The sequence below is a fragment of the Plantactinospora sp. CA-290183 genome (genome assembly GCF_050936375.1).
Classification (GTDB): Bacteria; Actinomycetota; Actinomycetes; order Mycobacteriales; family Micromonosporaceae; genus Plantactinospora.
Map to the genome: position 1 here is coordinate 1 of NZ_JBNJMX010000001.1, position 113,246 is coordinate 113,246.

A 113,246-nucleotide genomic window follows, 5' to 3' on the forward strand; every position below is an offset into this window, starting at 1 on the left:
CAGCTCGAAGATCGTACCCTCTTCGCGTTGTAGACCCGCAGCATGCCGCCGTGGGCCTGGGCCACCCAGCGCACGATGGGGAGACCGAGCCCGCTCGACCCGCTCCCGCTGGTGAACCGGTCGAAGTTCTCCCGGGCCACCGCCGCGTCGATGCCGGGCCCGTGGTCGGCGACCATGACCCGCCCGCCGGCCACCGTAATGTGCACCACCGCGATGTCGCCCGGGCGACGTCCGTGCCGCAGGGCGTTGTCCAGCAGGTTACCGAGGGCCCGTTGCACCAGCACCGGGTCCACGTTCACCTTCGTCGGGGCGGCGGTCACCGTCACCCGTGCGCCGTCGGTCGGGGTCTCCTCCACCACCGTACTGACCAGCTGGTCCAGCCAGACCGGCTGGATGGCGAGCTGCTCCACCCCGGCCGCCAGCCGGGCCCGTACCAGCAGTCCGTCGATGATGGTGCCCATCCGGACGGCGAGGTGGACGGTACGCGGCAGCAGGTCGGCGCGCTGGGTGGGATTGTCCAGCGCCGTCTCGGCCAGCGCGCGCAGCGCCGCCACCGGCGTACGCAGGTCGTGCGCGGTCTCGGCCAGCAGCACCTCCTGCTGCTCCAGGGCGGCGGTGGCGGGCCGGATGGCGCGCCCGGAGAGCAGGTGCCCGGCCAGCCCGACGACGCCGATGAGCAGGACGCAGGCGCCGACCGTCAGCAGGACCACCTGGTTGTGCCGGTCCCGTTCCTCGGCCGTGTCGGCCGCCGCCACCACGGCACCGACCCACTGCCCGTTGTCGTTGCGGAACGGTTCCACGCCGACCCGCACCAGGTCCCCTTCGGTGCTGCGCACGTAGCCGTTGACCAGGTCGCCGGTCTTGACCCCCTCGGCGGCCAGGCTGTTCAGCAGCGCGGGATCCAGCGGTACGCAGGAGCGCTGGCTGAAGTGCGGGGTGAACGCGTCCGCGTCGCCGGGCAGGATCGCGAACTGCGGGCAGCTCGTGTTGAGCTCGTCCTCGTTGACGTACGTGGTGATGACCGGGCCGTCGTACCCGACCAGCCGGGTGACCGTCGAGGTGACCCGGCGCAGCTCGCCGTCCAGCTCCTCGACTCCCCGCTGCTGGTCGGCCCGGACGAAGAGCCCGGCGAAGACGATCAGGCCGGCGGCGTTCATCACGGTGAAGAGCGCGGTGAGCCACCAGCGCAGCCGGCGGAGCCGTTCCGCCGCCGAGCCCCTCACGAGGGCCGCTCGGCGAGCCGGTAACCCCGGCCCCGCACGGTGTGGATCAGCGCCGGCTCGCCGAGCTTGTTGCGCAGCCGCCGGACGACCACGTCCACCACGTTGGACATCGGGTCGGTGCTGCTGTCCCAGCAGTGGTCGAGCAGTTCGGAGCGGCCCACGGCCTGCTGCGGCCGGGTCATCAGGTACTCCAGTACGGCGAACTCCTTCGCCGTCAGGCTGAGCAGCACCCCGGCCCGGCGCACCTCCCGGCGGGCGCAGTCCACGACCAGGTCGGCCAGCCGCAGCACCGAGGGACGGCCGCCGCCGGTACGCCGGCTCAGCGCCAGCACCCGGGCGGTCATCTCCGCCACCGCGAACGGCTTCACCAGGTAGTCGTCCCCGCCGTGCTCGAAGCCGGCGACCCGGTCGGCGAGGCTGTCCCGCGCCGTCAGGAACAGCACCGGCACCGCCCAGCCCTGCTGGCGCCGACGGTGCACGTACCCGATCGCGTCGCCGTCCGGGAGCATCCGGTCGAACACCACACAGTCGTACGCCCCGACGCGCAGGGCCGCGTGCGCGCCGGCGATGTCGGCCGCCTGCTCGACGCGCAGCCCGGCGCCGGCCAGCTCGGTGGTCACGGCCAGCCGCAGGTCCTCGTCGTCCTCGACCACCATCACCCGCATCGGCTGCCCTCCCGGCGCGCGTCTCATCGGGAATCCCGGCAGCTCACCGGGACCCTCGGACATGTCATCGGAACCTCATGTGCGCGGACGGATCGTATGGGTGGCGCGGGGCGACCGCCACCGGCGAGCGCGATCGGGGAGGCGCGGGCATGGTGCTCTTCCATGTACTGGGACCACTGGAGGTGCACAGCGGTGCCGTGCACCGGCTCGGCGCGAGCAAGCCCGCGACGCTGCTGGCGACGTTGCTGCTGCAGCCTAATGCCTGGGTGACGGTAGATCACCTGGTCGAGGCCACCTGGCAGGAACAGGCCGTGCCGGCCTCGGCCGAGGCCAACCTCAAGACGTACGTCTGGCAGCTGCGCCGCCTGCTGTCGGAGCACGACGGCGGCCCGCGGATCGAGAGCCGGCCCGGCGCCTACCGGGTGCGGGTCGGCCCCGGCGAGCTGGACGTGGACCGGGTCGGCGAACTCGCCGCCGAGGCCCGGCTCGCCGAGGTGCGGGGCGACCCCGACAGCGCGGCGGAGCAACTGGAGCGGGCGCTGCTGCTGTGGCGCGGGCGCCCCTTCGAGGGCCTCGACCTCGCGGCGTCGTCCGATGCCGCGGACCGGCTCGACGAACTCCACCTCGACTTGCGGGAACGCCTCGCCGAGCTGCAACTGCGGCTCGGTCGCGGCGACGCGGCGGTGGCCACCCTGCGGGCGGTCACCGCGACCGCCCCGCTGCGGGAGGAGGCCTGGGCGCGGCTGGTGCGGGCGCTGCACGCCGAAGGGCTGCGGACCGAGGCGTTGGCCGCCTACCGGCGGGCCCGGGAGGTGCTCAGGACCGAGCTGGGCGTCGAGCCGGGACCGGCCCTCGCCGAGGCGCACCGGCTGGCGCTCTGTGGGGCGGAGCCGGCCGGACCGCGCCGCGAGCTGCCCCGGGACGTGTCGTTGGTGGGCCGGGCGGCGGAGCTGGCGGTGGTGCTGGGTGCCGCGCCGCCCGCCGTACCGGGGGTCGCCCCCGTGGTGCTGGTCGACGGCATGGCCGGGGTCGGCAAGACGGCGCTGGCGGTGCACGCCGGTCACCGGCTCGCGCCGCGCTACCCGGACGGGCAGTTCTTCGTACGGCTGGGTGGCGACGCCCCGCACGGCCGGCCGGGCTCGGCGGTGGTGCTGGAGCGGCTGCTGCGCGGGATCGGCGTGCGGGCCGCCGACCTCCCGGGTGATCTGGACGGCCGGGCCGCGCTGTGGCGCTCCGAGCTGGCCCGGCGCCGGGTACTGCTGGTCCTGGACGACGTCTCGGACGCCGAGGAGCTGGTTCCGCTGCTGCCCGCCGCGCCGGGCTGCCTGACCCTGGTGACCACCCGCAACCGGGGCTGGCACCCGGACGGCGCCACCCGGATCCGGCTGGCGCCGCTGCCGGCGGCGGACGGCGCGGCGCTGTTCCGGTCGGCGGTCGGCGGCCAGCTCACCGCCGCCGACGAGCCCGCCGTCGAGGCCCTGGTACACCGCTGCGGCGGCCTTCCGGCGGCGCTGCGCGACGCCGCCGCCCGGCTGCACTGCCGACCACACTGGACGGTGCGGCGGCTGGTCGAGGAGCTCGACGAGGATCCGTGCCGGACGCTCTCCGAGGCGGTCCGCCGCTCGATCACCGACACCTGCCAGCGACTGCACGGCCGCGAGCTGGCCGCCTGGCATGCCCTCGGCGAACTGCCCGGCGAGTTCGGCGCCGCCACCGCCGCCGCGCTCCTCGGGATCGCCCCGGCGACGGCGGAGCCGGCCCTGGAGGCGCTGGTCGACCGGGGACTGCTGGACGTCGTCTCGGCGGAGCGCTACCGCAGCCACGTACTGATCCGGCACCTGGCCGGCTGTGCAACGCCGACCGGGCGGCCCGCCCGGGACAACCGTCGCGCCCGCCGGCGGGTCGCGTGAGCGAGGCGGGCACCCGCCACCTCGTTGCCGATAGGAGGGAAGCTCGGATGACCATCCAGATCGAGTCGACCGTGCCGCACCGGTACGTCCGGAGCCGGCCGCCGCACCCGTCGACGGCGATGGGCCGGGGCGGCCAGCCGGTGCTGTCGACCCACGCCGGGGTCGACGCGACCCTGGCCACGGCCAGCCGGGACGTGCTGATCACCAGCACCCTGCGCGGGTCTCCCGAGGGCCCGATCGGCATGCTCCGGCGGGTCGACCACGAGAACCTGCGCCGGGGGGTGCGTTACCGGGTGCTCTTCCCCGATCGCGCCCGTACGCTCCCGGGGCTGGCGTCGCGGCTGGGCGCCCTCGCGATCGCCGGTGCCGAGGTGCGTACGGTGCCGGAGGTCCCGATGGACGCGACCGTGGTCGACGGGGCGTTGGCGATGCTGCCCAGCGACGGGCGGGACGGCCGGCCGGGTGGCGTGGCGATGTTCCGGCTGCCGAGCGTGGTGAGCACCATCGTGGAACTCTTCGAACGCATCTGGCCGTCGGCCGTGTCGCTCACCGCCTCCGACGTGCCGGAGGGGGCGGGGCTGACCGAGCGGGAACGGGAACTGCTCGCCCTGCTCTCGGCGGGCTGCACCGACGAGTCGGCGGCGGTCCGGCTCGGCATCTCGGTCCGCACCGTCCGGCGGATGATGTCCGCGATCATGAATCGGCTCGGCGCGCGCAGCCGGTTCCAGGCCGGGATCAAGGCCGCCGAGGGCGGGTGGCTGGTGACCGGTCCGGCGCAGCGCTGACGCCCGAACTGATCTTCCGTCTCGCTCCGGCCCGCCCGGGCCGATACCGTATTGGATTGTGCGGGTACTGGTCACCGAGGACGACGAGTCGCTGCGGGTGGCCGTCGACGCGTCGCTGCGCGGGGCCGGGTTCGCCGTGGACACGGCGGTCGACCTGCCCGAGGCGGACGAGGCGTTGAGCGTCAACGGCTACGACTGCGCGGTGTTCGACCGGATGCTGCCGGCCGGGGACTCGCTGCGCTACGTGGCGGGCCGCCGTCAGGCCGGCTGGCCGGTGCCGGTGCTCTTCCTGACCGGGCGGGACGCGGTGGACGACCGGATCGCCGGATTGGCCTGGGGCGACGACTACCTGGTCAAACCGTTCGCGGTCGCCGAGTTGGTGGCGCGGGTGCGGAGCCTGTGCCGGCGCGGCATGCCCGGTCACGCCCCGGTGCTGCGGCACGGGAACATCGAGGTGGACGGCGGCCGGCACGAGGCGCGGCGCGGCGGGCGGCTGCTCACCCTCACCGCCAAGGAGTTCGTCGTACTGGAGCGGCTGGTGGCCGCCGGCGGCGAGCCGGTACGGCGGGCCGAACTGATCGCGGTCGCCTGGGACGAGATGGTCCCGCCCGCCTCCAACGTGCTCGACGTGCTGATCGCCCAGCTACGCCGCAAACTCGGCGCACCGCCGGTGCTGCACACCGTGCGTGGCATCGGCCACCTGCTGCGCTGACCCCTGAGGCGGCGGCCGGCACCACGGGACCGGCCACGCCTCGGCGCGGCCGGGGCGTGGGGCGAGCCGGCCGGGTGGTGCCGCCGAGACCGGTTCCCGGAACGTCGGACCCGTTCGCTACGTTGCCGACATGGCCGAATTCGTACTGGTGGCAGGCGCCTGGCTCGGGGCACGGGCGTGGGACGAGGTGGTCCCGGAGCTGCGTGCGGCCGGTCACCGGGCCCACCCGTTGACGTTGTCCGGTCTCGCGGAGCGGCAGGGCGTGCCGGCGGGGCAGCAGACCCACGTCCAGGACATCGTCGACGAGATCGAACGCGAGGATCTGCGCGACGTCGTGCTGGTCGGGCACAGCTACTCGGGCATTCCGGTCGGTCAGGCCGCCGAGCGGATCGGCGACCGGCTGGCCCGGGTGGTCTTCGTCGACTCCAACGTCCCGACCGACGGGGGGTCGTTCGTCTCCGCCTGGCCGAGCGGCCGGGCGATGGTGGAGGCCTCGATCGCCGAACACGGGGGCTTCTGGCCGCCGCTGACCGCTGCCGACTACGAGGGCCAGGGGCTCACCGCCGAGCAGATCGCCCGGATCGTGGACAAGTCGACGCCGCACCCGGGCGCCACGCTTACCGAGCCGGCGGTGCTGACCCGCCCGCTCGGCGAGCTGCCGGCCACGTACGTCAAGTGCCTCCTCGACGGCGACGAGCCGGGCGACACGGTGGCCGGGCTGCTGACCAGCGAGCACTGGCGGCTGGTGCGGATGGACACCGGCCACTGGCCGATGTTCTCCCAGCCGCGCGAGCTGGCCCGGATCCTGCTCGACGCGGCCGGGGCGTGAGGTTGTCCCACCCGCCCCGGCCACCCGTCCGCTAGTGGCGCAGGCGGTGCCGGCCGTTCCCCAGGGCGGCGCGGCGGTCGGCCCGGCCCCGCAGGCCGAGCACGGCACCGATCTGCGCACCGACGATGCCGGCCACGGCGATCACCGCGGAGACCGCCAGCGGGCGGTTCAGCCCACCGACCGTGTCGGCCCGGGAGGACCCGAGGACGTAGGTGGTGCTGTCGTCGTCCCCGGCCGGCTGGGCGGGTACGGGGGCGGCCGGCGGACCCGCCGGCTCCGGCGCCTGCCGCGTACCACCGGCCGGCGGTTGTCCCGCCGACGGCTGCCCGGCCGGCGGCTGGCCCGGCTGCGGGGCGTGCCCTGGCTGCTCGGCGGGTGGCCGGCCGGGCTGTGCGGTCTCGCCGTGCCCCGGCGGCGGTATCGCGACCAGGCCGCTCGCGTGTTCCCGGAAGCCCCGGTCCTTGGCGACCGGCGGCAGGTGCAGCAGTTGACCCGGCCGGATCCGGTCCGGGTCGCGGATCTCGTTGAGCCGGGCCAGCTCCGGATAGCGGTTGAACTCGCCCAGGTAGCGGTCCGCGATGTGCCCCAGGTAGTCGCCGCGCTCCACCCGGTAGACCGGAACCCCCTCCTCGCCCAGGTCCGCCGCCCCGGCCAGCCAGGCCGGCGCCGGACCGGCCGCGGTGCCCGGCAGCCCGGCCGGCACGCCCGGCGCCGAGCCGAGCGGGCCGCCCGGTGCGCTGCCGGCGCTCGGGGCGGCCGGGGCCGACGCCACGGTGGCCACCGCGGCGCTGGCGGCCGTGGCGGCCGGGCTGGTGACGACGATCAGCGCCACCGAGCCGACCAGCGTCGCCGCCCAGCGCTGCTGCCGACCCAGGCCGGGCAGCCGGACCGCCGGCCGGCGCAGGATCCGGGCGGGCAGCTCGACCAGTACGGAGAGCGCGAACGTCGCCCAGCCGGCCCAGCCGACGAGCGCCAGGGCGCGCAGGAAGAGTTGCCCGTCGTCCCGGCTGGTCAGCGTCGTGCCGATCTGGTCCAGCGTGGGCAGGTGGTCGGGGAGGGGATTGCCGGCGAGGGCGAGCAGCGCCAGCGGGGCGCCGCCGAGCAGCCCGATCAGGACGATCAGCGCCCCGAGGCCGGTGACGAACCGGCCGGCCGGGTGGGTCCGCGGTGCAGGCATGAGGGGTCTCCTGTTCAGCGGTTGGTCGAGGTGAGGAGGGTGGCGGTGGCGGTGCCGGGTACGTCGACCGTGTCGGCGAAGCCGAACAGGTCCAGGAACGCCCGGTCGTAGTTCAGGTCGAGGCGTACGGTCAGGGTGGGGTTGTCGTCCTCGGTGTCGAACTGCAGGTCGCGGAAGGTGACGCCGTCGACGCCGGCGAGATAGTCGCGGACGGCGTCCTCGGCGGCGACCGGGTCGAGCACGGTGGTGCCGTCGTCGAGCAACTGGCCGAGGTCGATCGCCTGGCCGCCGGCCCGGGCCGCCTCGGCGGCGAGGTTGTCGGCCCGCTGCATGGAGCGGAGCTGCCCCGCCCCGTCGTAGGCGAGGGCGATGATGGTGAGTATCCCGATCATGGCGACGGCCAGGAACAGGCTCACCCGTCCCGCGTCCCGGTCGGGCCGCCCGGTCACGACTGCCCCCGGCTGCGGTAGCGGTCCAGTGGCGAGGCGAACGTCGCCTCGGCGGCGGTGTACTCGGGCGTCCGGGGCAGCAGCGGCATCCGCAGGTTGCCCACCGACACGTCGCAGGAGACCGTCACGATCACCGAGGCGTCCGCGCCGAGGGCGCTGGCGAACACCTCGTCGACGTCGGCGCGCTCGCCCTCCAGCGTGCCGGCGAAGGCCAGCTCCGGCGCCTCGGCGCAGGCCAGTCCCTCCCAGCGCAACCGGTCCTGGACGGCCTGCCGGGCCTGCTCCCGGGCCTCGTCGGCGGTACGCGAGATCGAGGCGGCCCGAGCGGCGTCGTGCGCGGCCACCTCGATCGCCTCGTTGGCGATGGCGGTCCGGCCGGCGACCCCGGCCAGGGCCACCAGCGCCAGGAAGGCCGGCGCGAGGATCGCCACCTCCACCGAGACCGAGCCCCGGTCCGCGCCCCGCCCCCGGGCGGCCCGCCGGCCGTCCGCCGGTCCGCGCCCGGTCACGGCGGGCCCTCCTCGGTGAAGCGTTCCACGGTGCCGAACGCCGTCTCGGTGATGCCCGGCAACGAGACGAACGGCATCACCCGGAGCGGTTCGCCGGTGACGGTGGCGCTCACCTGCTCGTCGTCCGGCTCGGGCACTGTCACCGTGACCTCCCAGCCGACCAGCCAGTCACCGGCCCGGTCGAGGAACTCCTCCGCCCGGTCCGCGCCCACCCCCGGCTCCGCCTGGTACGCCCGCTGGGCGGCGACGGCCGACTGGGCGGCGTTCAGCGCGGTGGCCCGGGCGATGAACCAGGCGGCGGCCTGGATCGAGGCGAGCAGGAGCAGCAGGATGGCCGGCATCAGCACGGCCAGCTCCACCGGGGTCGCCCCCCGCTCCCGGTCGTCGCCGGTAGGGCCGGTGCGGGTCCGGCCGGCCCCGGTCAGCCGGATTCCTGGCAGCGGTGGCACCGGGTCACTCGGGTTCGCCGCCGGTGCCCGGGGCACCCGGGACCGGGAGGTCGCCCATCCACGCGCTGACGCTCTGCGAGACGGCGATGGTCAGCGCCACGGCCGCCGCCGCCAGGCCGACGATGATGACGGCGGTCGGCACCGGGCTGTCGCCCCGGTCCCGCTGGTCGTCGCGCCGCAGTTCGGCGAGGCGTACGGCCAGTGCGGTGTAGAGGTAGGTGACGAGTCGCATTGCGGACTCCCTTCTCGCCGACATCGGATGTCGCCGGTCAGATGCGGGCCATGAACGGATAGATGACGAAGCCGACCAGCACGAAGACCAGCAGCGCGCCGGGCACGTCCAGCCGGCTGGTCACCGCCTCGGCCCGGGCCAGGCTGTCGGTGCGGATCTGGTCGCGCAGCGAGTCGGCGCGGCCGCGCAGCGACTCGTGCACCTGGGCACCCTCGGTCCCCGAGGACTGCATGATGGCGCCGACGTCCCCGAGCTCCGGGATGCCGATCTTCTCGGCGAGTTCGCGCAACTCGTCCCAGGGAGCGTGCATCTGCAACTGGGCCATCCGCAGCGCCTCCCGGACGCGTTCGAAGACCCAGCCGTCGCAGACCTCCGCCGCCCGTTCCAGCGCCTGCACCGGTCCGTGTGCGGCGGAGAGTTGCAGGGCGACCAGGTCGAGGTACGCGCAGACCGCCTGCCGGAACTCCCGCCGGGCCCGCTCCGCCTTGACCAGTACGCTCCGGTGCGCCATCAGCATGGTCACGAACGCGAAGCCCAGCGCGGCGACGGTGGGCAGCACGATCGGCGGCCGTACCCCGGCGATGAAGAGGGCGGTGCTGAGCAGGGCCGGCGAGGCGAGTCCGATCAGGCCGGAGAGGACCAGCGAGAGGGCGTACTGCTCGGGGGTCTGGCCGATCAGCGCGAGCTGGCGGTGCGGCGGGCGCAGCCAGCGGGCGACCCCGCTGAGCCAGTCGAGGTCGCGTCCGGCGGCCCCGCCGGGGCGGGACAGCCCGGGCGGCTGGTGCAGCCGGCGCAGCGCCGGGCCGAGCGCGGGAGCGGCCGGCAGCGCCTCGCGGACCAGGAGGAACAGGCCGAGCCCGACGGCACCGCCGCCGAGCACGCTGACCGCGAGGTGCCAGTTGAGGATCACGCGATCGCCTCCCCCGGGTCGGGCGGGGCGAGGAACCGGGCCGGTCTCGGCGGCAGGCTCATCGCGCGTACCCAGGCCAGCAGGCCGACGAAGGCGCTGCCCAGCGCCACCATCACGAGCTGCCCGGTCGGGGTCTGGTACGGCGCCATGTAGGCGGGGTTCAGCAGCCCGTACGCCAGCACCGCCAGCGTCATCCCGGTCAGGAAGCGCACCGCGAACCGGGGCTGGGCGCGCTTGGCCTCGACCTCGCGCCGGGTGGCGACCTCGGCCGCCGCGGCGGTGGCGATCGCCCCGAGCACGTCGCCGAGCCGTTCGCCCCGGTCGGTGAGGTGCAGGATGAGTGCGGCCACCACCTGGTCGCAGACCGGGTCACCGATCTCGTCGGCGAACGCGAGCAGGGCGGTCCTGCCCCGCCAGCCGGCCTGGAGCCGCGCGGCGAGCAGCCGTACCTCCTCCTCGATCTCCGTCGGCGTGGTCGCGACGGTACCGATGATCGCCTGTTGCAGGCCCTGCCCGGTGCTCGACACGTCCCGGAGCCGGCGGGTCCACTCGCCGATCGCCTCGATCCGGGTGATCGCCCGGCGCTCGGCGCGGCCCGCGGTGAACAGCCAGGGCGCGCCCGGGACGGCGATCGCGACCAGCAGGCCGACCACCGGTACCCCGGTGAGCAGGAACGCCACCGTGCCGGCCAGCGCCGCGGCTACCAGCAGCGCCTGGTGGGCCCGCTGCTCGCGGCGGCTGGTGCCGCCGCCGAGCCAGAGCCGGCGCAGCCCGGGACCGGTGCCCGGCTTCGCCGGCCGGGTGGTGCCGACCACCGCGACGACCGTCAGCACCAGGCCGGTCACGCAGGCGGCGCCGGAGAGCACCGCGATCAGCTCGATGTTGCCGGGCATGGTCATCGCGCCGTCCCGCCCGGGCGCCCCGGCGTCGGTGGCGGCCCCGGCGTCGGTCGCGGCCCCGGCGTCGTCATGCCGACCGGCCGAGCTGGCTGTGCCGGGGACGGCGCCAGGCGCCGGTGCCCACCTCGATGTAGCGGCTCAGCAACCGGGCGTCGTAGCCGACCCGCAGCAACTGGTCGCGAACCCGTTCGGGCAGGTGCCGGGGGATCGCCCGGCCGTCCGGACCGGGCCCGAAGACGGTGGTGGTGATGATCCGGTTGCCGTCGCCGACCCCGACGATCTCCTCGACGTGCGAGACGAAGCGGTGTTTGCGGCCGCCGATCGCGGTCTCGTCCTCGATGGTGACGTAGACGATCAGGTCGAGTGCGTTGCCGGCCATCCGCCGGGCCTGGTCGACGGTCATCTCCCGACCGTGCGAGAGGGCCAGCTCGATGATCCGCTCGCTGACCCCGGCCGGGGTACGGGCGTGGATCGTGCACATCGAACCCCGGCTGGTGGTCATCGCCTGGAGCATCGGCACGATCTCCCGGGACCGGACCTCGCCGACGATGATCCGCAGTACGCCCATCCGGAGCGCGACCGGGATCAGGTCGGCGATGGTGACCTCGCCGGCCGGGCGCCCGTCCATGCCCCGTTCGCCGTGTCCCTCCCGGGACTCGAAGCTCATCACCGCCCGGTGCCGCAGCCCGCGCCGAGGGGGCAGCAGTTCGCGGCTCTCCTCCAGCAGCACGTACGGCTCGTCGGCCGGGATCTCGTGCATCAGCGCCCGGATCACCGTCGTCTTGCCGGCCCCGGCCAGCCCGGCGACCATGATGTTCAGCCCGGCGCGCATCGCCGCCCGCAGGAAGTCCCGGACCAGCACGTCGATCATCTCGTCCAGGTCGACCCGGGCACCGGCGAGGTCGTCCAGGCTCACCTCGACGGTGTTGTGCTTGCGGATCACCGCGTACGGCCGGTGGCTGACCAGGAAGACCGCCGCCAGCCGGCTGCCGTCCGGCAGTTGCAGGTCCAGCGTGGGCTTGGAGGTGGAGAGGGACCGCTCGGTCGCCCCGGCCCGGCGCGCCGCCGCCTGGAGGATCTGCACCATCTCCTCGTCGCTGTCGGCGATCGGCTCACCCCAGTCGACGCCGCCGCCGCGCCGGGTGATCCGGACCAGGTCGCAGCCGAGGATGTGCACCTCCTCGATCGAGGTGTCCACCAGCAGCGTCTGGAGCCGCCCCAGCCCGACCAGTTCGGCGTTGACCTGGTCGAGCAGCAGCCGTTCCTCGGCGGCGACCATCGGCGTACCGGCCCGGCGGGCCGCGTCGGCGTACTCGGCGACCACCGCCACGGCGAGCCGGCCCCGCTCGGCGTCCTCCTCGGCGGCGGTGAACTCCCGGCCGCGCTGCCAGAGGGTGAGCCGTTCGCTCAGCTGCCGGCGCAGCTCCCGGACCACCGCGAAGTCGACCCGGGCCCGGGGCGTCGGCTCCACCGGGTGCACCGGCGGAGGTGGCGCCGGCGGGTACGGCGGCACCGGCGGGTAGGGCGCCGCGCCGCCGTTGGCCACCGCGGCCGGGTGCGGATATCCGTTGTGCGGGATCGTCTGCCAGGTGGCCGCCCGGGGGTCGGGGGCCCGGGGGTCGTGCGATACCGGCTCAAACCGCATCCGGCACCTCCTGGGCGGCCGGCCAGCCCAGCCGGGCCCGGCGCCGGTCGAGCAGCGCCCGGACCGGCACCTCCAGGGCGCTGGCCGCGCGCATCAGCGGCCGGTTGGCCCGCACCGTGCCGCCGTGGGCCAGCACCTCGGCGGTACGCGGGTCGTCCGGCAGTTGGGCGATCACCGGCAGCCGCAGCGCCTTGGCCACCTCGGACCGGCCGTGGCCGCCGCCGACCAGCAGCAGCCGCAGCGAGCCGGCCGGCACCCGGTGCTCGGCGAAGTCCCGCTCGATGGCCTTCACGGTGGCGTGCGTGGCGGAGAGGTCGGGCAACCGGGGGGCGGTCACCAGCAGGACGATCTCCGCCGCCCGCAGTACCGGCCAGGGCGGCCCGACCACGTGCAGCCGTCCACAGTCGACGATCACGTCGTACCCGGGCTGCCCCTTGTCCAGGGCGGCGAAGAAGTCGGCGAACCGCTGCCAGAGCGGGACCACGCTGCCGGCCTGGGCCGGGTCGACCACGCCGGGCAGCAGCAGCCGTTCCCGGTGGGGCGCGTCGAGGTCGACCAGCTGGGACCAGAACGCCTGCTCCAGGTTGCCGTCGCGCAGCTCGCCCACCGCCAGCTCGCCGATCCCCCGGGGGCCGGGCAGCACCCCGCCGAGGTAACCGGCCAGCACCGAGCCGCCGGACGGGTCGCACTCGGCGAGCACCACCCGGTGGTGCCAGGAGAGCGTGCAGGCGAGGGCGGCCGTGGTCACTCCGGGCGACCCCTTGGCGGAGACCAGGGCGATGATCGACATGATCAGGCTGCCGCGCTCAGTACGACCGCGATCCGGTCGCTGGCGGCCAGCGACACCACCGCCGGTACGTCCCGGACCGCCAGCGCGAGGTAGAGCACCACACTGTTGGCGGCCGGGGTGGCCATGTCGATGACGGTGGCCTGGAACCGGGTGGCCGGCGCACCGGCCTCGGTGTCCCGGCCGGGCGTGCTGAGCAGCAGCACCTTGTCGCCGGGACGGAGCTTCTTCGCCGGCACCTCGCTCGGTTTGAGCCCCACCGACACCTGCTGCTGCCCGGGGCCGAGCAGGGGCTTGTCGGTGAGCTGCGCCATGGTCAGCAGGGTGCCGGGGGTGAGCGTCACCGTGGCCCGCTTGCCCAGCACCTCGCCGAGCCGGTCGGCCGGCACCGGGGCCAGCCCCTGGCCGCCGGCCACCTGCACGGTGACCACGTCGTCGGCGCTCAGCGCGGTGCCGACCGGTACGGCGCGGGCCACCGCGAGGTAGTTGCCGGTGGCCCGTACGGAGCTGACCGCGAAGGCGGAGCCGAGTCCGCCGAGCGCGATCAGCAGCACCGCGAGGCCGAGCAGGCCGGGGCGCATCCGGCGCTGCCGTACCAGCCGGGGCGGGTTGACCGGGGCGTCGACCGGCCCGCCCGTGGTCGTCGTGGGAGCCAGTGTCACCCCGTCACCACCTGGAGTTCGTCGATCTGGATGGAGCCGGTGTCGGAGAGGCTGGCGGTGAGTACGCCGCTCTCGCCGCCGCCGCTCCACGGCACCCGCCAGTGCTTGGTCGCGGTGATCTCGTACGCCCCGCCGTCCTGGCCCCGGCTCGACCTCGGGTAGCCGGGGTAGGCGCAGGCGTCCCCGGGCGGGCGGCGCGGGTCGTGCGCGCCGGCCCGGAACGGGATGCCCGCCGTGGCGCAGGTCTCGGTGTCGCCGTTGCCCATCGCCCAGACGATCCGGTTCGGGGTGGCGGCGATGCTGACGCTGACCCCGCCCACCTCGTCGGATTCCTCCTCGGTGTTCCAGCTCGACGCGTCGTAGAGCCAGACCGGGATGCCGACCAGCCCGGGGCGGCCCTGCGGCGCGGTGCGGATGACCGGCCGGGCCAGCGGCAGCGAGGCGAGCAGGTCCCGGGCCACCTGCTCCGGGTCCGGCGGGTCGAAGCCGGGCGGCGGGTCGGGAAGGAAGACGGTGTCCGAGTTGGCCAGCCCGCTGGAGCAGCTGACGAAGTACGCGGTCTGGCCGGCCGGAACTCCGGCCGGCTGCGGTTCGGCGCGCTTGTAGTAGCAGTCGTCGTCGCTGTTGAACCAGCCGCGCAGGTTGTCGTAGCAGGGCACCGTGGTGCCGTCGTCCTTCTTGCAGACCCGGCTGCCGCCGCCGCTGCCGTCGCCGCCGCCGGTGTCCGAGCCGCCTCCGTCGTCGCCGCCGGTGTCGTCACCCGGATCGTTGTCCCAGACGTTGCAGTGCGGCTGCCCGGCGGGACACTCCGCACCGGGGGCCCGGGCGGAGGCGGGCGTTGCGCCCGTGGTCAGCGCGGCGGCCAGCAGCAGCCCGGCGGTGGCGCCGGCCGTGAACATCCGCCGGGTCAGCACGGCTGGTCCTTGTGTACGCCGCTCTCGTTGACCAGCCAGCGGCCGTCGGGATAGCGGCTGGCCGTCGCGGTGGCGACGTAACGTCCGCCGACCGAACCCGGCACGACGGATCTGTCCCGTTGGTAGATCAGTTTGTAGCCGGTGGTGTCGATGCAGTCCTGGATCGACACCGTGGCGGGAACGGCGTCGAGACTGACCTCGGTCACCACCGGGTCGGAGACGATGTTTCCGGTACGCATCGCGCCGTGCTCCTTCGCGTCGCGAATGGCGATCCGCACCCGGGTCAGCAGCGGATCGCCAAGATATTTCCGCAGTCCCGGATCATGCGGGTCGGCCGCCAGTTCCGCTTTGCGGGAGGCGGCGAGATATCCGGCATAGGCGGCCAGTGCGGACTTCTCCGCCTCGGCGGCGGCTCGCGGGTCGACACTGCTCGCGGCCTCGGCCCCACCGCCCGGTGCGGCGGCCGATCCGGAGTCGCCACCGCAGCCGGTGCTGGCCCCGAGCGCCCCGACCACCAGCAGGAAGATCGGAAAACCGGCCAGTTGCCGTACGCGCAACGGGGTCTCCCTTCTCGTGTCGTCGCGCCCCACGCGCGCCCGACTGTCCGCACCGGAACTCCCCCGCGTCGCCCCGGTGCGGGTGGTCGCCGTGCTCCGCGGGAAATCTCGACGGGCACGACGGCTCCGGCCCGGGGGTCGGTGGAAAGGCCCGGTGCCGTGTCGCCTGCATTTGACTGAGTCGATCTAGTTTTCGATCCCACCGTTGTCTATTCGGCCGGGACGCCTGGTTGTTTGCCGATAGTTGCGCTTCATCCAGATGGCGAGCATAGGCTGACCCGCGACGATGCAACAGGGTCTATTCGAGGGAATACGTACCGTTACGATCTCCATAGCCGATCATCATCGAACTACTAAGGTGCCGATCGATATGTCCCGAGTGATCCGCCGGTCGTCCGCCGGCTCCGGTGGCCGGTGTCCACCGGCGCGGCACGGACCGCTGCCCGTGCGAATTGCGATGGATGACGGCGTTCGGCCACTTTCGGTACTCGGGCATTCGGGGTTAATCGCCGAGCCGATCGACGGGGCGTCCGGGGCCGTCCGACCATGCGCCGAGGCCGCCCGGCAGGTCGCCGCCGCCCCGGCCGGCTCAGCGCCTCGCGATCATGAAATTACTCTGCGTATCAGTCGCCGCCGGCTCGCCGGCCCGCTTCCGAGGAGGTCACCATGCCCCGGACCGCGTCCCGTCCGTCGTCGCCGGCGACGACCACCCCCACCGCCGGCGCCCGGCTGGGTGCCGCCATCGCGGTGCTGACCGTGGCACCGCTGCTCCGCTGGCTCGTCGCGGCCGAGTCGGTGCCGCCCGACCGGCCCCGCCGGGCCGGCTGTGACGCCTGCGGTACGCCGATCGGCCCGACCGGTCCACTGGCCGCCCTGTCGCCGCTGGCCCGGTGTCCCGGCTGCCGCTCCCGGTACGGGGCACCCCCGTTCGCCGTCGAACTCGCGCTGCTGCTCGCCGTCGCGGCGCTGCTGGCCGCCGCCCGTCCCGGCTGGGAGTCGCTCGCGTTCGCCTGGTGGACGGCGTGCGCCGTACCGCTGGTCTTCGTCGACGTGGCCGTGCACCGGCTGCCCGACCGGCTCACCCGGGCCGCCGCGCTCGGCACCCTGGCGCTGCTCGGGCTGGCGGCCCTGGTCGGGGCGGACGGGGCGGCCTGGTGGCGGGCGGTCCTCGCCGGTACGTCGGCGGCGCTGCTCCTGGGCGCCTCCACCCTGCTGCTGGGCCGGCGCGGCTTCGGGCTGGGCGATGCCAAGCTGGCGCTGAGCAGCGTGGCGGTGCTCGGCTGGCTCGGCTGGCCGGCGGTCTTCACCGGGTTGGTGGTGACGTTCCTCGCCTCGGCGGTGGTCGGACTGGTCCTGCTGGCCGCCCGTCGGATCCGATGGCGGGGCCACCTGCCGTTCGGCCCGTTCCTGGTGCTGGGGACGATCGTCACCCTGGCGGCGGCATGACGGCGAACGGCGGCGGCCACGACGCGACGGCGGGGTGCAGGTCATCCGTACGGCCGACGGGCCGGCAGGCTGTCCGGACGCGAATGGCCGGCCTGCCGTTCAGGGATCGTCGCGGCGGACCAGTCCGAATGCGACACAACCTCGGGCATCCGGCGGAGGACCGGGTCGTGCGGCGGTCCGGCTCCCGGTACGGTACGGCCGTCATTCCAAACTTGATCTTGCGTTACCCATCGGGGGAATCCATGAACCTGCGTACGCGGCGCGTCTGGGCGCGGGTCGGGGTCGGCACGGTCGCGTGCCTGGCCACCGGCGCGCTGATCACGCCCGGCGGTGCGGCCCACGCACTGGAGCCGGTCGGCGCCGACCTGGCGCTGAGCGTCTCGCCCGGCACGACCGTCAGCGGCGACGAGTTGGTGAAGTACACCGCGACGGCGAAGAACAACGGACCGGGCGACGCGGTCGGCTGGGACTTCGAGTACGACCTCAGCGGCCTGGACGACAGCGTGACGACGTTCGGCAAGGTGTCCAGCCGCGGCTGCGAGCTGACCGGCGAGAAGGTCGTCTGTGCCGACCCGATGAGCCTCAGCCCGGGGCACAGCTTCCTCCAGCACCTTCCGTTCACGCTGGAGCGGGTGCCCGGCGCCTTCGGCAAGGCCGGCACGATCACCGTGACCGTCCTCGCCGAGACCGACCCCGACCAGGGCAACAACACCGCGAAGATCGACGTCGAGATCCCGCCGCTCGGGGTGGACCTTGCGGTATACGCCGACGACATCCGGCAGGTCACCGACGCAGGCGAGCTCACCGACCGGCCGGTACCGCCGGGCGGTGCCAGCCTGATGTTCGGTGCGGTCGGCAACTTCGGCGACTCGATCGCCGAGGGCCTCAGGGTCTCCGTCACCCTGCCGCGTCACGTGACCTTCGCCGAGGTCGAGCCGGGCTGTGACTACTCCGCCGACAACCGGACCGCCACCTGCGAATACCAGCAGATCAACCTGGTGCCGGCGGACCGGGACACCAGCGAGGACGACCAGATCTACTCGGCGATCGGCGTCTACTTCCCGGTACGGGTCGACCAGGACGCGCCCGGCCCGGTCACCGCGCAGGGCGGGAAGTTCTTCAGCAACGCCCTGGCGGTCGGGACCGAACTCGGCACCGCGGCCCTGGGCCGGAGCCGGAGCGCCGCGCTGCCGCAGGGCGTCAAGGCCCTCTCCGCCGACGAGGTCCAGGACGCCGACCCGAGCGACAACAGCTACGGGTTCGCCGCGCACATCGGGGCGCCGACCGGGGACGACGGCGGTGCCGGCGGCGGCCTGCCGGTCACCGGTGTCCAGGCGGGCCTGCTCGGTGGCGTCGGCGCCGGCGTACTGGCGATCGGCGGCCTGCTCCTCCTGCTCGCCCGGCGGCGCCGGGTCGTGCTGGTGGCCCCCGGAGACGAGACTCCGGCGACCTGACGCCGGCGGACGTACCGACAGGCGGGCGGGGTGCGTGTGCACCCCGCCCGTCGGTGTCCTGCTGGTGGACGGCACGGTACGCGGCTGCCGCGCCGTCTCCACCCGTCACAGCGGCACCGCTGGCCACGGTGGTCGCGAGGTACCGGGATAACGGCCGCAGCCGCCACGGGGCGGGCCTAGCGTGAGGCCATGGACGCCGAACGCGCAGTGGTGATCGAGGGAGAGCTGCACGAGCTGCTGGTGATGCTGGCGAACCAGCGCAACCAGACGCCGGAGGAGATCGTCACCGAGCTGATCGAGACGGAGTTCGAACGGATCGAGCCGGGGATGCTGGACGACCTGCGCCGGCCGGGCGCGGCCATCAAGCGGCTCTACGCGGCGACCGGCCGGCCCGTGCCGGAGGCGTTCCGCGAGGCGGTGCCGCCCGAGTTCGGCCGGCGGCCGGCCCTGGCCATGGACGACACCGGCCAGTTCGCCCGCTCCTAGCGCGCCCGCCACTCGCCGCCGCGGGCACCTGGGAGCCCGGCCTGCCGTACTAGGCTGCTGACCATGGCGGTGGCATCGATCAAAAGCGATGCAACGGTTGGGCCCGGACGGCGTCGGTGACCGTCCCGGTGCGCGCCGTGTGGCGGCTGTCCGGTGTGCCGGTGATGGCACTCTGGTCGTTGGCCGGGCGCTTCGGCTTCGGCATGCTCAACCTCAGCCTGCTGCTCTTCGTGCAGGCGGAGACCGGGTCGTACGCGACCGCCGGGATCATCTCGGCCAGCAGCCTGCTGGGGACCGCGGCCGGTGCGGTGGTTCAGGGCCGGCTGATCGACCGTCACGGACCGTCCCGGCCGATGCTGGTTCTGGTGGCCCCGCACGCCGCCCTGGCGGCGGCCGAGGTAGCCGGTATCGCGGCGGGGATCTCTCCGGTGCTCCTGGCGGTGGTGGTCGCGGCTCAGTGTGCGACCCTGCCGGCGATGGCGGTGGCGTCGCGGGCCATGTGGCCGCACCTGATCCCCGAGGGGCCGACCAGGGACGCGGCGTACGCCTACGAGGCGGTCAGCTTCGAGCTGTGCTGGTTGCTCGGGCCCGCCGCCGCCGGGCTGCTCGCCACCCTGATGTGGCCCGGTACCGCGCTACTGGTCAGCCTCGGGCTGGTCACCGTGGCCGCGCTCGGGTTCTGTCTCAGCTCCGCCGTACGGTCCCACCGCGGCGTGTCCGCAGCCCGGCCCGCCGCCGGTGCGACGGCCGTCGGCGGACGCACGGGGGTACCGGGCCAGGGTGGCCTGCCGACCCTGCTGGTGGCCGCGGCCGGGTTCGGACTGGCGATCGGTTTCGTCGTGGTCGGCGTGGCCGCCGGAACGGCCGCGAACGGGGCACCCGAACTTGCCGGCCTCCTGCTCGCGATCTGGTCACTCAGCTCCGTGCTGAGCGGGCTGGTCTACCAGCGTCGGCCCTGGCCCAGGACGCTCTCAACGCGTCTGCCGGTGTTGATGTTCGCCCTGGCCACGTTCCTCGGTGTCCCGGTGCTCGCCTCCGGGCTGGCAGGCCTGACGGTGATGGTCGTGCTGTCCGGTGCGACGCTGGTCCCGCAGGTCAGCACGCAGAACACCGTCCTGGACGGTCTGGTGCCGCCGGCCCGGCTGACCGAGGCGTACGGCTGGGTGACCACCGTCATCGCGATCACGAACGCGGCCGGCCAGGCGCTGGGCGGCCTGGTGGTCGAGCGGTACGACCACCGGACGGGTTTCCTGGTGGCGGCGGTCTGCGTCGGCGCCCTGACCCTGCCGGTGGTGCTCCGCCGCCGGACGCTCACCGGCCCCGGCCCCGGTCGCCGGCCCGACGGCAACGCCATCGGCACCGAGGAGTGTCCGGTGGGGCGACGAGCATCCGGGTGACCGGGGCGGAGGGCGCGCCGGAGCGTGCGCGCCCTCCACGATCATCAACCGGTCCCTGCCTGGCCAAGCGGGAACCGCCGGCCGTTCGTACGGCTCGCCGCGTCCTCCGCCCCCGACCGGCGTTTCCTTAGGTAATCGCACCAGTGCGCACCGCTGTTGTCGATTGACAGGAATGCCGATAGGGCGAGGAAGTGAACCAGCATGCACTCTGCCTCGGGACGCTGACCGGGATGGCCGAGCTGCCACCCGGGGCCGCCGAGATCGCCGTCGAGGTGGAACGGATCGGCGCCTCGCCGGGCGATGTCGGCGAGCGGGTGCCGGAGCTGCTCGATGTGCTCCACGGGCTGGTGCCGTTCCAGGCCTCCGCGCTGTACGTGCTCGACCCGGAGCGTGGCGAGTTCGAGCCGGTGAGCGACCGGGGTTACAGCGAGACGGCCGCCGCCTACATGCGCACCCCGGAGCACTACCGGGAGATGGAGTTGCTCGGCATGCACCGCGACCGGGCGCCGATGTGCGTGCGGGACACCCCGATGCCGCCCGGGGAACTGCCCTCCTGGGCCGAGCACCTCGAACCGGCCGGCTTCCGCGAGGGAATCGGGGTTGGCCTGTTCAGCCCGGACGGCCATCAGCTCGGCATGCTCACCCTGCACACCGACACGGTCGCGCATCCGACCGACGCGGCCCGCGACTTCCTCGGCCTGCTCGCCCCGCTGATCGCCGAGGCGGTCGACCCGATGCGTTCCATCGCCACCCTGGCCGGGATGGTCGGCGACGCGCGGGCGGGCTGCATACTGACCCGGGCCGGTAACCTGCTGCCGCTGCCGGGCCTGCCGTCACATCCGCTGCTGCACCCCGGCGCGCCGCTGCTCCGGGTGGCGGCCGAGAGCCTGGCCGACGGTCGGGTACACGCCACGTTCCTCTGCCCGTACCAACCGGACGACGGTCCGGACGGGCACGTGCGGATCACGCTGCTGCCGTGTCCGTACTCGTCGCCGCCGCACCTGCTCGCGGTCGTCCTGGTCTCCCCGCCCGGTGACCTGCGCGGACTGACCTGGCGCGAGCTGGAGATCCTCGGCCTGCTGGTGGAGGGCTGGTCCAACCAGCGGATCGCCAGCGGGCTGGTGATCGCTTTACGGACCGTCGCCGCGCACGTCGAACACGTCCTGACCAAGCTGGCCGCCCCCGGTCGTACCCTGGCCGCCGTCCGGGCCCTGCGGCTCGGCCTGTACGTACCGCGCGCTCTGGCGCGGGTCCGGAGATGACCCGCCGAGCCGGCGTGCCGGCACGCCCTCGTGGCGGTGCCCGGTGACCGGTCGCCCGGCGTCGTCGGCGGAGGTCGCCCGCGAGGCGACGCGGATCGCCGCGAGCGGGGCCGGCATCGAGGACCGGGCGGCGGAGCTGCTGGGGCTGGTCCGTCGGGTGGTGCCGTACGAGGCCGCCTGGATCGCCCTGGTCGACGACCCCGCCCGCCGCTACGCCGAGCTGGCCGGCACCGGGTACGGCGAGCGGGTCCGGGACTACCTCGGCACCCCCGAGCTGCTGGACCAGGTGGAACTGGTCGGGCTCAGCAGTTCACCGGTCCCGCAGCGGGGCCGGGACTCGCCGGTGCCGCTGGCCGAGCTTCCGGTGTGGGGCGACTACTACCTGCCCGACGGTTACCGGGAGGGGATGGCGGTTGGGCTCTTCACCGCCGACCGCCGCCACCTCGGTGTCATGGTCATGAGTACCGACACCCCCGACCATCCGACCGATGCCGAGCGGGACGTGGTCGCCGCCCTGGCGCCCGGATCGCCGCCGCCGTCGACCCGGTGCGGTCGGTGTCGGTGCTGGCCCGGGTTGTCCGCGACGCGCGGGCGGGCGTCGTGTTGGCCCGCTGCGGCGGTACCCGGGCGCTGCCCGGCCTGCCCGGACACCCGCTGCTCGTGCCGGGCTCGGCGCTGCTGAGCGTGGCCGGCCGGCAGCAGGAGGACGGCCTGCGGTACGCCTCGTTCCTCTGGCCGCGCCGGCCGGGTGGCGACGGGGAGGACCGGGAGAACCTGTTCCGGGTGGTGGTGCTGGGCTGTCCCACGACGCCGGCCCGGCTGCTGGCGGTGGTACTGCTCTCCCCGCTGCCCCGGGCCCCGCTGACCCGACGGGAACTGGTGATCCTGGGGTTCCTCCTGGAGGGCTGGTCCGAGCAGCGGATCGCGGTCGGGTTGGACCTGGCGGTAGGGGCCGTCTCGGAGATCACGATGCGGATCGTGGCCCGACTGGCGGCCCCGGACCGGCACACCGCGCTGGTGCGGGCGGCCCGGCAGGGCTGGTTCATCCCGCCCTGCTCAGGGACGCCGGCCGGGTACTGAGCATCGACAAAATCGGTACCGGGCTGTTGTAGTCATCCAATTACGTTCGGTAGTCTTCGACCTGGAGCATCGACGGCTTCCGAGGCGGCGAAGTCTTCGATCAGCGACCCCTCGGCCCGGCACCGGTCGTCCGGCCACCGGTGCCGGCCGGGCCGACCGGGGCCGGCCTGCCGCGTGGAGAGCGGCCGTTGCCGCGCTAGCCCCGAGGGGGCGTCCGATGAACAACGTCGGGTTGTTTCCGTTGCCCGTTCCCGGTGACCCCGCCGGCCGGACGCCCCGGCACGCCGCCCGGCGCCGGCTCCTGCTGGCGATCAGCGTCCTGCTCTGCTCCGCCGTCCTCGCCGCCGGGACCCTGGTGCTGCTGACCTGGCCGGACGAGGAGCCGCCGCTGGTCCTCGACGAGCCGTACGCGGTGATCTGGGGACGGACGTTCACCCGGCCGGTGGAGATCGCCGCCGACCAGGTCAGGCTGCGGCGGGTGACGATCCGCGCCGCCGGCCCGGCGGCGATCCGGGTACGCCCCGGGGTGGCGGGCGCGGTCGTCGAGGACACCGAGATCCACTGCGTCGGCCGGGCGACCGACGGGATCGTGCCGGGCGGCTACTCGGCGGTGCGGGTCGCCACGCACGGCTGCCGCCGGTCCTTCGCCCAGCACCCCGGCGCGGCCGCCACGGTGGTCGACTCCGAGCAGGACGGCCGGCCGTACTCCCCGGACGGGCCGGCGTCCGCCGGCCCCGATCCCGATCTGCCGTCTCCCGGCACCCCGTCTCCCGGCACCCCGTCTCCGGGCGCCTCGTCTCCCGGTACCCCACCGGCCGGCACGCCGCCGACGCCGATCGGGCACTGGCCGGGCCCGGGAAGCGCGGGTGTGCCGGCCGGTACGTCGCTGACCAGCTCCGGCCCGCTCGACCTGCGCCGGCCCGGCGAGGTCGTCAGCGGCCTCGACATCCGGGGCTGTGTCGCGGTACGGGCCACCGACGTGACCATCCGCCGGTCGCGGATCAGGTGCGACAGTCCGGCGGTCGCGGTGCACCTGCGGGGCGCCGGGGCCAACCTGCTGCTGGAGGACGTGGAGATCGACGGTCGGGGACGCAGTGCCGCGGCGGTCTGCTGCGGCAGCTACACCCTGCGCCGCGTCGAGGTCCACCACGTGCTCGACGGGCCGCACCTCGGCTCCCGTGCCACGGTCGAGGAGTCCTGGCTGCACGACCTGGTCCGGGTGCCCGGCGTCCCCGGCGACCTGCTGCTGGTCACCGGCGGCAGCCGCCTCGTGGTCCGGCGCAACCGGCTGGACGCGTACCGGCCGTCGACCGGGGACCCGTTCGGCGCCTGCCTGATGATCGGCTCCCGCCCCGGCCCGGCGGTCCGGGACCTCCTGGTCGAGGGGAACTACTGCGACGGCGGGACGTACGCGATCGGCGTCCGCCCGGATCTGGTCGCGGCCGGGATCGTGATCCGGGCCAACCGGTTCGGGCGGCACCACCGGTCCGGCGTCATCGCCCGGCCCGATCACCGGGGGGTGCGCTGGGACCGGGGAAGCAACCGCTGGTTCGACACCGGCCTGCCCGTACTGCGGTGATCGTCCGATCTTTCCCGTGGCGTGGGTCACACCGGAGCACCACCCGGAACAGGGAGCACCATTTGTTACTTGAGCCGTACAAGCTCAACTAACGATGGCAGGTGTCTGATGGCAACTCTTCCGGTTCTTCCCTTGACCGACGCTGTCCTTCTGCCCGGCATGGTCATCCCGGTGACCCTCGACGCCACCACCCAGTCGGCGGTGGACGCCGCCCGGGCGACGGGCGACAAGAAGCTCCTCGCCGTACCCCGGGTCGACGGGGAGTACGGATCCGTCGGCGTGATCGCCACGATCGAGAAGGTCGGCCGGCTGCCCAGCGGCGAACCCGCCGCGGTAGTACGCGGCCTGACCCGGGCCCGGATCGGCTCCGGCGTACCCGGCCCCGGCGCCGCGCTCTGGGTCGGCGCCACCGAGCTGGACGAGGCCGCCCCCGCCGGTAAGGCCAAGGAGCTGGCCCGGGAGTACCGGGCGCTGGTCACCTCCCTGCTCCAGGAGCGGGGCGCCTGGCAGGTCGTCGACGCGATCGAGCGGATGACCGACCTCTCCGAGCTGGCCGACTCGGCCGGCTACGCGCCCTGGCTGACCCTGGAGCAGAAGATCGAACTGCTCACCGCGCCGGATGTGACGGCCCGGCTGGAGCTGCTGGTCGGCTGGGTGCGCGACTTCCGGGCCGAGCAGGAGGTCACCGAGCGGATCAACTCCGACGTCCGGGAGGGGCTGGAGAAGTCCCAGCGCGAGTTCCTGCTCCGGCAGCAGCTCGCCGCGATCCGCAAGGAGCTCGGCGAGGACGAGCCGGACGGCTCGGCCGACTACCGCACCCGCGTCGAGGCCGCCGACCTGCCCGAGAAGGTCCGCGAGGCGGCCCTGCGCGAGGTCGGCAAGCTGGAGCGGGCCAGCGACGCCTCCCCGGAGGTGAGCTGGATCCGTACCTGGCTGGACACGGTGCTGGAGATGCCGTGGAGCACCCGTACCGAGGACAACACCGACCTGGTGCAGGCGCGGGCGGTGCTGGACGCCGACCACGCCGGCCTGGCCGACGTGAAGGACCGCATCCTGGAGTACCTGGCGGTGCGCAACCGGCGCGCGGCCCGCAACCTCCAGGTCGTCGGCGGTCGCGGTTCCGGCGCCGTGCTGGCCCTGGCCGGCCCGCCCGGGGTCGGCAAGACCAGCCTCGGCGAGTCCGTCGCCCGGTCGCTCGGCCGGAAGTTCGTCCGGGTCTCGCTCGGCGGCATCCGCGACGAGGCCGAGATCCGCGGCCACCGCCGGACGTACGTCGGCGCGCTGCCCGGCCGGATCGTCCGGGCGCTGCGCGAGGCCGGCTCGATGAACCCGGTCGTGCTGCTCGACGAGGTGGACAAGATCTCCGCGGGGTACGCCGGTGATCCGGCCGCCGCGCTGCTGGAGGTGCTGGACCCGGCGCAGAACCACACGTTCCGGGACCACTACCTGGAGGTCGACCTCGACCTCTCCGACGTGCTCTTCCTCGCCACCGCGAACGTGGTGGAGTCGATCCCCGGCCCGCTGCTGGACCGGATGGAGCTGGTCACGCTCGACGGCTACACCGAGGAGGAGAAGGTCGCGATCGCCCGGGACCACCTGCTGCCCCGGCAGCTGGAGCGGGCCGGACTGACCGCCGACGAGGTGAGCGTCGCCGACGAGGCGCTGGGCCGGATCGCCGCCGAGCACACCCGCGAGGCGGGGGTACGGCAGCTCGAACGCGCCCTGGCGAAGATCCTGCGCAAGGTCGCGGTCGCGCTGGCCTCGACCGACGGCCCGGTTCGGGTCGGCGTGGACAACCTCGCCAGCTACCTGGGACGGCCGAAGTTCACGCCGGAGTCGGCGGAGCGTACGGCGGTGCCGGGGGTGGCCACCGGACTGGCGGTCACCGGCGCGGGCGGTGACGTGCTCTTCATCGAGGCGACCAGCATGGAGGGCGAGCCGGGGCTGACCCTGACCGGACAGCTCGGTGACGTGATGAAGGAGTCGGCGCACATCGCGCTCTCCTACCTCCGGTCGAACGGCCGCAAGCTCGGGCTGGACCCGAACGCGCTGGCCGGGCGGCGGATCCACCTGCACGTGCCGGCGGGGGCGGTGCCCAAGGACGGGCCGAGCGCCGGCATCACCATGGTCACCGCGCTGGCCTCGTTGGCCAGCGGCCGGGCGGTTCGCCCGGAGTTCGGCATGACCGGTGAGGTCACCCTCTCCGGTCGGGTGCTGCCGATCGGTGGGGTGAAGCAGAAGCTGCTGGCCGCGCACCGGGCCGGCCTGACCGAGGTGATCATCCCGGCCCGCAACGAGCCGGACCTCGACGACCTGCCTGCTCAGGTGCGGGAGGCGTTGACGGTGCACACGCTCGCGGACGTGGCGGACGTACTCGCGCTGGCCCTTCGGCCGGCCGGGGAACTGCCCGACCTCGGCACCGTCGACGGCCCGGCGCTCGCCGCGGCCTGACCGGTCCCGTCCGCAGGGGCGTCCCCGACACGGGGACGCCCCTGCGGCGTTTCTGCCCGACGGTTGACCTCGACATTGGTTGAGGTCCTAATGTCGGTCCCTGACGGTACGGTCCGTGCGGTCGGACCGGCCCAGCGGGAGGTAAGCGGAATGGACATGGAAGTCGCGGCGTGGCATTCGCTCTACCGGGCCACGAACGCCCAGCGGGACCGGCGGCCGTTCTCCCGGGCGACGCTGCGGCGCATCGGCGGCTTCGCCCGGCCGCACCGCCGCCGGTTGACGCAGTACCTGCTGCTCAGCGTGGTCACGGCGGTGCTGGCGGTGGCCACCCCGGTGCTCGCCGGCCGGGTGGTCGACGCGATCGTCAACGGTGCCGCCGCCGACCTGGTCATCAGGCTCGCCACCCTGATCGCGCTCGCCGCGGTGGCGGAGGCGGGGCTCGGGCTGCTCATCCGCTGGATGTCCGCGAACATCGGCGAGGGGCTGATCCTGGACCTGCGCACCGCCGTCTTCGACCACGTGCAGCGGATGCCGATCGCGTTCTTCACCCGGACCAGGACCGGGGCGCTGGTGAGCCGGCTCAACAACGACGTGATCGGAGCGCAGCGGGCGTTCAGCGACACCCTCTCCGGGGTGGTCGGCAACCTGGTGATGCTCGCCCTCACCCTGGTGGTGATGCTCGGCATCTCGTGGCAGATCACCCTGCTCGCCCTGCTGCTGCTGCCGGTCTTCGTGCTGCCGGCCCGGATGATGGGGGCCCGGCTGGCCGAGTTGCGCCGGGAGGGGGCCAACCACAACGCGGCGATGGGCACCCAGATGACCGAGCGCTTCTCCGCGCCGGGCGCCACGCTGATCAAGCTCTTCGGCCGGCCCGCGACCGAGTCGGCCGAGTTCGCCCTGCGGGCCCGCCGGGTCAAGAACATCGGCGTACGGTCCGCGATGCTCCAGGCGGTCTTCGTCACCGCGCTCACCCTGGTCTCGGCGCTGGCTCTCGCCCTGGTGTACGGGCTGGGCGGCTTCTACGCCCTGCGCGACGAACTCGACCCCGGCGCGGTGGTCGCGCTGGCGCTGCTGCTCACCCGCCTCTACGTACCGCTGACCGCACTGGCCAGCGCCCGGGTCGAGGTGATGAGCGCGCTGGTCAGCTTCGAGCGGGTCTTCGAGGTGCTCGACCTCGAACCGCTGATCAAGGAGCGGCCGGATGCCCGGAGGGTGCCGGACGGGCCGGTCTCGGTGGAGCTGGACCACGTCTCCTTCGGCTACCCCTCGGCGGACAAGGTGTCGCTCGCCTCGCTGGAGGAGGTGGCCACGCTGGACACCCGGGGCGGGGTCGAGGTGCTGCACGACGTCTCGTTCCGGGCCGAGCCGGGGCAGTTGGTCGCGCTGGTCGGCTCCTCCGGCGCCGGCAAGTCCACCATCGCCCAGCTGGTGCCCCGGCTCTACGACGTGGACGCCGGGGCGGTACGCCTGAACGGCGTGGACGTGCGGGACCTGACCGCGGAGGCGATCCGCGAGACGCTCGGCCTGGTGACCCAGGACGGGCACCTGTTCCACGAGACCATCCGGGCCAACCTGTTGCTGGCCCAGCCGGAGGCGACCGAGGACGAGATCTGGGACGTGCTGCGCCGGGCCCGGCTCGCCGAGCTGATCGCGACGCTGCCGGACGGGCTGGACACGGTGGTCGGCGAGCGGGGATACCGGCTCTCCGGCGGCGAACGGCAGCGGTTGACCATCGCCCGGCTGCTGCTGGCCCGGCCCCGGGTGGTGATCCTGGACGAGGCGACCGCGCACCTCGACTCCACCTCCGAGGCGGCGGTGCAGGCGGCGCTCGGCGAGGCGTTGGCCGGCCGTACCGCCCTGGTGATCGCGCACCGGCTCTCCACGGTCCGCGCCGCCGACCAGATCCTGGTGATCGAGCAGGGCCGGGTGGTGGAGCGGGGCACCCACACCGAACTGCTCGCCGCCGACGGTCGCTACGCCGAGCTGTACCGGACGCAGTTCGACCAGGGCGGGACGGACGCGCCCCCGGTCGGCCTCACCGAGGCGGAGCGGGGGGAACTGGTCGCCGGCTAGGCCGCGGCGCACCACCGTGGTCGGCGGGGCGCGGCGGCGGCGACAATGGCTCCGTGACGAGTGAGACAACCCCCGCCCAGCAGTCGCCGGCCGAGTCCGCCCCCGTCGAGCCGGTTCCCGCCCAGGCAGCGCCCGTCGCGGCCCCGGTGCCGGTCGCGGTGGTGCCGGCGCAGGCGTCGCCACCGCCCGGCGAGAACCAGCCGCACCCCACCAAGGTACGGATCGAGACCCCGGGGGCGACGATCGACATCGAGGCCAACGAGCCCCTCGCCGAGGTCGTCGCGACGGCGCTGCGGGTGTTCCACGAGGCGGGCGGCTGGCCCCAGGTCAACCGGGGCTCCGCCGGCTTCGCCCAGCTCGAGCGGCGCGACACCCATCCGGTCCAGCCCAGTTCCATGCCGTACGGCCCGGGGGCGTACCCGATCCAGACGCCGTAGCGGCGCCCCCGGGCGTTGGCCGTCAGGCGATGTTGAGCTCGATGTCACCGATCCGCGCCACCACGTTCAGGTGCCCGCCCAGACCGGAGACGTACTCGCGGAGGGTCTCCAGGTTGGTGACCGTACCGTTCTCGATCTGACTGATCCTCGCCTGCGACAGCCCTGCCGCCTCGGCCAACTGCGCCTGCGTCATCCCGAGCTGCCTGCGGAGCTCGGCCAGGTGGGTGCCGCTGACCGAGGCGAGCATCTGGGAACGGATCTCCGCCCGTCGTGCCACCCGCTCGACGTTGTCCCACTGCGGGTCGACCGCTCCGGCCCCGGCCTTGACGTCCCGCCAGTTCGAACCGCTCATGACCGTCCTCCTTCGCTCGTCACCGAGGAGTATAAGCCACACTTATATCGCGGTACCCGTACGGCCTGCCCCGGCGGTAACGTGCGGGGCATGGGTAACCCCTTGCAGACGCTCTCCCTGGCCGACCTCCGACGCCGCACCAGCGAGAAGTGGCGGCACTACCCGGCGGACGTACTCCCGGTCTGGGTCGCCGAGATGGACGTGCCGCTCGCCGAGCCGATCGCCCGGGCGGTCACCGACGCGATCGCGCTCAGCGACACCGGTTATGCCATCGGTACCGACTACGCCGAGGCCCTGGCCGAGTTCGCCGCCCGGCGCTGGGGATGGAACTTCGAGGTCGGACACACCCGGCTCGTGCCCGACGTGATGCTCGGCATCGTCGAGGTGCTGAAGCTGGTCACCGGGCACGGCGACGCGGTGGTGGTCAACCCGCCCGTCTACCCGCCGTTCTTCGACTTCGTCGCCGGGGCGGACCGGCGGGTGGTCGAGGCACCGCTGACCGCGGAGCACCGGCTCGACCCGGAGGCACTGGAGCGGGCGTTCGCCGAGGCGGTCGCGGGGAACCGACGCGCCGCCTACCTGCTGTGCAGCCCGCACAACCCGACCGGCACGGTGCACACCGCCGCCGAGCTGTCGATGGTCGCCGAGCTGGCCGACCGGTACGGGGTACGGGTCGTCGCCGACGAGATCTTCGCCCCGCTGGTGCACCCCGGGGTGACCTTCCTGCCGTACCTCTCCGTGCCCGGCGGTGAACGCGGCTTCGCGGTGCTCTCCGCGTCGAAGGCGTGGAACCTGGCCGGGATGAAGGCCGCGATGGCGGTTGCCGGTCCGGCGGCGGCGGCCGACCTGGCCCGGATGCCGAAGGTGGCCGCCGACGGGGCGAGCCACCTCGGGGTGATCGCGCACAGCGCCGCCCTGCGCCACGCCGAGCCGTGGCTGGACGAGCTGCTCGCCGGCCTGGACGGCAACCGCCGGCTCCTCGCCGACCTGCTCGCCGAGCACCTCCCGCAGGTGAGGTACCGGCCGCCGCACGGCACCTACCTGGCCTGGCTGGACTGCCGGGCGCTGGACCTGCCCGGCGAGCCGGCCGAGGTCTTCCTGGAGCGCGGGCGGGTGGCGCTGGTGCCGGGTGCGGACTTCGGCACCGGCGGCGCCGGGCACGCCCGGTTCAACCTCGGCACCTCCCCGGAGCTGATCACCGAGGCGGTACGTCGGATGGCCGCCGCGGTGACGCCCGGAAGGTGACATCGCGATCGAGCGTGATGCCTGTGGGGCATGAATATGCCGCTGAGGCATCACGCTCGTGCGCGGATGTGCTCTGCGCCGGGCCCGGCGGTGGCCGGTGGCGGGCCGGGGAACACGCGGCGGCCGGCCACGGTTACACCCGGGTACGACCGCAGTAGCGCCCCGGATTGGGGGCGCTCCGGTAGGGGCTTGTGTGCCCTGCCGTGAGGTGCGGTGCCGGATGTCCGATTTCCGGTCGTGATCGACTGTGTGTGTTGGGCGGTTGGCTGGAATGCCGGACCCCCGCCCACGGTTACACCACCGTACGCCCGGAGCACCCCCGCCCGGGCGTCGCGCATTCTCCCCCGGAAAATGGAAGGCGACCATCATCATGACTTTCGTGAACCGATGGCTACCGGCCATCACCGACACCCCCGTACGCAAGGCCGCGCTCGGTATCGCCGGGCTGGCCGTGGTCGGCGGCGCGTTCGCCGGACCGATCCACACCACCATCGACACCCCCACCCCGACCACCACCACCGCCGCGGCGGTGCAGGCCGTCGACGCGCGCCCCGCCGCGCAGGCGTCGAAGGTGCTGGGCTACGACTACAAGGCGCAGGAGAACTTCTACTACTGCGCCCCCGCGGCGACCCGGATCGCCCTGTCCGCCCAGGGACACACCCCCAGCCAGGACGAGGTCGCCAAGCAACTGGGCACCACCGAGGCCGGCACCAACTCCGCCGAGGACACCACCCGGGTCCTCAACACCGCCGGCGGTAAGGACTACCACACCGTGGCCATCCCGGACCCCGCCGCGAAACCCGAACAGGTCGACCGGCTACAGACCGACCTGGTCCACGCCATCGACACCAACCGGCCCGTGGTAGCCAACATCAAGGGCACCGCCACCGACGTCGACGGCGGCACCCACTCCTACGAGGGCGGGCACTACCTCACCGTCGTCGGCTACGACGACCACGGCCACAAGGTCAAGATCGCCGACCCGGCCGACCCGAACAACAACGAATACTGGATGACCAGCACCACCCTGGCCAACTGGATCGCCGAACGCGGCTACTCCGCATAACCGGCCAACACCAACCAACACCAACCGGTCATCACCGACAAGGGCCAGCCCCCACCCGGGAGCTGGCCCTTTCGTCGTACCCGGGCACCGGGCCGGCGCCGGGTCGGCCGACCTCACGGCCCGGTCTGCCGCTCGTTGAGCCGGGCGATGTGCCGGATGATCAGTACGGCGTACCCCACCATCACGGTGGCGAGCAGTCCCAGCAGCAGGGTCGGCTCCACGGCCACGGTGCTGACGGCGACGACCGCCGCGGCGCCCCCGACCCCGATGGCCACCCGCTCGAGGACGAGGAAACCCAGGGAGATCCATTGCAGCGCCAACCCGCAGACCATCCAGGTGACGACCGCCGCGGCCACCAGCAGCCGCAGGGGTTCGGGTAGCTGGTGCGCTCCGGCGTCGACCTGCCGCACGAGCTGGCCGAGACCCCAGCCCAGCAGCAGCAGCGCGGCGCCGAGCAGGCCGTGCAGGTACGCGTAACCGAGACCGGCGCCGAGCCGGCGGATGGCCAGGCCGGTGGAGACGAAGGTGGTGTAGACCCACCAGACCACCGCGGGTACGACGAACGCGAGCGCGGCGGCGCCGAGCACGGCGACCGGTGGACGGGGTGGTACCGCGTCCAGCAGGTCCATCAGGCTCGCGCCGAGCAGGATGATGGTGAACTGGCCGAGCCGTTCGGGCAGGTGTCCCGGGTGCACCGGCAGCCGGCGCAACCAGGGCCGGCCCACCCACGGGGTGAGGAACTCGACCACCATCCCGGCGACCCAGAACAGCGGCCGTACGTCGACGGGCGCGGCGAGGGACCCGAGCCACAGGATCCAGCCGGTGCCGAAACCGGTCAGGTAGACCGTGGTCACCTGTCGGGCCATCGGGCCGGTGTTGCGAACCCGCAGGTAGAGCGTCAACAGTGCGGCCCGGACCACCAGGTAGCCGAGCGGGAGCAGCAGGGTGCGGGGTGCCGCCTCGGCGCCGATCGCCATCATCCCCGCCCCGGCCATGCCGAGCAGCACGGCGAACCGGTGGGCGAGGTCGTCGGGGTCGAAGCGGGTGTCGTAGAACGCCTGCCCGACCCAGGCCCACCAGACGACGGCGAAGAGCCCGAAGGCCACCGCCGCCTCCCCGGCGCCCGGGCTGGCGCCGGTCAGCCGGCTCTGCACCGAGGCCAGGGCCAGCGCGAACACCAGGTCGAAGAAGAGTTCCAGCCAGGAGGCGTGGCGCTCGTCCTCCCGGCTCGGCAGCGCGGAGGAGGGCAGGCCCAGCCGGTCCGCGATCCGGCTCCGGCGGGGGCGCCGGCTCCGCGACGGACCGCGGTCAGACACGCCGCTCCCGCTCCGACTTCACAGCCGGTAATCATCCCGCGCCCCCTCGCCAGCGGGTGGGGGAACCGACCGAAACGAGGCCGCGTCCGGGGTACCGACGCGGCCCCTCGGCGCCGGGCCGACCGCGTACGATGGGCGCGACTTCGATCGAGGTCTGGAGGTGTCGTGGTCCACCCGAATCCCGCGTCGCCGTCGGCCGGTGGCGTCGCCGCCCGGATCGACACGACCGTGCCGCACCCGGCCCGCCGCTACGACTATCTGCTCGGCGGTAAGGACAATTTCGCCGCCGACCGGGCGTCGGCCGAGGCCATGCTCGCCGTCTATCCGACCGCCCGTACGGCCGCCATGGAGAACCGCCGGTTCCTCAGCCGCGCGGTGACCTACCTGGCCCGGGAGGCGGGGATCCGGCAGTTCCTCGACATCGGCACCGGCATCCCGTCGATGGACAACACGCACGAGGTCGCGCAGTCGATCGCGCCCGAGTCGCGGATCGTCTACGTGGACAACGACCCGATCGTGCTGGTCCACGCCCGGGCGCTGCTGAGCAGCACCCCGCAGGGGCGTACCGCCTATCTCGACGCGGACCTGCACCGGCCACGGGAGATCGTCAACCACCCGGACCTGCTCGCCACCCTCGACCTGGACCAGCCGGTGGCGCTGCTGCTGGTGGCGATCATGCACTTCGTCGTCGACGACGCCGACCCGTACGGGGTGGTGGACCAGTTGATGGCGCCGCTGCCGTCCGGCAGTTTCCTGGTCATGACGCACTTCACCGGCGACTTCCTGCCGCCGGAGCTGGCCCGGAAGATCGAGGCCGCCTGGCGGGAGAACCCGGCGAACGGGCAGGGCCGGTCCCGCAACGCCGAGGAGGTCGGCCGGTTCTTCGACAAACTCGAGCTCGTACCGCCGGGGATCGTGCCGCTGGCGCAGTGGCGGGCCGAGTCGGAGCCGCAGCCCCGGCCCGCGCCGGTCGACGTCTCGGGCTACGGGGCGGTCGGCCGCAAGCCCTGACCGGCGGCGACACCCCCGTCCACATGGCGGACGGACATGTCACCCCGCCGTTTCCCGTCCGGTATCCTCGGAAACCGGGCCGAGAGGCGCTGCAACGGGCGTGAGCCCGCCACGCTCGACCCGATGTCTACCGCAAGGGCGCCTCCGTTTCAGCGGAGGTGGTCAGTGGGCACGTCCTCGAACCGGGCCGACGGCCGGGAGTCCCGCACCCGGGCCCTGCGGGCCCTGCTGGACCAGCGGATCGCGGTGCTCGACGGCGCCTGGGGCACCATGTTGCAGGGCGCCGGCCTGACCCCCGCCGACTACCGGGGCGAGCGCCTGGTCGACCACTCGCACGACGTGACCGGCGACCCCGACCTGCTCAACCTCACCCGCCCGGACGTCATCCTCGACGTGCACCGGCAGTATCTGGCGGCCGGCGCGGACATCACCACGACGAACACCTTCACCGCGACGAGCATCGCCCAGGCCGACTACGGGCTGCAGGCGCTGGTGCCGGAGATGAACCTGCGCGGCGCGCAGCTCGCCCGGCAGGCCGCCGACGAGGTCGGTGGACGGTTCGTCGCCGGCTCGGTCGGGCCGCTGAACGTCACGCTCTCCCTCTCGCCCCGGGTGGAGGACCCGGCGTACCGGACGGCGACGTTCGACCAGGTCCAGGCGGCGTACGCCGAACAGATCCGGGCCCTCGCCGAGGGCGGGGTCGACCTGCTGCTGATCGAGACGATCTTCGACACGCTGAACGCCAAGGCCGCGGTCGCCGCCGCCCGCGAGGTCGCCCCGGACCTGCCGCTCTGGATCTCGGTCACCATCGTGGACCTGAGCGGCCGTACCCTCTCCGGCCAGACCGTCGAGGCGTTCTGGACCTCGATCGCGCACGCCGAACCACTGGTCGTCGGGGTCAACTGTTCGCTCGGCGCGGCCGAGATGCGCCCGCACGTCGCCGAGCTGGCCCGGCTCGCCAACACCTACGTCGCCGCTCACCCCAACGCGGGACTGCCCAACGCGTTCGGCGGCTACGACGAGCAGCCCGCAGAGACCGGCGGGCTGCTTCGGGAGTTCGCCGAGGCCGGCATGGTCAACATCGTGGGCGGCTGCTGCGGCACCACCCCGTCGCACATCCGGGCCGTCGCCGACGAGGTGGCCGGGTCGCCGCCCCGGCCGGTCCCCGCCCCGCCGGCCCGTACCCGGTTCAGCGGGTTGGAGCCGTTCGAGATCGGTCCCGACACGGGTTTCGTGATGATCGGGGAGCGGACCAACGTCACCGGCTCGGCGAAGTTCCGCCGGCTGATCGAGGCCGGGGACCACCAGGCCGCGGTCGACGTGGCGCTGGAACAGGTACGCGGCGGCGCCAACCTGCTCGACGTGAACATGGACGCCGACCTGCTCGACAGCGAGCGGGCGATGACCACCTTCCTCAACCTGATCGCGACCGAGCCGGAGGTCGCCCGCATCCCCATCATGATCGACAGCTCGCGGTGGAGTGTGCTGGAGGCGGGGCTGCGGTGCGTACAGGGCAAGGGCGTGGTCAACTCGATCAGCCTGAAGGAGGGTGAGGAGCCCTTCCTGGCGCAGGCGCGGCGGATCCGGGACTTCGGTGCCGGCGTGGTGGTGATGGCCTTCGACGAGCTGGGCCAGGCCGACACCGTCGAGCGCAAGGTGTCGATCTGCGGCCGCGCCTACGACCTGCTGACCGAGCGGGCCGGCTTCGCTCCCGCCGACATCGTCTTCGACCCGAACGTGCTGGCGGTGGCGACCGGGATCAGCGAGCACAACGGCTACGCCAAGGCGTTCATCGAGGCGCTGCCGCTGATCAAGCAGCGCTGCCCCGGCGCACGGACCAGCGGCGGCATCTCCAACCTGTCCTTCTCGTTCCGCGGCAACGACGTGGTGCGCGAGGCGATGCACTCGGCGTTTCTCCTCCACGCCGTACGGGCCGGGCTGGACATGGGCATCGTCAACGCCGGCCAGCTCGCGGTCTACCAGGACATCCCCGCCGACCTGCTCGAACTGGTCGAGGACGTGATCTTCGACCGGCGCCCCGACGCGACCGACCGGCTCGTCACGTTCGCCGAGACGGTGAGCGGGTCCGGTACCCGCCGGACCGTGGACCTCTCCTGGCGGGAGACCCCGGTCGAGGAGCGCCTGGCGTACGCGCTGGTGCACGGCATCGTCGACTTCATCGAGGCCGACACCGAGGAGGCGCGCAAGCAGGCGGCCCGCCCCCTCGACGTGATCGAGGGCCCGCTGATGGACGGCATGAAGACCGTCGGCGACCTCTTCGGCTCCGGCCGGATGTTCCTGCCGCAGGTGGTGAAGAGCGCCCGGGTGATGAAGCGTTCCGTCGCCTACCTGGAGCCGTACATGGCGGCGGAGAAGGAGCAGGCGCGGCTGGAGGGACGCGTCGACGCCGGCCGTGGCCAGGGCAAGGTGGTGCTCGCCACGGTCAAGGGCGACGTGCACGACATCGGCAAGAACATCGTCGGGGTGGTGCTGGGCTGCAACAACTACGAGGTGATCGACCTCGGCGTGATGGTGCCGGCCGCCCGGATCCTGGACACCGCGGTCGCCGAGGGCGCCGACGTGGTGGGGCTCTCCGGGCTGATCACCCCGTCGCTGGACGAGATGGTCACCGTGGCGGCCGAGATGCGGCGGCGCGGGCTCAAGCTGCCGCTGCTGGTCGGCGGCGCGACGACGTCCCGCCAGCACACGGCGGTCCGGATCGCCCCCGCGTACGACGGCAGCACCGTGCACGTGCTGGACGCGTCCCGGGTGGTCGGGGTGGTCTCCGACCTGATGCACCCGGAGCGTGCCGGCGAGCTGGACACGAGCAACCGCGCCGAGCAGCAGCGGCTGCGCGAGCAGCACGAGGGCCGGGAGCGGGTCGAACTGCTCACCCTGGAGCGGGCGCGGGCCAACCCGGAGCAGGTCTCCTTCGAGGAGCTGCCGGTGCCCGCCTTCACCGGCGTACGCCGGGTGCAGCCGGACCTCACCGAGCTGCGCAGGATGATCGACTGGCAGTTCCTCTTCCTCGCCTGGGAGCTGAAGGGGAAGTACCCGGCGATCCTGGAGCAGCCGGTGGCCCGGGAGCTCTACGACGACGCGAACACGCTGCTGGATCAGATCATCGCGGACGGCTCCTTCACCGCGCACGGCGCGTACGGCCTCTGGCCGGCGCATGCCGACGGCGACGACATCGTGCTCGACGCCGGCGGGGCGGCCGGCCGCGACGGCCGGCGCTTCCCGATGCTGCGCCAGCAGACGGCGAAGCCGGCGGGGCGGCCCAACCGGTGCCTCGCCGACTACCTGGCGCCGGCCGGTGACCACATCGGAGGGTTCGCGGTCGCCATCCACGGCGCGGAGACCCTGGCCGCCAGCTTCGAGGCCCAGCACGACGACTACCGGGCCATCATGGTGAAGGCGCTGGCGGACCGGCTCGCCGAGGCGTTCGCCGAGTACATCCACCTGGAGGCGCGGCGTGCCTGGTACGAGCCGGACGCCGACCCGGCGGTCGAGGACCTGCACGCCGAGCGGTTCCGGGGGATCCGGCCGGCGCTGGGCTACCCGGCCAGCCCGGACCACAGCCTGAAGCAGGAGCTGTTCGACCTGCTCGAGGCGGAACGGCTCGGGATGGGCCTGACCGAGTCGTTCGCGATGACCCCGGCGGCCAGCGTCAGCGGGCTGCTCTTCGGGCACCCCGCGTCCCGGTACTTCACGGTCGGTCGGCTCGGCCGGGACCAGGTCGAGGACTACGCCGTACGGCGGGGCATGGAGCTGGCCGAGATCGAGCGCTGGCTCCGCCCCAACCTCGGCTACCGCTAAGCACTAGGTGTAAGGAAGGGCCCCTTCTTATCGCTTTTTGTATAGGAAGGGCCCCTTCCTAACGCCTCTCGGGGCGAGCGGCGAGCGGCGAGCGGCGAGCGCGTCAGTGCCAGCCGTAGCCGGCGCGCAGTGCCTGGCAGATCCGGTTGAACCGGGCCTGGTCCAGCACCGCGCCCTCGCGCCGGATGCTGTCCTCGCGCATCGTGAGGACCCGGTCGAGCCGGATCCAGCTCGGCCGGTTGTCGCGGTCCCAGGAGCCCGGACCGAGCCCGAGCCAGTGCCGCTGGCCGTCCCGCTCGCTCTGGCTGGAGAGCATCAGCCCGAAGAGGGTACGGCTGACCCGCCCGACCACCAGCACCGGACGGTCCTTGCCCTGGCGTGGGTCGTCCTCGTACGGGACCCAGGTCCAGACGACCTCGCCGGGATCGGCCTGCCCGTCCAGCTCCGGTGCGTAGGTCAACTGGCGCCGTTGCAGGGCCGCGAGCTGGCGGCGCCGCGCGATCTGGGCGGGGCTGGGACCGGGGCCGGCGCTCGGCCTGCGTGCTGCGATCCGGCCGACCCTCGCCGCCACGCTCTTGAGGAGATTCGCCACGGCGCGCACCCTACCCGCTGGCGGAGAGTGGCCTCACTGCCCCAGGTACCGGCGTGCCCCGGCGTACTCGTGCGCGTACCGGTGCTCGTCGAGCCGGACGAGTTCGACGCCGCTCTCCTCGGTGTCGGTGTTGGTCGGCGCGTCGATCACGTAGCCGTCCCCGGCGTACATCCCGACGTGGTGGACCCGGCCGGCGCCGTTGTCGCGGGCGTAGAAGACGAGGTCACCCGGCCGGAGTTCGTCCAGGGCGACCGGTGTGCCGGCGGCCGCCTGGTCCTGGGCGTCGCGGGGGATGGTGATGCCGTGCGCCGCGTAGACGCTGTGGGTGAGCCCGGAGCAGTCGAAGCCGAAGCCGGCGGTGCCGGCCCACAGGTAGGGCAGGCCGATGAACATCCCGATGGTCCGCACCAGGTCGGATCCGGTCGGCGTGGGGATCGCGGCCGGCGAGGAGTACACCGAGACGTCGGTGGCGGCGAGCCACTTCAGGCCGTCGCTGGGCGTGGCGACCAGGACCGCCCGGGGTAGCCGGGCGACGACCGGCAGGCGGGTGTTGAAGCTCAGCTCGATGACCGGCCGGGTCTGGCCGGGGTCGGCGTAGAGCCAGGCGGTGGCGCTGGTGACCAGGGCGAACGGCCGGTCGGCGGCGAAGCGTCCGAAGAGCCGGCCGGCGGTGAGCTGCGCCGTGGGCAGCCAGCCGGGATAGCCCAGCTCGTGCCGGGGCGTCGGCTGACCGGGTACGACCACCTTGGCCCAGTCGCCGGACTCCTCCAGCACGATCACCCGTTGGCCGTAGGTTGCCTGGGTCTCCAGGTCGCCGATCAGCCACCGTCGTTCCGCCAGCGTCATGCCGGCGGTCCAGCGGCGGGGGTCGGCGGGGTTCGTCGTGGACGGCAGGTCCACCGGCCGGACCCGGCCGGGCTGCACCCACAGGGTGGCCACCGAGACGTCGACGTACGCGTCGCGCTGTCCGACGGCGGTGCCGGTGGCGCTGCCGGCCGTGGTGCTGGCGGCGGGCGCGGTGTCGGCGACGGGCGCGGCGCTGGCGGACGGCGCCATCGAGAGCAGCGACCCGAGGACGACCAGCGCGGGCAGAAGACTTCTGTGGGAGAGCCTCGTCATGGCAATATCCTCCGCCCCGCCGATGCTGGCTGGCAAGGATCTTCACCTGATCCGGCGAGTGCGGGGATCCGGAACGGAACCTGGTACCGGTGGCCGCGTCCTCGGCGGGTGGCGATCGGTCGGACTCGCGGACGGGGCGGCGGCGACGGCGGGCGGGCCGTACAGTGTCAGCACTATTCGATCTAGGAGGACTCGTGTCTGAGCCGCCGTCGGCACCGGGCTCCTCGGCGACCGCCGTACCCGAGCCCGGCGGCGCAGCACCCGGCGACGCGACACCGTACCTGCTGGTCATGCCGGTCGCCGACGGGGAATCGTCCGGTGTGGTCTGGCCCGGACCGGAGGGGAAGCCGGCCTGGGCGATCCCGGTCACGATCCCGCCGGGCACCCGCGGTTTCACGGTGTTCGTCCCGCTCGTGCAGGCCGCGCCGTCCACCCCGCCGTCGGAGGCGCCCGCGCCCGCGGTGCAGGTGGACCCGGCCGCGCCCCCGGCACGGGCCGAGGCGGCCCCGCCCGTGACGGAAGCCGCAACGAGCGCGCCGGCGGCCTCGGCGCCCGGCGCGGAGACCGGGGCCGGCACGCAGCCGCCGTCCGCTGTGGACCCGTCGTCGTCGGCGGCGGGGTCGGCCGAGGCGTCGTCACCCACGGTCCCGTCCCCCCGGTCACCGGAGACCGGCACCGCACCCGCACCGTCCGCTGCGGCCACGCCCGCCGCGGTAGCACCGCCACCGCCACCGGTACCGGCACCGAACTGGGGTGGGACGCCGGCCTACGGGCAGATGGGGTCGGTCCGGCCGTACCCGTCCAGGCCGGTTCCCCCGTCGTTCCTGCAGACGCGGTGGCCGGGGCCGAAGCCGGGGAAGGGCTGGCTGGTACCCGCCGCGGTCCTCGCCGGGGCGCTGGGGCAGGCGTTCTTCGTCCCGCTCAGCCGTGTCGGCATCGGTTGGCTGCTCGGCTGGCTCACGCTGACCGTCGGCGTCGTCTTCGCGGTCCGGCGGCCCGTCGCCGAACTGCCCCGCGCCGAACGGTGGATCCGGGCCGGCTGGGCGGCGGCAGCTCTGGCGCTGCTCTCGGTTCTCGCCTTCCGCAACGCCTGGTGGCTGGTGACGTTCTGCGTCCTCGGCGCGCTCGCCTGTGCGGCGCTGGCCATCGTGGGCGGCCGGCTCCTGCGGTCGATCCTGTTCAGCCTGGTGGCGGCGCCCTTCGCGGCGTTCCGCGGGCTGCCCTGGGTGCGTCAGCACGCCCGGGCCGGGACGAACCCCGGGCTGGCCCGCCGGATCACCTGGTCGGTGGCGGCCACCGCGGTCGTACTGATCGTCTTCGGTGCCCTGCTCTCGTCGGCCGACGTCGCCTTCTCCGCGGTACTCGCCGAGTTCGTGCCGGAGATCAACGTCGGCACGGTGTTCCGTTGGATCTTCCTGCTCGCCGTCGGCGGGCTGATCGCGGTCGCCGCCGTCTACACGCTGTCCGCCCCGCCGGACCTGTCCACCGTGGACAGTTCGAGTGGGCGTCGCCTCGGCATCGTCGAGTGGATGCCGGCCATCGCCGGGCTGACGCTTCTCTTCGGCGGCTTCGTGGCGGTGCAGTTCACCGTGCTCTTCGGCGGGCAGCGGCACGTACTGCGCACCACCGGACTCAGCTACGCCGAGTACGCGCGCAGCGGATTCTGGCAGTTGCTCGCCGTCACGCTGCTGACGCTGGCGGTGCTGGGCGGGGTGACCCGCTGGGCCCGGCGCGACCGGGCGATCGAGCGCATCCTCCTGCGTACCCTGCTCGGCCTGCTCAGCGCGCTCAGCGTGGTCATCGTGGTGTCGGCGCTGTCCCGGATGTACACCTACCAGAAGGTCTACAGCTTCACCGGGGAACGCATCTTCGTGATGGCGTTCGAGTTGCTGCTCGGCGCGGTCTTCCTGATGATCCTGGTCGCCGGGATCCGGTGGCGCGGGGCCTGGATCCCCCGGCTGACCGTGGGGCTCGCCGTGGTGATGCTGTTGAGCCTCGCCGCGATCAACCCCGAGGACTACGTCGCTCGCCGCAACATCGCCCGCTACCAGGAGACGGGCCGGATCGACGCCTGGTATCTCCGGGCCCTCTCCGCCGACGCGACACCGGCCCTTGCCAAACTGCCCGATCCGGTACGCCGCTGCACGCTGAGCTGGATCGCCGACGAGCTGGAGGAGCCGGATCCCTGGAACGCCTGGAACCTGGGGCGGGTACGGGCGCGCAACGTGCTCGACCGGCTCGGTCCGGACGCGATCGGCGGTCAGCGCGACTGCCGCGCCGCCGACCAGTTCGACCTGCCGAAGACCCGACCCCCCAGGTGACGACCCGCGCCGCGTCGGAACGCGCCCCGGCAGGTCCTGCTGGCCCGGCCCGGCGGTCCCGATATGCTGCGACGGCTGCCCGAGGGGTCGTCGCGGCAGTTGCCGGGCGGCCTCCCGCGGGCCGGTCGACTCCGGCCGGCGCACGAGCCAGCCGGCGGTGCCACGCCGGCCCGGCGGAAAGCCGCCGCCCGGATCGGCCGCCAGATCGGGCACCCCGCCGACCGGAAAGGGATGCGCCGATGAGTGCGCGGTTCGAGGAGCTGGACTGGCGCGAGACGCCGATGGGCGCGATCAGTCTGCGCCGGCGGCTCGACCCGTCGCTGAAGGTCGACGTCTACGAGGTCAAGCTCGACGACGAGTACCTGATGTCGAGCCTGTTCACGGTGGCCGAGATCGAACTTGCCCGGCTCGGCCTGGCGCGGCTGCCCGATGGCGACCTCGACATTGTCGTCGGTGGTCTCGGGCTCGGCTACACCGCGATGGCGGTGCTCGAAGACCCACGGGTACGCACCCTCACCGTTGTCGAAGCGCTCGGCGAGGTGATCGACTGGCACCGGCGAGGGCTGCTGCCGGCCACGTCCGGGCTGACCTCGGATGCGCGCAGCCAGCTGGTCCGGGGTGACTTCTTCGCCCTGGTCGCCGACGACCAGGGGTTCGATCCCGCCGCGCCGGATCGGCGCTTCCACGCCGTCCTGGTCGACATCGACCACTCACCGCGCCACGTCCTGCACCCGAGCCACGCCGCGTTCTACACGCCCGAGGGCCTGCGCCGGCTGACCGCCCGGCTGCGGCCGGACGGTGTCTTCGCGCTCTGGTCGGACGACCCGCCGGACGAGGAGTTCACCGGCATGCTGGCGGCGGTGTTCCGTACCGCCCAGGCGCACCCGGTGACCTTCCGGAATCCGCTGACCGGCGCCGAGGCGGCGAACACCGTCTACGTCGCGAGCCGGTAGCCACGGGCTCGGGGCGTCGCGCGGCCGTCGCGTCTGAATGGGGAGAATAATCGGCACATTGCGCCGGGCGGAAATGTGGCGGAACAAGAATCCACAGTTCTAAGTGTCGGCGTTTTCGCCAGGAGTCCGCACAACCGAATAATGTGTGGGCCGCCGGGGACTCGAACCCCGAACCTAAGGATTAAAAGTCCTCAGCTCTGCCATTGAGCTAGCGACCCTTCAACGCCCAGACTACCGCAAACGTTGCTACCGCCAGCTGGTGGCCGCGGTTCGTCGCGCGCGTGGCGGACAGGGTTGGGCTGAGACTAGCACGTAGATCGGGTGGCGATCGGCCCCTGTGTTCGGGCGGGGCCGATTGCGAGTGGTGACCCAACGGGCCGGGCTAAGTGGCTGGTTCCCGGTCGACCAGCAGATCCACAACTGACGCTTCGCACTGGTCGCACCACAACCGGTACCGGTTGGTGTGGTCGGACTCGCCGACCAGCCAGCGTGAGTGCCCCTGATGGCCGCTGGTGTCGGCGAGCCGGTCGAGCCGCTGCCAGAACTCGCCGCCGCCGAAGACGGCCTGCGGGATGTGGTGCGGTTCCGGCTCGGTCACGGGTCGAGTATCGGTCCGGGGTGGGACAGGTCTGCTTCGCCCCCCGGGGGGCGAGGCCGGGGGTGGGCCGTGGCGGGCGCCGTCGTGCCGGGGAACAGGTCGGTGGGACGTCGGCAGGGCGAGCGGGCGCCGGTCGTGTGGAACGATCCGGCCATGAACGACTTCGCGAGACCGCTGGACGGCCTGAGCACGTTGGTGATCGGAGGCGGCGGCGAAGGCATCGGACGGGCGATCTCGCGGGCGTTGGCCGCGGCTGGCGCGGCCGTCGCCGTTGCCGACGTCGATCCGGACCGCGCACGTGCCGCCGCTCACGAGTTGACGGAGTCCGGCGCCCGCGCGGTTCCGCTCGTCGGTGACGTGCGGTCGCGCTCGGACGTGGACGGGTTCGTCGCCGACACGACCGGCGAATTCGGCCGGCTCGACACCCTGGTGACCGTCGTCGGAGGCCAGGTCGCGTTCGTACCCGCGGTGCGCCTGCACGAGATGAGCGACGACGACTGGGACCTGGTGTACGAGATGAACCTCCGCTACGTGGCGCGGGCGGCCCGTGCCGCCATCCGTGCCTTCCTGTCCCAGGGAGACGGCGGGTCGATCGTCAGCGTCGGCTCGGTCACCGGAGTCATGGCCGCGCCCACGCAGGCCGGCTACGGTGCCGCCAAGGCCGGTCTCGCCAGCCTCGCCAGGACCGTCGCCGCGGAGTACGCCGGTGACGGCATCCGCATGAACGTGGTGGCGTGCGGTGCCATCGCGACGTCGGCGGCGAATTCCGGGCAGCGTGCCGGGGGAGTCCCGGGCATTCCGATGGGTCGGATCGGCGTACCTGACGATGCCGCGGCGGCGGTTGTCTACCTGGCCTCGCCGCTCTCGTCGTACGTGACCGGGCAGAGTCTTGTCGTTGACGGAGGGGTCACCGTACGCGGTCCGTTCCCGGCCCAGTCACGCAGCGAGGACGCCACCGTGAGCGGATCGCCAACCGGTGTGCGCCCGACGACAAGGAAGGTGGCCCAGCCGTCGGCGACGATCGGTCGTAACCAATCACCGAACCACAGGAGGCGTGATGAAGAGGTTTTCGGCCAGGCGCTCGTGATCCGCGAATTCGCCGAGCCGGACTGGGCGCGGGTCTGGCCGATCGTGGACGAGGTCGTCGAGGCCGGGGAGACGTTCGCGTACGACCCGGGGATGACCGCCGAGCAGGCGTACCGGATCTGGGTCGAGGCCCCGCCGGGGCGCACCGTCGTCGCCGTCGAGGGCGACCGGATCCTCGGCACCGCGAAGATGGGCCCGAACCGGCCGGGACCGGGTGCACACGTCTCGACCGCGAGCTTCATGGTCGCCGCCGGTGCCCGGGGCCGGGGTGTCGGTACCGCGCTCTGCCGTCACGCGCTGGACTGGGCGCGGGAGCGGGGGTACGCGGGAATGCAGTTCAACGCCGTGACCGAGTCGAACCGGGCGGCGGTCGAGCTGTACCGGCGGCTCGGCTTCGGCGTGGTGGGGACGGTGCCCGGCGCCTTCGCGCATCCGCGGCTCGGTCGGGTCGGCCTGCACATCATGTACCGCGAACTCTGAGCCGGAGATCGGCACGCGATCCTGACCGGGGCACCCCTGCCCGCCGCTCAGGTGGCGAGCAGGGCGGTCATCGCGGCGTAGCTGGCGAAGAGCAGGATGCCCTCGAAGCCGAGCCGTCCCCAGCCGCAGGACTGCCGGACGAGGAGGCCGCCCAGCAGGACGGCGGTCATGAACAGGCCGGTGGCGGTGATGAAGAGGTCCTCGGTGCCGGCGGCGTGGTAGATGCTGCCCTTGCGGTAGGCGATGTCGCCGACGACCAGCGTGATGACGTCCAGGATGTTGCCGCCGAGGACGGCCGCGACGGCCAGGGTGACCGCCCCCCGGCGTACGGCGGCGACGGCGGTGACGGTCTCCGGCAGGCCGTTGACGACGCCGAGCAGCACGCCGCCGGTGAAGCCGGCGCTGAGGCCGGTCACCTCGACCAGGCTCTCGGCGGCCAGCGCGGTGGCCCAGCCGCTGGTCGCCACGAAGAGGCCGACCAGCACGAACCTCCCCCACAGCCAGCCGGCGCCGCGCCGGTCCAGGTCGCCGTGCTCGTCGGGCACGTCCGGCCTCGTCTCGGTGGTGCCGACCGCCTGCCACATCGGTTCCGCGCCGGCCCTGCGGACGAGTTGGAGCCCACCCAGGTAGCAGGCGACGATGACGACCGAGATCGGATGGACGCCGCAGAGCGTGACGTCGGGGGTGAAGCTGCCGAGCAGGGCGAGCGCGAGCAGCGCGATCAGCAGGCAGCCGAAGAGCAGGTTCGACAGCGACGCGGCGGCGTGTTCGAGATTGACCTTGCGGTAGAAGGCGTCGGCGACCACCACGGCGGTGGTCTGCGCGGCGATCCCGCCGACCGCGTTGCTGTAGCCGAGCTGCGGGTGCCCGTTGGCCGCGGTGACCGCGGTCATCACGATCCCGGACAGGCCGGTCGCGACCCCGAAGAAGACGACCCCGAAGACGGCCTCGCCCCAGCCGGTCCGGTCGGCGAGGGTGTCGCCGAGGGCGACCAGCCGGATGCTGCCCAGCACCGTGACCAGGCTGGCGACGGCGAAGACGATCACGCTGGGACCGGCGGCCCAGGGGGTGGTGGGTAGGAAGTCCGGCACGCCCCGCTCTTCCCGGGATGAGCGAAATGATGCCCGAGCCGGGTTCGGCGCCCGCCGGCGTTGGGCCGGCGGGTCCGGTGCCGATACGGTGGAGGCCGCCGGGACGCTCCCGGTCAAGGAGGATGTGCTGCCGTGGGCGGCTATGTCACGCAGCTGGCCCTGGTGCTGCTGCTGGTGTTCGTGAACGCGATCTTCTCGGGCAGCGAAATGGCGCTGGTGTCGCTCCGGGAGAGCCAGTTGCAGCGGCTGGAGCGCACCTCCCGTAGCGGCCCGGTGCTGGCCCGGCTGGCCCGCGACCACAACCGGTTCCTCACCACCATCCAGATCGGCATCACCCTGGCCAGCTTCCTGGCCTCCGCCGCCGCCGCGGTCTCGCTGGCCGCCCCGCTGGTGGAGCCGCTGGGCTTCCTCGGTTCGGCGGCCGGGCCGGTGTCGATCGTGGTGGTGACCATCGCGCTGACCTTCGTGACCCTGGTGCTCGGCGAACTGGCCCCGAAGCGCGTCGCGATGCAGCGGGCCGAGGGCTGGGCGCTGCTGGTCGCCCGGCCGCTGGACATGCTCGCGTCCTTCTCCCGCCCGGTGGTCTGGCTGCTCGGCAAGGCCACCAACGTCGTCGTACAGGTGGTCGGCGCCGATCCGGAGGCGGGCCGGGAGGAGGTCAGCACGGAGGAGCTGCGGGAGATGGCCGCGACCCAGCCGGGACTGACCGACGAGCACCGGATGATCATCAGTGGTGCCTTCGAGGTCGCCGACCGGGTCCTGCGGGAGATCCTGGTACCCCGCCGGGACGTCGTGACGCTGGCCGTGGACCTGCCGGCCGAACAGGCGCTGCGCGAGCTCGGCCGCTCCGGGCAGACCCGGGCGCCGGTCGTCGGCCGGGCCGGGCTCGACGACGTCGTCGGCGTCGTCCACCTGCGCGACCTGCTCGACGCCACCGGCCCGCTGGCCCGGTACGCCAGTCCGGCGCTCTTCCTGCCGGAGACGCTGCGGGTGACCGACGCGATCCGCCAGATGCGCCACGAGCGGCAGCAGTTCGCCCTGGTCGTCGACGAGCGGGGCGCGATCGACGGCATCGTCACGATGGAGGACCTGGTCGAGGAGATCGTCGGCGAGATCTACGACGAGACGGACCGGGACGTCCAGGCCGTCGTCCGGGAGCGGGACGGCGGGCTGCTGCTGCCCGGCGCCTTTCCGATCCACGACCTGCCCGACCTCCAGGTCGAGATCGAGGAGATCGAGGACGGCGACTACACCACCGTCGCCGGGCTCGTGCTGGCCCGCCTCGGCCACATCCCCACCGGCCCCGGCGAGGAGGTGGTCGTGCTCCCCGGGCTCACCGCGGAGGTGGTCGAGGTGACCGGCCGGGCCATCACCAAGGTCCGGTTGCGCCGTGACCCGTCGGCGGAGACGGACGCCGGCGAGCGGACGGAGTCGGTGGCCCGTCCCTGACCCGCGCCACGCCCGGCGGTGCGCCCTCAGCCGGTGGGGAGGGCGTCCAGCAGCTTCTCCAGCCGGATCGGCAGGCTCCGCACCCGTACCCCGGTGGCGTGGTGGACCGCGTTCGCGACGGCGGCGGCCGCCCCGACGATCCCGATCTCACCGAGCCCCTTGATACCGAGCGGGTTGACCTCGGTGTCGTCCTCCTCGACCGAGTACGCCTCGATCTCCTCCACGTCCGCGCAGCCCGTGACGTGGTACGTCGCGAGGTCGCGGTTGACCCAGTCGCCGAAGCGCGGGTCCAGCACCCCCTCCTCGTGCAGCGCCATCGAGATCCCCATCGTCATCCCACCGATGAACTGGGACCGGGCGGTGGCCGGGTTGACCACCCGGCCGGTGGCGAACACCCCCAGCATCCGGGGGACCCGGACCTCCCCGGTGTCGACGTTCACCCGCACCTGCGCGAAGTGCGCGCCGAACGCGTACCGGGAGTACGACGGCAGCCCGTTGACCTCCTCCCCGGTGTCGACCCGCACCGTCAACCCGGCGGTCGGCACGTTCCCGCCGTACCGGTCCCGGAGTTCCTGGCCCAGCGCCCGGCACGCCTTCGCCACCGCCCAGCTCCAGCCCGCGGTCCCGGTCGACCCGCCGGCGACGTACGCCGGGGGCAGATCGCTGTCCCCGATGCTGATCTCCACCCGCTCACCCGGCACCCCGAGTGCCTCGGTGGCGACCTGCCACAGCGCCGTCCGGGCGCCGGTGCCGATGTCGGTGGCGTTGATCCGCACGTGGTAGGTGCCGTCCGGCCGGGCCTCCGCGCTGGCCGACGCGGCCGGCGTCCGGGCCGGGTAAGCCGCCCCGGCCGTGCCGGTGCCCCATAGCCAGCGGCCCCGCCGGCGCGCCCCCGGGACGGGATCCCGGTCCGCCCAGCCGAACCGCCGGGCGCCCTCGCGCAGGCAGGCGACCAGGTTCCGGCTGGTGAACCGCAGACCGTCCTCCGGGTGCGTGTCGGTGTCGTTGCGGATGCGCAGCTCGACCGGGTCGACCCCGCAGGCCACCGCCAGCTCGTCCATCGCGGACTCCAGCGCGAAGGAACCGGGGCACTCGCCGGGGGCCCGCATCCAGGACGGGGTCGGCACGTCGAGCCGGGCCAGCCGGTGCGTGGTCCGGCGGTGCGGCGCCGCGTACATGACCCGGGTGAGGACGGCGGTCTGCTCGGTGAACTCCATGATCGTCGAGCTCTGGCTGATCGCGTCGTGGCAGATCGCCACCAGCCGCCCGTCGGCGTCGGCGCCGAGCCGGACCCGCTGGAGGATCGGGGAGCGGTAGCCGACCGGGCCGAAGACCTGCTGGCGGGTCAGGGCCAGCCGCACCGGCCGGCCGACGTGCCGGGCGGCCAGCGCCGCCAGGACCGGGGTACAGCGCGGGGTGCCCTTGCTGCCGAAGCCGCCGCCGACGTGTTCGGCGGTGACCCGGACGGCGGCGGGCGACACGTCGAAGAGCTGGGCCATGACATCCCGGACCAGGGTGGTGCCCTGGCTGGAGTCGTGCAGCAGCAACCGGCCGTCCCGCCAGTGCGCGGTCGCGGCGTGCGGCTCCATCGGGTTGTTGTGGTACGCCGGGGTCTCGTAACGCTGGTCGACGCGGACCTCCGCCGAGGCGTACCGGGCGTCGAAGTCGCCGACACAGGTGTCCGTCGGGAACGACGGATTGACCTTGGGAGGCTGGTAGAGGCCGGGGAGTTCCCCGGTCAGCAGCGTGCTGTGCGGCTCGGTGTCGTAGTCGATCCGGACCAGTAGCGCCGCCTCCCGGGCCGTCTCCAGCGTCTCGGCGACCACCAGCGCGACGATCTGCCCCCGGTAGTACACGTCCGGCCGCTGGAGCAGGAACAGTTCCCGCTGCTCCGGCGCGGCCAGCCGGGGCGCGTTGGCGTACGTCAGCACGGCCAGCACCCCCGGCTCGGCCAACGCCGCGTCGTCGTGCACCCGGACGATCCGGCCCTTAGCCACGTTCGTCTGCACCGCCCAGGCGTAGACCAGTCCCTCGGCCGGATGCTCCACCGCGTACCGGGCGGTGCCGGTCACCTTCTCCCGCCCCTCCAGCCGGGGGTGGGGCCGCCCGACACCCACACCGGCCGCGCTCACGGTGCCCACCTTGTTCGCGACTGCGGGGCTCGCAGGATCGGCTCACTCCTCGCGCTCACGGGACCCACCTTGTTCGCCACTGCGGGGCTCGCAGGATCGGCTCACTCCTCGCGCTCACGGGACCCACCTTGTTCGCGACTGCGGGGCTCGCAGGATCGGCTCACTCCTCGCGCTCACGGTGCCAGCTCCGCTAGGTCGGCCAGGGTGCGCACCGTCAGGTTGCGGATCAGCGGGATCTTGAAGGCGTTCTGCGACAGCGGTCGCGCGGCGGCCAGTTCCTCGTCGGCGGCGAGCCGGAAGTTCTCCTCGGTGGCCGGCCGACCGCGCAGCGCCGCCTCGGCCAGCCGGGCCCGCCAGGGGCGGTGCGCGACCCCGCCGTACCCGATCCGGACGTCCCGGACCAGCGGCCCGTCCAGGTCGACCGCCGCCGCCACCGAGCCGACCGCGAAGGCGAACGAGGCCCGGTCCCGGACCTTCCGGTACGTCGAGCGGCGTCCGAAGGGGAGTGCCGGGATCCGTACCGCGGTGACCAGTCCGCCCCGGGCCAGCACCGTCTCCTGGTCCGGCCGGTCGCCGGGAAGCCGGTGGAACTCGGTCAGCGGGATCTCCCGGGCGCCGTCGGGTTCGAGCACCTCCACCACCGCGTCCAGGGCGGCCAGCGCCACCGCCATGTCCGAGGGGTGGGTGGCCACGCACTCGGGCGACCAGCCGAGGATGGCGAGGTCGCGGTTCTGGCCCTCCCGGGCCGAGCAGCCGGCCCCCGGTTCCCGTTTGTTGCAGGGCCGGCTGACGTCCTGGAAGTAGACGCAGCGGGTGCGCTGGAGCAGGTTGCCGCCGACGGTGGCCATGTTGCGCAGTTGGCCGGAGGCGCCGGCCAGCAGCGCCCGGGCCAGCACCGGGAAGTCCCGCCGGACCACGGGGTGCGCGGCCAGGTCGCCGTTGCGCACGGTCGCGCCCACCCACAGGCCGCCGTCGCGCATCGGCTCGACCGAGCCGAGCGGCAGCCGGGTCACGTCGACCAGCAGCCGGGGGCGGGCGACGCCCAGCTTCATCAGGTCGACCAGGTTGGTGCCGCCGCCCAGGTACGCCGCGTCGGGCTCGCCCGCCAGCAGGGCCACCGCCTCGCCGGGGTTCGACATGCGCCGGTACCGGAAGCTCCTCACCGCCGGTCACCGTCGGCCGCGGTTCCGGCCGTCACCCGTCCGATCGTCGCGGCCTCGCGGATCGCGGCCACGATGTTCGGGTACGCGGCGCAGCGGCAGAGGTTGCCGCTCATCCGTTCTCGGACCTCCTGGGCGGTGATGCCCTCCGGGCCGGCGGTCAGGTCCGCGGTGGCCTCGCTCGGCCAGCCCCGACGCAGTTCGTCGAGCATCCCGGCGGCGGAGCAGAGCTGCCCCGGGGTGCAGTATCCGCACTGGAACGCGTCGTGCTCGACGAAGCAGCTCTGCAACGGGTGCAGGTCGGCCCCGTCGGCCAGTCCCTCCACGGTGACCACCGCCGAGTCCGCCGCCACCACCGCGAGGACCAGGCAGCTCTTGACCCGGCGGCCGTCCAGGAGCACCGTGCAGGAGCCGCACTGGCCGTGGTCGCAGCCCTTCTTGGCGCCGATCAGTCCGAGGCGTTCGCGCAGCGCGTCCAGCAGCGTGGTCCGGTTGTCCAGCAGCAGCTCGTAGGGGCGGCCGTTGACCGCCAGGCTGACCGACGAGCGGTGCGGCGGCTCGACCACCCCGGTCACCGCTCCTGTCCGATCTGCATCATATGTCGAGATTACCGGACTTGTCGGCCCCGCTCAGCGGTAGCGCCAGACCCTGACCTCGGTCAGCCCGGTACGGCAGGCGACCACCCCCGGCACCCAACGACAGGACCAGGTCACGTACGGCACCGTGCCGAGCAGGCGTACCGAGACCGCCGACGGATCGAGCAGGCCCAGCGAGGCCCGCCCCGGAACCCTGCTGCGGAGCAGCAGGACCGGCTCGTCGCCGCCGAACCGATTCGGGTCGGTCCAATCGCTCAGGTCCAGCAGGGTCCGGCCGCTGACCGGGTCGAACATCCGCTCCAGCTGCGGATGCGCGGCGAATGCGACCAGGTGATCGCCGATCGGCACGATCATCTGCTGGTCCGACCGCCACAGCGTCGCCCCGGTGGCCGGGTCCAGCCCCTCGATGCCGTTCGTGACGTAGGCGCAGACGAACCGTCCACAACCGGAGGGGACCGCGTCCCGGTCGGGCATCGCCCTGCTCCACCTCTCCTGCCCCAGATCACCCGAGTACACCGTCCACCCGGGCCCGGTGTGCTGGACCAGCACCTGGCCCGCGACGGAGATCGCGGCGAGCGGATCGCCCCGGGTCCAGGTGGTCCCGGCGCGAACGGCGCCGGTCCGAGCCTCCCAGAGCTCGACCCGGCCGGCCCGGGTCACCACCAGGACCGAACCGCCCCGCCCGTGCGTGGCGCCGACCAGATCGGCGGAGACCAGCTGGGGCGAGGTCCAGAGCACCTGCCCGGTCGCCAGGTCGATCGCCCGGGCCACCACGCCGATCGGGGGAGCCGTGTGCATCTCCCCGGACGGCGAGACGGAGATCAGCCGATCGTCGACCCGGGTGCCGGGCTCGACCCGGGACCCCGCCGGGAAGACGCTGTCGAGGACCAGCCCGGTGCGCTCGTCGGGCAGCGTGATGACCGGGTACGGCAGCGACCACCGCCGCTGCCCGGTCCGCGCGTCCAGGGCGGTGGTCTCGGTCCGGTTCCATCCCGGCTCACTTCTGCGGAGCAACAGCAGCCCCGTCGTCGGATGGTGTTCCGCCGGCGTGGCGGAGGGCATCGGGGAGCTGACCGGGAAGGGAGTGGCCCAGACCCGCCGGCCCCGGTCCAGCTCGTACCCGCGGATGCGGGGCTCGGAGCCGGATTCCCCGCCGTGCACGAAGAGGTGGTCCCGGGTCAGTTGGAAGTCCACGGCGGTACCGGTGACCGGGACGGTGAGGATCTCCCACAGTGGTGGCGGTGACGGGGGCACGGCCCCGCCGGTGGCCAGCACCAGTGCCCCGGTGAGCGCCAGCGCCACGCCCCGCAGCCGGCGCCGCAGCGGCGGTCGCGGCGGACCGGTGGCCGAGGGCGACTCGGCCGGGACGTCGAGGTCGATCACGGCCGGGGCGTGCCGCGGGCCGAGGTCGATCACGAACCGGTCCGGCTCACCACCGGCCGTCGCCGGATCCCGATCTCTCGCCATCGCCGGACCCCGATCCCCAGCCGCCGCGCCCGAGGCGGCGCGGCGACCACTTTATCGGCGCGGGCGCCGGCGGGGATCAGCGTGGATCCGCCGTCCCCGCCTCGACCACGTCGGCCACCACCAGGGTGACGTTGTCCGGGGCGCCGGCCTGCTGCGCCAGCATGATCAGCTCCTTGGCGCACTGCCCACGGTCCGGCTGGGTGCCCAGCACCTGGCCGATCGCCTCGTCCGCGACCACATCGGAGAGCCCGTCGCTGCAGAGCAGCAGCCGGTCGCCCGGCTCGGCGGTCAGCGCGATGGTCGCCGGGTGGAGCGGGGAGCCCTGCACCGCCCGGGTGACCAGGGAGCGCTGCGGGTGCCGGCGAGCCTCGGCCGGGGTGAGCCCGCCCTGGTCGACCAGCGCCTGCACGTAGGTGTCGTCCCTGGTCAACTGCCGCAGCGTACCGGCGCGGAGCAGGTAGCCCCGGGAGTCCCCGACGTGCGCCAGGACCAGACGGTCCCGGTGCAGCAGCACCGCCGTCACCGTGGTGCCCATACCCTCGGTCTCGGGGTCGGCGTCGGTCGTCTCCCGGATCCGCCGGTTGGCCGTGTCGATCGCGTCGACCAGCGCGGCCAGCGGCTCCGCGTCGGTCCCGGCGTGCTCGACCGGAGCCAGGGCCCGGATCACGATGTCGCTGGCGACCTCGCCGGCCGGCGCCCCGCCCATGCCGTCGGCCACGGCGACCAGGCGGCTGCCGGCGAAGGCCACGTCCTCGTTGTTCGACCGGACCAGGCCGGGATCGCTGGCCGCCAGCGCGTGCAGGATGAGACTCATACCCCGCAGCTTGCCAAGAGGACCGTGCCGTTGTCTCTACGCACTACTGCGTAGGGTGAGGACATGAGGCCGGTGTCGATGGTGGGTCGTGCCGGCGAGTTGGCCGAATTCGCCCTCGCCTGGGAGACCGTCACCGCCGGCAGTTCGCGGGCGGGCAGCGTCGTGGTCACCGGTGCGGCCGGCGTCGGCAAGAGCCTCCTGGTCACCGCCGCGCTCGACGCCCTGTCGCCCCGGCCGGCGCTCGTGCTCTCCGGCGCCGCCCGGCTGCACAGCCCGGCGCCGTACGACTGGCTCGCCGCCGCGCTGAGCGGGCGCGACACCCGGGACCTCCCGCTGCCGCCCGACGCGCTGGCCTGGCTCGGCCAACATCCGAACGCGCCCCGGGAGCGGTACGCCCCGGACGCGCTGCTGCGGCTCGCCGCGCGGACCGTACGCGCGCTGGTCGGCGCCGGCCCGGCGGTGCTGCTGGTGGAGGACCTGCACGCCCTCGATCCGGCCAGCCTCAACCTGGTCGGCGAGCTCGCCGCCGCGCCCGGCCTGCCGGCACTGCTGGTGGTGGCGAGTCGCCCGGCGGACGAGGCGGTCTCGCCCCGGCTGGTCGCGGCCACCCTCGCCCGACTGACCGGTTCGCCGGGTGCCGTCCGACAGCATCTCGGCCCGCTGGGCCGGGCCGGGGTCGCGGCGGTGCTCGCACAGGTCTACCCCGGGCCGGCCGTGCCGTCGTACGTCGTCGAGGCGGTGTGGCGGCGCACTGGCGGCAACCCGTACCGGCTGGTGGAGCTGCTGGCGACCGAGGGTGGCCGGGGGCCGGCGGAGCTGGTCCGTGAGCCCGTGGTCGAGGTGCCCCGGCTGCCGGTCCAGCCGACGCCGGCCTCCGGCGTGGAGCTGACCGGCCGGGAGATCGAGGTGCTCTCCTGCCTGGCCGCCGGGATGTCCAACAAGCAGGTGGCCCGGTCGCTGGGGATCTCCGTCCGGACGGTGACCGTGCACGTGTCGAACCTGCTCCGCAAGACCGGGTCGGCCTCCCGGACCGAGGCGGCGCTCTGGGCGGTACGGCAGCGGCTGGCCGAGCCGGCGCCGCGCCCCTGACGGGCGGGCGCCGACGGCCGGTGGGTCAGTTGGCGCCCGGCGGCCGGGGGGAGAGCTCCCGCCAGTTGTCCGGCCCGACCAGCAGACCGCGGACCGCTTCGTAGGCCGCGTCCTCGCTGTCGAACTCGTAGAACCGGGAGATCCCCTCGGCGCCACCCGCGCGCTGCTCCACGTGCCACTGGTCGGCATTGGCGCGGAGGTAGACATCGCGCCGCGCCAGGCGTCCCCATTTGCCGTTCCACCAGTGCTTTCGCTGCTCCATGCGGGGACTCTATCGAACGTACGTTCGAGAAGATCGCCGGGTGGGCGAAGCCGGCCGCCCCCGGCGTCGGCTCAGGGGCGGTGCTCGGCCGGCGGGTGGTCCGGGCCCGGGCGGTCTGCCGGACCACCGGACTGCGCCGGCACCCGGGCACCGCCGGCCAGCGCGTCGCGGATCTCGGTGAGCAGCCGGATCTCCTCGCTCGGCGCGCTCGGCGGGGGAGACTCGCCGCGGCGGCGCCGCTCGGCGAGCTTGTTCATCGGGAAGACCACGAGGAAGTAGAGGACGGCGGCGGTCAGCAGGAAGGTGATGACCGCGTTGACGAAGCCGGCCCAGTCGATGAAGTTGTCCTTGCTGATCTCCCAACCACCCGCGTTGACCCCGCCGCTGCTGTCCACCAGCTTGATCACCGGCTTCAGGAACGAGGTGGTGAAGGAGTTGACCAGCGTGGAGAAGGCCGCGCCGATGACGATGCCGACCGCGAGGTCGACGACGTTTCCGCGCAGGATGAAGTCTCTGAAGCCCTTGAGCATTCGCGCCTCCGGTAGGTTGCCGTTGCCGACGGACAACCTATGCCCGGATGGGCGGTTCGGGGAAAGCGCCGCGACCGCGCGAGGCGGTGGCGGGCGGGCGGGTCGGGCCCGTCAGGTGGCCGGGGCCGCTTCCCCGGCCACGGCCTCGTCGACCGTGGGGTAGGTCTGCAGCACCTCGACCAGGCCGCTGACCTCCAGGATGCGCAGCACGCCGCGCCGGGGTGCGGCCAACCGGACGACGCCGCCGGCCTCGTCCGCGCTGTTCCGGGCCCGGACGAAGACGGAGAGTCCGGTCGAGTCGCAGAACGTCAGATCCGACAGGTCGAACACCAGCCTGGTCTGCCCCTTCTCGAGCAGATCCGTGATCTGGTCCTGTAGTTGCGGCGCCGTGGCCATGTCGAGCTCGCCGCCGACTGAGACGACGGCCATCTCGCCGCGTTGTTCGGTGCGCACCGTCAGGGACATTCGCGACCTCCTCCTGTAACGGTCGAACCGTACTCCACCGGAGGTCGTGCACGCACCGATGGGCCGACGGTCGATGGTCGCGGCTATCTCTTGCCCTGCGACAACTAGTTCTCGTTCCGGTGATAAAGTCCGCCGGTCCGGCTAGGGGAGGTAGCAGATGGCGCTGAGCGCGGACGAGAGCAGCCGACTGGGGGGCCTGCTCGACCAGTACGCCGACCAGATCGTCGAACGATGGACCGAGACCGTCCAGGGTTCGTTGCGGGGCCGACTCAGCCTCACCGAGCTGCGGGCTCAGGTGCGGGAGCTCTACGACGGCCTGCGCGCGGGCCGCACCGACGGATTCGACCTCCAGGCCGAGTCCGCCGCCGAACTGCGGGGCGTGCTCGCCGAGGTGTCCCGCAGCCGGGCCCGGCAGGGCTTCAGCGCGACGGAGACCGCGCTCAGCGTGCTCGCGGTGAAGGACGCGCTGCTCGCCGTGACGAACCAGGCGACGACGGGCAGCGGCGACCCCGGGTCCGAGGCGGAGCGGCTGCGCGACTTCGTCGCCTTCGCCGGGCTGGTCGACCAGCTCGCGCTCTTCACCTTCGAGACCTACACGCGGGCGCGCGAGGAACTGATCGCCGACCAGGCCGAGCAGCTGCTCGAACTCTCCACCCCGGTGGTGAAGCTCTGGGAGGGCGTGGTGGCGGTGCCGCTGGTCGGCACGCTCGACTCGGCCCGCGCCCAGGTGGTGATGGAACGCCTGCTCCAGACCCTGGTGGACACCGGTTCGCCGTACGCGATCATCGACATCACCGGAGTTCCGGCGGTCGACACGCAGGTCGCCCAGCACATCCTCAAGACCGTCATGGCGGCCCGGCTGATGGGTGCGGACTGCATCATCTCCGGCATCCGGCCGCAGATCGCCCAGACCATCGTCGCGCTCGGCATCGAGTTCGGCGACATCGTCACCAAGGCGAGCCTGGCCGACGCGCTGCGGCACGCCCTGCGGCTCACCGGCGTGGTCACCGGGCGCCGGGCCGACGGCCGGAGAGCCTGATGGACCGGGTGCCGGTCCTGAAGATCGGCGACATCCTGCTGGTCTCCATCCAGGTGGACATGGCGGACCAGACCGCCCTGCAACTCCAGGACGACCTCGCCGAGCGGATCGTGGCGACCGGCTGCCACGGCGTGATCATCGACATCACCGCCCTGGACATCGTCGACTCGTTCGTCGGCCGGATGCTCTCCACCATCGCGTCGATCTCCGCGGTGCTCGACGCCGAGACCGTGGTGGTCGGCATGCGCCCGGCGGTGGCGATCACCCTGGTCGAACTGGGCCTGTCGCTCAACGGCATCCGTACCGCGCTGAACGTGGAGCGCGGCATGGAGCTGCTGGCGGCGGCCCGCCGGGAGGTGGAGGACGAGGACGAGCCGGTCGAGGCGGAACCCGACGGGCAGTCGGACGACTTCGAAGGGGCGGTCGCTCCGTCGAGGACGGCGTCGTCGTCATGACCGCCGGGCCCGAAACCGGTCCGGTACAGACGCAGGCGATCCTCGGCGACGAGGACGTGGTCCGGGTACGCCAACTCGTCCGTACCCGCGCGGTGGCGGCCAAGCTGTCCCTGGTCGACCAGACCAAACTGGTGACGGCAGCCAGCGAGCTGGCCCGCAACACCCTGGTTTACGGTGGCGGCGGCGAGGCGGAGGTGACCGTGGTCGACAACGGCCGGCGCCGGGGCGTACGGGTGGCCTTCGTCGACGACGGCCCCGGAATCGCCGACCTGGACCTGGCGCTCACCGACGGCTACACCACCGGCGGTGGCCTCGGTCTCGGGCTCAGCGGGGCGCGTAGGCTGGTCGACGATTTCGAGATCGAGACGGCGGTGGGCCGAGGCACCCGCATCACGGTGACCAAGTGGTCACGGTGATCCCGCGGCCACGGTGATCGTGGCGAACGGAGCGAGCGTGGTGGATCCCGATCCGGTCATCGAACACGGCACCTGGTTCGGGATCGAGGCGTCCGGCACGGTCGGCGCCGTACGCCGGGCCGCCGAGCGGCTCGCGGCCGAGCTGCACCTCGGCGAGCAGCCGACCGCGGCGCTCTCCATCGTCGCGACGGAGTTGGCCACCAACCTGGTCAAGCACGCCGAGCAGGGTGCCCTGCTGTTGCGCCCGGTCCGCCGCGCCGGTGAGGCCGGGGTCGAGATGGTCGCCGTCGACTCCGGGCCGGGCATGGCCGACCTGACCGGATCGGCCCGGGACGGGCACTCCACCACCGGCACGCTCGGCATCGGGCTCGGCGCGATCGACCGGCAGGCCAGCTGGTACGAGGCGCACTCCGTGTTCGGCCGGGGCACGGTGGCGGTGGCCCAGCTGTGGCCCGAGCGGGCGCCGGAGCCGGACTGGGCGGCCGGTCTCACCCGCCCCCTGCACGGCGAACCGGTCAGCGGTGACGGGTGCGCCGCCCGGGTCCGGGACGGCCGTCACCAGGTGCTGGTCTGTGACGGACTGGGTCACGGTCCGCTGGCGGCGGCGGCCACCGCCGCCGCCGTACACGCGTTCCGGGCCGCACCGAGCGCACCGCCGGCGGTGGTGGTCGAGCACCTGCACCGGGCGCTGCACCACACCCGGGGCGCCGCGCTGGCGGTCGCCGAGCTGGACGGCGCGGGCGGCGTCGCCCGGTACGCCGGACTCGGCAACATCGCCGGGACCCTGGTCGACGGCGACGACCAGAGCAGCCTGATCTGCATGCCCGGCATCGCCGGGCACCAGCGCCGGACCGTCCGGGAGTACGAGTATCCGCTTCCCCCGGGGGCGACGCTGGTGATGCACTCGGATGGCGTACGCGACCGCTGGCGGCTGGCGGACTACCCGGGCCTGCCGGCGCGGACGCCGATCCTGGTCGCCGCCACGCTGCTGCGGGACGCCGGGGTGCGGCGCGACGACGCCTCCGTACTGGTGGCGAGGGTGCCGGCATGACCGTCCGGACCGGGCGGGCGGCCGTCGCGACGACCCGGCGCGCACGGTACGGCGGGACCCGGCGGTGACCGCGACGGCGGGCGGGCCGGTGCGGCTGCTGCACATGCCGCTCCGGGTCGAGTCCGACATCTTCGTGGTCCGCCAGCGGGGCCGCGAGGTGGCCGCCGCGCTCGGGCTGGAACACCAGGACCAGATCCGGATCGCCACCGCGCTCAGCGAGATGGGCCGGCAGCTGCTGGCCGGCGCGGGTGGCGCCGAGGTGACGTTCGCGGCGGCGACCGAGGCGGGGCAGCGGCTGCTCTGTATCGAGCTGAGCAGCACCACCCCGGTCGCCCGGGACCGTTTCACCCCCGGCGGCCCGGCCGCGGTGGCCCGGCTGGTCGACAGCCTGGAGATCTCCACGGCCGGACCGGTTACGGTCGTACGGATGTCCCGACGCCTGCCACCGAACGCCGGGCCGCTGACCCGGGAGGGCCTGGCGGCGATCCGGGCCGAGCTGGCCGCCAGCGCGCCGACCGGCCCGCTCGACGAGCTCGCCGTGCAGAACCAGCAGCTGATGGCGGCGCTGGAGGAGGTCCGCAGCCAGCGTGACGAGCTGGCCGTGCTCAACGAGGAGCTGGCCGAGACCAACCGGGGCGTGCTGGCCCTCTACGGGCAGCTCTCCGAGGAGCTGGAGGAGACCAACCGGGGGGTGGTCGCGCTCTACGCCGAGCTGGACGAGAAGTCCGTCCAGCTCCGGGCGGCCAGCGAGGCGAAGAGCCGGTTCCTGGCCAACGTCAGTCACGAGCTGCGCGCCCCGGTGACCGCGATCATCGGCCTCTGCCGGTTGCTGGGCGACTCGGCGTCCGACCCGCTGACCGGGGAGCAGGCCCAGCAGGTCGGGCTCGTCCGGTCGTCGGCGGAGGACCTGCTCCGCCTGGTCAACGAGCTGCTGGACCTGGCCAAGGCGGAGGCCGGCCGGATCCAGCCGAACTGGACCGAGGTGGACCTGCGGGTGGTCTTCGGCCAGTTGCGCGGCACCCTGCGGGCGCTGGCCAACCGGCCCGGGGTGGAGCTGGTCGTGGAGGAGCCGCCGCAGCCCGCGACGATCCGTACCGACGAGGTGCTGCTCGCCCAGATCCTCCGCAACCTGCTGCACAACGGGCTGAAGTTCACCGAGCGGGGCGACGTCCGGATGCGCGCGCAACGGCGGGACGGATCCTGGCACCTCTCCGTCGCCGACACCGGCGCGGGGATTCCGCCGCAGTTGCAGGAGCGGATCTTCGAGGAGTTCTACCAGCTCCCGGGCCCGGCGCGGACCGCCGGCACCGGGCTGGGCCTGCCGTACGCCCGACGGCTGGTCAACCTGCTCGGCGGCGCGCTGACCCTGACCAGCACCCCCGGTGAGGGCAGTGTGTTCACCGTGACCCTGCCGGTCGAGCCGCCCGCCGGTGCCGAGCGGGCGGAGACGTGCGCGACCGAGGGCGGAGCCTGACGATGCCGTCGGAACCGGCGACCGTACTCGTGGTCGACGACAGCGCGACCAAGCGCTATCTCCTGGTCAACTGGTTGACCCGGGCCGGGTTCGACGTGCTGGAGGCGGAGACCGGCGGCGAGGCGCTGGACCGGATCGGGCGCGAGGAGATCGACCTGGTGGTGCTGGACGTACGGCTGCCGGACGTGAGCGGGTTCGAGGTGGCCGAACGGATCAAGTCCGAGCCGGCGCACAACGCACTGCCGGTGATCCACGTCTCCGCGCACGCCGTGGACGTGGTGGACCGGACCCAGGGGCTGATGCGGGGTGCCGACGCCTACCTGGTCGAGCCGATCGAACCCGAGGAACTGGTCGCCACCGCCGAGGCGGTGCTGCGGTACTACCGGGCCCGGCGGCGGGCCGAGACGCTCGCCGAGCGGCTGATCCGACTGGCCGACACCACGCTGGCGGTCAACGCGGCACCGAACTTCCCGCGCATGCTGGAGGCGGCCGCCGCCGGTGCCGCGACGATCTTCGGGGCGCCGGCCGTCGTGCTGGCCGAGACGTACGACGGGGAGAGCCTGGCCGGGGTCTGCCCGGGGCCGGGGGCGACGCCGAGCGTGACGCCGTGGCGGGTGCCGGAGGAGGCGGTGCCGGTCGGCTCCCGGGTGCGCGCCGAGCCGCCGGAGCGCTGGGCGCTGCTGGACTGGCCGGCCGGCGAGCCGTTGACGATGGCCGTGGCGCGGCTGCGTCCCGACTGGGCCCCGCTGTACGTGCTCGTGCCGGAGCGTGCCGCCGGCCAGGAGGTGGCCGTACTGACCCAGTTGGCGCAGGCGGTGGCCGGCGCGGTCGAGGCGCAGCGGCTCTACGACGAGGAGCACCGGATCGCGGTGACCCTGCAACGCAGCCTGCTGCCGCGCCGGCTGCCCCAGGTCGCCGGGCTGGACCTGGCGGTCCGCTACGAGCCGGCCAGCGCGCGTACCGAGGTGGGTGGGGACTTCTACGAGCTGGTGATGCTCGACGGCCACCTGCTGGTGGCGGTCGGCGACGTCGCCGGGCACTCCCTGTACGCGGCGACGGTGATGGCGGAGCTGCGGCACGCCGTCCGGGCGTACGCCGTGGAGGGGCACCGGCCGGCCGCGGTGCTGACCCGGGTGGACGAGCTGATGCGTACGCTGCTCCCCGGCGAACTGGCCACCATCTGCCTGCTGCTGTTGGAGCCGTCGACCGGCCGGATCCGGATGGCGAGCGCCGGGCACCTGCCGCCGCTGATGGTCCTGGGTGACCGGCGGGAGTTCGTGACGCAGCGGGCGCCCCTGCTCGGCGTCCGGGCGGACCGCCCCGACGATTTCGAGTTCGTGCTGCCGCCGGGGGCCACGCTGGTGCTCTACACGGACGGCCTGGTCGAGCGCCGGGACGCGGACATCGACGAGGGGATGCGGGCGCTGGCCGCCTGCGCCGCGCGGGTGGAGCCGGACCTCGACCGGTTCTGTGCACGGCTGCTGGTCGAGCTGACCCCGTCGGAGATCAACGACGACGTCGCCGTGGTCGCGCTGCGCCGGCACTGAGCGGACCGTTCCGTCCCGGCATCCACCGGGTCCGGCCGGGATCAGCCGAGCGCGAACAGGCTTTCCGGCAGCGGCGGCGGCGAGGACGATCATCGGCATGCGCCTCCTCGTTCTCGGCGGCACCGTCTTCCTCGGCCGGGCCGTGGCCCGCCGGGCCCTCGCGGCCGGCCACGACGTCACCTGTGCGGCCCGGGGCTCGTCCGGCGACCCGGTCGAGGGCGCACGTTTCGTCCGGGTGGACCGCGACGACCCCGACGGGCTGGCCGGGCTGACCGGTGACTTCGACGCGGTGGTGGACGTGGCCCGGCATCCCGCCCGGGTCCGGCACGCGATCCGGTCCCTGGCCGGTCGGGTCGGCCATGTCACCTTCGTCTCCAGCGGATCGGCGTACGCGGACACGTCGACCCCGCACCAGCGGGTCGACACCGCGCCGCTGCTCGGGCCCGCCCCGCCGGACGCCGAGGACCCGTGGCAGAGCGCCGAGGCGTACGGGGCGTGCAAGGTGAGCTGCGAGCGGCTCCTGGTGGACGCCTTCGGCGCCGACAACGTCTTCCTCTGCCGGGCCGGGCTGATCGTGGGCCCGGAGGATCCGATCGGCCGGTTCGAGTACTGGCTGCGCCGGGCCGCCCGGGGTGGCGAGGTGCTGGTCCCCGGCACCCCGGACGACCTGGTGCAGCTCGTCGACGTACGCGACCTGGCGGACTGGATCGTCGACGCCGCGCAGCGTCGGCTGGCCGGGGCGTTCGACGGGACCGGCGAGCCGATGCGCCGGGCGGACTTCCTCGCGGGGCTGCTCGGCGCCGGACTCTCCGACGCGGGGCTGCTCGGCGCCGGACTCTCCGACGCGGGGCTGCCCGGCGCCGGACTTCCCGACGCGGGGCTGCCCGGGGAGGCGGCCACGCTCAGCTACGTACCCCAGGAGTTTCTGTTGGCGCACGGTGTGGCGCCCTGGTCCGGGCCGCGCTCGCTGCCGATCTGGCTGCCGGTGCCGGAGTATGCGGGCTTCATGAGTCGGGACGTGGCCCCGTCGCTGGCCGCCGGGCTGCGGCCCCGGCCGCTGGCCGAGACCGCCCGGGACACCGCCGGCTGGCTCGCGGCCGGTGGCGCGGGCGCCCGGATCGGCCTGACCGAGGCGGAGGAGACGGACCTGCTCAACGCCTGGCGGTAAGGAAGGGCCCCTTCTTATCGCTTTTTGTATAGGAAGGGCCCCCTCCTAACCGGTGCGGACCTGTACGCCGGCCGAGCCGGCGGTGTGGCGCAGCCGCAGCCGGACGATCCGGGAGTCCGGCGGGATGTCGTAGACGATCGCCCCGGTCACCCGGTTGCCCGGGTTGATCTCGCTGAGGAAGGCGAGCTGGTCGGCGTTCGCCAGCAGGCTGGCCCCGCTGTCCACCCCGAAGTGTTGGCCGGCCGGGCCGTAGGCCACCTGAAGGTCCTCCTGCAACACGACGGGGCGGCTGCCGAGGTTGCGCACGGCGAGCTGGACCACGCAGAACTGTCCGACCGCGAGCTGGCTGACCAGGGCGTCACCCACCTCAGGGAGCCCGCACCGCACCTCGCCGACCCGGAATTCGAGATCGCCGTCCCGGGCCGGCTGGCCGAGTGCGACGATCCGCTGGCCCCGGTCGCGCAGCCCGGTGTAGATCTCCGGTCCCCAGGCCAGGGTGACCACCACAGCGGCGACGCAGCAGCCGGAGAGGAGCGCGGCGACGATGCCGAGGATGAACCACCACCGCCGGTCGGCGGGCCGGGCGAACTGCGGGACCGGTCCGGGCCCGTGCGTCAGCGGGTCGTCCGGATCCACCGGCCCACCCGGGGGTACGGGCGGTGGTGGCGGGATGCCACCCAGCGGCGGCGTGCTGACCGGGGTCTCCGGGGTGGACCAGTCGGGCGGGGCGGGGCCGGATCCGGTGGGCAGCTCGGTCATCGCCTCCGGTGCCCCCTCCGGGGCCAGGTCGATCGAGTCTCCGGCCGCCGGATCCGCCGTCGGTTCCTGGCTCGGTCCCTCCGGCGGGGGTGGATCCACCGCCCATTCCCAGGGCCGGGCGGTCGGCTCCGGCGGGTTCTCCGGCCGCTGTCCGCCGGGACCGGCACCGGGCTGGTGCGGGTCCGGGCCGGACTGGTCGGGCCTGCTCATCGCGATCCTCGCCTTGTTTGGGCCTTTTGCGAAATTCTAGGCTTCGGCGTTATTCGTCCCCCGGTGGTTCGCCATTCCCGCCGGGTGCCGGGTCGCCGCTCCGGTGGCAGGATGACCGTGTGGATCTCGTTACCGTCGACGACGTCCGGGACGCGGCAGCCGACCTCACCGGCGTGGTGGTCCGTACCCCGCTGCTGCCCTGCGGCTGGGACGACCGGCTCTGGGTCAAGCCGGAGAGCCTGCAACCGGTCGGCTCGTTCAAGCTGCGGGGCGCGACGCACGCGGTGGCCCGGCTCGACCCGGCGCAGCGGGCCCGGGGGGTGGTGACGCACTCCTCCGGCAATCACGGGCAGGCGCTCGCCTACGCCGCCCGGAGCCACGGGGTGCCGTGCACGGTGGTGATCCCGGAGGGGGCGCCGGAGATCAAGGTCGAGCGGGTACGCGCACTCGGCGCCGAGATCCGGATGGTCGCTCCGGCGCAGCGGCTTCCGGTGGCCGAGCAGATCGCCGCCGAGCAGGGCCGGACCCTGATTCCGCCCTTCGACGACCGGCGGATCATCGCCGGCCAGGGCACCGTCGGACTGGAGCTGGTCGAGGACCTGCCCGACGTCGACGTCGTGCTGGTCCCGGTCGGCGGCGGCGGACTCGCCTCCGGTGTCGCCACGGCGGTCAAGGCGCTCCGCCCGGCGACCCGGGTGATCGGGGTGGAGCCGGAGTACGCCGCCGACGCCCGGGACTCGCTGGCCGCCGGCGAGCTGGTGGTCTGGGAGCCGGAACTCACCTACCGGACCAGCGCCGACGGGCTGCGGACGCACCTGTCCGCGCTGACCTTCGCGCACCTGTGGAAGCGGCTGGACGGCATCGTCACGGTCACCGAGGCGGAGATCGCGGCGGCGACCGCCCAACTGGTCGGCCAGACCCGGCTGGTCGTCGAGCCGAGTGGCGCGGTGGCGACCGCAGCCCGGCTGTTCCGGGGCGCCGACCTGCCCGCCGGCCGTACGGTGGCGGTCGTCTCCGGCGGCAACGTCGACCCGGCGGTGCTCGCGGCGGCGGTGACGGGCGGCACGGAGCCGGCCTGACCGGGCGGCCCCCGGGGAACGTTCCCTACATTGGAGCCATGGCTGACCGTACGGGGGCGAGTGCGTCGGACAAGACGTTCGACGTGCTGGAGGCGCTGGTCGAGCACAGCCGGTTGGCCGACATCGCGGCGGCGACCCGCCTGCCGAAGGCGACGGTGCACCGGATCCTCCAGGTGATGGTCGAGCGGGGGCTGGCCCGGCCGACCGGCACCGGGGACTACTTCACCGGTCCCCGGATGCTCGCCCTGGCCGGCCGGGTGCTGCACCGGTTGGATCTGCCGGCCCAGGTCCGGCCGCAGCTGGAGGAGTTGCAGCGGCGCACCGGCCGGACGGTGCACCTGGCGCTGCTCTCCGGCGACGAGGCCGTCTACGTGGCGAAGGTGGAGGCGGGCAAGCCGTACCAGCTCGCGTCCCGGGTCGGCATGAGTCTCGACCTGCACAGCACCTCGATCGGCAAGGCGGTGCTGGCCACCATGGACGACGACCGGGTGATGGCGCTGGCCGAGCGGACCGGGTTGCGCCGGCACACCCCGGCGACGCTCGTGCGGGTGGGGCCGCTCCTCGCCGAGCTGGCCGAGGTGCGGCGCCGGGGCTGGGCCGAGGACCACGAGGAGAACGAGCCGGGCGTCTCCGCGTGCGGTGCGGCGGTGTACGACCACGCCGGGCACGTGATCGGCGGGGTCAGTGCGGCGACGCTCAGCTACGAGGCGGCGGACCAGCCGGCCGACGAGGTGGGGCGGCACGTGCTGGAGGCCGCCGCCCAGGTCTCCCGGGCCCTCGGCGCGGGTACGCCGCCGAGCTGATCTCTCCCCGTCGGGGCGCTCGGCTCAGCGGGGCGGACGGGTCGGCGGGACGCCGCGCGGGCAGTCGAAGGTTGCCGCGGTGATCTCCCGGGGGCCGGTGCTCTCCCGCCGCACCTCGAAACGCACGCAGACGTTGTAGTGCGCCTCGGCCGCCCCGCCCCACGACTCGGGCGCGACGGCCAGCATCACCACCTCCACGGTGGCCAGCAGTCCTACCCCGCGCGCGTCCGGGTCGGGTACCTCGGAGGTCAGCACCTCGCCCTCGCTGGCCGTGACCAGCCGGTCCAGTACCTGCTGGTTGGTCTTCCACCCCTTCGCCGAGGACGAATCGGTCGCCCAGGCGCCGGTCTCGTGGGCGACCTGTTCGGCCCGTTCCAGCGCCAGGTCGCGGGCGACGTCGTGTTCCCCGCCGGCGCAGCCGGCGAGCCAGCCCGCGGCGAGGCAGGTCAGGGCGAGGCGGACCGATCGTCGCGTCTGGACTCGCTGTCGCGGCATGAACACACCGAATCACGCTCCGGACGATGGCGCATCCGTCCGGATACCTAGCCAGCCCGGCCCGACCGGCTTGACCGACGGCAATTGTTTCCGACGGGTTGCGTCGGACGGCTCGACGCGCCACACTGTGACGTAGATAACTATGGAATGCCATTCCGTGTGATGGAATGGTCATGTCCGGGGGGTGGGACGGATGGCGTACGGAGCCGATCGGACCCGTGCCGGGGAGGCCGGCGCCGCCCAGCGGGCGCACTCCTGGTCCACCGCCCCCACCAGCCGGGAACCGGCCGGCGACCGGATCGCCGCACCGGCGGACGAACTGTCCACTCCGGACCCGATCACCGCCGCCGAGCTGGTGGACATCGCGGCGCGCATCCTCGGCGCCGCCGGCGTACCGGAGCCGACCGCGGCTGCGGTGGCCGCCTCCCTGGTCGAATCCGACCTGGTCGGGCACGACTCCCACGGGGTGCGCCGGCTCGTCCCCTACGTCGGCGCGGTCCGCGCCGGCCTGATCGATCCGGCCGCGGAGCCGCGCCTGCTCCGCCGGCACGGGGCGACGGCGGTCGTTGACGGCCGGCACGGCTTCGGGCAGCTCGCCGCCCGGTTGGCCGTCACCGAGGCCCGGCGGCTCGCCCGGGAACACGGCGTCGGCGTGGTGAGCATCGGCAACTGCAACCACATCGGCCGGCTCGGCGAGTACGTGCAGACCCTCGCCGAGGCCGACCTCGTCGGGTTGGCCTTCTGCAACGTCGACCCGAACGTCGCCCCGTACGGCGGTCGGGAGCGCCGGCTCGGCACCAATCCGCTGGCCTGGGCGGCCCCGCGCGGGGCCGGGCTGGCGCCGGTGGTCGTCGACTTCGCCACCTCCGCCGTCGCCGAGGGCAAGCTCGCGCTCTCGATGGCGCGCGGCGAGCGGGTCGACGCCGGGCTGCTGGTCGACCCGGAGGGGCGGGACTCCACCGACCCGGCCGACTTCTACCGGGGCGGTGCGCTGCTCCCCTTCGGCCAGCACAAGGGCTACGGCCTGAGCGTGATGATCGAGATTGTCGGCGGGTTGCTCTCCGGGGCCGGTGTCTCCAGCCTGCCCGGCTACGACAACACCAACGGCACCGTCCTGATCGCGATCGACATCGGCGCGTTCCTGCCGGCGGGGGAGTTCCGCGAGCGGGCGGAGGAGTTCTGCCGCCTGCTCGCCGAGACGGCGCCCGCCACGCCGGCCGGGTCCGGCACGCCGGCCGGGTCCGGCGGGTCCGGCACGTCTGCCGGCGGCGGTGCGGCCGGTGCCGGCCGCGTGCTCGTACCGGGCGAGAAGGAGGCGCTGACCCGCGCCGCCCGGGAACGCGACGGGATCGTCCTCGCCGCGTCGACCTGGCGGGAGCTGGCCCAGTTGCCCGGCGGGCCCCCGCCGCCGGCCCCGGCCCCCGCCCCACCGCCATCCCCGTACCCACCCCCGCGCGGCGCCGACGGCGCGCCGCTGCCTCCCGAGGAGGATTCCGATGACCCAGCCGGTGGAGCCCGCGCCCCCGCCTGAGCAGGAGAGCACCCCGCCCGCCGAACTCCGCCGCGTCGTGACGGCCTCGCTGGTCGGCACCGCCCTGGAGTGGTACGACTTCTTCATCTACGGCACCGCCGCCGCGCTGGTGTTCAACAAGCTCTTCTTCCCCGACGCCGAACCGGCGGTCGGCACCCTGGTCTCGTTCGCCACGTTCGGGGTGGCGTTCCTGTTCCGGCCGGTCGGCGGGTTCTTCTTCGGCCGGCTCGGCGACCGGATCGGCCGGCGCTCCACACTGATCATCACCACCCTGGTGATGGGGATCGCGACCGGTGTGATCGGCCTGCTGCCGACGTACGACCAGATCGGGGTCTGGGCGCCGATCCTGCTGGTGCTGCTCCGGATCTGCCAGGGGCTCGGCGCCGGTGCCGAGTTCGGCGGCGCCTCCACACTGCTCGCCGAGCACGCACCCGCGCACCGGCGGGGCTACTACGCCTCGTACGCCCAGACCGGCGTGCAGATCGGTCTGGTGCTGGGGACCGTGTCGTTCCTGCTGGTCGGCATGCTCCCCGACGCGCAGCTCGAATCCTGGGGCTGGCGGATCCCGTTCCTGCTCAGCTTCGCGATGATCTTCGTGACCATCTACGTACGGCTGCGGGTCACCGAGTCGCCGGTGTTCCGCCGGATGGAGCGCAGCCGCACCGTCGTCCGGACGCCGATCCTGGACACCCTGAAGATGTACCCGCGCAACTTCCTGGTCGGCATCGGCGCGCACATCTGCGACACCGCGATCGTCTACATCTTCGCCACGTTCAGCGTCGCGTACCTGACCAACGAGCTGGACCAGCCGAGGTGGGTGGCGCTGACCGGAGTGGTCCTGATGGGCCTGGTGGTGATCGTCGTCCAGCCGCTCTACGGCGCGCTGTCGGACCGGATCGGGCGCAAGCCGCTGAACATCTTCAGCGTCGTCTTCACCGCGCTCTTCGCCTTCCCGTACTTCTGGCTGCTCAACACCGAGGTGACCGGGCTGATCTGGCTGTCGCTGATCATCGCCGGTGGGATCGGCTTCGCCCCGATGATCGCGGTGCAGCCGGCGTTCTACGCCGAACTCTTCGGCGCCGGCGTCCGGTACACCGGTTTCGCGGCCTCCCGGGAGATCGGCGCGGCCATCTCCGGCTTCTCCCCGCTGATCGCGGCGGCGCTGCTCAGCCAGGCCGACGGCTCGCCCTGGCTGGTCGCGCTCTGGATCATCTTCACCGCGGCCGTCTCGCTGGTCGCGTTCGTGATCGCCCGCGAGGCCAGGACGATGGACATCGGCGCGGTGCACGCGTACCAGCAGGACCCGCCGGACGACAGCGACGGCCCGGCCGCGCCGACGACCCCGACCCCGCTGGAGACCACGCGATGAGGCTGGAGAAGGCCGTCGCGGTGGTCACCGGCGGTGGCACCGGGATCGGCCGGGCGGTCAGCCTGGCCCTGGCCCGGGCCGGCGCGGACGCGGTGGTGGTCAACTTCAACCGTTCCCAGGCGGAGGCCGAGGAGACCGCGGCCCGGGCCCGGGAGTGGGCCGGCCGGTCCCGGGCGCTCGCCGCCGACGTCGCCGACGACCTGTCGGTACGCGCGATGGCCGACCGGGTCCTGACCACCTTCGGCCGGGTCGACGTCCTGGTCAACAACGCCGGTGGTACGAGGGCGGTGGAGCACGCCGACCTGGACGGGCTCACCGACGAGGTCTGGCACGACATCCTGGACCTCAACCTGCTCGGCGCCTTCCACTGCGCCCGCGCCTTCGCCCCCGCCCTGCGGGAATCCGGCGGTGCGATCGTCAACATCTCGTCCATCTCCGGCTACCGGGCCGGCGGCTCCTCGATCGCGTACGGGGTGAGCAAGGCGGCGATGCTCCAGCTCACCCGCAACCTCGCCGTGGCCCTCGCCCCCGAGGTGCGGGTCAACGCCGTCGCGCCCGGCACGGTGCAGCACACCCGCTGGCAACCCGGCCTGCACGGCGCGGAGGGCTTCGCCGAGCGGGCCGCCCGGGAACGGGAGGTGGTCCCGCTGCGCCGCACCGCCGACCCCGAGCACGTCGCGCAGGCGGTGCTCGGGCTGCTCGGCATGGACATGGTCACCGGCGAGGCGATCATCGTCGACGGCGGCAAGCACGTGACCTACTAGGGGTGTAAGGAAGGGCCCCTTCCTATCGCTTTTTGTATAGGAAGGGGCCCTTCCTAACACGCCAGGCAGGCGGATCAGGAGAACTTGATCGAGCTCGCCCGGTTGCTCCAACCGGTCCGCACGGCGGCCAGGTTGGCCGAGGCGTCGATCCAGGTCGACTGGGCGCCGGTGAAGGTGAAGCCGTCGAAGAGCTTGACGTCGCACCGGTGGTACGTGCGCACCGAGCTGATCCGGTTGTTCAGGTTGCCGGCGGCCGTCTTCCGGAGGTCGCCCCACTGGAACTCGGAGTCGTACGAGGGCGTGCAGGCCCGGGACTGGACCCAGGCGAGCACCGTACCGGTGTAGTTGATGCCGTCGTAGGTGCGGGCGATGACCAGGCTGGCGCGGGCGCCGACCGCCCGCAGCGCCCGCTCCTCGCTCTCGGCGCAGGTCACCGCACCGGTGTCGAGGTTGACGGCGCAGTTGCGGGACCCCTGCGCGGCGGTCGCCGGGGATCCGAGCGTGCCCAGCAGGCCCAGTGCGCCGAGCAGCGTCCCGGTCGCGGTGATCATTCGTGCCTTCATGGTGTCCTCCTTCGCGGCCCTCGGGCCGTCCGTCGATCGGTCGACGAGCGGTCGATCGGGCACCGCGTCCGGATTCGGATTCGAGTGCGCTGACCGCCCCGCCTCCATTGCTAATCGCCGGTCCGGTTGACCGGAACGATCACCGGCGCCGGTCAATCAATCCCGGACAGCGCACGGCTACGAGCGACATTCCGACAACCGCTTGGCCGGGCCGACGGTGTCGGTGACGATGAGTCGGGACATGCCCGCAGAGCCCTGGGGAGAGATGCGACGTGGCTCGTCACGAGAGACCTGTCGACCCCACCGCCGGACCGTTGCAGGCATTCGCCTACGACCTGCGCAAGCTCCGCGCGGAAGCGGGCAACCCCACCTACCGGGTACTCGCCAGGTCCGCCGGCTACAGCGCCACGACCCTGTCGGAGGCGGCCGGTGGCGCGCGGCTGCCGACCCTGGAGGTGCTGCTCGCGTACGTCGGCGCGTGTCGCGGCGATCCCGGTGACTGGCGACGGCGCTGGTACGACACGGCGGCCCAACTGCACCCGACGGAGAACGAACACGACGGCCCGGAAAGGGTCGCGGGGGGAATCCCGGGCCGACGGGAAACCGTTTCGGAACAGCAGAGCGCGGAACAGCAGAGCGCGGAACAGCAGGGCGCGGCACAGCAGGGCGCGGAAGAGAAGAAGGCCGAGGAGAAAAAGGATCCGGAAAGCGCGTCGCACGACGACCCACCCGGCGGGCCGGAGCGGAATGCCGAACCGGATTCGAATCCGCGTTGGCGGCGGCGGGCCGTTCTCGGTACCGCGCTCGCCGCGACGCTCACGGTCGGGGTCGCGACGGCGGCGAGGCTGCCCCGGTTCGGTGGCGCCCCGGCGACCTCTCCGGCCGCCGCGCCCCGCTGCCCGAGCGTGCCGGCCGGCGTCGTCTTCACGGGGACGACCTACGGCGGTGGCGCACACGTACGCGGCGGAGCGAGCCGGGACGATTCGCTGCTGAGCACCGTCCCGCCGCACTGCACGGTCGGCTTCACCGGCTTCTGCGTGGGCGAGAAGGTGTACGACAACACCGCCGGCACCCCGGACGTGCGCTGGTTCACGCTCGCCGGTGGCGGCGTCGTCTCGTCCGCGGTCATCCACGGCAACCCACCGCGTACGCTCCGGCCGTCGGGCTGCCCCAACGGCCGGGCCGTCCCGACCGCGCTCGACTTCTCGGTGGTCGTCGACGCCGCCGGTCGGGGAGCGGTCACGCTGCACGCCAGCGGCAGGGACCTGTCCGTCGTCGGGTTCAGCACCTCGACCGGTGGCGGGGCGGCGACGGCGGGTACCCGCATCTGGCGGCAGGTGGCCCTGGCCGACGTACCTGATCCGGCCGTCGGCGGGAAGGCCCGGATCGACGCGGTGGCCCCGGCCGGCGGCGGCGAACCGGTCATCCTGGTCGCCGCCGCGTGCCTGGGCGGCGACAGCCCGACCGGCATCGTCGAGGCCCGGCAGGTGCACCCGGCGGACCCGGGCCGCGCCGTGCGGTTGACGCTGGATCCGGCGCAGCGGAGCGCGGCGGCGACCTCCGCCTGCCGCTATCCCGGCCGGGGCTGACCGTCGCGGGTAGACATGGGACTACCCCCCGAGGGGCACCAGCGCCCCTGACCGGCCGGGCCCGCGCTGGTGTGCTCGACGCATGACCGCAGACCTCTCCCGGACGCTGGCCCGGGTCCGCATCCACGACGTCGACATACTGCGCGGCTTCGCGCTGCTCGGCATCCTCCTCGTGAACATCACCTTCGCCGCCTCCGGTTTCCACATCCAGGTCACCGACCCGGCGTACGCGTCCGGGCTCGACGACGCGGTCCGCTGGCTCGGCTCGGTGCTGTTCAGCATGAAGTTCTACCTGCTCTTCTCGTTCCTCTTCGGGTACAGCTTCACGTTGCAGACCGAGGCGGCGGCGCGGGCCGGGGCGGCGTTCCGGCCCCGGATGACCCGCCGGCTGGTCGGGCTGTTCGCCCTCGGCGCGGTGAACATGGTCTTCCTGATCAGCGGCGACATCCTCACCGTCTACGCGCTGCTCGGCGCGATCCTGCTGGCGATGCGCGGCGTACGTGACCGGACGGCGATCGTCGTCGCCGCCGTGCTCTACGGCTACCTGCTGCTGACCATGGGGCTGAGCGCGCTCTTCGTGGACGCGTCGGCCTTCCTGGACCGGGCGGCGGGGCTGGCGCAGGGCCACGAGACGACCGCGAACCTGGCCGGCGGGCTCGGGTCGGTGATCCACGAGCACCTGGCGATCCTGCCGATCTACGGCCTCTCCCAGCTCAGCATGCAGGGCCCGACCACGTTCGCGATGTTCCTGCTCGGCATGGTCGCCGGCCGGCGCCGGCTGCTCGCCGGGCTCACCGGGCGGGAGCCGGTGCTGCGGACCGTGCAGCTCGTCGGCTTTCCGGTCGGGCTGGCCGGCGCCGTCTACTACGCCTCGGCCGGCGGCAACGGGGACACCCTGGCCGTGCTGGCCAGTGCGCTGACCGCGCCGCTGCTGGCTGCCGCGTACGCGGCGACCCTGATCCGGGTCGTACACGGCGACCGTGGGCGGTGGCTCGGTTCGGCGCTGGCGCCGGCCGGACGGATGGCCCTCTCCAACTACCTCGGCCAGTCGGTGGCCACGTTGCTGATCTTCACCGGTGTGGGCCTCGGGCTCGTCGGTCAGGTGTCGCCGCTGGAGATGGTGGTCATCGCGGTCGCCATCTTCGCCGGCCAGCTCGCCGTCAGCCGCTGGTGGCTGGGCCGGTACGGCCACGGCCCGGCCGAGTGGCTGCTGCGCTGGATCACCAACGGACAGCGTCCGGCCTGGCGTCGGTCCACCGTCGGCTGAGCGCCTGATGGCCGCAGGGCGGTCCGAACGGGTCCCGGGGTGGGGGCGGCCCACCCCCGGGTGGACACCGGTTGCCGGCCGAGGGCTGGCCGCGATCCGGCGGTTGATACAGAACCATGACATTCCCCGGACGGAGTGCTCACGTGTCCGGCCCATCCTTGGTCGGGTGACCCTCATCGAGCCGTACCCCGCAGCCGGCCGCCACCCTGCGACCGGCCCGTCCCGCCCACTCCCGCCGCGGACCCGACGGCAGACCCCGCGCGGTCTGCTCGGCGCCGCCCTCGGATTCCTCATCGCCCTCGCGCTGACCTGCCGGGTCTTCGTCTCGACGCCCGGCGGTCAGCGACTGGACGGCTGGCTTCTGCCCCGGGCCGAACGGGGTGGCGGGTACGAGCAGCGATCCCGGTTCCTGGAGCCGGCGAAGTCGGTGCTGACCGGCTTCGGCGACTGGAAGGTGCTGGCCACGCTGCTCGTCCTGGTGTTCCTGGTGGCGCTGCTGACCAGGCGGCCCTGGGCGGGGGTGGCCGGCGTCGCCCTCTTCCTCTGCTCGGGGGCCGGCGCGGCGGTGCTCAAGCTGATGGTGGTGCGGCCCGACCTCGGGGTAGAGGGTTCCACCACGCACAACAGCTTCCCCAGCGGACACGTGGCCGCCGCGACGAGCCTGCTCCTCGCGTTCCTACTTGTGCTGCCCGGTTCGGCCCGCTGGTGGCTCGCCGTGCCGGGTGGGGTGGGCGTCTCCGTCGTCGCCGCGGCGACCATGATCGCGGGCTGGCACCGGTTCAGCGACGTTCTGGGGGGCGTTCTGCTCTCCGCGGCCCTCTGCTGCCTGGCCGCCGCCGCGTCGACGTACCGCCGGCCCCGGTCGGCTCGGGCCGGCGGGGGAGCCGGCGGATCGACTCCGGCCGGCGGGGGAGCCGGCGGATCGACTCCGGCCGGCGTACGGCTGGGCGGGTTCTGGGCGGCGGCGGTGCTGGCCGTACTGGCGGCCGAGGTCTCGGTCATGCTGGTCGGGCCGATGGCCGTGTTCGCGGCCGCCGGCTCGGCCGGAGCGGGGCTCTCCGTCGCCGTCGTGGCGTCGACCGCCGGCACGATGGTGGTGGTGACCCTGGTGTCGTTCCTGCTGCGTGCGGTCGATGATCACCACAATCCGCGCGAGCTACGGTAGTTCGCAATATGTCGCGCATTCTGCTGATCGAAGATGACCCGGCGGTCCGGGAGGGCCTGCAGCTCGCGTTGAGCCGCCGCGGGCACGCGGTGCACGCCGTGGCAACCGGTGAGCAGGGGCTGGAGCGGTTGTCCGGCGCTTCCCCCGACGTCGTGGTGCTCGACCTCATGCTGCCGGGCATCGACGGCTTCGAGGTGTGCCGGCGGATCCGGGCCACCGGCGAGGCGCCGATCATCATGCTCACCGCCCGGAGCGACGACATGGACGTGGTGGCCGGTCTGGAGGCCGGTGCCGACGACTACGTGGTCAAGCCGGTGCAGCCCCGGGTGCTTGAGGCGCGTATCCGCGCCGTACTGCGCCGGGCCGGCGGCGAGACGCAGCGCGCCGGTACGGAGCGGACGGAGCCGGAGCGGCACGGGGACCTGACCATCGACCGGGCGGGGCTGGTGATCAGCAGAGCCGGGACGCCGGTCCGGCTCGCCCCCACCGAGCTGCGCCTGCTCCTCGAACTCTCCCGCGCGCCGGGCCGGGTGCTGAGCCGGGGGCAGCTGCTCGAATCGGTCTGGGAACACGGCTACCTCGGCGACTCCCGGCTGGTGGACGCCTGCGTGCAGCGGCTGCGGTCGAAGATCGAAGACGACCCGGCGGTCCCGGTCTACGTGCAGACGGTGCGGGGTTTCGGATACCGGTTCGGCCCGTTGTGAGCAGGTGGTGGCGAACCGCCGGCCAGGCCTGGGGGCTGCGGACCCGGCTGCTCCTCGCCTTCGTGCTCCTCGGCGCGACCACGGCCTCGGCGGTGGCCGGCGGGAGTTACGTCCAGGCCCGCAGGGTGATTCTGCAGAAGGCCCAGGACACCGCGGCGGTCGCGGTGATCGACGAGGTGGCGAAGCTGCCCCCGATCCGCGACCTGCCGCCGAGCCAGAATGATCTCGACCGGATCGCCGGCGACCTGTCCGACCGGGACGACGCCGCGCTGGTGCTCTACCGGGGGCAGCGCTCCCGGGGGAGCCTGGACCCGACCGTGATCCCACCGGAGCTGCGCGCGGCGGTACGCGGCGGGCGGGTCGTCTGGCAGCGTGTCTCCCGGGAGGGCCTCCCGGAGCTGATCATCGGTACCCAGGTCATGATCGAGCGGCCGGACGGCGCCGGCACCGCCTCCGGGCTGGAGGTGTACGTGCTGCGCAGCCTCTCCGCCGAACAGCAGAGCATCGACCGGCTCGCCCTGGTGGCCTGGCTGACCGGTGGGATGTCCATGCTGCTCGCGGTGTTGCTGGCAATGCTGGCGGCCCGCAGCGTGCTGCGGCCGGTACGCGATCTCCGTCGCGCCGCGCACCGGCTCGGCGAGGGAGACCTGCGGACCCGGCTGGAGGTCCGGGGCGCGGACGAGCTGGCCGCCGTGGCGCGCACGTTCAACCACACGGCGGAGGCGTTGGAGCGGCAGGTCGGCGAACTCCGCAGGATGGAGGCCGACGCCCGGCGCTTCGTGGCCGACGTCTCCCACGAGCTGCGTACCCCGCTCGCCGCGATGACGGCGGTCACCGAGGTACTGGAGGAGGAGGCGCCCTGGCTGCCCGGCGACGCGGGCAGGGCGGCCAGCCTGGTCAGCCAGGAGACGCAGAAGCTCACCCGGCTGGTCAACGACCTCATCGAGGTCAGCCGGTTCGACGCGGGTGCGGCGGCGCTCGCGCTCGACGAGGTCGACGTGGCCGAGGCCGTACGGTCGACCCTGCGGGCCCGGGGCTGGGCCGACCGGGTCGAGACCGACCTGTCCGCCGGGGTCTGCGCACGCCTGGACCCCCGCCGGTTGGACGTGATGGTCGCGAACCTCGTCGGCAACGCGCTGCGGCACGGCGCACCGCCGGTGTCGGTACGGCTGCGCCCGGAGCCGGACGCGATCGTCATCGAGGTCGCCGACCGGGGACCGGGACTGGACCCGGAGGTGCTGCCGCAGGTGTTCGACCGGTTCTACAAGGCGGACCGGGCGAGGGCCCGCTCCGAGGGCAGCGGCCTCGGCCTCGCCATCGCCCGGGAGAACGCCCGACTGCACCGGGACGGGGAGCGGCGCGGCAGCCTGACGGCGGGCAACCGGCCGGAGGGCGGCGCGGTCTTCGTCCTCCGGCTGCCGCACCGGGCGGGGGACGTCGCCCCCGACGGAGCCGGCCTGCCGCGCCGGGTGCGCGACGTCGCTCTCGACGGAGCCGGACGGGTGACCGGCGGAGGCGAACGGTGAGGGCCGGCCGGAGCGGCAGGTCCGTCGCCGCGCTGGTGCTCTGCGCCGCCCTCGTCGCCGGCTGCGGGATACGGCCCAGCGGCGTCATCCCGGGCGGGCCCGCGCCCCGGGTGCCGGCTATGGGAACCGGGCTCTATCTGGTGTCGGAGCATCAGCTCGCGCTGGTGCTGCGCCCCACCGGCCCGCCACCCTCGCCGGCCGGGACCCTGGCCATGCTGCTGGGCGGTCCGGACCCGACCGAACTGGCCCGGGGGCTGCGCACCGAGATCCCGCCGGACGCCGGACCCGCCGCGCTGACCGTCGAGCAGTCGGGGGTGACGGTGACGCTCGCCACCGACGTGGCCGCGCTTCCCGCGCTGGCCGTCGACCAGATCGTCTGCACCCTGAGCGCCGCCGTGCCGACGGACGGGCGGGGGCCGGCGCTCGGCCCCGCCGTCACCCTCGTCGGGCCCGGGGGGAACCGCCGGCCGGGGTCCTGTCCGCTCTCCGGCTGACGCCCCCGCACCGCCGAACCGGTGCGACGCCCCGCACCGCCGAACCGGTGCGGGGCCGCCGAGGACGCGGTGGGGTCAGCCGCGCCGCCACTTCTGGTTGGCGCTGCCGGTGCACTCCCAGAGCTGGAGCTTGGCGCCGTTGGCGCTGCTCATGTCCCGTACGTCGACGCACTTGTTCGCCTGCGGGTTGACCAGGTCCCCGGCACCGCTCAGCACGAACTGCTGGGCCGGATTGCCGTTGCAGCCGACGATCTGGATGTTCGCGCCGTTCGCCGTCGAGCCGCCGGCGACGTCCATGCACTTGCCGAGCGCCCGGACCGTGCCGCCGGTGAACGTCCAGTTCTGCGCGGCGGTGCCGTTGCAGTCCCAGATCTGCAACTGGGTGCCGTCGGCCGGGTTCGCGCCGGGGATGTCGACGCACCTGTTGCCCAGCCCGATGAGTCGGTTACCGGTGCCGGGGTTGCCGCCACCGGTGTTCCAGCCCCAGACCCGGACGTAGTCGATCAGCATCTGCTGGGGGAACGTGGTGCTGGCGTCCGGGTAGCCGGGCCAGTTGCCGCCGACCGCGATGTTCATGATCATGAAGAACGGGTGGTCGTAGACCCAGCGGTTGCCGTTCAGGTCGGCCGGGGTCTTGCGGGCGTACTGGTTGCCGTCGACGTACCAGGTGATGGAGTCGGGGGCCCAGTCCACGGTGAAGGTGTGGAACGCGTCGGCGAAGGCGCCGCTGGACAGCGTGTAGGAGCTGCTGATCGCGCTGCCGCCGGAGTAGCCGGGGCCGTGCAGCGTGCCGTACACCCGGTTGGGCTCGCGACCGATGTTCTCCATGATGTCGATCTCGCCCATGTCCGGCCACGGCATGCCGCCGAGCATCCAGAACGCCGGCCAGATGCCCTGGCCGCGCGGGAGCTTCAGCCGGGCCTCGAACCGACCGTACGTCTGGCTGAACTTGTCGGCGGTGAGCAGCCGGGCGGAGGTGTACTCGCAGCGGCCGTAGTGGCAGTTGTAGTTGGCCGGGTTCTCCCGGCGCGCCGTGATCACCATGTTGCCGTTGCCGTCGTGCGCGGCGTTGCTGGTGCTGTTCGTGTAGTACTGCCGCTCGTTGTTGCCCCAGCCGCCGCCACCGATGTCGTGCTTCCACTTGTTGCCGTCCGGCGCGGTGCCCGCCGGACCGTTGAACTCGTCGCTCCAGGTGAGGGCGCCGGGTTCCGCGCTGGCCGGGGCCGACGGGGCGGCCACCAGCGACGCGGCCAGGCCCGCACCCACCAAGGCCAGGACCAGGGGGATTCGTCGTGTACGCATGTAGATTGTTCTATACCAGAGAGCGCTTTCTTACAAGGTTGTTAACTAAAAACGGCACGGGCGGGCCGGTCGCCGCACCCGCCGGCCGGCGCCGTCGCGGAATCCGGACCCACGCTCCGGTCAGTGCCGCAGCAGCTCGGCCAGGCCGAGCGCGCCGACCGCCACGATGAGGGCCCGCAGCACCGCCGGGCGGAGAAAGCCGGCCAACCTGGCCCCGACCTGGCCGCCGACCGTGGAACCGACCGCGATCAGCAGGACCGCGGTCCAGTCGAACCGGGCGACGAAGAGGAAGACGAGCGCGGCCACGCTGTTGACGACCGCGACGAGGACGTTCTTGATCGCGTTGAGGCGGTGCAGCGGCTCGTCCAGGAACGCGTTCATCAGTGCCAGGTAGAGGATGCCCTGGGACGCGGAGAAGTAGCCGCCGTACACGCTGGCGAGCGTCAGTCCCGCGAGCAGCGGCGGGCCCTCCCCGCGCGGACCGGGGCCGCCGGCCGCCGCGCGTCGCCGCGCCGCCCGCCGGGCGATCAGCGGTTGGCACGCGACCAGCACGAGGGCGAGACCGACCAGCACCGGCACGATCCGCTCGACCGCCGCGGCCGGCAGGACCAACAGCAGCACGGCGCCGCAGATCCCGCCGAACAGCGCACCGACGCAGAGCCGCAGGACCCGCCGGCGCTGCCCGGCGAGGGCCGCGCGGTAGCCGACGGCGGCGCTGACCGAACCGGGGACCAGACCGAGCGCGTTGGAGACCACGGCGGTGACCGGCGGCAGGCCGACGGCGAGCAGGACCGGAAAGGTGATCAGGGTCCCGTTGCCCACCACCGCGTTGGCGGCGCCGGCGCCGACCCCCGCCGCCAGCACGGCCACCATCTCGTACGGGGTCACCGGAGCGCGCCGGAAGAGCCGGGACCGGGTACCGAGGGGGTGGACACCCGCCGACACTAGCCGGCCGGCACGTCCGCGCCCGAGCCACCGGGGCGTCGCCGACCGGTGACTGCCGTCGCCGGCGTGCGGGTCCCTCGGGTGTTAGGAAGGGGCCCTTCCTATACAAAAAGCGATAAGAAGGGGCCCTTCCTTGCACCTCAGGCGGTGATGCCGAACCGGTCCAGGGTCCAGGCGGCGACGAACGCCTCCTCCTTCCAGGAGTCGTAGCGGCCGCTCGGACCGCCGTGCCCGGCCCCCATCTCGGTCTTGAGCAGGTACGACCCCTGTGGCGCGACCGCCCGCAGCCGGGCGATCCACTTCGCCGGCTCGTGGTAGAGCACCCGGGTGTCGTTGAGGCTGGTCACCGCGAGGATCGCCGGGTAGTCCACCGCCGCGACGTTCTCGTACGGCGAGTACGACTTCATGTACTCGTACACCTCGGGGTCGGCCAGCGGGTTGCCCCACTCCTCCCACTCCGTGACGGTCAGCGGCAGCGACGGGTCGAGGATCGAGGTGAGCGGGTCGACGAACGGCACCTGCGCGACGATGCCGGAGAAGGCGTCCGGCGCCAGGTTGGCCACCGCGCCCATCAGCAGCCCGCCGGCCGAGCCGCCCCGGGCCACCAGCCGCTCCGTCGAGGTCCAGTTCGCCTTGACCAGGTGCCGGGCGGCGGCCACGAAGTCGGTGAAGGTGTTCTTCTTGCTCAGCATCTTGCCGGTCTCGTACCACCGGCGGCCCAGTTCGCCGCCGCCCCGGACGTGCGCGACCGCGAAGACCACGCCCCGGTCCAACAGGGACAGCCGGGGGATGGAGAACCACGGGTCCATGCTCGCCTCGTACGAGCCGTAGCCGTAGATGACGCAGGGGGCGGAGCCGTCCCGGGGGGTCCCGACCCGGCAGACCAGCGAGATCGGCACCCGGGTGCCGTCGTCGGCCAGCGCCCACTCGCGGTGCTGCTCGTAGCCGGCCGGGTCGAAGCCGCCGAGCACCGGCTTGCGCCGCCGCAGCACCATCTCCCGGGTGACGAGGTCGTAGTCGTAGACGGAGTCGGGCGTGATCAGCGACGTGTAGTGCAGCCGGATGCTGTTGGTCTGGTACTCCGGGCTGCTGCCCAGCCCCACGCTGTAGAGCGGCTCCGGGAAGTCGATGTCGTACGGCTCGGTACTGCCGACCGGCAGCACCCGGATCCCGGTCAGGCCGGCGGTGCGCAGCGACACGACGATGTGGTTGGCGAAGGCGTCCACGGACTCCAGCCGGGTGCCGGGCGAGTGCTCGATCATCGGCACCCAGTCGCCGGGGGCGTCCGCCGAGGTGTACGCCAGCGCGAAGTCCTCCGCCCCGTCGTTGTGCAGGATCAGGAACCGGTGCCCGTGGTGCTCCACCGCGTACTCGACGCCCTGCCGCCGGGGCGCGACGACCGCCGGTTCCCCGGTCGGGTTGGCCGCCGGGATCACGCGTACCTCGCTGGTCACCTTGCTGTGCGACTCGATGACGACGAACTTCTCCGAGCGGGTCAGCTCGACGCCGACCCAGAACCGCTCGTCGCCCTCCTCGTAGACCACCTGGTCGTCGCCCGCCGCCGTGCCGACGGTGTGCCGCCACACCCGGTAGGGCCGCCAGCTGGCGTCGACGGTGAGGTAGAACAGCGTCGAGCCGTCGGCCGACCAGGCACTGCCGTAGAAGGTGTCCGGTACCTCGTCGGGGAGCAGTTCGCCGGTCCGCAGGTCCTTGACCCGCAGGGTGAACCGCTCGTCGCCGGCGAAGTCGGTGGAGTAGGCGAGCCAGCGCCCGTCCGGGCTGATGTCGAAGGTGCCCAGGGCGAAGAAGTCGTGCCCCTCGGCGAGGGCGTTGCCGTCGAGCAGGATCTCCTCGCCGTCCAGCGGCGCCCCGTCCGGCGGCATCGGCGGGTCCGTCTCGCCGTCGCGCACGGTACGGCGGCAGTGGATACCGTACTGCTGCCCCTCCACCGTCCGGGTGTAGTACCAGTAGCCGTTCTTGCGAGTGGGCACCGAGAGGTCGGTCTCCTGGGTGCGGCTCTTCGTCTCGCCGAACAGGGTTTCCCGCAGCGCGGCGAGGCGCGCCGTGGTCTGCTCGGTGAATGCGTTCTCCGCCGTCAGGTAGGCGATCGTGTCCGGGTCGTCCTTCTCCGCGAGCCAGGCGTACTCGTCGATCACCGTGTCGCCGTGGTGGACGCGTTCGGTGGGAACCCGCTTGGCGACGGGGGCGGCGGTCGTCTCAGTGGTCACCCGGTCACGTTACCGTCCTGCCGGCCGCCTGCCGCGCAGCGGTCGTTGCCGAAAATTAGAACACCTGTACGATGTCGAGGGTGGGGGACATGGCACCGCGACAGCGCGGCTCGGGTTTCGACATCGCACGCCGGCTCGCCGCGATCTGCGGTGACCGGTTCGCCCGGCCGGCGGGGGCGGCCGACGGGGTGGCCGGGGCGCCCGCGCGCTGGGTCGCCGCACCCGGCACGCCCGAGGCCGTCACCGAGGTGCTCCGGCTGGCCGCCGAGCACGACCTCTCGGTGGTGGCCCGCGGGGCCGGCACCAAGCTCGACTGGGGCGCGACACCGTCCCATCTGGACATCGTGCTCGACACCGGACGGCTCGCCGGTGTCCGGTCGTGGCCCGCCGACGAGCTGGCCGCCGAGATCGGCGCTGGTACGCCGATCCGGGCCGCGCAGGCGATCCTGGAGCGTGCCGGCCGGCGGCTGCCGCTCGACGTGCCCTCGGTCGGCGCGACCGTCGGCGGCGTGGTGGCGGCCGCCGAGACCGGACCGCTGCGCCACCTGCACGGGACGCCGTGCGACCAGCTCCTCGGCGCCAGCTTCGTCGACGCGGCCGGGGCGCTGACGCACGTCCGGGCCGCGTCAAGGGTGGAGGGGGCCGCCGGAGCCGAGGTGCCGGCCCTGGCGCGGCGGCCGGCCCGCACGGAGGCGCCGGCCTGGCGGGCCGCCCCGGGCGTCGGCTGGGCCGCCTCGACCGCGTCCGGCACCGACGTGGCCCGGCTGCTCTGCGGCTCGCAGGGCGCGCTCGGGGTGCTGGTCTCGGCGACGCTGCGGGTGCAACCCATTCCGGCCAGCCGGATCTGGGTGACCCGTTCGGTCTGGACCCCGCTGGAGGTGCACGACCTGGTCAGCCTGATCCTCACCGCCGAGGTCGATGCCACGGCGATCGAGGTGGACCTGCCGGCGGGCGACCCGACCCGCTCGGGTGTCCGCCGTCCCGGAGCGTCCGGCGAGCAGCGGTCGTCCGGCCATCCCGCCGGCTCCGCCCGGCGGGAGCGCCCGGGCGGCCGGGGGTCCGGCTCGCTGGCCATCCTCCTGGAGGGCGGCCCGGCCGACGTCTCCGAACGGGTGTCGCAGCTCGCCGTCCTGCTCGGTGACGATGTCCGGGCCATCGGCACGGCGCCGCCCTGGTGGCGCCGCTACCCGTTCCGCCCGGACGAGGTGGCGCTGCGCATCGAGGTGCCCATCACCGACCTGCACGCCGCCGTCTACGCGCTGCGCGACGCCGCCGGTGCCCCCGTCCCGGTGCGCGGCTCGGCCGGGCTCGGCGTCGTGCATGCCGCGCTGCCGGCCGACACGCCGCCGGACCGGGTCGCCGCCATCCTGGACGGCGTGCGCTCGGTGCTGCTCGCCCGGGCCGGCCGCTGCGTGGTGGTCGCCGCGCCGCCGCCGGTGCGGGCGATCGTGGACCTCTGGGGCGACCTTCCCGACCTGCCGCTGCTGCGCCGGGTCAAGGAGCGGTTCGATCCGGCCCACCGGCTGGCCCCGGGCCGCTACCCGGGCGGCATCTGAGCCGCGCCCCCGCCCGGTGCGGCCCCGTCGGTCCCGCTCGGCCGGGAGACGCCGGGCCGGGTTCGCGGTCCGCCGTGCAGCCGGCCCGGTCGGCGTACCGACCGGACCGGCGACGGCTCAGCAGGTGGGCACGCCGGGCAGTTGTGCGGAGGGATGGTCGATGTAGATGTTCGTCATGAAGCCGTTCTGGTCCCGCAGTCGGGACCACCAGTTGTTGGTGTAGCCGTCCGCCGTCACCGTGTCGCCCTGCTTCTGGCAGAGCACGTGGACCAGGGTCGGCCCGGCCAGGGTGGTCACGGTCGGCGCGGCCAGCAGGGCGTCGGTACGTACCCGGATCCCGGCTCCCCAGGTCCAGAAGGCCGATCCGCCGCCGCAGCCGTTGTCACTGGTCAGGTGCCGCTGGTTGTACGAGCCGGGGTACGGCGCCAGCGAACCGCCGTTGATCACGATGGTCTGGCCGACCCCGTTGTAGAGCTGCTCGTAGTGGATGTGTGCGCCGGTCGAGTTGCCGGTGCTGCCGGTCGTACCGATCTGCTGGCCCTGACCGACGGCGGCGCCGTTCGGCACCGAGAAGCCGGCCAGGTGGAAGTAGTAGGTGGTCCAGCCGCCACCGTGGTCGATCACGATGTAGTTGCCCGCCCCGCTGGCCTGGTGGTACTGCCGGGCCGTGCCGGGCGCGGAGGCGAGGACGGGGGTGCCGGCGGTGCCGCCGCCGTCGGAGCGGACGAAGTCCAGCGCCAGCCGCACCTCGGCGCTGTGGTGGCTGTAGGTCCACCGTTGCCCGCACGGGAACGGTGCCTTGAACACGGGTGCCGCCTGGGCCGGCGTCGCTGCCACCAGCGTCGCCGCGAGGGTCGTGCAGAGGGTGGCCGTGAGGCCGACCAGATACCGGATCGATCGCAAGATCCCGTCCTTCCCGAAGGGGGTCGAGGAGCGGTGGGTTCGTTGCGTACGCAGTACCGGCGATGCTAGTCAGGCGATCGATTCATGTAAATAGTTAACTTAGGAAGCGTTCGGTCCTGAAGGTTTCCTCCGGCCCCGGCGGGTCGCCGGGTCAGCCGATCGTGTCGTTGCGCAGCACCAGGATGGCGATGTCGTCCCGGGGCGACTCGGCGGAGAAGTTGATCGCCGCCGAGCGGAGCCGGGCCGCCATCACGTCCGCCGAGTAGCCCGCCAGCGGCGCCGCCGCGGCCCGCAGCCGCTCGATCCCGAAGAGTTCCCGGCCGCGCCGCCGCTCGGTCACCCCGTCGGTGTAGAAGATGAGCGCGTCGCCGGGAGCGAGCCGCACCTCGGCGACCGGCGAGGCGATGGAGTCGAGCAGGCCCAGCGCGGTACCCCCGGAACCCACGAACGTCGCGTGCCCGGCCGCCCCGACCAGGACCGGCCGGTCGTGGCCGGCGAGGTACAGCGAGACGTCGAGCCCGCCGTCGGGGCGGTGACCCACCGCCGCCAGCGCCAGCGTGCAGTAGCGACCGCCGCCGCGCTCCACCAGCGTCTCGTTGAGCCGGGCCAGCGCCTCCGGCAGCGGGCGACCGTCACCGGCCAGCACCCGGATCACGTTGCGGACCAGCCCGGTCACCGTCGCGGCCTGCACCCCCTTGCCGGAGACGTCGCCGACGACCACCAGCCACCGGTCGTCGGCCAGCGGCACCACGTCGTAGAAGTCCCCGCCGACGTCGGCCGCGTCACCGGTCGGCACGTACTCCGCGGCGAACCCGATCCCGTCGACCACCGGCAGCTCCGGCGGCAGCAGGGACTGCTGCAACGTCCGCGCCACCTGACGCCGTTCGGCGTGGATCCGGGCGTTCTCGATCGCCAGCGCGGCCCGCCGGGCCACGTCCTCCAGCACGGCGACCTCGTCCGGCTCGTGCCGGTGCCGCTGGTGCCGGCCCACCGCCAGGGTGCCGAGCCGCTGCCCCCGGGCCACCAGCGGTACGGCGAAACCGTCCATCGGCTGCCCGATCGGCACCTGGGACCGGCTCCGGGACGCCTCCCGCAGCCGGGCGTGCACCGACTCGGGGCCGTTCTCCCGCAGCACCTTGTGCAGCTGCGGCAGCATCGCCTCGTCCGCGTGGGTGGCCGCGGCGAGCTTCAGCCCACCCCACTCGTCGGTGGTGTGCACGGCGCACCACTGGCCGAGCCGGGGCACCACGAGCTGGGGGATCAGCGCCATGGTCAGCTCCACGTCCAGCGACTGGGCGAGCAGTTCGCTCGCCTCGGCGAGGAAGGTCAGCCAGGTCTGCCGGCGCATGTCGGTCCGGCGCAGCCGGTCGTTCTCCAGGTGCAGGGAGAGCCGTTCGGCCACCAGGGCGGCGAGCGGGCGGGCGTACCCGGAGGGGGCGGCGTCCAGCTCCAGCTCGCCCGCGTACGGCCGGTGCACCGCCAGCGGCACCCGCAGCAGCTCGTCGCCGGTGCGGGGCTGCCGGCCGTACCGGGCCAGGAGCTGCCAGCCGGCCCCGTCGCCCCGGTCCAGTCGTACGGCCCCGCCGGCCGCCCCGACCATGTCGCCCACCCGCACCAGCAGGTCGGCGGCGAAGGCGGGCAGCGGATCGTCCGCGTACGGGTCGGGGGCGGTCTGCATCAGTGCGCTCATCGCCCCGGCGCTCGGCGCGGACGCGACGCCCGGTACCCCGTTGCGGGTCGGCGCGGGGCGGGGCGGCGGCTCCGGTTGGCGCCCCGTGGGCACAGAGTCACCTTTGCGGTCCAACCGGAACCAGACGCCCTTTCCGCTGGGTTGGTGGGTGGTGCCCCAGCGGCTGGCGAAATGGTCGACCAGGAGCAGGCCGCGCCCCCGCTCGGAGACCTCCCCGATGTCGGTCAGGTCGTTGCGGGGCCGCGCCGTGACGTCGTCGATGGGCCCGGCGGCGAAGTCGGTGACCGTCACCGTCAGCCCGGTATCGTCCGCGACGACCTCGATGTCCAGCTCGGTGCGGGCGTGCTCCACCGCGTTGGTGGAGAGTTCGGTGGTGAGCAGCAGTGCCTCGTTGAGCAGTTCGTCCATGCCGGCCTCGGCGAGCACCGACCGGACCAGCGCTCGGGCCGCCGCGGGCGTACGCCGGTCGGCAGGCAGGCGTACCCGTCTCAGGTGGTCACCCCCGCCACTTGCCGCGCCGCCCGCCACCGCTGACACTCCTGTAATCCTCCACCGGCCGGATCCCGAAGATCCAGGCCACCCTATCCGGGCCCGGTAACCTGCGTCGCCGGCCTGGCGGAGGCCATCGTCACGGGCCGGCGCGCGGCGCAGGGTGGCATTTGCCCGTGGAAAGGCACAATGATGGGTGAGTCGCGCGCCGGGGCGTAGTCGCCGTGGCGCATCCGAGGCGCATCGGGGCCACCTGGTGGGCGCGGGCCGAGAGCGGGCCCCATCTCCAACCTGAGCGAGGAACGATGACCACGGCGAAACAAGTCTCTGCCGCGGAGCGGTCCACCGCCGAGGACGCGGTGCTGCTCGACGAGCTCACCGACGCGTTGCGGCGGGTCCGCCGCGGTGACTTCAAGGTACGGCTGCCGCGCCGGGCCGGCAGCGGGGGCGAGTTGGCCGACGCCTTCAACGAGGTGGTGTCGCTGCAGGAGCGGCAGCATCTCGACCTGCGGCGGATCAGCCGGATCGTCGGCCGGGACGGCCGGTTGACCGAGCGGCTGGACGAGGAGGGCATGGAGGGCGCCTGGGCGGAGGGCCAGCGGGCGGTCAACGGGCTCATCGACGACCTGGGGCGGCCGACCACCGAGATCGCCCGGGTGATCGTGGCCGTCGCCGACGGGGACCTCTCCCAGCACATGGCGCTGGAGATCGACGGTCGGCCGCTGCGCGGCGAGTTCCTCCGGATCGGCCGTACGGTCAACACGATGGTGGACCAGCTCTCCTCGTTCTCCAACGAGGTGACCCGGGTGGCCCGGGAGGTGGGCACCGAGGGTGAGCTGGGCGGCCAGGCCGACGTCCGGGGGGTGGCCGGCACCTGGAAGGACCTCACCGACTCGGTGAACACCATGGCCTCCAACCTGACTTACCAGGTGCGCTCGATCTCCCAGGTCGCCACGGCGGTGGCCCGGGGCGACCTGTCCCAGAAGATCACCGTGTCGGCCAAGGGCGAGGTCGCCGAGCTGGCGCACACGATCAACGGGCTGACCGACACGCTGCGGCTCTTCGCCGAGCAGGTGACCCGGGTGGCCCGGGAGGTGGGCACCGAGGGCAAGCTCGGCGGCCAGGCGGCGGTGCCGAACGTCGCCGGCACCTGGAAGGACCTGACCGACAGCGTCAACTCGATGGCGTCGAACCTGACCGCGCAGGTCCGCAACATCGCCCAGGTCTCCACGGCGGTTGCCCGGGGCGACCTGAGCCAGAAGATCACGGTGGCCGCGCAGGGCGAGATCCTGGAGCTGAAGGACACCGTCAACACGATGGTGGACCAGCTCTCGTCGTTCGCCGACGAGGTGACCCGGGTCGCCCGCGAGGTCGGCATCGAGGGCAAGCTCGGCGGTCAGGCGCAGGTGCGCGGCGTCTCCGGCACCTGGCGGGCGCTGACCGAGAATGTCAACCAGCTCGCCGGCAACCTCACCTCGCAGGTGCGGAACATCTCCCAGGTCTCCACCGCGGTGGCCAAGGGCGACCTGTCGCAGAAGATCACGGTCGACGCGCGCGGCGAGATCGCCGAACTCAAGAACACCGTCAACACCATGGTCGACCAGCTGTCGTCGTTCGCCGACGAGGTGACCCGGGTGGCCCGTGAGGTGGGTACGGAGGGCAAGCTCGGCGGTCAGGCGGAGGTGAAGGGGGTTTCCGGCACCTGGCGGGACCTGACCGACAACGTCAACTCGATGGCGTCGAACCTGACCTCCCAGGTCCGGAACATCGCCTCGGTCACCACGGCGGTGGCCAAGGGCGACCTGAGCCAGAAGATCACCGTGGACGCGCGCGGCGAGATTCTGGAGCTGAAGTCGACGGTGAACACGATGGTGGACCAGCTCTCGTCGTTCGCCGACGAGGTGACCCGGGTGGCCCGCGAGGTCGGTACGGAGGGCAAGCTCGGCGGCCAGGCCCAGGTGCGCGGCGTCGCCGGCACCTGGCGGGACCTGACCGACAACGTGAACTCGATGGCGTCGAACCTGACCGCCCAGGTGCGGAACATCGCCCAGGTGTCGACGGCGGTGGCCCGGGGTGACCTGAGCCAGAAGATCACCGTCGACGCGCAGGGCGAGATCCTGGAACTCAAGCAGACGGTGAACACGATGGTGGACCAGCTCTCGTCGTTCGCCGACGAGGTGACCCGGGTGGCCCGGGAGGTAGGCACCGAGGGCAAGCTCGGCGGTCAGGCCGAGGTGAAGGGGGTCTCCGGCACCTGGCGGGACCTGACCGACAACGTGAACTCGATGGCGTCGAACCTGACCGCCCAGGTCCGGAACATCGCCTCGGTTACCACGGCGGTGGCCCGGGGTGACCTGTCGCAGAAGGTCACCGTCGACGCTCGGGGCGAGATCCTGGAGCTGAAGGGCACCGTCAACACGATGGTGGACCAGCTCTCGTCGTTCGCCCACGAGCTGACCCGGGTCGGCCGGGAGGTCGGCGTCGAGGGCAAGCTCGGCGGTCAGGCCCAGGTCAAGGGCGTTTCGGGTACCTGGCGGGACATCACCGAGAACGTCAACCAGCTCGCCTCCACGCTCACCACCCAGCTTCGGGCGATCGCGCAGGTCTCCACGGCGGTGACCACGGGCGACCTGACCCAGCGGATCGCCGTACAGGCGCAGGGCGAGGTCGCCGAGCTGAAGGACAACATCAACCAGATGATCGTCACGCTCCGGGAGACCACCAAGAAGAACGCCGAGCAGGGCTGGCTGGACTCCAACCTGGCCCGCATCGGCGGCCTTCTCCAGGGGCAGCGCGACCTCGGCGAGGTCTGCCGGATGATCATGACGGAGGTGACCCCGCTGGTCGACGCGCAGCTCGGCGCCTTCTTCCTGGCCGACACCACCGACGAGGCCGCGATGCGGCTCAAGCTCACCGCCTCGTACGGCTACGTCGCCCGCAACCACGACGTGACGTTCGGCCCCGGTGAGGGACTGGTCGGGCAGGCCGCGCTCTCCCGGCGCACCATCCGGGTCGGCGCGCCCCGGGACGGCAAGCTGACCCTGCGCTCCGGGCTGGCCGCCACGCCCCCGGTCGACCTGGTGGTGCTGCCGGTGCTCTTCGAGGGAGAACTCCTCGGGGTCATCGAGTTCGCCAGCGTCTCGCCCTTCAACGAACTGCACCTGTCGTTCCTGGAGCGGCTGGTGCTCACCATCGGCATCGCGGTGAACACCATCCAGGCCAACCGGCGTACCGAGGAGCTGCTGGCCCAGTCCCAGCGGCTCGCCCACGAGCTTCAGGAACAGTCCGCCGAGTTGCAGCGCACCAACGCCGAACTGGAGGACAAGGCGCAGCTGCTCTCGGAGCAGAAGGGCAACATCGAGACCAAGAACCGGGAGATCGAACTGGCCCGGATCGGCCTGGAGGACAAGGCGCAGCAGCTCGCCCGCGCCTCGGCGTACAAGTCGGAGTTCCTGGCCAACATGAGCCACGAGCTGCGTACGCCGCTCAACTCGCTGCTGCTGCTGGCCCGGCTGCTCGCGGACAACTCGGAGGAGAACCTGACCGAGAAGCAGATCGAGTTCGCCCGGACGATCCACAGCGCCGGCTCCGACCTGCTCTCCCTGATCGACGACATCCTCGACCTGTCGAAGATCGAGGCGGGCCGGATGGACGTCGAGCCGGCCGAGGTGCAGTTCTCCGAGATCCGCAGCTACGTGGAGCAGGCGTTCGCGCCGCAGGCCGAGGAGAAGGGGCTGGACTTCCAGGTCCGGATCTCCCGGGAGCTGCCGCCGGCGGTGGTCACCGACCCCCAGCGGTTGCAGCAGATCCTGCGCAACCTGCTCTCCAACGCGGTCAAGTTCACCGACAACGGTGCCGTCACGCTGCGGATCGCCCCGGCACCGGAGGGGGCGTACTTCGACGTGCCGGCGCTGGCCACCGCCCGGCAGGTGGTGGCGTTCACCGTGATCGACACCGGGATCGGCATCTCCGACGACAAGCTGGGACTGATCTTCGAGGCGTTCCAGCAGGCCGACGGGACCACCAGCCGGCGGTACGGCGGCACCGGCCTCGGGCTGTCGATCAGCCGTGACCTGGCCCGGCTCATCGGCGGCACCATCACCGTGTCGTCGGCACCCGGGCAGGGCTCGACCTTCACGCTCTTCGTACCGGACGTGCTGGCCCCGGACGCCGTGGTCGCCCCGATGCCGGCGCCGGTGCCGGCGAGCCGGGGCGGTCTCGCCACCCTGCTGCGCACCCCGGACCCGGACCGTACGCCGACGCCGACCACCCGGCAGCTCGACGGCGCCACCGTGCTGATCATCGACGACGACGTACGGAACGTCTTCGCCCTGACCAGCGCATTGGAGCTGCACGGCATGACCGTGCTCTACTCGGACAACGGTGTGGACGGGGTACGGCTGCTGGCGGAGCATCCGGAGGTGGACATCGTGCTGATGGACGCGATGATGCCGGACCAGGACGGGTACGAGACGACGCGCGCGATCCGCCGCAACCACCGCTTCACCGACCTGCCGGTGGTGTTCCTGACCGCGAAGGCGATGCCGGGCGACCGCGAGTCGGCGCTGGCCGCCGGGGCGAGCGACTACATCACCAAGCCGGTGGACCTGGACGAGTTGATCGAGTTGATGGCGTCCTGGGTGAACGGGGACGGACGAGAGGTTGACGGGTGACGCGAGGCAGCGAGGGGACGATCCGGTGAGCGAGCTGGCCAAAGCCCTGCTGGTCGACGACCGGCGGGAGAACCTGATGGCGTTGGAGGCGATCCTCCAGGGCCTGCCGGTGCGGTCGGTCGCGGTGGAGAGCGGTGAGGCGGCCCTCAAGCAACTCCTGGTGGAGGACTTCGCGGTCATCCTGCTGGACGCCCAGATGCCGGACATGGACGGCTTCGAGACGGCGAGCCACATCAAGCGGCGGGAGCGTACCCGGCACGTCCCGATCATCTTCCTCACCGCCGCCGACCGGGACGCCCAGCTCGCCCTGCGCGGGTACGCGGTCGGCGCGGTCGACTACCTGACCAAGCCGTTCGACCCGTGGGTGCTGCGGGCCAAGGTGTCGGTCTTCGTCGAGCTGTGGGTCAAGACCCGGCAGCTCGCCGCGCAGTCCGAGCTGGTGCGGGAGCGGGACAACCAGTGGCGGGTGATGGCCGAGGCGGTCGACGAGGCGGTCACGCTGCTGCGCTCGGACGACCCGGACAGCCGCGACCGGGCGGTGGAGCTGCTGGAGCAGGCCCGCTGGGGTGCGGTGGCCTGATCGGCTCCGGTGCCCGTCCGGCGTCCGCCGGGCGGGCGGTCGGTCAGCCGGTGGCCTGGCCGTTGCGGATCATCAGCGCGGAGCGCAGGCCGGTGATGTCGAGCACCCGGAGCAGGAACTCGCCGACGTTGGTCAGGACCAGCAGGCTCTGGGCGTGGCTGGCCTTGCGACTGAGCACCACCAGGGTGCCCAGGCCCTGCGAGTCACAGAACGTGACGTCGGAGAGGTCCAGCACGATCCGGTTCGGTGCCTCGCCGAGCACCTCGTTGACGGCGTTCGAGAGTTGGGCGGCGGTGAGCATGTCGATCTCACCGGCCAGGCGGAGGATCACCTCGTCAGCCGTCCGCTGCACGCCAATGGTCAACTCGGCACGGTCCACGCGATCAGACTATCGCGATCTACCCGGAGCGACCCGCCGAGCGGGGAGTGTGCCGCGTCGGGCCCGGCGTCGGACGTGATCCGGGCGACCCCGCGAGGGGTGGGTGCCGCCCGGCGCGGTGGCGCTGACAGAATGGCGGCACCGTGAGCGATACGTATTCCGCCGGCACCGGCCGCTACCCGGCTGACGCGCCGGCCTCCGAGGCCCTGTTCGACCGCGCCCGCGCCATCGTGCCGGGCGGGGTGAACTCCCCCGTCCGCGCGTTCCTCGCCGTCGGCGGCACCCCCAGATTCATGTCCCGGGGTGCCGGGCCGTGGCTCTTCGACGCGGACGGTCGGCGCTACGTCGACCTGGTCTGCTCGTGGGGTCCGCTGATCCTCGGGCACGCCCACCCGGAGGTGGTCGCCGCGGTCCAGGACGCCGCGACCCGGGGCACCAGCTTCGGCGCCCCGACCGAGGGCGAGGTGGAACTGGCCGCCGAGATCGTCGCCCGTACCCCGGTCGAGCAGGTGCGCCTGGTCAACTCGGGGACCGAGGCGACCATGTCGGCGATCCGGCTGGCCCGGGGCTACACCGGGCGCAGCAAGATCGTAAAGTTCGCCGGCTGCTACCACGGGCACGTGGACGCCCTGCTCGCCTCGGCCGGCTCCGGCGTCGCCACCCTCGGCCTGCCCGACTCGCCCGGCGTCACCGGCGCGGCGGCCGGCGAGACCGTGGTGCTGCCCTACAACGACGTCGCCGCCGTCGAGGCCGCCTTCGCCGCCGAGGGGCCGTCGATCGCCGCGGTCATCACCGAGGCGGCGGCGGGCAACATGGGCGTGGTGGCGCCACGGGACGGCTTCAACCAGGCGCTGGCCCGGATCGCCCACGCGCACGGCGCGCTGCTGATCGTCGACGAGGTGATGACCGGCTTCCGGGTCGCCCCGGGCGGTTGGGCCGGGCTGGAGCCGGTCGACGCCGACCTGTTCGTCTTCGGCAAGGTGATGGGCGGTGGACTGCCGGCGGCGGCGTTCGGCGGACGCCGGGAGATCATGTCCCGGCTCGCCCCGGCCGGCCCGGTCTACCAGGCCGGCACGCTCTCCGGGAACCCGCTGGCCTGCGCCGCCGGGCTCGCCACGCTGCGGCTGGCCGACGCCGCGGCGTACCGTCGACTCGACGACACGGCCGCCACGGTGGGCCGGCTGGCCGGCGACGCACTGGCCGCCGCCGGGGTTCCGCACCGGCTCTCGTACGCCGGGAACATGTTCTCGGTCTTCTTCACCGACGCGGACGTGGTCGACTACGCCACCGCGCGGATCCAGGACGTCGCCGCGTTCAAGGCGTTCTTCCACGCGATGCTGGCCGGCGGGGTCTACCTGCCGCCGAGCGCCTTCGAGTCGTGGTTCGTGTCGACGGCGGTGGACGACGCCGCGCTGGAACAGATCGCGGCGGCGCTGCCGGCCGCGGCGAGGGCTGCGGCGGCGGCCGGTCACGGGGGTTAACAGGTGGGTACGACGGTCGTGCACGTGCTGCGGCACGGTGAGGTGTACAACCCGGCCAAGATCCTGTACGGCCGGCTGCCCGGTTTCCGCCTCTCCGAGCTGGGCGTGCAGATGGCCAAGGCCGCCGCCCAGGCGCTCGCGGACCGCGACATCGCGCACGTGGTGGCCAGCCCTCTGGAACGGGCCCAGCAGACCGCCGAGCCGATCGCCGCGCAGTTCGGCCTCCCGGTCGGGGTGGACGAGCGGTTGATCGAGAGCGGCAACTGGTTCGAGGGCAAGCGGGTCTCACCCGGCGACGGCTCGTTCCGGGACCCGCGCAACTGGTGGGTGCTGCGCGACCCGGTGACGCCCTCCTGGGGGGAGGCGTACACGGCGATCGCCGAGCGGATGTTCGGCGCGCTGCACGCCGCCCGGGTGGCGGCCGAGGGGCGGGAGGCGATCTGCGTCTCGCACCAGCTGCCGATCTGGACCCTGCGCCGCTACGTCGAGCGCAAGCGGCTCTGGCACGACCCGCGCCGGCGGCAGTGCGGGCTGGCGAGCCTGACCTCGTTCCACTTCGACGGCGCCAAGATCGTCGGCATCGGCTACTCCGAGCCGGCCGCGCACCTGGTGGCGATGTCGCCGACCGCCCGGACGGCGAAGGGGGCATGAGATGAGCCGCCAGCGGCGCGCCGGCCTCGGCGCCCTGCTCGCCGCCACCGCGACGCTGGCCCTGGTCGGCTGCTCCGGCGCCGACTGGGAGGAGAACTGCACGACCACCGACGGCATCGTGGAGTGCGCGCCGGGGGACCGGCCGGACGCGCCCGAGGTCACCGGCGAGCTGCTCACCGGCGGCCGGTACGACATCGCCCAGGACCGCGGCCAGGTCGTCGTGGTCAACTTCTGGGGCTCCTGGTGCGCGCCCTGCCGGGCCGAGGCCGACGACCTGGAGGCGACCTACCAGGCGACCCGGGAGCGCGGTGTGCGCTTCCTCGGCATCAACATCCAGGACGGGCGGGACAAGGCGAAGGCGTTCGAGGCGGCCTTCAAGGTCACCTATCCCAGCGTCTACGACCCGCCGAGCAAGCTGGCGCTCGCCTTCGACGTGCCGCCGAACTCGATCCCGGCGACCATCGTGCTGGATCGGGAGAGCCGGATCGCGGTGGTGATCCGCAAGCCGGTCACCCGGGACATCCTGGAGCCGATCGTCGCCGCCGTGGCGGACGACGGCGCGGCGGCGGGCGGCCCGGGCTGATGGGTGCCACCTTCGCCGAGCTCGCCGAGGGCGGGCCGCTGCTGCTGGCGGTCGGTGCGGCGGCGCTCGCCGGGCTGGTGAGCCTGCTCTCCCCGTGCGTGCTCCCGCTGGTGCCCGGCTACCTGTCGTACGTGACCGGGCTGGCCGGCAGCGACCTGGAGCAGCGCGGCTCCGCCGAACAGGGGGCCGGGACCGGCCCCGGGGCGGGGAACACGGCGAGCGGTGGCGCCGGCGCGGTCGGTGCCGGCGCGGTCGGGGTGGCCACCCGGCCGGCCCGGACGGCCCGGCTCGCCGTCCACGGCCGGGTGCTCGCCGGCACGCTGCTCTTCATCGCCGGCTTCACCGTGGTCTTCACCCTCACCGCCGTCCTGGTCACCGCCGCCGGCCGGGCGCTGTTCGAGCAGAAGCGCCCGCTGGAGATCGTCATCGGTGCGGTGATCGTCGTGCTCGGCCTCTCCTACCTGGGCGTGGTGCCGGGGATGCAGCGGGAACTGCGCATCCGGCGGCTGCCGGCCGCCGGGCTGCTCGGCGCACCGGTCTTCGGGGCGGTCTTCGCGCTCTCCTGGGTGCCCTGCGTCGGCCCGACCCTCGGCGCGGTGATCGGGATGGGTACGGCGAGCGGGCAGGCCGACCGGGCCGCCGTACTCGCCGTCGCGTACTGCCTCGGGCTCGGCCTGCCCTTCGTCGTCTTCGGCCTGGCCTTCCACCGCCTGCTCGGGCTCTTCCGGGCGGTCCGCCGCAACAGCCGCTGGGTGACCCGGGTCGGCGGCGCGCTGCTCATCCTGATCGGGCTGGCCCTGGTCACCGGCGGCTGGCAGGACCTGGTCATCTGGTTGCAGACCACCTTCGGCGTCGGCGAGGTGAGCATCTGATGTCCACCGTCGAGGACCGGACGGACGCCGGGCCCGAGGTCCGGGCGCCCGGCTCCGGCCCGTCCCGGCGTACGCCGGCACCGCTGGCCCTGCTGCGCAACTCGTGGCGGCAGCTCACCAGCATGCGTACGGCGCTGATCCTGCTCTTCCTGCTCGCCGTCGCCGCGATCCCCGGCTCGGTGCTGCCGCAGCGGGACATCAACATCGAGAACGTCAACGCCTTCGCCCGGGAGCATCCCGACCTCTTCCCGCTGCTGGACCGCATCGGCGGCTTCGACGCGTACGCCTCGCCGTGGTTCTCGGCGATCTACGTACTCCTCTTCACCTCGCTCATCGGCTGCATCGTGCCGCGGCTGCGCGACCATTTCCGGGCGGTGCGGTCGGCGCCGCCGGCGGCGCCGAGGCGGTTGGACCGGCTGCCCCGGCATGCCACGCTGCCCGACCACGACGGTGACCTCGACGCGATCGCGGCGATGCTGCGCAGGCGGCGGTGGCGGGTGGCGGTCCGGGACGGCGCGGTCTCGGCCGAGAAGGGCCACCTGAAGGAGACCGGCAACCTCCTCTTCCACTTCTCGCTGATCGGCGTGCTGCTCGGGGTCGGCCTCGGCTCGTGGTACGGCTGGCACGGCAACCGGCTGCTGATCGCCGGCCCGGACCACGCGTTCTGCAACAACCTCCAGCAGTACAGCGAGTCCCGGCTGGGGCAGCGGGTCGACGGCGGGGACCTGCCGCCGTTCTGCCTGGAACTGGCCGACTTCCACGCCACGTTCCTCCCCTCCGGGCAGCCGAAGTCGTTCCGGACGGAGGCGCTGGTGACCGAGGGCGACCGGGCGACGTACCGGGCCGACTTCTCGGTCAACTCGCCGCTGCGGTTGGACGGGGCGAGCGTCTACCTGCTCGGCCACGGTTACGCGCCGATGATCCGCTACACCGACCGGAACGGTCACTCCCAGGTCGACGAGCCGGCCTTCCTGACCATGGACGGCAACCTGACCAGCGAGGGAGTCGCCGACTTCCCGGACGTGAACCTCGATCCGGTGACCGGGGCCCGCAACCCGGACCTCCAGGTCGCCTTCGAGGGCCTCTACTTCCCGACGGCACCGCAGAACCCGCCGTTCGTCCGGTCGGAATATCCGGCCGAGCGCTCCCCGGCGGTGCTGCTGGTGCCCTACCGGGGCAACCTGGGGCGGGACGCCGGAATCCCCGGTTCGGTCTACCGGCTCGACCAGCGGCAGGTGAGCGCCGGCAAGCTCAAGCAGGTCGGCGAGGCCCGGCTGTTGCGGCTGGGTGAGAAGTGGACGCTCGACGACGGTACGACGGTGGAGTTCCTCGGCACCCGGCAGTACGTGACGATCTCGGTCCGCTACGACCCGGGCGAACGGATCGTGCTGGCCAGCTCGGGGATCCTGCTGGTCGGGCTGATGCTCTCGCTCTTCGGCCGGCGTCGTCGGGTCTGGTTCCGCCTGGTCCCGGCCCCGCCCGGACAATCCACGACGGGTCGTAGTAGCTTGATTGAGGCCGGTGGGCTGCCACGCACCGACTATCCGGGATTCGCCGACGAGTTCGACCAGCTCGTCGCCGCCGCGCGACGCGGTGCGGCGGCGGAGGAGGGGGCCGACTGATGGCCGCGCTGTCCGACCAGTTACTGGTGTTCGCGATCCTCGGATACCTGCTCGCGATGATCTGCCACGCCGCCGAGTACGCCTTCGGCGCCCGCAGCGTGGTCGGTCGGGCGGCGGCCCGGCCCGACCGGGAACGGGTGCTGGTCGGCGCCGGCGTGGCCGCCGGATCCGGGCCGGCCCCCGGCACGAAGCGGGACGGGCCGGATGCGGGGGCGCCGGTGGACGGGGTCGGTTCGCCCCGGGCCGCGCTCGCCGGCCGGGCGGCGGTGCTGTTCACCGCGCTGGCGGCCGTGATCCACCTCGGGGTGCTGGTCACCCGTGGCGTCGCGGCCGTCCGCATGCCGTGGGGCAACATGTACGAGTACCTGCTGACCGTCACCTTCGTCGGCACGGTGGCCTGGCTGTTGATGCTGCACCGGCGGCCGGCGATCCGGCATCTGGGGCTCTTCGTCGCGCTCGCCATGGTGCTGCTGCTGGCCGTCGCCGGCCTGGTGCTCTACGTGCCGATCGTGCCGCTGGTGCCGGCGCTGGACTCGTACTGGTTCGTCGTGCACGTGGCGACGATCGCGACCTCCTCCGGCATCCTGCTGCTGGGTGCGGTGCCCGCGGTGATGTACCTGATCCGCGACGGCTACGAGCGGGGCAGGCGCAGCTTCCCGTACACGCTCGGGGCGCGGGTGCCGGCCGCCGCGAGTCTGGAGCGGTTGACCTTCCGGCTGCACGCCTTCGCGTTCCCGATCTACACCTTCGCGGTGATGGCCGGTGCGGTCTGGGCGGAGGCCGCCTGGGGCCGCTACTGGGGGTGGGACCCGAAGGAGATCTGGGCCTTCATCTCCTGGGTGGTCTACGCCGGCTACCTGCACGCCCGGGCCACGCCCAGCGTGCGGCGCCCGGTGGCGACCTGGATCGCCGTGATCGGCTTCCTGACCATGCAGATGAACCTGTACGGCGTGAACATCTTCTTCGAGGGCCTGCACTCCTACGGCGGGCTCGACTGACCCAGCTCTCGGCGTGGGACTGCTGGGAGCGTCGGGCGATGGGCTCGGCGTCACGGTGGGGGGACCCGGCTTGGTCGGTGGTCCCGCCGGTGCGACAGACTAGCGGCCATGGCGGCTCGTGGATTCCCGTACGACGATCTCAGGGCGTTCCTCGGCGCGCTGGAGCGGGCCGGGGAGTTGCGGCGGGTCTCCGTACCGGTCGACCCGACGCTGGAGATCAGCGAGGTGGTCACCCGGACGGTCCGGGCGAACGGGCCGGCGCTGCTCTTCGAGCGACCCACCCGGGGTGAGATGCCGGTCGCGATCAACCTGTTCGGCACCGACCGGCGGATGGCGATGGCGCTGGGCGTGGAGCGGCTGGACGAGATCGGCGACCGGATCGGCGCCCTGGTCAAGCCGGAGCTGCCGGTCGGCTGGTCCGGCATCCGCGAGGGCCTCGGCAAGGTGCTCCAGCTCAAGTCGGTGCCGCCGAGGAAGGTGAAGACCGCCCCGTGCCAGCAGGTGGTCTACCGGGGCGCCGACGTCGACCTCAACCGGCTGCCCGGCCTCCAGGTCTGGCCCGGTGACGGCGGCATCTTCCACAACTACGGGCTCACCCACACCAAGCACCCGGAGACCGGCAAGCGCAACCTCGGGCTGTACCGGCTCCAGCAGCACTCGCGGAACACCCTCGGCATGCACTGGCAGATCCACAAGGACTCCACGGCGCACCACGCGGTCGCGGAGCGCCTCGGCCAGCGGCTGCCCGTGGCGATCGCGATCGGCTGCGACCCGGTGGTCAGCTACGCCGCCTCCGCACCACTCCCCGGCGACATCGACGAATACCTCTTCGCCGGTTTCCTGCGCGGCGAGCGGGTGGAGATGGTCGACTGCCTGACCGTGCCGCTCCAGGTGCCCGCGCACGCGCAGATCGTGCTGGAGGGCTATCTCGAACCGGGCGAGCGGCTGCCCGAGGGCCCGTTCGGGGACCACACCGGCTTCTACACCCCGGTCGAGCCGTTCCCGGTGCTGCACATCGAGGCGATGACCACCCAACGGGACCCGGTCTACCACTCGATCATCACCTCCCAGCCGCCGCAGGAGGACCACGGCCTCGGTAAGGCCACCGAGCGGATCTTTCTGCCGCTGCTCAAGCTGCTGATCCCGGACATCGTCGACTACGACCTGCCGGCGGTCGGCGTCTTCCACAACTGCGTGATCGTCTCGATCCGGAAGCGCTACCCGAAGCACGCCCAGAAGGTGATGAACGCGATCTGGGGCGCCCACCTGCTCTCGCTCTCCAAGTTGATCGTGGTGGTCGACGAGGACTGCGACGTGCACGACTACGCCGAGGTGGCCTGGCGGGCCTTCGGCAACGTCGACTACGCCCGCGACCTGCTGCTGACCGAGGGGCCGGTGGACCACCTCGACCACTCGTCGTACCAGCAGTTCTGGGGCGGCAAGGCCGGGGTCGACGCGACCCGCAAACTCCCCACCGAGGGCTACACCCGAGGCTGGCCCGAGGAGATGACCATGTCACCGGAGATCCGTTCCCTGGTCGACAAGCGCTGGAAGGAGTACGGCATCTCATGACGGCCGCCGTGCAGTCGCCGGGGCGGGTCAGCTCCTTCCTCCGGCTGGTCGCGATCGAGCACTCGGTCTTCGCGCTGCCGTTCGCCTACCTCTCGGCGCTCACCGCCATGCAGCTCAACGGCGGCCGGGTGCGCTGGCTGGACCTGCTGCTGATCACGATCGCCATGGTCGGTGCCCGTACCTTCGCGATGGCGGCGAACCGGATCATCGACCGGCGGATCGACGCGCGGAATCCGCGTACGGCCGGGCGGGAACTGGTGACCGGGGCGGTGAGCGTGCGGACGGCCTGGACCGGAGCGGTCGTCGCCCTGGTGGTCTTCCTCGCCGCGGCGGCGGCGCTCAACCCGCTCTGCCTGGTCCTCGCCCCGCTGGCCGTGGTGCCGCTGGTCGTCTACCCGTACGCCAAGCGGTTCACCGACTGGCCGCACGCGGTCCTGGCGCTGGCCCAGGCGGTCGGCCCGGTCGGCGCCTGGCTCGCCGTCACCGGCACCTTCGCCGGCTCCGGCCCGGCCTGGCTGCTGGGCTTCGCGGTCGGGTTGTGGATCGGCGGCTTCGACCTGATCTACGCCTGCCAGGACGCCGAGGTCGACCGGCGGATCGGGGTACGCAGCGTTCCCGCCCGGTACGGGCTGCGGTTCGCGCTGCACGCCTCGACCGTCGCCCACGTGGTGACGTTCCTGCTGTTCATCTGGTACGGCGAGCTGGTGGGGCTGGGCTGGCCCTGGTGGGTCGGGCTGGCGCTGACCGCGGTCGCCTTCGGCTACCAGCACGTGGTGGTCACCCCGGCCGACCTGTCCCGGGTCAACCGGGCGTTCTTCACCGCCAACGGCTTCGTCGGGATCGCGCTCTTCGTCTTCGCCCTGCTGGACCTGGTCTTCCGGTTCCACCTCCGGGCCTGACCTCCCTCGGACGCGTCCGGCCGGCAGCGCCGACGGCCGGATGGACATCCTCCAGACCTCGCGCCCCGCGAGCTGTAGACCTGGGCGCGACCGGTAGACCCGCTGCGAGCTGTAGACCTGGGCGCACAGACGGGGCAGGCGGTGCGGCGGTGGGCCGGTCCGCGGCACGCCCGGAGCGGCACGCCCGGAGCGCTCTGCCCGGAGCGGTCCGCCGGAGCGCGGTCCGCCGGAGCGTGGGCGCACAGACGGGGCAGCTCTACAGGCCGCCGTACACCTGTCGAGCGCCGGCCCCGCGACTTCGGTCAGCCCTGGCCGGTGAAGGTGCGGCCGAGGCGCAGGTAGCGGGCGCTCTCCAGGGACCAGTCGATCGTGCCGCGTACCGAGTTGGCCACGCCGTCGAGGTGGTGCCGGAGCGGGTCGTCCAGCGCCGGCCCGAACGACGGCAGCTCGGCCCGCAGCTGGACGAACTGCCGCATCCGCTCCTGCCACCGGGTGACCACCACGTCGACGGCCGCCGCCACCGGCAGCCCCTGCTCGGCGGCGACCGCCAGCACCAGGTTGTGCCCGCCGGAGGTGGTCACGTCCCAGTCCAGGGAGAGCAGGTCGTTGAACCAGGAGAGCAGGTCGTTGCCGGCGGCGGCGAGTTCGCGTACCGCCGGGTGGTGGTAGACCGCGTCCGGCAGCGGCCGCCCGGTGGTGAACTCGATCAGCGTGTACGAGACGTACGCCGCGGAGGTCGCCCGGCGCAGCGGCACGTACTCGGCGACGCTCGGCGTCCGGCCGGCGGCCTTGTTGCCCACCTCCGTCAGCAGCCCTTCCAGGTAGTGCGCCACCGCGTCGGTGAACCGGGCCCGCGAGGGCGGCGCCATCCGCTGCCGGAGCACCTGCCAGGCGTCTACCAGCATCCCGCGCAACGGGCCCCGCAACTCCTCGGTCTGCGCCTCGACCCCGTCGCGGAGCAGCCGCAGCACGCCGTCCCGCAGGGCGCCCGCCGCGACCGGCCGGGGCTGGCCGGGGGTGTCGGAGGCGTCGTCGAACATGAAGAACCAGGTGAAGAGGGCCCCGATCACCCGCAGGTCGGTGGCGCTGGCCTCCGGATAGAGCCGGGCCGCGTACCGGGCGAAGACGCCGCGTGCGGTCCGGTCACGGGTGTCGGCACCGAGCGGCGCGGTGAAGCGTCCGGTCCAGTCGACCAGCCACTCCTGGGCGTCGTCCACGTGCGGGGAGATGCGGGGCGGGATCGGGCAGTCGAGCCGGGCCAGCCATGACCGGTCGCCGTCCACGCCCGCCTCCCGCCGGTGAGTCCCCTGCTCCCCTGACACCCGAGAATCATTCCACTTTTTGCCCGTTTGGCCAGGGGTAGGCGCGGGCGTCCGGATCGGGCGGTCCGAGGGGCGGCGGGCACCGGGCCGGCGGGCACCGGGCCGGCGGGATGGGGCAGGCTGTGGACATGAGAAGGCCGTGGGTGGTTGGCGTCTCCGGAGCCTCCGGTACGCCGTACGCGGTCGCCGTGCTCGGCGGGCTGCTGGACGCGGGGGAGGCGGTGGATCTGGTCGTCTCCCGGGCGGCCCGGCTGACGGTCCTGGACGAGACCGGCCGCCCGTTCCGGGACGGGCACTGGAGGGACGACCTCTCCGCCTGGCTGGGGCGGGACCTGGCCGGCGCCGATGTCGTGCACTGGCCGGCCGGGGATGTCGCCGCCGGGCCGAGCAGCGGTTCGTACCCGACCCGGGGCATGGCGGTGGTGCCGGCGAGTACGGCGGCCTGCGCCGGCATCGCGATCGGGCTGTCGAAGGACCTGTTGCAGCGCGCCGCCGAGGTGAACCTGAAGGAGCGCCGCCCCGTGGTGGTGGTGCCGAGGGAGACCCCGGTCACCCGCAGCCACCTGGAGCACCTGATCACGCTGCACGACGCCGGGGCGGTGGTGCTGCCGGCGAGCCCCGGCTTCTACGGTGCCGGCGCCGCCGCGTCAGCGGCCCAACTGGTCGACTTCGTGGCCGGCAAGGTGCTTGACGCGCTCGGTGTGCCGCACTCGCTGTTCCGGCGCTGGTCCGGTGAACTCCGCGCCGACCGTGGCTGATCCGCCCGGGTCGCGGCCCCCGCGTGCGGTCCCGCGAGGACCGGGGGCACGCCGTGCCCCGAGGGGTGCTGCGACCCGGCGTCGGCTCAGTGCAGCCCGGCGTTGCCCACGCCCGCCGGCCCGGGACCACTCGGGGTGGCGGGGCCGTTGTTGCGTGGACGGTTCGCGATGTTGTCATCGACCTCGTCGAGCATGCCCTCGCCCTCGAGCAGTGCGCGTACCTCCGACTCGCGGAAGCGGCGGTGCCCACCGGGTGTCCGGATGCTACCGATACGCCCGGCCGCGGCCCAGCGTGTGACGGTCTTTGGATCGACGCGGAAGAGTGCTGCCACCTCGCCCGGCGTCAGCAGACGATCTCCAGTGTCCACAGCCCCCTCCTCGCGTCGACGAAGCCCCCGGACTGGTAGGACCGTCCCCTTAACACATGCTTGCCAGAGCCTTCGTATAGGGACGTACGGCAATTACAACACCGCCAGAGTGCCGTGTCCGGCAAACGCGAAAACGCACTCTGTGGGAGGTTAGGCGACAAGATTTACGGCATTTAAGCGCTTTGCCACCAACAATGCTGCTACCGCTGCGGGTGCCTTCCGGCGGCCGGGCTAGGGTCGGAGTTCGTGGACGCCATCGACCTGAGCCTCGTCGAGCTGCTGCGCGGCAACGCCCGCCTCTCGTACGCCGAGCTCGCCCGCCAGGTCGGCCTCTCGTCGCCGGCGGTGCACGAGCGGGTCGGCAAGCTGGAGGCGAGCGGTGTCATCCGGGGATACCGGGCCGACGTGGAGCCGGAGGCGATCGGACTCGGGGTGACCGCGCTGATCGGGCTCGTGCAGGACTCGGGCGGCGACACCGACGACGTACTCGAGGCGATCCGGGGCATGCCCGAAATCGAATCCTGCTACTTCATGGCCGGTGTCGAGTCATTCCTGCTCAAGGCGCGAGTCGGCACAATTGCCGAGTTGGAGCAGTTGATCCTGCGGCTGAACCGCACCGCCGGGGTCGCCTCGACCCGGACCGGGGTCGCGCTCTCCACCAAGTGGGAGAACCGCCCCCAGCCGCTGACGACCGACCCGGGATCCTGACCGGCAGGTGCACCGGGCGGACTTGCTACGTTGCTGGTCATGGAACATCTGGACCGGTGCGACGAAGCCGACCGCGGGTGGGTGACCGCGGCGATCGCCGCCGTGGAGGCCGACGCGAACCGGTCCGCCGACACGCATCTGCTGCCCTTCCCGCTGCCCCGGGAGTGGGGCGTCGATCTCTACCTGAAGGACGAGTCGGTGCACCCGACCGGCTCGCTCAAGCACCGGCTGGCCCGGTCGCTGTTCCTCTACGGGCTCTGCAACGGGTGGATCGGGCCGCGTACCACCATTGTGGAGGCCTCGTCGGGCTCGACCGCCGTCTCCGAGGCGTACTTCGCCCGGATGCTCGGCGTGCCGTTCATCGCCGTCATGCCGTCGACCACGTCACCGGAGAAGATCGCGCAGATCGAGTTCCAGGGCGGCAAGTGCCACCTGGTCGAGGATCCGTCCACCGTCGTGGTCGAGGCCCGGTGGCTGGCCGAGGACCTGGGCGGACACTTCATGGACCAGTTCACGTACGCGGAGCGCGCCACCGATTGGCGCGGGAACAACAACATCGCCGAGTCGATCTACGCCCAACTCGCCCTGGAACGGCACCCCGTCCCGGACTGGATCGTGGTCGGTGCCGGCACCGGCGGCACCAGCGCGACGATCGGCCGGTACATCCGCTACCGGCGCCTGCCGACCAAGCTCTGCGTCGTTGACCCGGAACACTCCGCGTTCTATCCCGCCTGGACGGCAGCCGACTGGTCGATCACCACCGGCGACGCCTCCCGGATCGAGGGGATCGGACGACCCAAGGTGGAGGCGTCCTTCCAGCCGGCCGTGGTGGACCGGATGGTCCGGGTGCCGGACGCGGCCTCGCTGGCGGCGATGCGGGCCGCCTGCGCCGTACTCGGCCGGCGGGTCGGCGGGTCGACCGGCACCAACCTCTGGGGAGCGTTCGGCCTGATCGCGCAGATGCGCGCCGCCGGCCGTACCGGATCGGTGGTGACGCTGCTCTGCGACGCCGGCGAGCGCTACACGGACACCTACTATTCCGACGAGTGGGTCGCCGCCCGCGGCCTGGACCTCGCCCCGCACCTGTCCACGGTGGAGCGCTTCCTCGCCGGTGGCGGGTGGGCGGGGTAGCCGGGCCGGTTCAGGCCGGCCGGTCGGTCCGCTCGGCCAGCCCGGGGTACAGCAGGACGTAGCCGTCGGCGTCCAGGGTGAGGTCGGCGGTGAAGTCGCCGCTGGCGAAGCCGACGTTGCCGCCGTCGAGGACGGTGTAGACCTGTTCCGACGGCACCACCCGGAGGCTGGGCACCAGCACCCAGACCGTCGTGATCGGGTACTTCGTGCCGGGTACGGCGTCGCGGAGCCGGAGGCGGTGTACCGGGAGGGTGTTGAACAGCGGCGAGCCGCCGAGGTCGACGTCGACCGCGTCCGCGAGCCGTTCCGGCTCGTCCGTGCCGGGCAGGCCGACCGGGCGCTTGCCGGCGGCGGTCAGCGCCGCGTCGAGGTCACCCTGCTCGCCGGTGCTCGCGCGCCAACGGCCGGCGGCGCGTTCCAACCGGAGCGTACGCAGCCAGCCGGAGCCCTCGCAGTTGACCTCCAGCCGCACCGTCGACCAGTTCTCGTCCGTGCGCAGCTCGTAACGGCAGGAGTAGGGGATGGGATCGACGGCCAGGGCCACGCCTCGGGCGGCCAGCCCCCGGCGGTCGTCGACGAGCGCATGATCGGCGCCGGCGACGTCCGTACGCACCCAGAACAAGGATCTCGGCATGTCCCGACGTTACCGGTGCCCGGTGACATCCGACGGGCGTCGACCCCTGTTGATCATGGAGTTGTCGTCGGGGTCGACGACAACTCCATGATCAGGTCAGCGGATCAGTGTGTCGGGGTGGGGCGGCGGTCGTCGCGGGTGCGTCCGCTACGGGAGCGGTCCCAGCCCGGCCGTCCGTCGCGGGAGCGGGGTGCGTCGTGCCGGAGCCCGGCGCCCCGCCACTCGGTGGGCCGCTCGGCCCGGTCACCCTGCTCGGCACCGCGCCGGTCGGCGTACCGGGGCTCGCCGCCCTGGGGCCGGTCGGCGTAGCGGCGTTCGCCCTGGGGCCGGTCGGCGTAGCGCCGCTCGCCCTGGGGGCGGTCTCCGTAGCGCCGCTCGGTGCGCGGGCGGTCGGACCTGCGGGCCGGTTCCTCGACGACGGGCACCCCGCTGGGCTCCCGGGCGCCGGTGACCTCGGCCAGGGCCGGGTCACCGAGGCGTACCCGGGTCTCGGCGGGCGCGACGCCGGCCTTCTGCATCATCGCCAGGGTGGTCCGCCGCTGCTTCGGCAGGACCAGGGTGGCCACCGCCCCGGACTCCCCGGCCCGGGCGGTACGGCCGGCCCGGTGCAGGTAGTCCTTCGGGTCCTTCGGCGGGTCGATGTGCACCACCAGGGAGACCCCGTCGACGTGGATGCCCCGTGCCGCCACGTCCGTGGCGACCAGGACATTCACCCGGCCCTCCTTGAACTCGGCGAGCGTGCGGGTCCGTACCCGCTGGGTCTTGCCGCCGTGCAGCGCGCCGGCCCGGACGCCGACGGCCGCGAGCTGCTCGACCAGCCGGTCGACCCCCATCTGGGTACGCGCGAACATCATGGTCCGGCCCTGCCGGGCCGCGATCGAGGCCGCCACCGCGAACTTGTCGTGCGGCGGGATCAACAGCATGTGGTGGTCCATCGTGGACACCGCCGCGGTGGCCGGCGCCGTCGAGTGGGTGACCGGATCGGTCAGGAACCGCCGGACGAGCATGTCGACGTCGCCGTCCAGGGTCGCGGAGAAGAGCAGCCGCTGGGTGCCGCTGGGGGTCTTCGCGAGCAGCTCGGTGACGTCGGGCAGGAAGCCCATGTCGGCCATCTGGTCGGCCTCGTCCAGGACGGTGACCTCGATGTCGTCGAGGCTGCACACGCCCCGTTGGATCAGGTCACCGAGCCGGCCCGGCGTGGCCACGATGATCTCGACCCCACGGCGCAGCGAGTCGATCTGGCGGTCGTAGGGCACCCCGCCGACCGCCGTCTTCAGGAACACCCCGACCGCCCGGCCGAGCGGCATCAGGGCATCGTTGACCTGCATCGCGAGCTCGCGGGTCGGTACCAGGATCAGGGCCCGGGGGTGCAGCGGCCGGGCCTTCGGGGCGGCGGCCATCCGGGCCAGCACGGCCAGGCCGAAGGCCAGGGTCTTGCCGGAACCGGTCTGGCCACGGCCGAGGACGTCCCGGCCGGCGAGCGCGTCCGGCACGGTGGCCCGCTGGATCTCGAACGGGGTGGTGATGCCCTCCCGGCTCAGCGCCCGGACCAGTTGCCGGGGCACGCCGAGAGCGCTGAAGTCCGCCGCCTCGCCGGTGGGCTCGGCCACCGGGGCCGCTGCGGTGTCGGCGGGGGAAACAGTTTCCCCATCGGCGACAGGGTGCGCAGCGGTAACAGAATCCGCAATGGAAACGTCCTGCGCGGGTGTATCGGGGGTGTTGCTCGATTCGACGGCGTTCTCCGGAACGGATCGGCCTTCGAATACGGATGGAAACATGCTGGGATCAGCAACGGTCGTCAAAGAGAACCTCTCAAGCGGGGCGCATCTTCGCGATGGCCCGCCGCGACGCTGTCGTCGTCGATTCGCCCGCAAGATCGCCCAGGGGCGCGGTGGTCCGCGCCAGGTCAACAATCCCTATCAGTGTACGGGGGGCGGCGTCGGCCGCCACTCCGCCGCGCACGCCAGTGGGCAGGCTCACCCCCCGCCGGGGCGTACCGGCGGGGTCGCTCAGCCGCTCAGCAGGCCGTCGAAGAGGCTGGTGAATGCGTCCCCGGCGATGAAGATCACCGCGAGCCCCACCGCGACGAGGATACCCAGGCCGGCCAGGAGCATGATCAGCACCTTGGTGGTGTCGGTCTGCCGCTTCGCCGGGGCGTCCGTCCAGCCCTGGGCGAGGATGTGACCGGTCAGTGAACCCGAGTTCTCCACCGCCGCGTTGCCCGGCATCGCGATCGTGAGGTGCCCCTCCGGCCCCCCGTACAGGGTGCCCTCCGGATGCTGGTCGCGGGTCCGGTCCGGGTAGCCCGGGGCGCGGCCGAGTGCCGGAGGTCCGGCCGGGACGGCGGATTCGGTCGATGACGACGGAAAGCGGACGGGTGCCGGGGAGTTACCCGGACCCGGCTCGGCCGAGGGGATGGAGTAGCCCGCCGGCCCGGTGCCGGGCGGGGAACCGAAGACGTGGTGGGCGCCAGATTCCGGCGGGGCGGCCGGCGCCGCCGAGCCGGCCGGCGCCCGGGGACCGCTCAGTGCCATGGGGTCCGTCGACGGTGGCCAGGCGGGCAGGGCGGGCGCCGGCACCACCACCGAGGACGGGGTCGCGGCCGGTCGCAGGCCGGTGGGCGCGGCGGGTGGGCCGCTGGTGGGCGGCGGGGCGAGCATCGGCGCCGACGACCCGGCCGAGTACGTCGTCGGCAGCGGTCCCGGCAGTATCGGGCCGGGTCCGGGCGGTATCGGGCCGGGTCCGGGCGGTATCGGGCCGGGTCCGGGCGGTATCGGGCCGGGTCCGGGCGGTATCGGATTGGGGAACGGCGTCGGCGCCGGTCCGGGATGCGGCGGATCCGGTACCGGCGGTTTCGGCGGTTCGACCGGCTGGGGCGGCTGCACCGGCTCCGGCGCCGGCGGGGCGGGCGGAGGGTCGCCCGGCGTGGACTCCCCGGCCCGGTAGATCCTGGCCCGGCCGGACGCCGCCGCGACGGCGGCGGCCTCGCCCGGCAGCACCGGTGAGATTCCCGGTACGGCGGCGCTGGCCCGGGTCGGACCGATGGACTCCGCGCGCGGGGCACTCCGCTGCGGCGGAATCGTGTACGCGGGCGGCTCGGTGCCGGCCCGCGACGGGAGGTCGGTGCCGGCTCGGGACGGCAGGTCGGTGCCGGCCGGCGCCTGCGCGGTGGCCGGTGCCGAGGATCCGGGGGTCGTGGACGCGGCGGGCGGCCCGGACGACGGGCGCTCGGGCGAGGCGACCGCGTTCGCAAAGGCCGACCACGGCGAGTCGAGGGCCGGCACCTTCGGCTGACGGCGCTGCAACGGGGGGACGGCCGGAGCGGGCGCGGCGGCGGAACCGGCGAGTTCACCGGCCCGGTAGGTACGGCCGCCGGAGGTGGCCGGCATGGCGGCCAGCTCGGCGGGGTCCGGGGTGGCGGTCGCCGGAATCACGGCCCGTCCCCGGGCGGACGGCACCTGGGCCGAGGCGGCGGCCGCCACCGCCCCGTCGACGGCGGGTTCGGACGCGTTCGCCGCCTCCGCCGCCGACCCGGCCGGCACGGGCTCGGATGCGTGCGCTTCGTCCGCTGCGGGCTCGTGCGCGCCGGCTTCGGCGGCAGGTTCGGGTGCGCCCGACTCCTCGGCTGCCGCTTCAGCCGCCACCGGCTCCCCGGTACCGGCGGCGTCGGCCACCGGTTCGGCGGCATGGGCGTCGGCCACCGACTCGCCGGTACTGGCTTGGGCCAACGGTTCGGCGGGGGCGTCGGCGTCCGGTGCGACGCTGTCGGCTACCGGTTCGACGGCGGCGTCGGCCACCGGTCCGGCGGCGCCGGCTTCTACCGCCGGTTCGGCTGCGCCGGCTTCGTCTGCCGCCGGTTCGGCCAAGGCTGGGTCGGCCGCCGCCGGTTCCGCTGTCGCCGGTTCCGCCGCGTCGGGTTCGGCGCTGCCCGCCTCGGCTGCCGTTGGCGCAGCGGGCGGATCGGCCGGCGCGGTCGACGAGAGATCGGGCCACAGTGCACCGGCCGGAGGTGGCGGAGGCAGTTCGTACGCCTCGGGCAGCTCCTCGACCGGCTCCGCCGGCAGGGCTGTACCGACCGGGGGTGGCGGCGGTAAGGCGGACAGTTCGTGCTCAGCGTCGTCCCCGCCTGGCGCCGGACCGGCCGTACCGTCGGGAGTGGCCAGCTCGTCGGGGCTGGTCAAGCCGGCGGAACCCGATGCCTCGGGCTCGCCGCTCGGCCTGACCTTCGACTCGTCCATCGTTGCCTCCCGCGCCCGCGCCCGGTCCGGGATGGGCCGGGCCGGAAGTGTTCAACCCTCACCGTGCCACATCCGGGCACGAGCGCGCACCCGCCGGTAACCCGTCGGGTCAGTCGCCGCTGCCGGCGCTGCCACTCGGCGTGGCGCTCGACCGGGTGGCGCTCGGCTGGCCACCACCGGGTGTCGCCGACGGGGTCTCGTCCGGCTCCTCGGGCGTCGGGTCCGCCGGCGGCTTCGAGGTGGCGCTGGCCGACGGTGACGGCGAGGCCGGCGGTGACGGGGAGACCGGCGGCGACGGTGTCACCGGCGGCTTGGTGGGGGCCGTGCTCGGTGCCCCGGTGACCGGTGGCCGGGGGGTCTGCGGCGGGGTCGTCGTCGGTGGCCGGGTCGTCGGTGGTGCCGGCGGCGTCGGCGGCTTCGGCGCCGGTACGGCGGGGAACACCCGGGTCGCCGCGTAGAAGCGGGACCACCAGACGGTCGAGACCTTCACCACGTCACCGGTGGTCGGGGAGTGCACCATCTTGCCGCCGCCGATGTACATCCCGACGTGGTGGATGGTGGTCCAGGAGGCGCCGGAGGCGAAGAAGATGAGGTCACCGGGGAGCAGGGCCTCCCGGGCGACGCTCATGCCGCGGGTGCCCCGGTACTGGTCCCGGGACACCCGGGGCAGGGTCTTGCCCTGGGTGCGGTAGGCCGCCCACATCAGGCCCGAGCAGTCGAACCGGTTCGGACCCTCGGCGGCCCAGAGGTAGGGGTCGCCCCGCTGGGCGAGCGCGTAGCGCACCGCGCCGATCGCCTTGGGGTTGGCCACCATGCCGGCGATGGCGTCGGTGCCGATCAGGTCGCCGAGGCGCTGCTCCTGGGCCTCCCGCTCGCGCTCGATCGCGGCGAGCTGATCCACGTTGTTGCGCTTCAGCGTCACCAGGGCGGCGGTCCGCCCCTTGTACTTCTTCTCCGCCGCCGCGAACTCCTCGGTCTTCTGCCGCGACTGGGTGAGGGCCAGCTGGTACGCGGACTCGGCGGCGCGCTCCGCGTCCCGGGCCCGGACGACCTCGCGGCCGGCGAGGGTGGTGTCCCGGTTGTGCTCCTCGCCGCGCTGGATGCGGCCGAGCATGTCGAGGCTGTGCAGGTCGGAGCCGAACGCACCGGGGGGCAGCCCGGCGGCGTCCTTGAACGCGTGCGCCGCCGCGGAGTCGGCGGCGGTCTGCGCCGCGACCACGTCCGCGCGCGCCTTCACCCGGGCGGCGTCGGCGGCGGTCACCTTGGCGGCGAGGTCGTCCCGCTCCTGCCGCAGCTTCAGCAACTGCTCGCCGAGGGTGGCGACCTCGGTTTCCAGGGTGTAGATCTGGGTCGCGAGGGGGCCGTTGACCAGGCTTGTCACCGGGAAGTTGTTCGACGGGGCGGTGGTCGGGAAGCCCGTGCCGACACCGACGGGCTGCGGGCGTACGCCGACGTCCGGCACGGTGTTGGGCAGCGGTGGATCGGCGTAGACGGGGCTGGCGAGCGCCGCCGCGACAGCCGCGCCGACCAGGGCGGACCAGAGCAACGGACGCAGCACCGGCGAAACCGTGCCGTCCTGTACCGCCGGTCGTCCCTGTCTGCTGGTGGCCATGCCGCTCCCCGCCCGGCGTCCGACCCGCGAGCGGAGATCGCTCACGTGGTATCGCCTCTACTGGTCAATCGCGTCCTACTTTGTCTTACCTCAATGTCAGGGGGATGTCGATCCGTGGGGGGTAACGAGACGCTGAGAAGAAGATGAAGACGCGCCCCACGTAAGCTCGCGGTGATCGCCGCGAAGGGGAGGTGGCTGGCCATGGACGCCGGGCGCGGACGTGAGCTGGAAGCGAAGGTGTACGCCGGTGAGCGGCTGGACAGGGCCGACGGCGAGGCGCTGTACGACAGCGACGACCTGGTCTGGCTCGGCCGGTTGGCGCACCACCGGCGTACCGGGGAGCACGGCGACCGGGTCCTGTTCGGCGTGGAGCGGCACCTCGACGTCACCGACCGGGACTCGGCGGAGGAGACGGTGGCGGAGGCGGTGCGCCAGGTCGGTGAGCTGCCGGACGGCGAGGTCGTCCACCTGCGCCTCGACGTCGCCGCGCCGACCCGTTCCTGGGAGCGGCACCTGCGGGTCCTGCGCGGGCTGCGGGAGGCGCTGCCGGCCGTACGGGTGACCGGGGTCAGCGCGGTGGACCTGCACCGGTTCGAGCGGGCGACCGGCCGGCCGGCCGACGAGTTGCTCGACGAACTGGTCGCCGCCGGGCTGGACGCGCTGACCGGCGGCGGGGCGGAGATCTTCGACCCGGAGGTGCGCCGGCACCTCGTCGGGGCGGACGGCGGGTGGGCGGACTGGTCGGGTATCCATCGCCTGGCGCACGGCCGAGGGCTGCGTACCCCGGCCACGATGCGGTACGGCCACGTCGAGGAGCCTCGGCACCGGGTGGACCACCTGCTGCGGCTGCGGGAACTCCAGGACGACACGGGCGGCTTCGACGTCTTCGTCCCGTTGCGCCACCGGCCCGACTCCGGCGGCGCGCCGGTCGCCCCGGTCGAGTCGCTGAAGAACTTCGCGGTGTCCCGGCTGCTCCTCGACAACGTGCCGCACCTGCGGGCCCTCCGTGGGACGTACGGGCCGGTCGCGCAGCTCGCGCTGAACTTCGGGGTGGACGACCTGGCGGAGACGGCCGTCGAAGACCCGCCCGCCGAGCGGGGCGCCCCCGAGCCGGCGCCGGTCGCGACGCGGCGCGAGGAGCTGGTGGAGCTGATCTGGGACGCCGGTTTCCGGCCGGTGGAACGGGACGCCCGGTACGCGGTGGTACGCGAGTACGACGCGCCGCCGTCGCTGGCGCAGCGCCGCGCCGAGCCGCAGCGGGTGTGGGCCTGAGTGCTCCGCCCCGGCTCACGTACCCTCGACACGTCATGAGCGAGCAGAGCACCGGTAGCAGCTTTCCGCGGCGGGACGCCGAGGGGCGGATCGTGTCCCTGGCCGAACTGGTCGGGCTGGTCCTGGCCGGGGTGGTCGTCGGGGTGCTGGCCCTGCTGGTCTTCGACTGGGCGTTCGCGCTCATCGGTGCCGGCACGTTCGGCCGGGCGAACGGGTGGCTGGCGGTGATCCTGCCGGCCTGGGTCTTCGTGGAGGAGTTCCGGGCCGCCGAGCGGGGGCCGGCGCGGATCGCCGGGGCGGTGGTGGGCGCGGCGGTCGGC

Annotated in this window: 100 protein-coding genes, 1 tRNA gene and 2 pseudogenes (1 of these 103 running past the window's edge); 59 read left to right on the plus strand and 44 right to left on the minus strand. The window is 73.3% G+C overall.

Annotated elements, in window-relative coordinates; genetic code table 11:
• Both ACQEUR_RS00005 and ACQEUR_RS00010 read right to left on the minus strand, forming a co-directional pair.
• A partial coding sequence (locus tag ACQEUR_RS00005; RefSeq protein ID WP_433023691.1) for a sensor histidine kinase occupies positions 1-1,223 on the minus strand: 1,223 nt, incomplete at its 3' end.
• Positions 1,220-1,915, minus strand: coding sequence for a response regulator transcription factor (locus tag ACQEUR_RS00010; RefSeq protein ID WP_433023693.1), 696 nt, complete (start codon positions 1,913-1,915; stop codon positions 1,220-1,222). The genes ACQEUR_RS00010 and ACQEUR_RS00005, both read right to left, overlap by 4 nt.
• 122 nt (positions 1,916-2,037) lie before the next feature.
• Between ACQEUR_RS00010 and ACQEUR_RS00015 the strand changes: the two genes are divergently transcribed.
• The 4 genes from ACQEUR_RS00015 to ACQEUR_RS00030 all read left to right on the plus strand — a co-directional run bounded on the left by ACQEUR_RS00015 (position 2,038) and on the right by ACQEUR_RS00030 (position 6,124).
• On the plus strand, positions 2,038-3,798 hold the full coding sequence (locus ACQEUR_RS00015; protein ID WP_433023695.1) for a BTAD domain-containing putative transcriptional regulator: 1,761 nt from the start codon (positions 2,038-2,040) through the stop codon (positions 3,796-3,798).
• Positions 3,799-3,845: 47 nt separating this feature from the next.
• Positions 3,846-4,583, plus strand: coding sequence for a helix-turn-helix transcriptional regulator (locus tag ACQEUR_RS00020; RefSeq protein ID WP_433023697.1), 738 nt, complete (start codon positions 3,846-3,848; stop codon positions 4,581-4,583).
• Between the two features lie 58 nt (positions 4,584-4,641).
• Entirely contained in the window at positions 4,642-5,295 is a 654-nt protein-coding gene (locus tag ACQEUR_RS00025; protein WP_433023699.1) for a winged helix-turn-helix domain-containing protein, read from the plus strand.
• A gap of 130 nt (positions 5,296-5,425) precedes the next feature.
• A complete protein-coding gene (locus tag ACQEUR_RS00030) occupies positions 5,426-6,124 on the plus strand; it encodes an alpha/beta fold hydrolase (protein WP_433023701.1) in 699 nt (232 codons plus the stop codon).
• 31 nt (positions 6,125-6,155) lie between these two features.
• On the opposite strand, the gene ACQEUR_RS00035 is transcribed toward ACQEUR_RS00030, so the two are convergent.
• The 12 genes from ACQEUR_RS00035 to ACQEUR_RS00090 all read right to left on the minus strand — a co-directional run bounded on the left by ACQEUR_RS00035 (position 6,156) and on the right by ACQEUR_RS00090 (position 15,314).
• Entirely contained in the window at positions 6,156-7,301 is a 1,146-nt protein-coding gene (locus tag ACQEUR_RS00035) for a LysM peptidoglycan-binding domain-containing protein (protein WP_433023703.1), read from the minus strand.
• Positions 7,302-7,315: 14 nt separating this feature from the next.
• Positions 7,316-7,750, minus strand: coding sequence for a pilus assembly protein TadG-related protein (locus ACQEUR_RS00040; RefSeq protein WP_433023705.1), 435 nt, complete (start codon positions 7,748-7,750; stop codon positions 7,316-7,318).
• Complete coding sequence (locus ACQEUR_RS00045; RefSeq protein WP_433023707.1) at positions 7,747-8,259, minus strand: TadE/TadG family type IV pilus assembly protein; 513 nt, start codon at positions 8,257-8,259, stop codon at positions 7,747-7,749. Before ACQEUR_RS00045 ends, ACQEUR_RS00040 begins: the two co-directional genes overlap by 4 nt.
• Positions 8,256-8,708, minus strand: coding sequence for a TadE/TadG family type IV pilus assembly protein (locus tag ACQEUR_RS00050; protein WP_433023709.1), 453 nt, complete (start codon positions 8,706-8,708; stop codon positions 8,256-8,258). The genes ACQEUR_RS00045 and ACQEUR_RS00050 overlap by 4 nt, the downstream gene beginning before the upstream one ends.
• Positions 8,709-8,712: 4 nt before the next feature.
• Positions 8,713-8,940, minus strand: coding sequence for a hypothetical protein (locus ACQEUR_RS00055; protein WP_433023711.1), 228 nt, complete (start codon positions 8,938-8,940; stop codon positions 8,713-8,715).
• A gap of 37 nt (positions 8,941-8,977) precedes the next feature.
• Positions 8,978-9,847 (minus strand): type II secretion system F family protein, encoded by an 870-nt coding sequence (locus ACQEUR_RS00060; protein ID WP_433025801.1) that lies wholly within the window; start codon positions 9,845-9,847, stop codon positions 8,978-8,980.
• Positions 9,847-10,743: a type II secretion system F family protein gene (locus ACQEUR_RS00065; RefSeq protein ID WP_433025804.1), complete on the minus strand. Its 897-nt coding sequence runs from the start codon at positions 10,741-10,743 to the stop codon at positions 9,847-9,849. The genes ACQEUR_RS00060 and ACQEUR_RS00065 overlap by 1 nt, the downstream gene beginning before the upstream one ends.
• Before the next feature lie 73 nt (positions 10,744-10,816).
• Positions 10,817-12,394, minus strand: coding sequence for a CpaF family protein (locus ACQEUR_RS00070; protein WP_433023713.1), 1,578 nt, complete (start codon positions 12,392-12,394; stop codon positions 10,817-10,819).
• On the minus strand, positions 12,384-13,184 hold the full coding sequence (locus ACQEUR_RS00075; RefSeq protein ID WP_433023715.1) for a ParA family protein: 801 nt from the start codon (positions 13,182-13,184) through the stop codon (positions 12,384-12,386). Before ACQEUR_RS00075 ends, ACQEUR_RS00070 begins: the two co-directional genes overlap by 11 nt.
• 2 nt (positions 13,185-13,186) lie before the next feature.
• Positions 13,187-13,762 (minus strand): SAF domain-containing protein, encoded by a 576-nt coding sequence (locus tag ACQEUR_RS00080; RefSeq protein ID WP_433025807.1) that lies wholly within the window; start codon positions 13,760-13,762, stop codon positions 13,187-13,189.
• A 77-nt stretch (positions 13,763-13,839) separates the two neighbouring features.
• The gene (locus tag ACQEUR_RS00085) at positions 13,840-14,757 is read right to left on the minus strand and encodes a hypothetical protein (protein ID WP_433023717.1); all 918 of its coding nucleotides are present in this window, start codon (positions 14,755-14,757) and stop codon (positions 13,840-13,842) included.
• Positions 14,751-15,314, minus strand: a complete 564-nt coding sequence (locus ACQEUR_RS00090; RefSeq protein ID WP_433023719.1) for a hypothetical protein — start codon at positions 15,312-15,314, stop codon at positions 14,751-14,753. The genes ACQEUR_RS00085 and ACQEUR_RS00090 overlap by 7 nt, the downstream gene beginning before the upstream one ends.
• A gap of 666 nt (positions 15,315-15,980) precedes the next feature.
• Here ACQEUR_RS00090 and ACQEUR_RS00095 point away from each other — a divergent pair.
• From ACQEUR_RS00095 to ACQEUR_RS00145, 11 genes are all read left to right on the plus strand, one after another.
• On the plus strand, positions 15,981-16,760 hold the full coding sequence (locus ACQEUR_RS00095; RefSeq protein ID WP_433023721.1) for a prepilin peptidase: 780 nt from the start codon (positions 15,981-15,983) through the stop codon (positions 16,758-16,760).
• 242 nt (positions 16,761-17,002) lie between these two features.
• Positions 17,003-18,214: a hypothetical protein gene (locus ACQEUR_RS00100; protein ID WP_433023723.1), complete on the plus strand. Its 1,212-nt coding sequence runs from the start codon at positions 17,003-17,005 to the stop codon at positions 18,212-18,214.
• A 189-nt stretch (positions 18,215-18,403) separates the two neighbouring features.
• Positions 18,404-18,700: a hypothetical protein gene (locus tag ACQEUR_RS00105; protein ID WP_433023725.1), complete on the plus strand. Its 297-nt coding sequence runs from the start codon at positions 18,404-18,406 to the stop codon at positions 18,698-18,700.
• 116 nt (positions 18,701-18,816) lie between these two features.
• Positions 18,817-20,097, plus strand: coding sequence for an MFS transporter (locus ACQEUR_RS00110; protein ID WP_433023727.1), 1,281 nt, complete (start codon positions 18,817-18,819; stop codon positions 20,095-20,097).
• 191 nt (positions 20,098-20,288) lie between these two features.
• Entirely contained in the window at positions 20,289-21,359 is a 1,071-nt protein-coding gene (locus ACQEUR_RS00115) for a LuxR C-terminal-related transcriptional regulator (RefSeq protein ID WP_433023729.1), read from the plus strand.
• 43 nt (positions 21,360-21,402) lie between these two features.
• Positions 21,403-22,041 (plus strand): hypothetical protein, encoded by a 639-nt coding sequence (locus ACQEUR_RS00120; protein ID WP_433023731.1) that lies wholly within the window; start codon positions 21,403-21,405, stop codon positions 22,039-22,041.
• Positions 22,020-22,439, plus strand: a complete 420-nt coding sequence (locus tag ACQEUR_RS00125) for a hypothetical protein (protein ID WP_433023733.1) — start codon at positions 22,020-22,022, stop codon at positions 22,437-22,439. The genes ACQEUR_RS00120 and ACQEUR_RS00125 overlap by 22 nt, the downstream gene beginning before the upstream one ends.
• Positions 22,440-22,656: 217 nt before the next feature.
• Entirely contained in the window at positions 22,657-24,018 is a 1,362-nt protein-coding gene (locus tag ACQEUR_RS00130) for a hypothetical protein (protein ID WP_433023734.1), read from the plus strand.
• A 108-nt stretch (positions 24,019-24,126) separates the two neighbouring features.
• A complete protein-coding gene (gene lon / locus ACQEUR_RS00135) occupies positions 24,127-26,469 on the plus strand; it encodes an endopeptidase La (protein WP_433023736.1) in 2,343 nt (780 codons plus the stop codon).
• A 150-nt stretch (positions 26,470-26,619) separates the two neighbouring features.
• Positions 26,620-28,542 (plus strand): ABC transporter ATP-binding protein, encoded by a 1,923-nt coding sequence (locus ACQEUR_RS00140; protein WP_433023738.1) that lies wholly within the window; start codon positions 26,620-26,622, stop codon positions 28,540-28,542.
• A 53-nt stretch (positions 28,543-28,595) separates the two neighbouring features.
• Positions 28,596-28,979 (plus strand): hypothetical protein, encoded by a 384-nt coding sequence (locus ACQEUR_RS00145; RefSeq protein ID WP_433023740.1) that lies wholly within the window; start codon positions 28,596-28,598, stop codon positions 28,977-28,979.
• 22 nt (positions 28,980-29,001) lie between these two features.
• On the opposite strand, the gene ACQEUR_RS00150 is transcribed toward ACQEUR_RS00145, so the two are convergent.
• Entirely contained in the window at positions 29,002-29,331 is a 330-nt protein-coding gene (locus tag ACQEUR_RS00150; protein ID WP_433023742.1) for a helix-turn-helix domain-containing protein, read from the minus strand.
• A gap of 90 nt (positions 29,332-29,421) precedes the next feature.
• Between ACQEUR_RS00150 and ACQEUR_RS00155 the strand changes: the two genes are divergently transcribed.
• Positions 29,422-30,576, plus strand: coding sequence for a MalY/PatB family protein (locus ACQEUR_RS00155; protein WP_433023744.1), 1,155 nt, complete (start codon positions 29,422-29,424; stop codon positions 30,574-30,576).
• Positions 30,577-30,955: 379 nt separating this feature from the next.
• Positions 30,956-31,642, plus strand: coding sequence for a C39 family peptidase (locus ACQEUR_RS00160; RefSeq protein ID WP_433023746.1), 687 nt, complete (start codon positions 30,956-30,958; stop codon positions 31,640-31,642).
• A 113-nt stretch (positions 31,643-31,755) separates the two neighbouring features.
• Here the strand turns inward: ACQEUR_RS00160 and ACQEUR_RS00165 are convergent, their stop codons facing one another.
• Positions 31,756-32,958 (minus strand): low temperature requirement protein A, encoded by a 1,203-nt coding sequence (locus ACQEUR_RS00165; RefSeq protein WP_433023748.1) that lies wholly within the window; start codon positions 32,956-32,958, stop codon positions 31,756-31,758.
• A 165-nt stretch (positions 32,959-33,123) separates the two neighbouring features.
• Here ACQEUR_RS00165 and ACQEUR_RS00170 point away from each other — a divergent pair, with 165 nt between their 5' ends.
• Together ACQEUR_RS00170 and metH are read left to right on the plus strand one after the other, a co-directional pair.
• Positions 33,124-33,969, plus strand: coding sequence for an SAM-dependent methyltransferase (locus ACQEUR_RS00170; RefSeq protein ID WP_433023749.1), 846 nt, complete (start codon positions 33,124-33,126; stop codon positions 33,967-33,969).
• Positions 33,970-34,197: 228 nt separating this feature from the next.
• The gene (gene metH, locus ACQEUR_RS00175) at positions 34,198-37,788 is read left to right on the plus strand and encodes a methionine synthase (protein WP_433025810.1); all 3,591 of its coding nucleotides are present in this window, start codon (positions 34,198-34,200) and stop codon (positions 37,786-37,788) included.
• A 103-nt stretch (positions 37,789-37,891) separates the two neighbouring features.
• On the opposite strand, the gene ACQEUR_RS00180 is transcribed toward metH, so the two are convergent.
• Positions 37,892-38,380, minus strand: coding sequence for a type II toxin-antitoxin system PemK/MazF family toxin (locus ACQEUR_RS00180; protein ID WP_433023751.1), 489 nt, complete (start codon positions 38,378-38,380; stop codon positions 37,892-37,894).
• 33 nt (positions 38,381-38,413) lie between these two features.
• A complete protein-coding gene (locus tag ACQEUR_RS00185) occupies positions 38,414-39,499 on the minus strand; it encodes an NlpC/P60 family protein (RefSeq protein ID WP_433023753.1) in 1,086 nt (361 codons plus the stop codon).
• A gap of 194 nt (positions 39,500-39,693) precedes the next feature.
• On the opposite strand from ACQEUR_RS00185, the gene ACQEUR_RS00190 reads away from it, so the two are divergent.
• Positions 39,694-41,820 (plus strand): DUF4153 domain-containing protein, encoded by a 2,127-nt coding sequence (locus ACQEUR_RS00190; protein WP_433023755.1) that lies wholly within the window; start codon positions 39,694-39,696, stop codon positions 41,818-41,820.
• 239 nt (positions 41,821-42,059) lie between these two features.
• The gene (locus ACQEUR_RS00195) at positions 42,060-42,773 is read left to right on the plus strand and encodes a spermidine synthase (protein ID WP_433023757.1); all 714 of its coding nucleotides are present in this window, start codon (positions 42,060-42,062) and stop codon (positions 42,771-42,773) included.
• Between the two features lie 146 nt (positions 42,774-42,919).
• On the opposite strand, the gene ACQEUR_RS00200 is transcribed toward ACQEUR_RS00195, so the two are convergent.
• Both ACQEUR_RS00200 and ACQEUR_RS00205 read right to left on the minus strand, forming a co-directional pair.
• Positions 42,920-42,991, minus strand: a tRNA-Lys gene (locus ACQEUR_RS00200).
• Between the two features lie 164 nt (positions 42,992-43,155).
• Positions 43,156-43,371, minus strand: coding sequence for a hypothetical protein (locus ACQEUR_RS00205; RefSeq protein WP_433023759.1), 216 nt, complete (start codon positions 43,369-43,371; stop codon positions 43,156-43,158).
• Between the two features lie 183 nt (positions 43,372-43,554).
• Between ACQEUR_RS00205 and ACQEUR_RS00210 the strand changes: the two are divergent.
• Together ACQEUR_RS00210 and ACQEUR_RS00215 are read left to right on the plus strand one after the other, a co-directional pair.
• Positions 43,555-44,298: pseudogene (locus ACQEUR_RS00210) on the plus strand (SDR family NAD(P)-dependent oxidoreductase); the annotation flags it as partial.
• 156 nt (positions 44,299-44,454) lie between these two features.
• A complete protein-coding gene (locus ACQEUR_RS00215; RefSeq protein ID WP_433025813.1) occupies positions 44,455-44,937 on the plus strand; it encodes an N-acetyltransferase family protein in 483 nt (160 codons plus the stop codon).
• Between the two features lie 47 nt (positions 44,938-44,984).
• On the opposite strand, the gene ACQEUR_RS00220 is transcribed toward ACQEUR_RS00215, so the two are convergent.
• The gene (locus ACQEUR_RS00220) at positions 44,985-46,028 is read right to left on the minus strand and encodes a sodium:calcium antiporter (protein ID WP_433023761.1); all 1,044 of its coding nucleotides are present in this window, start codon (positions 46,026-46,028) and stop codon (positions 44,985-44,987) included.
• 132 nt (positions 46,029-46,160) lie between these two features.
• Between ACQEUR_RS00220 and ACQEUR_RS00225 the strand changes: the two genes are divergently transcribed.
• Positions 46,161-47,477: a hemolysin family protein gene (locus ACQEUR_RS00225; protein WP_433023763.1), complete on the plus strand. Its 1,317-nt coding sequence runs from the start codon at positions 46,161-46,163 to the stop codon at positions 47,475-47,477.
• A gap of 26 nt (positions 47,478-47,503) precedes the next feature.
• On the opposite strand, the gene ACQEUR_RS00230 is transcribed toward ACQEUR_RS00225, so the two are convergent.
• The 5 genes from ACQEUR_RS00230 to ACQEUR_RS00250 form a co-directional block, all read right to left on the minus strand.
• Complete coding sequence (locus tag ACQEUR_RS00230) at positions 47,504-49,609, minus strand: xanthine dehydrogenase family protein molybdopterin-binding subunit (protein WP_433023765.1); 2,106 nt, start codon at positions 49,607-49,609, stop codon at positions 47,504-47,506.
• 173 nt (positions 49,610-49,782) lie between these two features.
• Positions 49,783-50,772 carry an FAD binding domain-containing protein gene (locus ACQEUR_RS00235; RefSeq protein ID WP_433023767.1) on the minus strand — a complete coding sequence of 330 codons (990 nt, stop codon included), beginning with the start codon at positions 50,770-50,772 and terminating at the stop codon, positions 49,783-49,785.
• Complete coding sequence (locus ACQEUR_RS00240; protein ID WP_433025816.1) at positions 50,769-51,335, minus strand: 2Fe-2S iron-sulfur cluster-binding protein; 567 nt, start codon at positions 51,333-51,335, stop codon at positions 50,769-50,771. The genes ACQEUR_RS00235 and ACQEUR_RS00240 overlap by 4 nt, the downstream gene beginning before the upstream one ends.
• Before the next feature lie 63 nt (positions 51,336-51,398).
• On the minus strand, positions 51,399-52,832 hold the full coding sequence (locus ACQEUR_RS00245; protein WP_433023769.1) for a PQQ-binding-like beta-propeller repeat protein: 1,434 nt from the start codon (positions 52,830-52,832) through the stop codon (positions 51,399-51,401).
• A gap of 76 nt (positions 52,833-52,908) precedes the next feature.
• Positions 52,909-53,646 (minus strand): PP2C family protein-serine/threonine phosphatase, encoded by a 738-nt coding sequence (locus tag ACQEUR_RS00250; protein ID WP_433023771.1) that lies wholly within the window; start codon positions 53,644-53,646, stop codon positions 52,909-52,911.
• A 63-nt stretch (positions 53,647-53,709) separates the two neighbouring features.
• Here ACQEUR_RS00250 and ACQEUR_RS00255 point away from each other — a divergent pair, with 63 nt between their 5' ends.
• Positions 53,710-54,735, plus strand: coding sequence for an AAA family ATPase (locus ACQEUR_RS00255; protein WP_433023773.1), 1,026 nt, complete (start codon positions 53,710-53,712; stop codon positions 54,733-54,735).
• Between the two features lie 25 nt (positions 54,736-54,760).
• Here ACQEUR_RS00255 and ACQEUR_RS00260 read toward each other — a convergent pair whose 3' ends face one another.
• The 3 genes from ACQEUR_RS00260 to ACQEUR_RS00270 form a co-directional block, all read right to left on the minus strand.
• Positions 54,761-54,997, minus strand: coding sequence for a hypothetical protein (locus ACQEUR_RS00260; protein WP_433023775.1), 237 nt, complete (start codon positions 54,995-54,997; stop codon positions 54,761-54,763).
• Positions 54,998-55,068: 71 nt separating this feature from the next.
• Positions 55,069-55,527, minus strand: coding sequence for a large conductance mechanosensitive channel protein MscL (gene mscL / locus ACQEUR_RS00265; protein WP_433023777.1), 459 nt, complete (start codon positions 55,525-55,527; stop codon positions 55,069-55,071).
• Positions 55,528-55,638: 111 nt separating this feature from the next.
• The gene (locus tag ACQEUR_RS00270) at positions 55,639-55,992 is read right to left on the minus strand and encodes an STAS domain-containing protein (RefSeq protein WP_433023779.1); all 354 of its coding nucleotides are present in this window, start codon (positions 55,990-55,992) and stop codon (positions 55,639-55,641) included.
• A gap of 157 nt (positions 55,993-56,149) precedes the next feature.
• On the opposite strand from ACQEUR_RS00270, the gene ACQEUR_RS00275 reads away from it, so the two are divergent.
• The 7 genes from ACQEUR_RS00275 to ACQEUR_RS00305 all read left to right on the plus strand — a co-directional run bounded on the left by ACQEUR_RS00275 (position 56,150) and on the right by ACQEUR_RS00305 (position 63,142).
• Positions 56,150-57,031 (plus strand): STAS domain-containing protein, encoded by an 882-nt coding sequence (locus ACQEUR_RS00275; protein ID WP_433023781.1) that lies wholly within the window; start codon positions 56,150-56,152, stop codon positions 57,029-57,031.
• Positions 57,031-57,486 (plus strand): STAS domain-containing protein, encoded by a 456-nt coding sequence (locus tag ACQEUR_RS00280; protein WP_433023783.1) that lies wholly within the window; start codon positions 57,031-57,033, stop codon positions 57,484-57,486. The genes ACQEUR_RS00275 and ACQEUR_RS00280 overlap by 1 nt, the downstream gene beginning before the upstream one ends.
• On the plus strand, positions 57,483-57,902 hold the full coding sequence (locus ACQEUR_RS00285; protein WP_433023785.1) for an ATP-binding protein: 420 nt from the start codon (positions 57,483-57,485) through the stop codon (positions 57,900-57,902). Before ACQEUR_RS00280 ends, ACQEUR_RS00285 begins: the two co-directional genes overlap by 4 nt.
• Positions 57,903-57,942: 40 nt before the next feature.
• Positions 57,943-58,953 carry a SpoIIE family protein phosphatase gene (locus ACQEUR_RS00290; protein ID WP_433025819.1) on the plus strand — a complete coding sequence of 337 codons (1,011 nt, stop codon included), beginning with the start codon at positions 57,943-57,945 and terminating at the stop codon, positions 58,951-58,953.
• A 103-nt stretch (positions 58,954-59,056) separates the two neighbouring features.
• Positions 59,057-60,427 (plus strand): sensor histidine kinase, encoded by a 1,371-nt coding sequence (locus ACQEUR_RS00295; protein ID WP_433025822.1) that lies wholly within the window; start codon positions 59,057-59,059, stop codon positions 60,425-60,427.
• 2 nt (positions 60,428-60,429) lie between these two features.
• Entirely contained in the window at positions 60,430-61,974 is a 1,545-nt protein-coding gene (locus ACQEUR_RS00300; protein ID WP_433023787.1) for a SpoIIE family protein phosphatase, read from the plus strand.
• Positions 61,975-62,071: 97 nt separating this feature from the next.
• Complete coding sequence (locus tag ACQEUR_RS00305) at positions 62,072-63,142, plus strand: NAD-dependent epimerase/dehydratase family protein (RefSeq protein WP_433023789.1); 1,071 nt, start codon at positions 62,072-62,074, stop codon at positions 63,140-63,142.
• Positions 63,143-63,187: 45 nt separating this feature from the next.
• On the opposite strand, the gene ACQEUR_RS00310 is transcribed toward ACQEUR_RS00305, so the two are convergent.
• Positions 63,188-64,111, minus strand: coding sequence for a DUF4352 domain-containing protein (locus ACQEUR_RS00310; protein WP_433023791.1), 924 nt, complete (start codon positions 64,109-64,111; stop codon positions 63,188-63,190).
• Between the two features lie 119 nt (positions 64,112-64,230).
• On the opposite strand from ACQEUR_RS00310, the gene ACQEUR_RS00315 reads away from it, so the two are divergent.
• Complete coding sequence (locus ACQEUR_RS00315; RefSeq protein ID WP_433023793.1) at positions 64,231-65,190, plus strand: threonine ammonia-lyase; 960 nt, start codon at positions 64,231-64,233, stop codon at positions 65,188-65,190.
• 38 nt (positions 65,191-65,228) lie between these two features.
• Positions 65,229-65,993 carry an IclR family transcriptional regulator gene (locus ACQEUR_RS00320; RefSeq protein WP_433023795.1) on the plus strand — a complete coding sequence of 255 codons (765 nt, stop codon included), beginning with the start codon at positions 65,229-65,231 and terminating at the stop codon, positions 65,991-65,993.
• Between the two features lie 24 nt (positions 65,994-66,017).
• Here ACQEUR_RS00320 and ACQEUR_RS00325 read toward each other — a convergent pair whose 3' ends face one another.
• Positions 66,018-66,488 carry a hypothetical protein gene (locus ACQEUR_RS00325; RefSeq protein WP_433023797.1) on the minus strand — a complete coding sequence of 157 codons (471 nt, stop codon included), beginning with the start codon at positions 66,486-66,488 and terminating at the stop codon, positions 66,018-66,020.
• Positions 66,489-66,681: 193 nt separating this feature from the next.
• Between ACQEUR_RS00325 and ACQEUR_RS00330 the strand changes: the two genes are divergently transcribed.
• From ACQEUR_RS00330 to ACQEUR_RS00340, 3 genes are read left to right on the plus strand one after another with little or no spacing between them, the layout of a single operon-like run.
• The gene (locus ACQEUR_RS00330) at positions 66,682-68,019 is read left to right on the plus strand and encodes an Ldh family oxidoreductase (protein WP_433023799.1); all 1,338 of its coding nucleotides are present in this window, start codon (positions 66,682-66,684) and stop codon (positions 68,017-68,019) included.
• Positions 67,985-69,388 carry an MFS transporter gene (locus ACQEUR_RS00335; protein WP_433023801.1) on the plus strand — a complete coding sequence of 468 codons (1,404 nt, stop codon included), beginning with the start codon at positions 67,985-67,987 and terminating at the stop codon, positions 69,386-69,388. The genes ACQEUR_RS00330 and ACQEUR_RS00335 overlap by 35 nt, the downstream gene beginning before the upstream one ends.
• Positions 69,385-70,152, plus strand: a complete 768-nt coding sequence (locus tag ACQEUR_RS00340; RefSeq protein WP_433023803.1) for an SDR family NAD(P)-dependent oxidoreductase — start codon at positions 69,385-69,387, stop codon at positions 70,150-70,152. The genes ACQEUR_RS00335 and ACQEUR_RS00340 overlap by 4 nt, the downstream gene beginning before the upstream one ends.
• A 74-nt stretch (positions 70,153-70,226) precedes the next feature.
• On the opposite strand, the gene ACQEUR_RS00345 is transcribed toward ACQEUR_RS00340, so the two are convergent.
• Positions 70,227-70,715 (minus strand): hypothetical protein, encoded by a 489-nt coding sequence (locus tag ACQEUR_RS00345; protein ID WP_433023805.1) that lies wholly within the window; start codon positions 70,713-70,715, stop codon positions 70,227-70,229.
• Between the two features lie 272 nt (positions 70,716-70,987).
• Here ACQEUR_RS00345 and ACQEUR_RS00350 point away from each other — a divergent pair, with 272 nt between their 5' ends.
• From ACQEUR_RS00350 to ACQEUR_RS00375, 6 genes are all read left to right on the plus strand, one after another.
• Positions 70,988-72,304, plus strand: coding sequence for a helix-turn-helix domain-containing protein (locus tag ACQEUR_RS00350; RefSeq protein ID WP_433023807.1), 1,317 nt, complete (start codon positions 70,988-70,990; stop codon positions 72,302-72,304).
• An 82-nt stretch (positions 72,305-72,386) separates the two neighbouring features.
• Complete coding sequence (locus ACQEUR_RS00355; RefSeq protein ID WP_433023809.1) at positions 72,387-73,571, plus strand: DUF418 domain-containing protein; 1,185 nt, start codon at positions 72,387-72,389, stop codon at positions 73,569-73,571.
• 166 nt (positions 73,572-73,737) lie between these two features.
• On the plus strand, positions 73,738-74,736 hold the full coding sequence (locus ACQEUR_RS00360; RefSeq protein WP_433023811.1) for a phosphatase PAP2 family protein: 999 nt from the start codon (positions 73,738-73,740) through the stop codon (positions 74,734-74,736).
• Between the two features lie 8 nt (positions 74,737-74,744).
• Positions 74,745-75,440 (plus strand): response regulator, encoded by a 696-nt coding sequence (locus ACQEUR_RS00365; protein ID WP_433023813.1) that lies wholly within the window; start codon positions 74,745-74,747, stop codon positions 75,438-75,440.
• Complete coding sequence (locus tag ACQEUR_RS00370; protein WP_433023815.1) at positions 75,437-76,966, plus strand: ATP-binding protein; 1,530 nt, start codon at positions 75,437-75,439, stop codon at positions 76,964-76,966. Before ACQEUR_RS00365 ends, ACQEUR_RS00370 begins: the two co-directional genes overlap by 4 nt.
• On the plus strand, positions 76,963-77,460 hold the full coding sequence (locus ACQEUR_RS00375) for a hypothetical protein (protein WP_433023817.1): 498 nt from the start codon (positions 76,963-76,965) through the stop codon (positions 77,458-77,460). The genes ACQEUR_RS00370 and ACQEUR_RS00375 overlap by 4 nt, the downstream gene beginning before the upstream one ends.
• A 75-nt stretch (positions 77,461-77,535) precedes the next feature.
• Here ACQEUR_RS00375 and ACQEUR_RS00380 read toward each other — a convergent pair whose 3' ends face one another.
• From ACQEUR_RS00380 to ACQEUR_RS00390, 3 genes are all read right to left on the minus strand, one after another.
• Positions 77,536-78,762, minus strand: a complete 1,227-nt coding sequence (locus ACQEUR_RS00380) for a family 16 glycosylhydrolase (RefSeq protein WP_433023819.1) — start codon at positions 78,760-78,762, stop codon at positions 77,536-77,538.
• Positions 78,763-78,882: 120 nt separating this feature from the next.
• A complete protein-coding gene (locus ACQEUR_RS00385; RefSeq protein WP_433023821.1) occupies positions 78,883-79,650 on the minus strand; it encodes a sulfite exporter TauE/SafE family protein in 768 nt (255 codons plus the stop codon).
• 197 nt (positions 79,651-79,847) lie between these two features.
• Positions 79,848-81,935 (minus strand): S9 family peptidase, encoded by a 2,088-nt coding sequence (locus ACQEUR_RS00390; RefSeq protein WP_433023823.1) that lies wholly within the window; start codon positions 81,933-81,935, stop codon positions 79,848-79,850.
• A gap of 89 nt (positions 81,936-82,024) precedes the next feature.
• On the opposite strand from ACQEUR_RS00390, the gene ACQEUR_RS00395 reads away from it, so the two are divergent.
• A complete protein-coding gene (locus ACQEUR_RS00395; RefSeq protein WP_433023825.1) occupies positions 82,025-83,491 on the plus strand; it encodes an FAD-binding oxidoreductase in 1,467 nt (488 codons plus the stop codon).
• Between the two features lie 369 nt (positions 83,492-83,860).
• Here the strand turns inward: ACQEUR_RS00395 and ACQEUR_RS00400 are convergent.
• Both ACQEUR_RS00400 and ACQEUR_RS00405 read right to left on the minus strand, forming a co-directional pair.
• Positions 83,861-84,376 (minus strand): annotated as a pseudogene (locus ACQEUR_RS00400) (M23 family metallopeptidase); the annotation flags it as partial.
• 169 nt (positions 84,377-84,545) lie between these two features.
• Positions 84,546-86,621 (minus strand): SpoIIE family protein phosphatase, encoded by a 2,076-nt coding sequence (locus ACQEUR_RS00405; RefSeq protein ID WP_433023827.1) that lies wholly within the window; start codon positions 86,619-86,621, stop codon positions 84,546-84,548.
• A 257-nt stretch (positions 86,622-86,878) separates the two neighbouring features.
• Between ACQEUR_RS00405 and ACQEUR_RS00410 the strand changes: the two genes are divergently transcribed.
• Positions 86,879-91,246 (plus strand): HAMP domain-containing protein, encoded by a 4,368-nt coding sequence (locus ACQEUR_RS00410; RefSeq protein WP_433023829.1) that lies wholly within the window; start codon positions 86,879-86,881, stop codon positions 91,244-91,246.
• A gap of 25 nt (positions 91,247-91,271) precedes the next feature.
• Complete coding sequence (locus tag ACQEUR_RS00415) at positions 91,272-91,826, plus strand: response regulator (RefSeq protein ID WP_433023831.1); 555 nt, start codon at positions 91,272-91,274, stop codon at positions 91,824-91,826.
• A gap of 43 nt (positions 91,827-91,869) precedes the next feature.
• Here ACQEUR_RS00415 and ACQEUR_RS00420 read toward each other — a convergent pair whose 3' ends face one another.
• A complete protein-coding gene (locus tag ACQEUR_RS00420; protein ID WP_433023833.1) occupies positions 91,870-92,205 on the minus strand; it encodes an STAS domain-containing protein in 336 nt (111 codons plus the stop codon).
• 143 nt (positions 92,206-92,348) lie between these two features.
• Between ACQEUR_RS00420 and hemL the strand changes: the two genes are divergently transcribed.
• The 8 genes from hemL to mqnP all read left to right on the plus strand — a co-directional run bounded on the left by hemL (position 92,349) and on the right by mqnP (position 100,883).
• Positions 92,349-93,686: a glutamate-1-semialdehyde 2,1-aminomutase gene (gene hemL, locus ACQEUR_RS00425; RefSeq protein WP_433023835.1), complete on the plus strand. Its 1,338-nt coding sequence runs from the start codon at positions 92,349-92,351 to the stop codon at positions 93,684-93,686.
• Positions 93,687-93,689: 3 nt separating this feature from the next.
• Complete coding sequence (locus tag ACQEUR_RS00430) at positions 93,690-94,337, plus strand: histidine phosphatase family protein (protein ID WP_433023837.1); 648 nt, start codon at positions 93,690-93,692, stop codon at positions 94,335-94,337.
• Between the two features lies 1 nt (position 94,338).
• A complete protein-coding gene (locus ACQEUR_RS00435; protein WP_433023839.1) occupies positions 94,339-94,920 on the plus strand; it encodes a TlpA family protein disulfide reductase in 582 nt (193 codons plus the stop codon).
• Positions 94,920-95,792: a cytochrome c biogenesis CcdA family protein gene (locus tag ACQEUR_RS00440; protein WP_433023841.1), complete on the plus strand. Its 873-nt coding sequence runs from the start codon at positions 94,920-94,922 to the stop codon at positions 95,790-95,792. The genes ACQEUR_RS00435 and ACQEUR_RS00440 overlap by 1 nt, the downstream gene beginning before the upstream one ends.
• The gene (resB, locus tag ACQEUR_RS00445) at positions 95,792-97,414 is read left to right on the plus strand and encodes a cytochrome c biogenesis protein ResB (RefSeq protein ID WP_433023843.1); all 1,623 of its coding nucleotides are present in this window, start codon (positions 95,792-95,794) and stop codon (positions 97,412-97,414) included. Before ACQEUR_RS00440 ends, resB begins: the two co-directional genes overlap by 1 nt.
• Complete coding sequence (ccsB, locus tag ACQEUR_RS00450; protein ID WP_433023845.1) at positions 97,414-98,412, plus strand: c-type cytochrome biogenesis protein CcsB; 999 nt, start codon at positions 97,414-97,416, stop codon at positions 98,410-98,412. Before resB ends, ccsB begins: the two co-directional genes overlap by 1 nt.
• Before the next feature lie 108 nt (positions 98,413-98,520).
• Positions 98,521-99,984, plus strand: coding sequence for a menaquinone biosynthesis decarboxylase (locus ACQEUR_RS00455; protein ID WP_433023847.1), 1,464 nt, complete (start codon positions 98,521-98,523; stop codon positions 99,982-99,984).
• The gene (mqnP, locus tag ACQEUR_RS00460) at positions 99,981-100,883 is read left to right on the plus strand and encodes a menaquinone biosynthesis prenyltransferase MqnP (RefSeq protein ID WP_433023849.1); all 903 of its coding nucleotides are present in this window, start codon (positions 99,981-99,983) and stop codon (positions 100,881-100,883) included. Before ACQEUR_RS00455 ends, mqnP begins: the two co-directional genes overlap by 4 nt.
• Positions 100,884-101,185: 302 nt before the next feature.
• Here the strand turns inward: mqnP and ACQEUR_RS00465 are convergent, their stop codons facing one another.
• Positions 101,186-102,205, minus strand: a complete 1,020-nt coding sequence (locus tag ACQEUR_RS00465; RefSeq protein ID WP_433023851.1) for a terpene synthase family protein — start codon at positions 102,203-102,205, stop codon at positions 101,186-101,188.
• Positions 102,206-102,333: 128 nt separating this feature from the next.
• On the opposite strand from ACQEUR_RS00465, the gene ACQEUR_RS00470 reads away from it, so the two are divergent.
• Positions 102,334-102,963 (plus strand): UbiX family flavin prenyltransferase, encoded by a 630-nt coding sequence (locus ACQEUR_RS00470; protein ID WP_433023852.1) that lies wholly within the window; start codon positions 102,334-102,336, stop codon positions 102,961-102,963.
• An 86-nt stretch (positions 102,964-103,049) separates the two neighbouring features.
• On the opposite strand, the gene ACQEUR_RS00475 is transcribed toward ACQEUR_RS00470, so the two are convergent.
• A complete protein-coding gene (locus tag ACQEUR_RS00475; RefSeq protein WP_433023854.1) occupies positions 103,050-103,331 on the minus strand; it encodes a BldC family transcriptional regulator in 282 nt (93 codons plus the stop codon).
• A 246-nt stretch (positions 103,332-103,577) separates the two neighbouring features.
• Here ACQEUR_RS00475 and ACQEUR_RS00480 point away from each other — a divergent pair, with 246 nt between their 5' ends.
• Both ACQEUR_RS00480 and ACQEUR_RS00485 read left to right on the plus strand, forming a co-directional pair.
• Complete coding sequence (locus tag ACQEUR_RS00480; RefSeq protein ID WP_433023856.1) at positions 103,578-104,039, plus strand: Lrp/AsnC family transcriptional regulator; 462 nt, start codon at positions 103,578-103,580, stop codon at positions 104,037-104,039.
• A gap of 39 nt (positions 104,040-104,078) precedes the next feature.
• Positions 104,079-105,170 (plus strand): PLP-dependent cysteine synthase family protein, encoded by a 1,092-nt coding sequence (locus tag ACQEUR_RS00485; protein WP_433023858.1) that lies wholly within the window; start codon positions 104,079-104,081, stop codon positions 105,168-105,170.
• Between the two features lie 10 nt (positions 105,171-105,180).
• On the opposite strand, the gene ACQEUR_RS00490 is transcribed toward ACQEUR_RS00485, so the two are convergent.
• The 4 genes from ACQEUR_RS00490 to ACQEUR_RS00505 form a co-directional block, all read right to left on the minus strand.
• Positions 105,181-105,804 (minus strand): putative glycolipid-binding domain-containing protein, encoded by a 624-nt coding sequence (locus ACQEUR_RS00490; protein WP_433023860.1) that lies wholly within the window; start codon positions 105,802-105,804, stop codon positions 105,181-105,183.
• A 104-nt stretch (positions 105,805-105,908) separates the two neighbouring features.
• The gene (locus tag ACQEUR_RS00495) at positions 105,909-107,414 is read right to left on the minus strand and encodes a DEAD/DEAH box helicase (protein ID WP_433023862.1); all 1,506 of its coding nucleotides are present in this window, start codon (positions 107,412-107,414) and stop codon (positions 105,909-105,911) included.
• Positions 107,415-107,813: 399 nt separating this feature from the next.
• A complete protein-coding gene (locus ACQEUR_RS00500) occupies positions 107,814-110,042 on the minus strand; it encodes a hypothetical protein (RefSeq protein WP_433023864.1) in 2,229 nt (742 codons plus the stop codon).
• Between the two features lie 109 nt (positions 110,043-110,151).
• Positions 110,152-111,654 carry a C40 family peptidase gene (locus ACQEUR_RS00505; RefSeq protein WP_433023866.1) on the minus strand — a complete coding sequence of 501 codons (1,503 nt, stop codon included), beginning with the start codon at positions 111,652-111,654 and terminating at the stop codon, positions 110,152-110,154.
• A gap of 201 nt (positions 111,655-111,855) precedes the next feature.
• Here ACQEUR_RS00505 and ACQEUR_RS00510 point away from each other — a divergent pair, with 201 nt between their 5' ends.
• Positions 111,856-112,926, plus strand: a complete 1,071-nt coding sequence (locus ACQEUR_RS00510; RefSeq protein WP_433023868.1) for an aminofutalosine synthase MqnE — start codon at positions 111,856-111,858, stop codon at positions 112,924-112,926.
• Positions 112,927-112,961: 35 nt separating this feature from the next.
• Positions 112,962-113,246, plus strand: the 5' portion of a protein-coding gene (locus ACQEUR_RS00515) for a hypothetical protein (protein WP_433023870.1). The gene runs 144 nt beyond the window's last position; only the first 285 of its 429 coding nucleotides appear in the window; the start codon lies at positions 112,962-112,964; the stop codon falls past the right edge of the window.

What these genes read in the sequence shown, in the direction of transcription:
- ACQEUR_RS00410 (WP_433023829.1), top strand. Translation starts at nt 86,879, where the DNA reads ATGACCACGGCGAAACAAGTCTCTGCCGCGGAGCGGTCCACCGCCGAG.
- ACQEUR_RS00340 (WP_433023803.1), top strand. Translation starts at nt 69,385, where the DNA reads ATGAGGCTGGAGAAGGCCGTCGCGGTGGTCACCGGCGGTGGCACCGGG.
- ACQEUR_RS00510 (WP_433023868.1), top strand. Translation starts at nt 111,856, where the DNA reads ATGGACGCCGGGCGCGGACGTGAGCTGGAAGCGAAGGTGTACGCCGGT.
- ACQEUR_RS00305 (WP_433023789.1), top strand. Translation starts at nt 62,072, where the DNA reads ATGCGCCTCCTCGTTCTCGGCGGCACCGTCTTCCTCGGCCGGGCCGTG.
- ACQEUR_RS00335 (WP_433023801.1), top strand. Translation starts at nt 67,985, where the DNA reads ATGACCCAGCCGGTGGAGCCCGCGCCCCCGCCTGAGCAGGAGAGCACC.
- ACQEUR_RS00260 (WP_433023775.1), bottom strand. Translation starts at nt 54,997, where the DNA reads ATGGAGCAGCGAAAGCACTGGTGGAACGGCAAATGGGGACGCCTGGCG.
- ACQEUR_RS00440 (WP_433023841.1), top strand. Translation starts at nt 94,920, where the DNA reads ATGGGTGCCACCTTCGCCGAGCTCGCCGAGGGCGGGCCGCTGCTGCTG.
- ACQEUR_RS00505 (WP_433023866.1), bottom strand. Translation starts at nt 111,654, where the DNA reads ATGGCCACCAGCAGACAGGGACGACCGGCGGTACAGGACGGCACGGTT.
- ACQEUR_RS00365 (WP_433023813.1), top strand. Translation starts at nt 74,745, where the DNA reads ATGTCGCGCATTCTGCTGATCGAAGATGACCCGGCGGTCCGGGAGGGC.
- ACQEUR_RS00490 (WP_433023860.1), bottom strand. Translation starts at nt 105,804, where the DNA reads ATGCCGAGATCCTTGTTCTGGGTGCGTACGGACGTCGCCGGCGCCGAT.
- lon (WP_433023736.1), top strand. Translation starts at nt 24,127, where the DNA reads ATGGCAACTCTTCCGGTTCTTCCCTTGACCGACGCTGTCCTTCTGCCC.
- ACQEUR_RS00070 (WP_433023713.1), bottom strand. Translation starts at nt 12,394, where the DNA reads ATGCGGTTTGAGCCGGTATCGCACGACCCCCGGGCCCCCGACCCCCGG.
- ACQEUR_RS00310 (WP_433023791.1), bottom strand. Translation starts at nt 64,111, where the DNA reads ATGAGCAGGCCCGACCAGTCCGGCCCGGACCCGCACCAGCCCGGTGCC.
- ACQEUR_RS00320 (WP_433023795.1), top strand. Translation starts at nt 65,229, where the DNA reads ATGGCTGACCGTACGGGGGCGAGTGCGTCGGACAAGACGTTCGACGTG.
- ACQEUR_RS00100 (WP_433023723.1), top strand. Translation starts at nt 17,003, where the DNA reads ATGAACCTGCGTACGCGGCGCGTCTGGGCGCGGGTCGGGGTCGGCACG.
- ACQEUR_RS00285 (WP_433023785.1), top strand. Translation starts at nt 57,483, where the DNA reads ATGACCGCCGGGCCCGAAACCGGTCCGGTACAGACGCAGGCGATCCTC.
- ACQEUR_RS00155 (WP_433023744.1), top strand. Translation starts at nt 29,422, where the DNA reads ATGGGTAACCCCTTGCAGACGCTCTCCCTGGCCGACCTCCGACGCCGC.
- ACQEUR_RS00500 (WP_433023864.1), bottom strand. Translation starts at nt 110,042, where the DNA reads ATGGACGAGTCGAAGGTCAGGCCGAGCGGCGAGCCCGAGGCATCGGGT.
- mqnP (WP_433023849.1), top strand. Translation starts at nt 99,981, where the DNA reads ATGACGGCCGCCGTGCAGTCGCCGGGGCGGGTCAGCTCCTTCCTCCGG.
- ACQEUR_RS00055 (WP_433023711.1), bottom strand. Translation starts at nt 8,940, where the DNA reads ATGCGACTCGTCACCTACCTCTACACCGCACTGGCCGTACGCCTCGCC.
- ACQEUR_RS00470 (WP_433023852.1), top strand. Translation starts at nt 102,334, where the DNA reads ATGAGAAGGCCGTGGGTGGTTGGCGTCTCCGGAGCCTCCGGTACGCCG.
- ACQEUR_RS00380 (WP_433023819.1), bottom strand. Translation starts at nt 78,762, where the DNA reads ATGCGTACACGACGAATCCCCCTGGTCCTGGCCTTGGTGGGTGCGGGC.
- resB (WP_433023843.1), top strand. Translation starts at nt 95,792, where the DNA reads ATGTCCACCGTCGAGGACCGGACGGACGCCGGGCCCGAGGTCCGGGCG.
- ACQEUR_RS00355 (WP_433023809.1), top strand. Translation starts at nt 72,387, where the DNA reads ATGACCGCAGACCTCTCCCGGACGCTGGCCCGGGTCCGCATCCACGAC.
- ACQEUR_RS00185 (WP_433023753.1), bottom strand. Translation starts at nt 39,499, where the DNA reads ATGACGAGGCTCTCCCACAGAAGTCTTCTGCCCGCGCTGGTCGTCCTC.
- ACQEUR_RS00140 (WP_433023738.1), top strand. Translation starts at nt 26,620, where the DNA reads ATGGACATGGAAGTCGCGGCGTGGCATTCGCTCTACCGGGCCACGAAC.
- ACQEUR_RS00030 (WP_433023701.1), top strand. Translation starts at nt 5,426, where the DNA reads ATGGCCGAATTCGTACTGGTGGCAGGCGCCTGGCTCGGGGCACGGGCG.
- ACQEUR_RS00015 (WP_433023695.1), top strand. Translation starts at nt 2,038, where the DNA reads ATGGTGCTCTTCCATGTACTGGGACCACTGGAGGTGCACAGCGGTGCC.
- ACQEUR_RS00435 (WP_433023839.1), top strand. Translation starts at nt 94,339, where the DNA reads ATGAGCCGCCAGCGGCGCGCCGGCCTCGGCGCCCTGCTCGCCGCCACC.
- ACQEUR_RS00280 (WP_433023783.1), top strand. Translation starts at nt 57,031, where the DNA reads ATGGACCGGGTGCCGGTCCTGAAGATCGGCGACATCCTGCTGGTCTCC.
- ACQEUR_RS00330 (WP_433023799.1), top strand. Translation starts at nt 66,682, where the DNA reads ATGGCGTACGGAGCCGATCGGACCCGTGCCGGGGAGGCCGGCGCCGCC.
- ACQEUR_RS00035 (WP_433023703.1), bottom strand. Translation starts at nt 7,301, where the DNA reads ATGCCTGCACCGCGGACCCACCCGGCCGGCCGGTTCGTCACCGGCCTC.
- ACQEUR_RS00275 (WP_433023781.1), top strand. Translation starts at nt 56,150, where the DNA reads ATGGCGCTGAGCGCGGACGAGAGCAGCCGACTGGGGGGCCTGCTCGAC.
- ccsB (WP_433023845.1), top strand. Translation starts at nt 97,414, where the DNA reads ATGGCCGCGCTGTCCGACCAGTTACTGGTGTTCGCGATCCTCGGATAC.
- ACQEUR_RS00065 (WP_433025804.1), bottom strand. Translation starts at nt 10,743, where the DNA reads ATGCCCGGCAACATCGAGCTGATCGCGGTGCTCTCCGGCGCCGCCTGC.
- ACQEUR_RS00010 (WP_433023693.1), bottom strand. Translation starts at nt 1,915, where the DNA reads ATGAGACGCGCGCCGGGAGGGCAGCCGATGCGGGTGATGGTGGTCGAG.
- ACQEUR_RS00255 (WP_433023773.1), top strand. Translation starts at nt 53,710, where the DNA reads ATGAGGCCGGTGTCGATGGTGGGTCGTGCCGGCGAGTTGGCCGAATTC.
- ACQEUR_RS00080 (WP_433025807.1), bottom strand. Translation starts at nt 13,762, where the DNA reads ATGCGCCCCGGCCTGCTCGGCCTCGCGGTGCTGCTGATCGCGCTCGGC.
- ACQEUR_RS00295 (WP_433025822.1), top strand. Translation starts at nt 59,057, where the DNA reads ATGCCGCTCCGGGTCGAGTCCGACATCTTCGTGGTCCGCCAGCGGGGC.
- ACQEUR_RS00270 (WP_433023779.1), bottom strand. Translation starts at nt 55,992, where the DNA reads ATGTCCCTGACGGTGCGCACCGAACAACGCGGCGAGATGGCCGTCGTC.
- ACQEUR_RS00250 (WP_433023771.1), bottom strand. Translation starts at nt 53,646, where the DNA reads ATGAGTCTCATCCTGCACGCGCTGGCGGCCAGCGATCCCGGCCTGGTC.
- ACQEUR_RS00095 (WP_433023721.1), top strand. Translation starts at nt 15,981, where the DNA reads ATGCCCCGGACCGCGTCCCGTCCGTCGTCGCCGGCGACGACCACCCCC.
- ACQEUR_RS00345 (WP_433023805.1), bottom strand. Translation starts at nt 70,715, where the DNA reads ATGAAGGCACGAATGATCACCGCGACCGGGACGCTGCTCGGCGCACTG.
- ACQEUR_RS00245 (WP_433023769.1), bottom strand. Translation starts at nt 52,832, where the DNA reads ATGGCGAGAGATCGGGATCCGGCGACGGCCGGTGGTGAGCCGGACCGG.
- ACQEUR_RS00395 (WP_433023825.1), top strand. Translation starts at nt 82,025, where the DNA reads ATGGCACCGCGACAGCGCGGCTCGGGTTTCGACATCGCACGCCGGCTC.
- ACQEUR_RS00195 (WP_433023757.1), top strand. Translation starts at nt 42,060, where the DNA reads ATGAGTGCGCGGTTCGAGGAGCTGGACTGGCGCGAGACGCCGATGGGC.
- ACQEUR_RS00130 (WP_433023734.1), top strand. Translation starts at nt 22,657, where the DNA reads ATGAACAACGTCGGGTTGTTTCCGTTGCCCGTTCCCGGTGACCCCGCC.
- ACQEUR_RS00105 (WP_433023725.1), top strand. Translation starts at nt 18,404, where the DNA reads ATGGACGCCGAACGCGCAGTGGTGATCGAGGGAGAGCTGCACGAGCTG.
- ACQEUR_RS00325 (WP_433023797.1), bottom strand. Translation starts at nt 66,488, where the DNA reads ATGCCGCGACAGCGAGTCCAGACGCGACGATCGGTCCGCCTCGCCCTG.
- ACQEUR_RS00300 (WP_433023787.1), top strand. Translation starts at nt 60,430, where the DNA reads ATGCCGTCGGAACCGGCGACCGTACTCGTGGTCGACGACAGCGCGACC.
- mscL (WP_433023777.1), bottom strand. Translation starts at nt 55,527, where the DNA reads ATGCTCAAGGGCTTCAGAGACTTCATCCTGCGCGGAAACGTCGTCGAC.
- ACQEUR_RS00455 (WP_433023847.1), top strand. Translation starts at nt 98,521, where the DNA reads ATGGCGGCTCGTGGATTCCCGTACGACGATCTCAGGGCGTTCCTCGGC.
- ACQEUR_RS00020 (WP_433023697.1), top strand. Translation starts at nt 3,846, where the DNA reads ATGACCATCCAGATCGAGTCGACCGTGCCGCACCGGTACGTCCGGAGC.
- ACQEUR_RS00485 (WP_433023858.1), top strand. Translation starts at nt 104,079, where the DNA reads ATGGAACATCTGGACCGGTGCGACGAAGCCGACCGCGGGTGGGTGACC.
- ACQEUR_RS00150 (WP_433023742.1), bottom strand. Translation starts at nt 29,331, where the DNA reads ATGAGCGGTTCGAACTGGCGGGACGTCAAGGCCGGGGCCGGAGCGGTC.
- ACQEUR_RS00075 (WP_433023715.1), bottom strand. Translation starts at nt 13,184, where the DNA reads ATGTCGATCATCGCCCTGGTCTCCGCCAAGGGGTCGCCCGGAGTGACC.